At 46.6% G+C, this 115,343-nt stretch carries 97 protein-coding genes and 1 other RNA gene (1 of these 98 running past the window's edge); 45 read left to right on the top strand and 53 right to left on the bottom strand.

Annotated elements, in window-relative coordinates; translation table 11 throughout:
- The 5 genes from gldA to dnaN all read left to right on the top strand — a co-directional run.
- Window positions 1–828, top strand: partial view of a gliding motility-associated ABC transporter ATP-binding subunit GldA gene (gldA, locus tag I5M27_RS12485; RefSeq protein ID WP_200506559.1) — the 3' portion only. 90 nt of this gene lie to the left of the window's left edge; only the last 828 of its 918 coding nucleotides appear in the window; the start codon falls outside the window, past its left edge; it ends in the stop codon at window positions 826–828.
- A 97-nt stretch (window positions 829–925) separates the two neighbouring features.
- Complete coding sequence (gldF, locus tag I5M27_RS12480; protein ID WP_200506558.1) at window positions 926–1,654, top strand: gliding motility-associated ABC transporter permease subunit GldF; 729 nt, start codon at window positions 926–928, stop codon at window positions 1,652–1,654.
- Window positions 1,648–3,345, top strand: a complete 1,698-nt coding sequence (gldG, locus tag I5M27_RS12475) for a gliding motility-associated ABC transporter substrate-binding protein GldG (RefSeq protein WP_200506557.1) — start codon at window positions 1,648–1,650, stop codon at window positions 3,343–3,345. Before gldF ends, gldG begins: the two co-directional genes overlap by 7 nt.
- Window positions 3,346–3,462: 117 nt before the next feature.
- Complete coding sequence (locus tag I5M27_RS12470; RefSeq protein WP_200506556.1) at window positions 3,463–4,413, top strand: DUF4340 domain-containing protein; 951 nt, start codon at window positions 3,463–3,465, stop codon at window positions 4,411–4,413.
- Window positions 4,414–4,487: 74 nt separating this feature from the next.
- Window positions 4,488–5,612: a DNA polymerase III subunit beta gene (dnaN, locus tag I5M27_RS12465; RefSeq protein WP_200506555.1), complete on the top strand. Its 1,125-nt coding sequence runs from the start codon at window positions 4,488–4,490 to the stop codon at window positions 5,610–5,612.
- 97 nt (window positions 5,613–5,709) lie between these two features.
- Here the strand turns inward: dnaN and I5M27_RS12460 are convergent, their stop codons facing one another.
- The 3 genes from I5M27_RS12460 to I5M27_RS12450 all read right to left on the bottom strand — a co-directional run bounded on the left by I5M27_RS12460 (window position 5,710) and on the right by I5M27_RS12450 (window position 7,429).
- Window positions 5,710–6,354: a DNA alkylation repair protein gene (locus tag I5M27_RS12460; protein WP_200506554.1), complete on the bottom strand. Its 645-nt coding sequence runs from the start codon at window positions 6,352–6,354 to the stop codon at window positions 5,710–5,712.
- A 109-nt stretch (window positions 6,355–6,463) separates the two neighbouring features.
- On the bottom strand, window positions 6,464–6,886 hold the full coding sequence (locus I5M27_RS12455; RefSeq protein ID WP_200506553.1) for a hypothetical protein: 423 nt from the start codon (window positions 6,884–6,886) through the stop codon (window positions 6,464–6,466).
- Between the two features lie 78 nt (window positions 6,887–6,964).
- Window positions 6,965–7,429 (bottom strand): DUF1801 domain-containing protein, encoded by a 465-nt coding sequence (locus I5M27_RS12450; RefSeq protein ID WP_200506552.1) that lies wholly within the window; start codon window positions 7,427–7,429, stop codon window positions 6,965–6,967.
- Between the two features lie 471 nt (window positions 7,430–7,900).
- On the opposite strand from I5M27_RS12450, the gene I5M27_RS12445 reads away from it, so the two are divergent.
- Window positions 7,901–8,296: a hypothetical protein gene (locus I5M27_RS12445; RefSeq protein ID WP_200506551.1), complete on the top strand. Its 396-nt coding sequence runs from the start codon at window positions 7,901–7,903 to the stop codon at window positions 8,294–8,296.
- Between the two features lie 113 nt (window positions 8,297–8,409).
- On the opposite strand, the gene I5M27_RS12440 is transcribed toward I5M27_RS12445, so the two are convergent.
- A complete protein-coding gene (locus I5M27_RS12440) occupies window positions 8,410–9,450 on the bottom strand; it encodes an endonuclease/exonuclease/phosphatase family protein (RefSeq protein WP_200506550.1) in 1,041 nt (346 codons plus the stop codon).
- Window positions 9,451–9,515: 65 nt separating this feature from the next.
- Between I5M27_RS12440 and gldC the strand changes: the two genes are divergently transcribed.
- Complete coding sequence (gldC, locus tag I5M27_RS12435; RefSeq protein WP_200506549.1) at window positions 9,516–9,845, top strand: gliding motility protein GldC; 330 nt, start codon at window positions 9,516–9,518, stop codon at window positions 9,843–9,845.
- Between the two features lie 73 nt (window positions 9,846–9,918).
- Here the strand turns inward: gldC and I5M27_RS12430 are convergent, their stop codons facing one another.
- From I5M27_RS12430 to I5M27_RS12395, 8 genes are all read right to left on the bottom strand, one after another.
- Window positions 9,919–10,479: a hypothetical protein gene (locus I5M27_RS12430; protein ID WP_200506548.1), complete on the bottom strand. Its 561-nt coding sequence runs from the start codon at window positions 10,477–10,479 to the stop codon at window positions 9,919–9,921.
- A 279-nt stretch (window positions 10,480–10,758) separates the two neighbouring features.
- Complete coding sequence (gene hutI, locus I5M27_RS12425; RefSeq protein WP_317193593.1) at window positions 10,759–12,036, bottom strand: imidazolonepropionase; 1,278 nt, start codon at window positions 12,034–12,036, stop codon at window positions 10,759–10,761.
- Between the two features lie 192 nt (window positions 12,037–12,228).
- Entirely contained in the window at window positions 12,229–12,765 is a 537-nt protein-coding gene (gene dcd, locus I5M27_RS12420; RefSeq protein ID WP_200506547.1) for a dCTP deaminase, read from the bottom strand.
- A gap of 93 nt (window positions 12,766–12,858) precedes the next feature.
- Window positions 12,859–14,349, bottom strand: coding sequence for a hypothetical protein (locus I5M27_RS12415; RefSeq protein ID WP_200506546.1), 1,491 nt, complete (start codon window positions 14,347–14,349; stop codon window positions 12,859–12,861).
- A gap of 266 nt (window positions 14,350–14,615) precedes the next feature.
- On the bottom strand, window positions 14,616–15,926 hold the full coding sequence (gene hemL / locus I5M27_RS12410) for a glutamate-1-semialdehyde 2,1-aminomutase (RefSeq protein ID WP_200506545.1): 1,311 nt from the start codon (window positions 15,924–15,926) through the stop codon (window positions 14,616–14,618).
- A 24-nt stretch (window positions 15,927–15,950) separates the two neighbouring features.
- Complete coding sequence (locus I5M27_RS12405; RefSeq protein ID WP_200506544.1) at window positions 15,951–17,639, bottom strand: ABC transporter substrate-binding protein; 1,689 nt, start codon at window positions 17,637–17,639, stop codon at window positions 15,951–15,953.
- Between the two features lie 175 nt (window positions 17,640–17,814).
- A complete protein-coding gene (guaA, locus tag I5M27_RS12400) occupies window positions 17,815–19,344 on the bottom strand; it encodes a glutamine-hydrolyzing GMP synthase (RefSeq protein WP_200506543.1) in 1,530 nt (509 codons plus the stop codon).
- Window positions 19,345–19,468: 124 nt separating this feature from the next.
- Window positions 19,469–19,633, bottom strand: a complete 165-nt coding sequence (locus tag I5M27_RS12395; RefSeq protein ID WP_200506542.1) for a hypothetical protein — start codon at window positions 19,631–19,633, stop codon at window positions 19,469–19,471.
- Between the two features lie 146 nt (window positions 19,634–19,779).
- Between I5M27_RS12395 and ffs the strand changes: the two genes are divergently transcribed.
- From ffs to I5M27_RS12380, 3 genes are all read left to right on the top strand, one after another.
- Window positions 19,780–19,874, top strand: an RNA gene (gene ffs / locus I5M27_RS12390) — signal recognition particle sRNA small type.
- 113 nt (window positions 19,875–19,987) lie between these two features.
- Window positions 19,988–20,644, top strand: coding sequence for a fructose-6-phosphate aldolase (gene fsa / locus I5M27_RS12385; protein WP_200506541.1), 657 nt, complete (start codon window positions 19,988–19,990; stop codon window positions 20,642–20,644).
- An 82-nt stretch (window positions 20,645–20,726) separates the two neighbouring features.
- The gene (locus I5M27_RS12380; protein ID WP_200506540.1) at window positions 20,727–20,930 is read left to right on the top strand and encodes a fructose-6-phosphate aldolase; all 204 of its coding nucleotides are present in this window, start codon (window positions 20,727–20,729) and stop codon (window positions 20,928–20,930) included.
- A 12-nt stretch (window positions 20,931–20,942) separates the two neighbouring features.
- Here I5M27_RS12380 and I5M27_RS12375 read toward each other — a convergent pair whose 3' ends face one another.
- On the bottom strand, window positions 20,943–21,203 hold the full coding sequence (locus I5M27_RS12375) for a hypothetical protein (protein WP_200506539.1): 261 nt from the start codon (window positions 21,201–21,203) through the stop codon (window positions 20,943–20,945).
- Between the two features lie 40 nt (window positions 21,204–21,243).
- On the opposite strand from I5M27_RS12375, the gene I5M27_RS12370 reads away from it, so the two are divergent.
- Window positions 21,244–21,960, top strand: coding sequence for a cell division ATP-binding protein FtsE (locus I5M27_RS12370; RefSeq protein WP_200506538.1), 717 nt, complete (start codon window positions 21,244–21,246; stop codon window positions 21,958–21,960).
- Window positions 21,950–22,846 carry a glycosyltransferase family 2 protein gene (locus I5M27_RS12365; RefSeq protein WP_200506537.1) on the top strand — a complete coding sequence of 299 codons (897 nt, stop codon included), beginning with the start codon at window positions 21,950–21,952 and terminating at the stop codon, window positions 22,844–22,846. The genes I5M27_RS12370 and I5M27_RS12365 overlap by 11 nt, the downstream gene beginning before the upstream one ends.
- Before the next feature lie 76 nt (window positions 22,847–22,922).
- Here the strand turns inward: I5M27_RS12365 and I5M27_RS12360 are convergent, their stop codons facing one another.
- From I5M27_RS12360 to pseB, 12 genes are all read right to left on the bottom strand, one after another.
- A complete protein-coding gene (locus I5M27_RS12360) occupies window positions 22,923–23,789 on the bottom strand; it encodes a DUF6565 domain-containing protein (RefSeq protein WP_200506536.1) in 867 nt (288 codons plus the stop codon).
- A 193-nt stretch (window positions 23,790–23,982) separates the two neighbouring features.
- Window positions 23,983–25,461 (bottom strand): lipopolysaccharide biosynthesis protein, encoded by a 1,479-nt coding sequence (locus I5M27_RS18820; RefSeq protein WP_200506535.1) that lies wholly within the window; start codon window positions 25,459–25,461, stop codon window positions 23,983–23,985.
- 118 nt (window positions 25,462–25,579) lie between these two features.
- Window positions 25,580–26,902 (bottom strand): polysaccharide deacetylase family protein, encoded by a 1,323-nt coding sequence (locus I5M27_RS12350; RefSeq protein WP_200506534.1) that lies wholly within the window; start codon window positions 26,900–26,902, stop codon window positions 25,580–25,582.
- Between the two features lie 10 nt (window positions 26,903–26,912).
- The gene (locus tag I5M27_RS12345; protein WP_234462518.1) at window positions 26,913–28,205 is read right to left on the bottom strand and encodes a hypothetical protein; all 1,293 of its coding nucleotides are present in this window, start codon (window positions 28,203–28,205) and stop codon (window positions 26,913–26,915) included.
- A gap of 4 nt (window positions 28,206–28,209) precedes the next feature.
- On the bottom strand, window positions 28,210–29,250 hold the full coding sequence (gene pseI, locus I5M27_RS12340; protein ID WP_200506779.1) for a pseudaminic acid synthase: 1,041 nt from the start codon (window positions 29,248–29,250) through the stop codon (window positions 28,210–28,212).
- A gap of 93 nt (window positions 29,251–29,343) precedes the next feature.
- Entirely contained in the window at window positions 29,344–31,428 is a 2,085-nt protein-coding gene (locus tag I5M27_RS12335; protein ID WP_200506533.1) for a prolyl oligopeptidase family serine peptidase, read from the bottom strand.
- A 98-nt stretch (window positions 31,429–31,526) separates the two neighbouring features.
- Complete coding sequence (pseG, locus tag I5M27_RS12330; protein WP_200506532.1) at window positions 31,527–32,996, bottom strand: UDP-2,4-diacetamido-2,4,6-trideoxy-beta-L-altropyranose hydrolase; 1,470 nt, start codon at window positions 32,994–32,996, stop codon at window positions 31,527–31,529.
- Window positions 32,983–34,770 carry a cytidylyltransferase domain-containing protein gene (locus I5M27_RS12325; RefSeq protein ID WP_200506531.1) on the bottom strand — a complete coding sequence of 596 codons (1,788 nt, stop codon included), beginning with the start codon at window positions 34,768–34,770 and terminating at the stop codon, window positions 32,983–32,985. The genes pseG and I5M27_RS12325 overlap by 14 nt, the downstream gene beginning before the upstream one ends.
- Before the next feature lie 47 nt (window positions 34,771–34,817).
- Complete coding sequence (locus tag I5M27_RS12320) at window positions 34,818–35,594, bottom strand: SDR family NAD(P)-dependent oxidoreductase (protein WP_234462517.1); 777 nt, start codon at window positions 35,592–35,594, stop codon at window positions 34,818–34,820.
- A 117-nt stretch (window positions 35,595–35,711) separates the two neighbouring features.
- Window positions 35,712–36,590, bottom strand: a complete 879-nt coding sequence (locus I5M27_RS12315; RefSeq protein WP_200506530.1) for an aldo/keto reductase — start codon at window positions 36,588–36,590, stop codon at window positions 35,712–35,714.
- Window positions 36,583–37,764: a UDP-4-amino-4,6-dideoxy-N-acetyl-beta-L-altrosamine transaminase gene (gene pseC / locus I5M27_RS12310; RefSeq protein ID WP_200506529.1), complete on the bottom strand. Its 1,182-nt coding sequence runs from the start codon at window positions 37,762–37,764 to the stop codon at window positions 36,583–36,585. The genes I5M27_RS12315 and pseC overlap by 8 nt, the downstream gene beginning before the upstream one ends.
- 100 nt (window positions 37,765–37,864) lie before the next feature.
- Window positions 37,865–38,884 (bottom strand): UDP-N-acetylglucosamine 4,6-dehydratase (inverting), encoded by a 1,020-nt coding sequence (gene pseB, locus I5M27_RS12305; protein ID WP_200506528.1) that lies wholly within the window; start codon window positions 38,882–38,884, stop codon window positions 37,865–37,867.
- A 180-nt stretch (window positions 38,885–39,064) separates the two neighbouring features.
- Here pseB and I5M27_RS12300 point away from each other — a divergent pair, with 180 nt between their 5' ends.
- The gene (locus I5M27_RS12300; RefSeq protein WP_200506527.1) at window positions 39,065–40,165 is read left to right on the top strand and encodes a glycosyltransferase family 61 protein; all 1,101 of its coding nucleotides are present in this window, start codon (window positions 39,065–39,067) and stop codon (window positions 40,163–40,165) included.
- Between the two features lie 71 nt (window positions 40,166–40,236).
- Here I5M27_RS12300 and I5M27_RS12295 read toward each other — a convergent pair whose 3' ends face one another.
- The gene (locus I5M27_RS12295; protein WP_200506526.1) at window positions 40,237–41,610 is read right to left on the bottom strand and encodes a glycosyltransferase family 4 protein; all 1,374 of its coding nucleotides are present in this window, start codon (window positions 41,608–41,610) and stop codon (window positions 40,237–40,239) included.
- A 93-nt stretch (window positions 41,611–41,703) separates the two neighbouring features.
- On the opposite strand from I5M27_RS12295, the gene ffh reads away from it, so the two are divergent.
- Window positions 41,704–43,041: a signal recognition particle protein gene (gene ffh, locus I5M27_RS12290; RefSeq protein ID WP_200506525.1), complete on the top strand. Its 1,338-nt coding sequence runs from the start codon at window positions 41,704–41,706 to the stop codon at window positions 43,039–43,041.
- 196 nt (window positions 43,042–43,237) lie between these two features.
- Here the strand turns inward: ffh and I5M27_RS12285 are convergent, their stop codons facing one another.
- Both I5M27_RS12285 and I5M27_RS12280 read right to left on the bottom strand, forming a co-directional pair.
- Window positions 43,238–43,678, bottom strand: coding sequence for a hypothetical protein (locus I5M27_RS12285; RefSeq protein WP_200506524.1), 441 nt, complete (start codon window positions 43,676–43,678; stop codon window positions 43,238–43,240).
- A gap of 1 nt (window position 43,679) precedes the next feature.
- Window positions 43,680–44,153 (bottom strand): nucleoside deaminase, encoded by a 474-nt coding sequence (locus tag I5M27_RS12280; protein ID WP_200506523.1) that lies wholly within the window; start codon window positions 44,151–44,153, stop codon window positions 43,680–43,682.
- 350 nt (window positions 44,154–44,503) lie between these two features.
- Here I5M27_RS12280 and I5M27_RS12275 point away from each other — a divergent pair, with 350 nt between their 5' ends.
- Both I5M27_RS12275 and I5M27_RS12270 read left to right on the top strand, forming a co-directional pair.
- The gene (locus I5M27_RS12275; protein WP_200506522.1) at window positions 44,504–46,354 is read left to right on the top strand and encodes a CHRD domain-containing protein; all 1,851 of its coding nucleotides are present in this window, start codon (window positions 44,504–44,506) and stop codon (window positions 46,352–46,354) included.
- A 119-nt stretch (window positions 46,355–46,473) separates the two neighbouring features.
- Window positions 46,474–47,190 carry a class I SAM-dependent methyltransferase gene (locus I5M27_RS12270; protein WP_200506521.1) on the top strand — a complete coding sequence of 239 codons (717 nt, stop codon included), beginning with the start codon at window positions 46,474–46,476 and terminating at the stop codon, window positions 47,188–47,190.
- Between the two features lie 80 nt (window positions 47,191–47,270).
- Here I5M27_RS12270 and I5M27_RS12265 read toward each other — a convergent pair whose 3' ends face one another.
- From I5M27_RS12265 to I5M27_RS12255, 3 genes are all read right to left on the bottom strand, one after another.
- The gene (locus I5M27_RS12265; RefSeq protein ID WP_200506520.1) at window positions 47,271–47,630 is read right to left on the bottom strand and encodes an STAS domain-containing protein; all 360 of its coding nucleotides are present in this window, start codon (window positions 47,628–47,630) and stop codon (window positions 47,271–47,273) included.
- A gap of 334 nt (window positions 47,631–47,964) precedes the next feature.
- Window positions 47,965–48,981 (bottom strand): pyruvate dehydrogenase complex E1 component subunit beta, encoded by a 1,017-nt coding sequence (locus tag I5M27_RS12260; RefSeq protein WP_317193597.1) that lies wholly within the window; start codon window positions 48,979–48,981, stop codon window positions 47,965–47,967.
- Window positions 48,982–49,084: 103 nt separating this feature from the next.
- Window positions 49,085–50,884: a tetratricopeptide repeat protein gene (locus I5M27_RS12255; protein WP_200506518.1), complete on the bottom strand. Its 1,800-nt coding sequence runs from the start codon at window positions 50,882–50,884 to the stop codon at window positions 49,085–49,087.
- Window positions 50,885–51,013: 129 nt separating this feature from the next.
- Here I5M27_RS12255 and I5M27_RS12250 point away from each other — a divergent pair, with 129 nt between their 5' ends.
- Window positions 51,014–51,232, top strand: a complete 219-nt coding sequence (locus I5M27_RS12250) for a PspC domain-containing protein (RefSeq protein WP_200506517.1) — start codon at window positions 51,014–51,016, stop codon at window positions 51,230–51,232.
- 219 nt (window positions 51,233–51,451) lie between these two features.
- On the opposite strand, the gene I5M27_RS12245 is transcribed toward I5M27_RS12250, so the two are convergent.
- The 5 genes from I5M27_RS12245 to hisS form a co-directional block, all read right to left on the bottom strand.
- Window positions 51,452–52,486, bottom strand: a complete 1,035-nt coding sequence (locus I5M27_RS12245; RefSeq protein ID WP_234462516.1) for a glycosyltransferase family 2 protein — start codon at window positions 52,484–52,486, stop codon at window positions 51,452–51,454.
- Complete coding sequence (locus tag I5M27_RS12240) at window positions 52,476–52,811, bottom strand: YbaB/EbfC family nucleoid-associated protein (protein WP_200506516.1); 336 nt, start codon at window positions 52,809–52,811, stop codon at window positions 52,476–52,478. The genes I5M27_RS12245 and I5M27_RS12240 overlap by 11 nt, the downstream gene beginning before the upstream one ends.
- Window positions 52,812–52,935: 124 nt before the next feature.
- Complete coding sequence (locus tag I5M27_RS12235) at window positions 52,936–54,888, bottom strand: T9SS type B sorting domain-containing protein (protein WP_200506515.1); 1,953 nt, start codon at window positions 54,886–54,888, stop codon at window positions 52,936–52,938.
- A 6-nt stretch (window positions 54,889–54,894) separates the two neighbouring features.
- Window positions 54,895–56,385 (bottom strand): histidine ammonia-lyase, encoded by a 1,491-nt coding sequence (gene hutH, locus I5M27_RS12230; protein ID WP_200506514.1) that lies wholly within the window; start codon window positions 56,383–56,385, stop codon window positions 54,895–54,897.
- A 224-nt stretch (window positions 56,386–56,609) separates the two neighbouring features.
- Window positions 56,610–57,977: a histidine--tRNA ligase gene (gene hisS, locus I5M27_RS12225; protein ID WP_200506513.1), complete on the bottom strand. Its 1,368-nt coding sequence runs from the start codon at window positions 57,975–57,977 to the stop codon at window positions 56,610–56,612.
- 286 nt (window positions 57,978–58,263) lie between these two features.
- On the opposite strand from hisS, the gene I5M27_RS12220 reads away from it, so the two are divergent.
- The 18 genes from I5M27_RS12220 (at window position 58,264) to I5M27_RS12135 (ending at window position 77,012) form a co-directional block, all read left to right on the top strand.
- Window positions 58,264–58,710 carry a nucleoside deaminase gene (locus I5M27_RS12220; protein WP_200506512.1) on the top strand — a complete coding sequence of 149 codons (447 nt, stop codon included), beginning with the start codon at window positions 58,264–58,266 and terminating at the stop codon, window positions 58,708–58,710.
- A gap of 126 nt (window positions 58,711–58,836) precedes the next feature.
- A complete protein-coding gene (locus I5M27_RS12215; protein ID WP_234462515.1) occupies window positions 58,837–60,306 on the top strand; it encodes a CoA-acylating methylmalonate-semialdehyde dehydrogenase in 1,470 nt (489 codons plus the stop codon).
- A gap of 36 nt (window positions 60,307–60,342) precedes the next feature.
- Window positions 60,343–60,702, top strand: coding sequence for a hypothetical protein (locus tag I5M27_RS12210; protein ID WP_200506511.1), 360 nt, complete (start codon window positions 60,343–60,345; stop codon window positions 60,700–60,702).
- Window positions 60,703–60,769: 67 nt separating this feature from the next.
- Entirely contained in the window at window positions 60,770–61,114 is a 345-nt protein-coding gene (locus tag I5M27_RS12205; protein WP_200506510.1) for a hypothetical protein, read from the top strand.
- A gap of 140 nt (window positions 61,115–61,254) precedes the next feature.
- Window positions 61,255–62,607 (top strand): aminotransferase class III-fold pyridoxal phosphate-dependent enzyme, encoded by a 1,353-nt coding sequence (locus I5M27_RS12200; protein WP_200506509.1) that lies wholly within the window; start codon window positions 61,255–61,257, stop codon window positions 62,605–62,607.
- Window positions 62,608–62,921: 314 nt separating this feature from the next.
- On the top strand, window positions 62,922–63,275 hold the full coding sequence (locus I5M27_RS12195; protein WP_200506508.1) for a hypothetical protein: 354 nt from the start codon (window positions 62,922–62,924) through the stop codon (window positions 63,273–63,275).
- 138 nt (window positions 63,276–63,413) lie between these two features.
- Complete coding sequence (locus tag I5M27_RS12190) at window positions 63,414–63,839, top strand: hypothetical protein (RefSeq protein ID WP_200506507.1); 426 nt, start codon at window positions 63,414–63,416, stop codon at window positions 63,837–63,839.
- A 92-nt stretch (window positions 63,840–63,931) separates the two neighbouring features.
- Window positions 63,932–64,834 (top strand): hypothetical protein, encoded by a 903-nt coding sequence (locus I5M27_RS12185; protein WP_200506506.1) that lies wholly within the window; start codon window positions 63,932–63,934, stop codon window positions 64,832–64,834.
- Between the two features lie 205 nt (window positions 64,835–65,039).
- Window positions 65,040–65,552 carry a collagen-like protein gene (locus tag I5M27_RS12180; protein WP_200506505.1) on the top strand — a complete coding sequence of 171 codons (513 nt, stop codon included), beginning with the start codon at window positions 65,040–65,042 and terminating at the stop codon, window positions 65,550–65,552.
- 189 nt (window positions 65,553–65,741) lie between these two features.
- On the top strand, window positions 65,742–67,121 hold the full coding sequence (hydA, locus tag I5M27_RS12175; RefSeq protein ID WP_200506504.1) for a dihydropyrimidinase: 1,380 nt from the start codon (window positions 65,742–65,744) through the stop codon (window positions 67,119–67,121).
- 113 nt (window positions 67,122–67,234) lie between these two features.
- Window positions 67,235–67,966: a hypothetical protein gene (locus I5M27_RS12170; protein ID WP_200506503.1), complete on the top strand. Its 732-nt coding sequence runs from the start codon at window positions 67,235–67,237 to the stop codon at window positions 67,964–67,966.
- A gap of 247 nt (window positions 67,967–68,213) precedes the next feature.
- On the top strand, window positions 68,214–69,083 hold the full coding sequence (locus I5M27_RS12165) for a nitrilase-related carbon-nitrogen hydrolase (protein WP_200506502.1): 870 nt from the start codon (window positions 68,214–68,216) through the stop codon (window positions 69,081–69,083).
- A gap of 429 nt (window positions 69,084–69,512) precedes the next feature.
- Window positions 69,513–70,844 carry an NAD(P)-dependent oxidoreductase gene (locus I5M27_RS12160; RefSeq protein WP_200506501.1) on the top strand — a complete coding sequence of 444 codons (1,332 nt, stop codon included), beginning with the start codon at window positions 69,513–69,515 and terminating at the stop codon, window positions 70,842–70,844.
- Window positions 70,845–70,951: 107 nt separating this feature from the next.
- Complete coding sequence (preA, locus tag I5M27_RS12155; protein WP_200506500.1) at window positions 70,952–72,301, top strand: NAD-dependent dihydropyrimidine dehydrogenase subunit PreA; 1,350 nt, start codon at window positions 70,952–70,954, stop codon at window positions 72,299–72,301.
- Window positions 72,302–72,530: 229 nt separating this feature from the next.
- Window positions 72,531–73,751: an OmpA family protein gene (locus tag I5M27_RS12150; protein WP_200506499.1), complete on the top strand. Its 1,221-nt coding sequence runs from the start codon at window positions 72,531–72,533 to the stop codon at window positions 73,749–73,751.
- A 113-nt stretch (window positions 73,752–73,864) separates the two neighbouring features.
- On the top strand, window positions 73,865–74,986 hold the full coding sequence (locus tag I5M27_RS12145; protein ID WP_200506498.1) for an AI-2E family transporter: 1,122 nt from the start codon (window positions 73,865–73,867) through the stop codon (window positions 74,984–74,986).
- Between the two features lie 90 nt (window positions 74,987–75,076).
- Window positions 75,077–76,171, top strand: coding sequence for an endonuclease/exonuclease/phosphatase family protein (locus I5M27_RS12140; RefSeq protein ID WP_200506497.1), 1,095 nt, complete (start codon window positions 75,077–75,079; stop codon window positions 76,169–76,171).
- Window positions 76,172–76,232: 61 nt separating this feature from the next.
- A complete protein-coding gene (locus I5M27_RS12135) occupies window positions 76,233–77,012 on the top strand; it encodes a hypothetical protein (RefSeq protein WP_200506496.1) in 780 nt (259 codons plus the stop codon).
- 111 nt (window positions 77,013–77,123) lie between these two features.
- Here I5M27_RS12135 and I5M27_RS12130 read toward each other — a convergent pair whose 3' ends face one another.
- The gene (locus tag I5M27_RS12130; protein ID WP_200506495.1) at window positions 77,124–78,686 is read right to left on the bottom strand and encodes a bifunctional GNAT family N-acetyltransferase/carbon-nitrogen hydrolase family protein; all 1,563 of its coding nucleotides are present in this window, start codon (window positions 78,684–78,686) and stop codon (window positions 77,124–77,126) included.
- 306 nt (window positions 78,687–78,992) lie between these two features.
- On the opposite strand from I5M27_RS12130, the gene I5M27_RS12125 reads away from it, so the two are divergent.
- A complete protein-coding gene (locus I5M27_RS12125) occupies window positions 78,993–80,882 on the top strand; it encodes a pyruvate kinase (RefSeq protein ID WP_200506494.1) in 1,890 nt (629 codons plus the stop codon).
- Between the two features lie 118 nt (window positions 80,883–81,000).
- Window positions 81,001–81,429, top strand: a complete 429-nt coding sequence (locus I5M27_RS12120; protein WP_234462514.1) for a DUF983 domain-containing protein — start codon at window positions 81,001–81,003, stop codon at window positions 81,427–81,429.
- Between the two features lie 85 nt (window positions 81,430–81,514).
- On the opposite strand, the gene I5M27_RS12115 is transcribed toward I5M27_RS12120, so the two are convergent.
- The 3 genes from I5M27_RS12115 to I5M27_RS12105 all read right to left on the bottom strand — a co-directional run bounded on the left by I5M27_RS12115 (window position 81,515) and on the right by I5M27_RS12105 (window position 83,349).
- Window positions 81,515–82,168: a CoA transferase subunit B gene (locus tag I5M27_RS12115; RefSeq protein WP_200506493.1), complete on the bottom strand. Its 654-nt coding sequence runs from the start codon at window positions 82,166–82,168 to the stop codon at window positions 81,515–81,517.
- A gap of 73 nt (window positions 82,169–82,241) precedes the next feature.
- Entirely contained in the window at window positions 82,242–82,607 is a 366-nt protein-coding gene (locus I5M27_RS12110) for a four helix bundle protein (RefSeq protein ID WP_200506492.1), read from the bottom strand.
- A gap of 43 nt (window positions 82,608–82,650) precedes the next feature.
- Window positions 82,651–83,349, bottom strand: coding sequence for a CoA transferase subunit A (locus I5M27_RS12105; RefSeq protein WP_200506491.1), 699 nt, complete (start codon window positions 83,347–83,349; stop codon window positions 82,651–82,653).
- Between the two features lie 387 nt (window positions 83,350–83,736).
- Here I5M27_RS12105 and I5M27_RS12100 point away from each other — a divergent pair, with 387 nt between their 5' ends.
- The 3 genes from I5M27_RS12100 (at window position 83,737) to tamL (ending at window position 94,050) form a co-directional block, all read left to right on the top strand.
- On the top strand, window positions 83,737–86,100 hold the full coding sequence (locus I5M27_RS12100; protein WP_200506490.1) for a hypothetical protein: 2,364 nt from the start codon (window positions 83,737–83,739) through the stop codon (window positions 86,098–86,100).
- A 247-nt stretch (window positions 86,101–86,347) separates the two neighbouring features.
- Complete coding sequence (locus I5M27_RS12095; RefSeq protein ID WP_200506489.1) at window positions 86,348–91,624, top strand: translocation/assembly module TamB domain-containing protein; 5,277 nt, start codon at window positions 86,348–86,350, stop codon at window positions 91,622–91,624.
- 65 nt (window positions 91,625–91,689) lie between these two features.
- Window positions 91,690–94,050: a translocation and assembly module lipoprotein TamL gene (gene tamL, locus I5M27_RS12090; RefSeq protein WP_200506488.1), complete on the top strand. Its 2,361-nt coding sequence runs from the start codon at window positions 91,690–91,692 to the stop codon at window positions 94,048–94,050.
- A gap of 186 nt (window positions 94,051–94,236) precedes the next feature.
- Here the strand turns inward: tamL and I5M27_RS12085 are convergent, their stop codons facing one another.
- Window positions 94,237–94,902, bottom strand: coding sequence for a hypothetical protein (locus tag I5M27_RS12085; protein WP_200506487.1), 666 nt, complete (start codon window positions 94,900–94,902; stop codon window positions 94,237–94,239).
- Window positions 94,903–95,212: 310 nt separating this feature from the next.
- On the opposite strand from I5M27_RS12085, the gene I5M27_RS12080 reads away from it, so the two are divergent.
- Entirely contained in the window at window positions 95,213–95,719 is a 507-nt protein-coding gene (locus I5M27_RS12080) for an Mpo1 family 2-hydroxy fatty acid dioxygenase (RefSeq protein WP_200506486.1), read from the top strand.
- A gap of 293 nt (window positions 95,720–96,012) precedes the next feature.
- On the opposite strand, the gene I5M27_RS12075 is transcribed toward I5M27_RS12080, so the two are convergent.
- The 11 genes from I5M27_RS12075 to I5M27_RS18815 all read right to left on the bottom strand — a co-directional run bounded on the left by I5M27_RS12075 (window position 96,013) and on the right by I5M27_RS18815 (window position 111,007).
- Window positions 96,013–96,990: a M90 family metallopeptidase gene (locus tag I5M27_RS12075; protein ID WP_200506485.1), complete on the bottom strand. Its 978-nt coding sequence runs from the start codon at window positions 96,988–96,990 to the stop codon at window positions 96,013–96,015.
- A 34-nt stretch (window positions 96,991–97,024) separates the two neighbouring features.
- Window positions 97,025–98,584 carry a protein adenylyltransferase SelO gene (locus tag I5M27_RS12070; protein ID WP_200506484.1) on the bottom strand — a complete coding sequence of 520 codons (1,560 nt, stop codon included), beginning with the start codon at window positions 98,582–98,584 and terminating at the stop codon, window positions 97,025–97,027.
- A gap of 171 nt (window positions 98,585–98,755) precedes the next feature.
- Window positions 98,756–99,433, bottom strand: coding sequence for a hypothetical protein (locus I5M27_RS12065; protein WP_200506483.1), 678 nt, complete (start codon window positions 99,431–99,433; stop codon window positions 98,756–98,758).
- A gap of 52 nt (window positions 99,434–99,485) precedes the next feature.
- Window positions 99,486–99,968 (bottom strand): hypothetical protein, encoded by a 483-nt coding sequence (locus I5M27_RS12060; RefSeq protein ID WP_200506482.1) that lies wholly within the window; start codon window positions 99,966–99,968, stop codon window positions 99,486–99,488.
- A gap of 265 nt (window positions 99,969–100,233) precedes the next feature.
- Window positions 100,234–102,165 carry a M13 family metallopeptidase gene (locus tag I5M27_RS12055; protein ID WP_200506770.1) on the bottom strand — a complete coding sequence of 644 codons (1,932 nt, stop codon included), beginning with the start codon at window positions 102,163–102,165 and terminating at the stop codon, window positions 100,234–100,236.
- 366 nt (window positions 102,166–102,531) lie between these two features.
- On the bottom strand, window positions 102,532–103,458 hold the full coding sequence (locus I5M27_RS12050) for a bifunctional riboflavin kinase/FAD synthetase (RefSeq protein ID WP_200506481.1): 927 nt from the start codon (window positions 103,456–103,458) through the stop codon (window positions 102,532–102,534).
- Between the two features lie 6 nt (window positions 103,459–103,464).
- Window positions 103,465–104,193, bottom strand: a complete 729-nt coding sequence (gene truB / locus I5M27_RS12045; protein ID WP_200506480.1) for a tRNA pseudouridine(55) synthase TruB — start codon at window positions 104,191–104,193, stop codon at window positions 103,465–103,467.
- Between the two features lies 1 nt (window position 104,194).
- Window positions 104,195–104,977: an undecaprenyl-diphosphate phosphatase gene (locus I5M27_RS12040; RefSeq protein ID WP_200506479.1), complete on the bottom strand. Its 783-nt coding sequence runs from the start codon at window positions 104,975–104,977 to the stop codon at window positions 104,195–104,197.
- Window positions 104,978–105,193 carry a DUF3098 domain-containing protein gene (locus I5M27_RS12035; RefSeq protein WP_200506478.1) on the bottom strand — a complete coding sequence of 72 codons (216 nt, stop codon included), beginning with the start codon at window positions 105,191–105,193 and terminating at the stop codon, window positions 104,978–104,980. It abuts the gene before it with no gap.
- A 196-nt stretch (window positions 105,194–105,389) separates the two neighbouring features.
- Window positions 105,390–106,277: a cell division protein FtsX gene (locus I5M27_RS12030; RefSeq protein ID WP_234462512.1), complete on the bottom strand. Its 888-nt coding sequence runs from the start codon at window positions 106,275–106,277 to the stop codon at window positions 105,390–105,392.
- A gap of 290 nt (window positions 106,278–106,567) precedes the next feature.
- Window positions 106,568–111,007 carry a translocation/assembly module TamB domain-containing protein gene (locus I5M27_RS18815; RefSeq protein WP_200506477.1) on the bottom strand — a complete coding sequence of 1,480 codons (4,440 nt, stop codon included), beginning with the start codon at window positions 111,005–111,007 and terminating at the stop codon, window positions 106,568–106,570.
- A 143-nt stretch (window positions 111,008–111,150) separates the two neighbouring features.
- Between I5M27_RS18815 and tsaD the strand changes: the two genes are divergently transcribed.
- Complete coding sequence (gene tsaD / locus I5M27_RS12020) at window positions 111,151–112,158, top strand: tRNA (adenosine(37)-N6)-threonylcarbamoyltransferase complex transferase subunit TsaD (protein ID WP_200506476.1); 1,008 nt, start codon at window positions 111,151–111,153, stop codon at window positions 112,156–112,158.
- Between the two features lie 75 nt (window positions 112,159–112,233).
- Here tsaD and I5M27_RS12015 read toward each other — a convergent pair whose 3' ends face one another.
- Window positions 112,234–112,611: a hypothetical protein gene (locus I5M27_RS12015; RefSeq protein ID WP_200506475.1), complete on the bottom strand. Its 378-nt coding sequence runs from the start codon at window positions 112,609–112,611 to the stop codon at window positions 112,234–112,236.
- 108 nt (window positions 112,612–112,719) lie between these two features.
- On the opposite strand from I5M27_RS12015, the gene I5M27_RS12010 reads away from it, so the two are divergent.
- The 3 genes from I5M27_RS12010 (at window position 112,720) to I5M27_RS12000 (ending at window position 115,197) form a co-directional block, all read left to right on the top strand.
- Window positions 112,720–114,171 carry a tyrosine-type recombinase/integrase gene (locus tag I5M27_RS12010; protein ID WP_200506474.1) on the top strand — a complete coding sequence of 484 codons (1,452 nt, stop codon included), beginning with the start codon at window positions 112,720–112,722 and terminating at the stop codon, window positions 114,169–114,171.
- A 141-nt stretch (window positions 114,172–114,312) separates the two neighbouring features.
- Complete coding sequence (locus tag I5M27_RS12005; RefSeq protein ID WP_200506473.1) at window positions 114,313–114,624, top strand: hypothetical protein; 312 nt, start codon at window positions 114,313–114,315, stop codon at window positions 114,622–114,624.
- A 72-nt stretch (window positions 114,625–114,696) separates the two neighbouring features.
- Window positions 114,697–115,197 (top strand): contact-dependent growth inhibition system immunity protein, encoded by a 501-nt coding sequence (locus I5M27_RS12000; RefSeq protein WP_200506472.1) that lies wholly within the window; start codon window positions 114,697–114,699, stop codon window positions 115,195–115,197.
- The last annotated feature ends 146 nt before the right edge of the window (window positions 115,198–115,343 follow it).

Genomic DNA, 115,343 nt, shown 5'->3' with positions numbered 1-115,343 from the left:
GTGGGTTTCCTGGGGCCGAACGGCGCGGGCAAATCTACCACCATGAAAATTGCGACCTGTTACGTGCCGCCCACTTCGGGTTTGGTAAAAGTAAGCGGCTTCGATGTGGAAGAAAACCCGGTGGAAGTACGCCGGCACGTGGGCTACCTGCCCGAGCACAACCCGCTTTACCTGGATATGTACGTGAAGGAATACCTCGAATTTATCGGTTCGCTGCATAATCTGTCGGGTTCGGCGCTGCAGAAACGGGTAAAAGAAATGGTTGACCTGGTTGGTTTGCAGCGTGAACAAGGCAAAAAGATCGGCGCTTTAAGTAAAGGGTATCGCCAGCGCGTTGGTCTGGCGCAGGCTTTGGTGCATAATCCCGATGTTTTAATTCTCGATGAACCAACCACCGGTCTCGATCCGAACCAGATCCAGGAGATCCGCAACGTGATCAAAAATATCGGCCGCGAAAAAACGGTGATCTTTTCCACCCACATCATGCAGGAAGTGGCCGCCATCTGCGACCGCGTAGTGATCATTAACCGCGGAAAACTGGTGGCCGACAGCAGCGTTGCCGACCTGGAAAGCAATACCAAAGGCCAGCGCGTAACCATTGCCGAATTCGAAAATCCAGCCGACGAACGCCTGCTGCAAGCGCTTCCGCAGGTAAAAGAAGTGAAAAGACTGGAAGGCAACAGCTACCGCATCGTTTCCGCCAAAACCGACGACCCGCGTTCTGCCGTTTCCAAACTGGCCGCCGAACAGAACTGGATCTTATTAGGCCTGCGCCAGGAAGAAAATTCCCTGGAAAAAGTATTCCAGCAGTTAACGCAGCAAAAATAAATTAGAGAAAGAGTGAATTATTGAATGAGAAAATAACGGAAATCCTGAAAAATCAATCAATAATTCACTTATTCACTCATTCAATAATTAAAAAAGAATGTTTGCAATTCTTCGCAAAGAAATAAACAGCTTCCTTAATTCCCTTGTCGCGTATATCGTGATCGGGGTTTTTCTGGTGGTAACCGGGCTGTACATGTGGTTTTTTCCGCAAAGCAACGTACTCGATTTTGGCTACGCCGATCTGCAGCCCCTTTTTGCCATCGCGCCCTGGGTTTTCCTTTTCCTCATTCCGGCCATTACCATGCGCTCGTTTGCCGAAGAAAAGAAAGCCGGCACCATCGAGTTGCTTTTAACCCGCCCCGTAACCGACCTGCAGATCATTCTGGGTAAGTATTTTGCCTGTTTGCTGCTCGTACTTTTCGCCTTGCTTCCTACGCTTATTTATTACGTTTCGGTTTATTATCTGGGAGACCCTAAAGGCAACATCGATTCGGCTGGCGTATTCGGTTCCTACATTGGGCTGGTGTTTTTAGCGGCGGTTTTTACGGCCATCGGCATTTTTGCTTCCAGCATCAGCAAAGACCAGATCATTTCCTTTATCGTGGCGGTGCTGCTTTGCTTCATTGTTTACACCGGCTTCGATATGCTGGCTTCTATTGATGTGTGGGGCCCGCTTTCTTATTTTATTTCTTACCTGGGCATTCAGTACCACTACGAAACCATCAGCAAAGGCCTGATAGATTCCCGCGACGTGCTGTATTTTGTAAGCGTGAGCGCCCTGATGATTGTAGCCACTAAACTGGTTTTGGAGAGCAGAAAATGGTAGCAGAAAACACCAAAAAAGTCCGTAACCGGAAAACCCACGAAATTATCCGGTTCTTTATTCTGGCCGGCATCATTATTTTACTCAACGTACTGGCCACCCAGGTTTTTTTCCGCTGGGACCTTACCGAAGATAAGCGTTACAGCATTTCGCCGGCCACTAAAAAACTGCTCGAAAACCTGGACGATGTGGTTTATGTGGAAGTGTACCTGGAGGGCGAATTCCCGGCCGGTTTCAAACGCTTGCAGAGCTCTATTAAAGAAAAGCTCGACGAGTTCCGCATTTATTCCGGCCAGAATATCCAATACAAATTCGTAGACCCAAGCGCCAGCCCGGATCAGAAAGCCCGCAACGAATTTTATTTGCAGCTCGCTAAAAAAGGCCTGCAGCCCACCAACCTCAACGCCATGGAAGGCGATAAACGCGTAGAGAAGATCATTTTTCCGGGCGCGGTTATTTCGTACCGGGGCAAAGAGATTCCGGTATTGTTGTTGAAAGGCAACCAGGCCGCTTCGCCGGAGCAACGCTTGAACCAATCGGTGGAAGGTGTGGAATATGAACTGGCTTCGGCTATCCGGAAACTGACCATTAAGAAACGGAAGAAAATTGGTTTCCTGGAAGGCCACGGCGAACTGAACGTACTTGAAACTTCCAGCCTGATGAATGCGCTGAGCGAATATTACGACGTAGACCGGGTGGACATTACGCAACGAAATACGCTGGAAGGCTTCGATGCCATTGTACTGGCCCGGCCAACCGAACGTTTCGGCGAACCCGATAAATTCAAGATCGACCAGTATCTGGTAAAAGGCGGCAACGTGTTTTTATTATACGATCCGATGAATATCAGCCTCGACAGCATTGGAGAGAAAGGCACTTTTTCATTCCCACACAATACCAATCTGGATGACCTTTTCTTCCGTTTTGGTTTCCGGATGAACAACGACATGATCCAGGATCTGAGCTCCGGCTTTATTCCGATGGTGGTTGGTTTTGTAGGTAATCAGCCGCAAACCGAAATGACCCCGTGGCGCTATTTTCCGCTGGTAAATAATTTCAGCAAACACCCGATCACCAAAAATCTCGATGCGGTTTACACCAAGTTCGTAAGCACCATCGATACGGTAAAAGCGCCGGGAATCCGGAAAACGCCGCTCATGTTCACTTCGCGTTATGCCCGCATTTTACCGGCTCCGGTACGCGTGAATTTCAACGAGGCCCGTTTAGACGTTAATCCGAGGGTTTTCACTAAAGGTCCGTTGCCGGTTGCCTACATGCTCGAAGGCTCGTTCCGCTCGCTATATAAAAACCGCCTGGCCCCGGAAAAACAGCAGCAGGTTGGTTTCGTGGAATTCGGCAAACCGGGTAAACTGGTGATCGTTTCCGATGGCGACCTTATCCGTAACGATGTAAACAAAAAGACCAATACGCCTTTAGAATTGGGTTACGACCGTTTTGCCGGCGTAAAATTCGGAAACAAGGAGTTTGCTATGAACGCGCTCGATTACATGCTCGACGAAAGCGGCCTGATCGCGGTGCGTACCAAAGAAATCGTATTGCGCCCGCTCGATAAAGTAAAGCTGAAAGAAGAACGCACTCGTTGGCAAATGATCAATATTGTGCTTCCATTGGTATTGTTAGCGCTTTATGGAATTGTTCGTTTTTACCTGCGCAAACGCAAATACGCCAGATAGCATACCGGTTAAAACCTCCCAGAACTAAGAGATCTGGGAGGTTTTTAATTGCAAAACGCTATGCTTTTCAGGTTAAAAACTGTGAAGTTGAATTGAATTTTAATAAATATTGACAATATGAGATCCCGGAATACTTTGCTTTTAGTACTGCTTTTGGTTTTAGTAGGCGCCGCCGCTTACTTTTTTACCAACAAGGGCAGCGAAAAATCTACCCTTAATACCAGCGAAACGGCCTTTACCGTAACCGATACCGCCGCTGTAACCAAAATATTCATTTCGGCCAAAAGCGGCGCCAGCAATACCCTGACCCGGCAGGAAAATGGCCGTTGGCTGTTAAACGATAAGTACGAAGCCCGTCAGGATAAAATCAATAACCTGCTCGAAACCATGCACCGCATGGAAGTAAAACGTCCGGCCGATAAAGCTTCCCGCAACCTGGCCATCCGCGATTTTGCTACCATGGGAAAGAAAGTAGAAGTGTTTCAGCACGGAAAATTAAGCAAGGTTTTTTACGTAGGCCAAAGCACCGATAATGACCTGGGCACTTATTTTATTATGGAAGGCTCGGAAAATCCGTATGTGTTGCATATTCCTGGTTTCAACGGTTTTATCAATACCCGTTTCGATATTGTAGAAGACAACTGGCGCAGTGTACCGGTTTTCCGCAGCAACGCGCAGAGCATTCAGGAGTTGAAAGTGGAATACACCGGAGACCCGCAGGGCAGCTTCACGGTTACCCAATCCAACGGAAAATACACTGTTTCTGGCCTGAAAGAAACCGACCAGGAGAATGTGAAAGCCTACCTGGATAATTACAACTTCATAAACGGGGTGTTTTTTGTGCCCAACCCGCAAAACCGCATCTCCGATTCTTTGGCTTTGCGTAAGCCGGTGGCTATTATAACGGTAAAAGATACTAACCCGGAAAAATCAAGAGAGATCAAGTTATTCCCGAAGGACATCGATAATTTCCTGGCGCTGAACGAGAAAAAGAAGGAAATTATGCAGGTGCAGACCTTTGTTTTTAACCGCCTGCTGATCCGTAAAGACGGCCTCGGAAAAAAATAGGCTTATAATAGAAAATTCGTAGGAAAAAAAGCATTTCTTTATAACTTTGCTTCCGTTAAGTTAAGACCCTGGGCATGAAATTTATTGTATCTTCTTCTGCTTTACTAAAGCAACTGCAAAGCATAAACGGCGTTGTAGCCAACAATCCGGTCGTTCCGATCCTGGAAAACTTCCTCTTCGATGTAACCGATGGTTTACTCACCATTACGGCTTCCGATCTTGAAACTTCCATGATCACCGAAATTCCGGTGGAAGCCAAAGAGAATGGTCGCATTGCTGCGCCGGCCCGTATTCTGCTCGATACGCTTAAAAACCTGCCTGACCAGCCGGTAACCTTCACCATCGACGAAGAAACCTACACGATCGAGATCAGTTCTTCGAATGGCCGTTACAAACTTTCCGGCGAGAACGCGACCGATTTCCCGAAAGTACCGCAGGTGCGCGGCGGCAATGCCATCGAAATTCCTTCCAATGCGTTGGCCCGTGCCATCAATAAAACCATTTTTGCCGTTTCTACCGACGAACTTCGTCCGGCCATGACCGGTATTTTTGTGCAGCTGAACGAAGGCAATATTACGTTTGTAGCTACTGACGGTCACCGCTTGCTGCGCTACCGCCGCAACGATGTTTCTACCGGCGAAAGCACTTCGATCATTGTGCCGCGCAAAGCCTTTAACTTACTGAAAGCTACTTTGCCAGCTGAGCCAACTTCGGTAAAAGTGGAATTCAACAATGCCAACGCGTTCTTCAGCTTCGATAATATCCGGATGATCTGCCGCCTGATCGATGAGCGTTTCCCGGACTATGAGAACGTAATTCCAAAACTAAACCCTAATAAATTACTCATCGACCGTTACGATCTGCTGAGCTCGGTAAAACGTATCTCGATTTACTCGAATAAAACCACGCACCAGGTACGCCTGAAAATTACGGGTTCTGAGCTGGTTATTTCGGCCGAAGATCTTGATTTCAGCAACGAAGCCAGCGAGCGTTTGAGCTGCCAGTACGAAGGCGAAGATATGGAGATCGGTTTCAACGCCAAGTTCCTGATCGAGATGCTGAACAACATCGATGCCGATGAAGTAAATTTAGAGCTTTCTACGCCAAACCGCGCCGGTTTATTAATGCCAGCCGGCACCGACGAGAACGAAGATATCCTGATGCTGGTTATGCCGGTTATGCTGAACAACTACGTATAAAAACGCTAGGGTTTCAGCCTCAAAAAGTAAAGGCCTCCGATGAAAATCGGAGGCCTTTACTTTTTATTTGTGGTTTTAGGGTTCTTATTCTTAAATCCTATAGTTTCCTTTTGCCGGCTTCAATCTCGATGAATTTTGGTAAATAGTTTGGCGTACAGCCTTTATGCACAAATTCATCTTTATAAAGACCCGTTTCTTCCCCGATCCTGATGCATTGGTGCCGGTAAGCCTGATCAAAAACCCCGATCCAGCCTGCAGTGAAATTCATAGCCCATTGCACTTCCGGTTCTTCTTTTAAAATTTTCTCTTCAATGGCAGGGAGCAGCGTTTGGGTATTAGCCGGCGGCGTTTGCCCAACCCAACGCAATCGTCCCTGGTAATACCAGAAAATGCGTCTTTTAATGGCGGAAGGATTATTCTCCCAGGATTCTATCAGGGCAACGGTTTTTTTATCTTTGGTAAGTTGATTAGCCATTAACCAGTCGGCCAGTTGCGTCCGTTCATCGTATTCGTGACCCTGTATATCGTTAAACAGTTGGTCAATATAATCCGGATGCAGTTTTTTTTTATCCATGATCAGAATGGCCAATAGTCTGGGCAGGAACTTACCCGTGCTCCAAAGTTCTTTGGCTAATGCGTGATCTTTTTTTATTTCTTTGGCAATTACCCGCAGATCCCCAAGCTTCGTTCCTTCCTGGCTAATTTGCGAATAAATGTCTTGCGCTTTTGTTGAAAGGGTCATTGCTATTTTATGAGATTTCCTAAAAGTTTATTAATCATTTAATCTAACGTACTTGGCTAAACGGTGGCGAAGCTGACGTTTAGGTGTGGTTGTGCGGAGTAATTTTTTATTATTTGTACCTGATACCCATTGAACTTCCGCCACTCTTAGGGTCGTAAGTTGCCCAAGCGTCGCCCCAAGAAAAGCTTCTGCCAGTTCCTATTTCCTTATTTAACCAATTATTATACGTTACAGCCTTCTCTCTTTCTGTTTTTTCGCTCCAAGAATCCCAGCCGCTATTTAAATTGAATGGAGAGTCCTTAACTACAAATGAGACAGATTCTAAGTTTTCTTTATAAAAGAAGAAAATCAAATTGAAGAATTTGCCAGATTCCTCTACGTTTCTGAGAGTGTAATGAATCCACCCGTTGCCCAAATCACTTTCTTCTTCTACTTCACTTAGTTTGAAAGCTTTTATTTCACTTAGTGTCGTAGTGGGAGAAATAGTATTGATGTTGCCTAATGTAAGGTTACCTGATTTTTTATCTATCATATTTATTTGGCACAACTACTGTATATACCGAATATTCGGCTTATCCCCACTATGTACGGAGCTTTTTACTGGTATTTTTTACTTCTTACTCTTTTGCAGTTCACTTTCATAAACCTCGATCCAATCCTGCGGCGTCATTTTCCGGAAAAGCTCGGCTAACAGGTCAAAAGGAATATTTTCAGGTTTTTTAAACCGGATGCAGCTTTTGCCCATATCGAGTTTCGTTTTCACGTGTTTCGGGTATTCGCTTGTAAACCATTCCAGCAGTTCCGGTTTGGCGTAAAGGCCCATGTGGTACACCGAAATGAAATTCTTCTGCGACGCTATGCTTACGAAGGGCAGCGGCTGTTTCGGGTCGCAGTGGTAACCAGCGGGGTAAATAGAATGCGGCACTACAAAACCCATCATGCCATAACCCATGGTCTCTTCAAAGCCATCGGGAAGGTTCTCGATCATGAGGTTCCGGAGTTTGCCAAGGGCTTCTTTTCTTTCGGCCGGAAGCGTTTCCAGGTATTCTAAAGGATTTGGGGCGGTAGACTGCATAATATAAAACAGGTTTTTTTAGAAAGTTGAAGTTACAAAATGAACCCTGATTTCGTTTAGTTAAGGCTGCAAATTTATTTCCTGTGGCGTTTCCTTTCGTTTTATTTCCCACCCAGATTCAGCTTTGGGAAACGATTCGGGGTTTTAATTTGTCTTTTATATAGAAGTAAGCTTAAAAAGTTGTAAATTGCTTAATGAGGTTAAAATCAGGTTTTTATCTGATTTTATTTCTTTTCCGTAAACTACATTTTCCCTTTTTCAGAAACTGGCGTTTTATTACGCTGCAGCATTCTGAAATTTCTACTTGCAAACTGCAGTATTTACCGCAGTCGTCATTTTTTGCAGTTTATTACGCAGTTATTCATTAAGCTTTTATAAGGTTTATTAAACATTTATTTCTTCCCGGGTCATAAGGGCGCCTGAACTGCACCTTTATGACCCGGGAATATTATTTCACTAAAAATCAAAATCATGCTCAAAACGCAAAAACAACATCAGGAATTCAATGCCTTGGCCGAACAGGTAATTCAATATGCTGAAAAATCTGGTTACCAGGAAATTAAAGCCGATTTTGTTGGCTATGAAAGCCCGGCTTCGCTTACGTCGGTAAACAAAGAAGTTGCGTTCACGCCCGATTTTACCGCACAACGGGATGGAAAGAAGTTCTATTTTGAGTTGGTGGTAAAAAATACCAATGAAGACGATAACCGTAAACTGATCACGAAATGGAAGGCCCTCGAAGCAATTGCTAAGATCAAAGGCGGCTTCCTGCAATTATTCGTGCCCAGCGGCTGCTTTAAATTCGCTACTTCTTTACTGAAAGATAACGGCATTGAAGCCAGACTGGTAAAATTACAGGCAAAGTAAACCTGGCGGCTTAAAAAACGCTATGGTTTAAGACCTAAAAACCTGATATATAAAAAAGCCTCCGGCAGATCTGCCGGAGACTTTACTTTTTTAGCTTAAAAGCATACCGTTTTTTAGCGGGCCTGCAGTTTTATATAAACCGGGAAATGGTCGGAGTAGCCGCCTAAATACTTTTTACCGGCATAGGTCCGTAACGGCGCGCCGGCGAACTTACCTTCTTTCTCCGTGATCCGCTCATCGTTAAAAATAGTGGCTGAATTTGGTAAATAATGCAGTTTCTTCCCGGTCAGCAGGCTTTTGCTCAGCATCATCTGGTCGATCATATCCCATTCACCTTTGTAATAGTAACTGCCTTTTTTATCTTCGGCCATTTGCGCAAATGCGTTGAATAATTGCCGGTATGGTTCCGCTTCCGCGTTTTTATTGGCATTCAGCGTTTCGGTAATAGCTTTGCTGTCGGGCGTGTCATTGAAATCGCCCATGAGCAGAATTTTGGCTTTCTGGTTTTTAATTTGCTCCTGATCCACAATTTCCCGGGCCGTTTTGGCGGCTGCGGCACGTTTCGGATCACTTTCTTCGGCACCGCCACGTTTGCTTGGCCAGTGGTTTACCAGGATAAGAATGGTGTCACCGTTCAGAATACCTTTTACTTTCAGAATGTCGCGGGTTTTCTCAGTGGCATTAGGTAAAATAACCGGTATTGGCGTTTGTTCTATGGGCTGAAAAACACCTTCCTTGTAGAATAAGGCAACGTCTATGCTGCGTACATCGGGTCCTTCAAAATGAATAACGCGGTAATTTCTGGGTAATAAAGCCGGTTGGGCCGCCAGGTCTTCCAGCACTTTCCGGTTTTCAATTTCACATACGCCTAAAATTTCCGGCCCGTCGGCATCGCCCAGTTTTTCTATTACCGAGGCCAAACTGGTTAATTTTTGCTGGTAGCGCTCCGGTGTCCATTGACTTTCGCTGGTGGGCAGAAATTCCTGGTCATCTTTATTCGGATCGTCTTCGGTATCGAACAGGTTCTCGAGGTTATAAAAGGCTACAGATATTTCTTTCGGCGCCGCGGCAGGAGTAGTGCTTGGCGTTTTCTGGCAGCTGAATAAAGCAGAAGCCAGCAGGCAGCCGGCCGCAAATTTTACAGGGTATTTCATGGGTTATTTGTTTTCGGGATGCGAATATGCGAAATTTACGGCGCAATTAAACAAACGATTCGATTATGAAAAAATCCGAAATATATTTTAGCATTGCTTTAGACGAAAACAACGTTCCTGAAGCCATTAGCTGGCGCGCAACCGATGCCGGCGAGAAAATTCACTTCGCCAAAGCCATCAACATCGCCCTTTGGGACCGCGAACAGGCCGGAACCATGAAAATTGATCTCTGGACGAAAGATATGCCGGTAAACGAAATGAAATATTTCTGCATCGATACCATTGGCTCCATGGCAGAAAGCCTGAAAACCGCCACCAACGACGACGTAATGGTAAATAAAATGCGGGCGCTTTGCGAAGAGCTTTCGAAGCACGTACAGGAAAATGCGGAATAAAACGCTATCGTTTTAACGCAAAAAAGTCCTTCCGCTTTTGCAGAAGGACTTTTTTTATGGTATTTAGTCTGAATTAACGGCTTGCAACCGTATTGTCACGGCCTGTTGATTCGTCGTCGTCGTTATCGGCTAAATTATCTTTTTCAACTTTGGAAGTCGCGTTTTCCAGGAACCCGCCATTGGCATAGTCCTTATCGAACTTGTAATAAGTAGGGCGGTTGCTGAAATAGATCGAATACTGTTCGGTGCTCAGCACGTTCTCCAGCTCTTTATCGCGGTCTTTACAAACGCCTTTACAATCGTTATCGATCTGGGTGGCATCGCCACCGGCCGCTTCAATGGCCATCATCTGGTTCACTTTATCCAGATTGATCTGGCGCAGCGTACGGGCCTGATAGTTATTTAATTTAAGGTCCCTGATCATTCTATCGGTCAGGTGGCCGGCACGTTGAACCGCAGAAAGGGATTTACGGGAAGCATTGACAGTAGCTCCGGATTTCTCCGCTGTTTTGGATTCACCAGACACTTTTTCGCCCGTGTTACGCTTCTTGGTTTCCCCGATACCGGCTTCAACTGCAATAGACTGTAATACAGTAGCAAAAACCAGGCTTGACATTACCAGCATCTTTTTCATAAGTTTTCCCTTTCGTTTCGGTGATAATTAGATTCTCAAATTGGTAAACAGCGCTTTTTTAAAAAAAGTTGACTTCCTCTCTCTTTAACGAAAATAATGCCAATTTGGTAATGGTACTAAACTTATAAAACAGGGGTAATTTTCGGTTATATATTAGATTATTTCACGAAAAATAATTTTTTAAAAAATTAATCCCTGAATTGAAGTGTTTTCAAAGCCGGGATTAATTTCTAATGGAGCAGTTTTCGGGCGTAAAACCCTACCGTTTTGCAGACAATTTTAGAAGCAATCGTTCGATAGCGGCCGGGCTTCCCGGAATACTTTTCCTTTCAGGATCACTTTATCTATGGTATCGGAACCAAAGGCGTAGGGAATAAAACCGTAGCCCGGAATTTCCTGCGTAATGAACACGTTGGCCATTTTGCCTTTTGCGATGCTGCCATGCGTTTTTTCCAGCCCAATGGCATACGCCGAGTTAATGGTGCAGGCATTAATGGCTTCTTCCGGCAGCATTTTTAGCTTAATACAAGCCAGCGACATGGTAAACGGCATGCTGCCCGAAGGCGAACTTCCGGGATTATAATCGGAAGCCAGCGCGATTGGTAAACCGGCTTCTATCATTTTGCGGGCCGGCTGGTAATGTAAACCCAGAAAGAAGGCTGCGCCTGGCAATAGGGTAGGCATGGTTTCGGAGTTGAGCAAAGCTTCAATTTCCGCTTCCCCCACGTGTTCCAGGTGATCTACGCTTATGGCATTATTGGCCACCCCAACCTGCACCCCGCCCGAAGGCGCTAACTGGTTGGCATGGATTTTTGGCCGCAGCCCGTATTTGATGCCTTGTTTTAAGATTCTGTCGGTTTCTTCCGGGGTAAAAAAGCCTTTGTCGCAGAAAGCATCTACGTAATCGGCCAGCCCTTCGGCAGCTACCGCCGGTATCATTTCATTTATAATAAGATCCAGGTATTCTTCCCGGGTTTTATCTTTCGGAATGGCGTGGGCTCCCAGGAAATTAGCTTTGATCTCGATCAGGTTCAGGTTTTTCAACCGCCGGATCACGCGCAGCATTTTAAGTTCATCGTGCAGGGTAAGGCCATAACCGCTTTTTATTTCCATCGCGCCGGTACCCATATTAATTACTTCGTGCAGGCGTTTCCGGGCGCTTTCAAAAAGTTCTTCTTCCGAAGTATCCTGCAGGCGCTTGGCCGAATTCAGGATCCCGCCGCCCGCGGCCGCAATTTCTTCGTAAGTTTTACCTTTAATCCGGTCCACAAACTCTTGTTCGCGGCTGCCGGCATACACAATGTGCGTGTGCGAATCTACAAAACACGGAAAAACCAACCGGCCGGTAGCATCAATTTCGCTGTAGCCGTTATAAAAACGATCGTCCAGCGCCTCGAATTCCTCCATCGTACCAAAGTCCTGGATCAGGCCGTTCTTTATGATCAGAAAAGCATTTTTAATACAAGGCAGCTTCGCCATTTCAGCCCCGGCCACCCAGCGGCGCGGCTCCGTTTCGGTTTGCACCAGCTCTTTAATGTTCTTAATGATCAGATTCACAGTTTGGTTGTTGGTTGCTAGTTGTTGGTTATTCGTGTTCGGAGAAAAACTAAAAGACCGGTTATGATTACGGAAGCTAAATTTTCCGTTTTGGATCTAAAAACGCTATGCTTTTGAACTGGAAAACTCAAAGCCAAAAAACGGTAGAGTTTTCAGTTGAAAAAGTCCTGATACTGGCTACCAGGTACTAGTTTAAAACGCATTCTTCCACATCATACTTTCTACCGGCACTTCGGTGCGTTCGTTGTATTTGGCATTGCCTTTTTTATTATACATATTCTCGATATCGCCTTTTACCTGAAAATAGATCAGCTGCCCGATCGGCATGCCAAAATAAATGCGTACCGGCATGGTAACCGAAATCTCCAGCGTCCAGGTATTGCAGAAGCCTACATCGCCTTTACCGGCTGTAGCATGTATATCGATACCCAAACGGCCTACGCTCGATTTTCCTTCCAGGAACGGCACGTGCGCGTGGCTTTCGGTGTATTCGTGGGTTACACCTAAATATAGGGTGTTCGGCTGCAATACAAAACCTTCTTCCGGAATCTCAAAAACCTCGATCTGGTTGTGTTTGCGGGCATCCAGGACGCCGTCTTTATAGGTGGCCAGGTATCTTCCCAGGTGCACATCGTAAGAGTTGGTACCCAGGCAATTGCGGTTAAAAGGCTCCACCACAATGGTGCCTTTTTCCATTTCTTCCAGAATTTGTTTATCAGTCAGGATCATATTTCGGTAATAAAAAGGCTATGCTTTTAAAGCAAAAAACTATTGATACAGATGCAAAAGCCAGCTAAAGGTTAGCTGGCTCTTAAAATATTATTAAACTACTTTTATCTGGGCTTTTCTTACCAGCACCCATTGGTCGCCGTTCAGCACAATGTTGCCGGGGGTTTCTGTTACCAACCGCTGGCCGGTAGCCGGATCGCCGGCAATATCACAAACCGGTTTCAGATACAGATCCGGGTTTTCGAGGGCCAGTTTCTGTTGGGCTTTATCCAGCACCAGTTCAAAACGGCCTTTCTTTACGTCGTTGTCGGCAAGCTTAAGGGTAAAGAGGGAGCGGTTCGGGGTAAACATACGGGTTACTTCATCGTTCCAGAAAAAGCCGTTCCGGTCTGGTTTCGAAAGAAAAAGCGTTACTTCCGGCTGCACTTCAGTTGCGTTGGAATTTTGATTTGCGGCATAAGTGGGTGCAGGTTTGGTGAAAATATGGGATGCGATTTCTTCGTCTTCTTCCATTTCTTCCTCATCTGCCACCAGAATTTTAACCGTTTCAGGTTTTACTGCCGCCACCGGGGTTGCTTTGGCTACAACGGGCTCGGTTTCGGGTTCAAAATAAGCGGTTTTAGGAACTTCGAAGGGTTTTGGGTGCGTGCCGGCCAGTTTTTGCTCCAGCACCGAATTTTTGTGCAGCAGCTCGTCCATTTGCGCATATAAGCCTTCCACTTCACGCGTCAGATTTTCCAGTTGCTTCTTCAATGCCGGGTCCTGGGTTGTTTCAGCAGAAGTGGCCACCGCAACTTTCGAGATCAGCGGGCCATCGGTCTTTTTCTGGAAATTGTTGTTTACGTAGTTCCGTAAGGCGGGCACCTCTTTCAGTTTAGCCGAAATAGCAAATGCCAGGGCGGTTCCGCTCAATACCAGAGCCAGCCAGGTTAACCAGTCGCGGCGCGGGGCTTTTTCCTGGAAAACTTCTTCCGGCGTAGCAGCCGTGTTGATCACCGGCTGGGCAGAATCCGAGGCCGTTTCAACCTGTTCGGCGGCTACCGTATTTTCTTTATTCTGAACGATCGGCTCCGATTTTTCTTCGATCACGGAATCGGTAGAGAAAATGCCGCGCGGTTTACCCGAAGCGTCCACAAACTGTACCACACCTTTTTTATTGATCTGCTGCAGCGATTTTATCAGCTGAATTTTATCGTCTTTGGTCAGGCTGCTGATAAAGAATTCAAAATCTTTGTTGATCAGAATATCGCCCAGTCCTTTTTCGAAAGAAGCGAGATCATAACGGCCGTTGCCGAATTTTTTCTTGAATTTTTCCGAAACGTCGTTATAATTCAGGAACAGTTTTTTAAAAGCGGCATTGCCTTCAAAATCGTCGAACGTTTTCCGGGTTTTAAAATCGGCCTGCGTATTCGGGAATTTCTTCCGCGGATATTTCCGGTCGTACACGTATTCGATGGTCCGGAAATTGAGTTTATCAACGGTCTGGTCGAAAAGGGCTTTGTTTTTCTGGTCAATATCCTGGGCGGAAACCAAGCCGGCGGCCAGCGATAAAACAAAAGTAAAGAGAACGTAAAGCTTATTCATAAAGAAAATGCGGCAAAAAAAATTACGGGCATACGCACCCGGTTTTGAATGAACTTCAAAATTACAGTTTTCTTAAAAAACGGTAGCTTTTTTAATGAAAAAACTTAGTGAAATTAATTTTCCCCGCACAAGTTTTTTTTGTCCCCCTTTGGAGGGGGTAGGGGGAGGACTAAGTATTGCTGATCATTTCTTAGTAATCAGATAAAGTATAAATCTTCCCCAACCTCCTCCAAAGAAGGCATTTAATTTCAATTGCGTAACGGAAATTAATTTTTACCGCAAACTTCAGCCAATGCCGCTTTGTTAGCCGCCAGGTATTTATCTGCTACTTCGTCGGTAATGGCCGTAGAAACAAACAAGGTTTCGTATTGCGACGGCGCCAGGTAAACCCCGCGGTTCAGCATGCTGTTAAAATATTTGCCGAAAAGCGGCAGATCAGACGTTTTAGCCGAAGTAAAATCGGTAACCGGTTGCTCGGTAAAGAAAATGCTGAACATGGAGCCAACCTGGTTCATGGTGTAGTTTAAGCCCAATTCCTGCATATTCGCTTTCATGCCATTCACCAGTTTATCGGAAATGCGGTTCAGTTCCGGGTAAAGCGTGGCCGCGTTGTCGTTCAGATGGTGCAGCATGGCCAGACCAGCCGCCATGGCCAATGGGTTACCGCTTAGCGTACCTGCCTGGTAAACCGGACCGGCCGGCGCCACGAAATCCATGATCTCTTTGCGGCCGCCATACGCGCCCACCGGCATGCCGCCACCAATAATTTTACCCATGGTGGTCATGTCGGGCATTACGTTGAATAATTGCTGCGCGCCGCCTTTGCTTAACCGGAAACCGGTCATCACTTCGTCGAAGATCAGCACAATGCCTTCTTTGGTACACAAATCGCGCAAACCCTGCAGGAAACCTTCGGCCGGTGGCACCAGGCCCATGTTCCCCACCACAGGCTCAATAATAATAGCTGCCACCTGGTTTTTTGCAATATCTACCGCCGTTTTTACTGCTTCCAGATCGTTGAAAGCCACCGTAATGGTATCCTGGGCTACGCCTTTGGTTACGCCCGGGCTGTCCGGAACGCCCAAGGTAATGGCCCCGCTGCCGGCAGAAATTAAAAAGGAATCACCGTGACCGTGGTAGCAGCCTTCAAACTTGATGATCTTGTCCCGGCCGGTAAAACCACGCGCCACCCGAATTGCCGACATGGTGGCTTCGGTGCCGGAGTTTACCATGCGCACTTTTTCTACCGCGGGCATCATTTCAATGATCAGCTCGGCCATTTCCACTTCGCGGCGGGTAGGGGCGCCAAACGAGAATGAATGCTGTAAGGCATCGGCAATGGCTTTCTGAATAAATTCCGGCGCATGACCCAGGATCATCGGGCCCCAGGAATTGATCATGTCGATGTACTGATTATTGTCTTCGTCGGTGAGGTAAGCGCCTTTGGCCGATTTCATGAAAATAGGGTGGCCGCCAACCGCTTTAAAAGCCCGAACCGGGGAATTTACGCCGCCCGGGATCAGGTTTTGCGCCCGCTTAAACAAAGAATCAGAAGTAGAAATGGTATGGTTTTGCATGGAAAAAGTCTGTTTTTACAAATATTATTTATTTACCGGATTCATCAGCACAAGCTGCTTGTTTTCCAGTTTTAAGATCGGAACGAACTGGTTGTCGCGGCCGGTAACGTAATTATAAGCCGGGTATAGCGTGCCGGAAACGGTATTGGTTTGCGGCAGAAAAGTCTCGAAATCTGGGCCGTAAGCGTTTAGTAGGGATCCAAAACGGAACAGCATCTCAAAGCCGGCAAACGCATACGGCGAAGGCGGAATGTTGTAGGCCGACGTAAATTTCCGGCGGAACTGACGCACCGAGGCATTTTTCAGATCAGCGTATTTCGGATAAATGAAGTACAGTTCGGTTTCGTCAAGTTGCTGGAGCGAAAGTTGCGGCATTTCCAGCCAGGTTTCTTTGGTAATTACCGGCAGTTTCGGGTTCTGGCTTTGCACCTGGCTTACGGTGGCCACCGCTGCCGGCAGATTATCAGAAACCACCACCAAATGCCCGAAGGTTTTCAGATCTACGTTCTTATAGATCGCCATCACGTTCGGGTTTTTCTTCGTGTTGATCTTTTTGTAAAGTTTCACTTTGCCGCCCCGCAGTTCAAATTGTTTACGGTATGCATTGGCAAAAATGGTGTCGTCTTTAATGTTCTCGAAAATAATGGCGGCAGGTTTCTGTTCAAAGTTCTCATAAGCAAAATCCGCAGCGCGTTGCGCCCGGGTTACCACCGAAGATTCGAACATGAACAGATTCGGGTTGCCATTGATCACTTCCAGGTCTTCTGAAAGCGGATTTACCACATTTACACGGTTGTTTCTGGCAAAACCCGACGTTTGTCTGGCTGTAGCTTTATAAACCGGGCCAATCACCAGATCCATGGTTTTTAATTCCGGCAAACGGAAAACCTTACCGGCGGAAGCTGTATCTGTACCCACTTCGTAAGAAAACAGGTTGAGCAACAAGTTATTTTTAGAAAGCGAATCCTGGGCTAGTTTCATGCCGGCAAAAAGATCGGCGGCAAACTGGTTTTTGCGCCTGGTAGCTGCATCGGCGTTCACCGAAAAGGGCAGGAGCACGGCTACATTATATTCCGTTTTTTTGCCGCCGGCCTTCATTTTATCCGGGTTATAAGCCGAGGCCTCCAGGTTGAATTTCCGGATAATATTTTCCAGCGTACCGCGGTCTTCCGGCGCATACCAGCCGGCGGCTAATTTGTCGGCATAGGTTTTGGCCAGCACTTTATCGTCGGGGAATTGCTGCAACAGGGATTTAAAGCGGTTTTTATCGCCCAGGGAAAGCAGATAGGAGCGTTCCAGGTTTTGCGCATCGGCTTTAATAAAATCCGATTCCACCACCTGTAGATTCCGGATGCCGGTTTCATAATCCTGCTGGTCGAAGGCCAGTTTGGCCTGCAGGTAATACGCTTCTTCAATGTTGCCCCAATCCGGCGCGTTGCGGGTGAGTTGCTGCAGCATGTTGTAGGCTTCCAGCATTTTGTTAGCATTAACGGCCGCAACTGCATACAAATAACTGGCTTCGGCCGCCCGCGGATTACCCGATGCCACGTTGGTAAGCGGCAGCAATTCGGCCATGGCCAGCGAGTATTTTTTCTGGTCCAGCAAAGCGCGGCCGTTCTGGTAGCGGGTTTCCTGCTCCGGCGTTTGCGCCAGGGCCTGGAAACTACCGGCCAACAGCCCTAAAACAACTATCGAAAACCGTATCTTTTTCATGTTTTAAAGATTTGGAGATTTGGAAATTTGAAGATTTGAAAATGTAAGAAAATGGCAGGCTAATTTTATCGAAAATCAGTTAATTGTTCGCGGTAAACCGAAACGCTATCATTTTAGGACTAAAAACTACTGTATTTTCAAATTTTCAAATTTCCAAATCTTCAAATTTAAGGAATTATTCCCACTCAATGGTAGCCGGTGGTTTGGAGCTGATGTCGTACACCACGCGGTTCACCCCTTTTACTTTGTTAATGATCTCGTTCGAAACATCGGCCAGGAATTCATAAGGCAAATGTGCCCAGTCGGCGGTCATGCCGTCCACGCTGGTTACGGCACGCAAGGCTACTACGCGCTCGTAGGTGCGTTCGTCGCCCATTACGCCAACCGATTGTACCGGCAGGAGCATCGCGCCGGCCTGCCAGACTTCGTTATACAAGCCCGATTTTTTCAGGTTCGAAATAAAGATATGGTCCACTTCCTGTAAGATAGCCACTTTTTCCGGGGTAATGTCGCCCAGAATACGAATAGCCAGACCCGGACCCGGGAAAGGATGGCGGTTCAGGATGTTTTCGTCTAGATGCAGGGTTTTACCAACCAGGCGAACTTCGTCTTTAAATAAAGTCTTCAGCGGCTCTACTACTTTCAGCTTCATGAAATCGGGCAGGCCACCTACGTTGTGGTGCGATTTAATGGTAGCCGAAGGCCCTTTTACCGAAACCGATTCAATTACGTCCGGGTAAATAGTGCCCTGTGCAAGCCATTTGGCATTTTCTACCAGGTGCGATTCGGTATCGAACACATCTACGAACACTTTACCGATGGCTTTGCGTTTGGCTTCCGGATCAGTGAGACCTTCCAAAGCATCGTAGAAACGCTGTTTGGCATCTACGCCTTTCACGTTCAGGCCCATGTGTTTGTAACTTTCCAGCACGCCTTCAAATTCATCTTTCCGCAGCAACCCGTTGTCTACAAAAATGCAGTACAGGTTCTGGCCAATAGCCTGGTGAATGAGCATGGCCGCTACGCTGGAATCTACGCCGCCGCTTAAACCTAAAATTACTTTATCGTCGCCGATCTGCTTTTTCAGGTCATCTATGGTTGTTTGTACGAACTGGTCAGGAGTCCAGTCCTGCGAGCAGCCGCAAATATGCACCACGAAGTTTCTAAGCAGGGTTTTGCCTTCGGTAGAGTGGGTTACTTCCGGGTGGAACTGAATGCCGTAGGTATCTTCGCCCTGGATTTTATAAGCTGCAACGCGTACGTTTTCAGTAGAGGCCAGTACTTCGAAATTAGCCGGGATCTCTTTAATAGTATCGCCATGACTCATCCACACGGTAGAATCGATGGTGATTTCTTTCATCAGTTTATCGGAGCCATGCACTTCGGAAAGTTTGGCCCGGCCATATTCACGGATGGTAGAAGGCAACACTTCGCCGCCGTTTTCGTGGGCCAGCAATTGTGCGCCGTAGCAAACGCCTAAAACCGGCATTTTACCTAACACATTGCCTAAATACGGGTTCGGATGATCGGCATCGCGCACCGAGCAGGGGCTGCCGGAAAGAATAACGCCCTTTACCTTAGCGTCTATAGGTGGGATCTTATTATAGGGATGGATTTCGCAGTAAACGTTGAGTTCGCGAACGCGGCGGGCAATAAGCTGGGTGTATTGCGACCCGAAATCGAGGATTAGAATTTTTTCTGGCATGCGCAAAGGTAACAGATGCAAGCGGTTTTTGCCAAAAGTAGTTTGATGTTTTATTGTTTTATAGAAACTAGGGCCGGAGTATGAGTTTTTGGGGTGAAAAGGGTAGCGTTTTCATGCGTTTATGTTAAACCTGATCTTTCGGAATTACTGCCTGAAGGTAATAAAGTATTTTGCGGTAAACGTCGGGTTTGTTATTACGTATTGTTATGGTTTGCCCGTGGGTCTGGATGGATTCCTGCAATACCGTGGATCCCGTAGAGACGTTGCATTGCAACCTTTCTACACGCATTCCAATATAGATTGCAAGCCGCATTCCAAAAATAAAATAAAATGAATCTGCTCATTCTTAATGCCTTGCAGTAAACATGACTTTTTTCATAGAAAAACCTACCGTTGCGCTTGCATTTCAGCTAAAAGTTAACGTATCTTTGCAACGGCAAATCGGAACGACCAGCTCCTGCTGAACTCCCCCAGGACCGGAAGGTAGCAAGGGTAGGCGGTTGTAGCGGTGCGATTCTCGGTTTGCCACTTTTTTTTGCCCTTTCCATAGCGTTTTCTGTACGCAAATTCTTTCCTTTTTCTGCCGTTTTCCTGAAATTAAACCGTAGCTTTGCGGCCGGAAAACAATACTCTTTAAATACTTATGAAATTTTTTGTTGATACCGCAAACCTGAACGAGATCCGCGAAGCGCATGATCTGGGTGTACTCGATGGCGTAACTACCAACCCAAGCCTGATGGCTAAAGAAGGCATTAAAGGTTACGATGCCGTGATGGCACACTACAAAGCGATCTGCGAAATTGTAGACGGCGACATCAGTGCGGAAGTAATTGCTACGGATTACGAAGGCATGATCAATGAAGGCGAAAACCTGGCGCAACTGCACCCGAACATCGTGGTAAAAGTGCCGATGACAAAAGAAGGCGTAAAAGCCATCCGTTATTTCAGCCAGAAAGGTATCAAAACCAACTGTACATTAGTTTTCTCGGCTGGTCAGGCGTTATTGGCCGCCAAGGCCGGCGCCACGTATGTTTCTCCTTTCGTAGGCCGTTTAGATGATATCGCGACCGATGGTTTGCAGCTGATCGAACAGATCGTGAGCATTTATGCCAACTACGGTTACCAGACCCAGGTGCTGGCAGCTTCGGTTCGCCACGTAATGCACCTGGTGCAGTGCGCCGAAATTGGTGCCGATGTGGTAACCTGCCCGCTGAACGTAATTACGGCTTTATTGAATCACCCGCTTACCGACAGTGGTTTAGCCAAGTTCCTGGCCGACCACCAGAAAGTAAACGCTTAATTAAGTTGTTGGTTATTGGTTGTTAGCAATTCAGCTTTAAATTGCTATACTAACAATCAATAACCAACAACCAACAACTATCATGTATATCATCAAAGTAAAAGGCAAGGCCAAAATTCCGGATTATATTCAGTTGCGCGATGAAAATTTTGTGCTGATCGCGTATTTCCGGGCCGACCGGCCGCTTAAAAATCTGGACCGTTATGGACTGGATGGCAAAGAAGATGCCCTGGCTGCTTTGATCGAAAGCCTGAGTTTTGGAAAATTACAGAAACTGGAATTGTAAAAATTCTATAGCTTACTCCTCAAGAATGCGAAGGCCGATTTCTGGTTTTCGCTTTTTTTTTGTGCATGGATCAGGTATGAAAATGCTGGGTATGCATGAAAAATTTACAGCACTTTTTCGTCCGGAAAGCCTAGCGTTTTCGGGATTTGGTTTGCCGTTTTTTGAGGTAGTTTGAAGTTGTATTTTGTTGCTCGCATCGCGCAGGTGCACTTTTACTTCCTGTTTTTGTATTTTTGCAATAAAGTTAGCCGGAAGCCCTTTCCGGAATTTCAAATTTTATATCTTCACATTTCCAACGTTTCTAATCTTTTCAATGAGCAACGAATTTTCAGCAAGCCCGGTAGTAAGTCTGCGCGATGTAATGGTGATGCAGGATGTACAGACAGTGCTGGAAAAAGTATCGTTTGAGATTGAAAAAGGCGAGTTTGTGTACCTGGTAGGCCGCACCGGCAGCGGTAAGAGCTCGCTTCTGAAAACCTTATATGCTGATCTACCGCTGGCCAGCGGACAAATGAGCGTAGCCGGTTACAACCTGCAGAAACTGGCCCGCAATAAAGTGCCTTATTTAAGAAGAAAAGTAGGCATCGTATTCCAGGATTTCCAGTTACTTTTTGACCGGAGTGTTTCGGAGAACCTGAGTTTTGTTTTAAAAGCCACCGGCTGGAACGATAAAAAAAAGATCAAGCAGCGCATTTCCGAAGTATTGATGCGCGTTGGTTTAGATTCTGCCGCCAGTAAAATGCCACACCAGCTTTCGGGCGGGGAGCAGCAACGCATTGTAATCGCCCGCGCACTGCTGAACGAACCCGTAATTCTTTTCGCCGATGAACCAACCGGAAACCTGGACCCGGAAGTTACCCGCGGCATTCTGAAATTATTCCAGGAAATTAACAGTTCGGGCACAGCCGTTTTAATGGCTACCCATAATTACGAACTCATAAACGAGAATCCGCAACGCATTCTGAAATGCGAACATAACCGGATCTTCGATTCGGCTAAGGAAAATTTCACGTTGCGGAATGGTTTCTGAGTTATCCGTTCTCATACCGATCTATAACCAGGATGTAACCAAACTGGTGGAAAGCCTGTTGGCACAATGCCGGAGCCTGACCAGCCGTTTTGAAATACTACTTTACGACGATGCTTCGGAAGAAAAATTCCGGAATAAACACCGTTACCTGAACGAAGAACCCGAGATCCGATACGTGGAAATGCGCCAGAACGTAGGGCGGGCTGCCATCCGGAATTGCCTGGCTCAGGATGCAAATTTCCGTTACCTGCTTTTCCTGGATAACGATAGCGCCCTGCCTGATGAGGAATTTGTAAAGCGCTATTGGGAATGCCCTGAGGAAGCCGATGTATTAATTGGCGGAACGGTTTATGAACCCGAAGCCCCTTCGGATATGTATATGCTGCGCTGGCACTATGGCAAAATGCGGGAAGAAAAGCTGGCCGCTATTCGCAATAAAAATCCGTATACCAGCCTCACGCTCAATAATATCCTGATCCGGAAAGAAGTTTACCTGAAACACCAGCTTAATACCGAATTGCAGGGCTACGGCCACGAAGATACCAAATTTGGCTGGGAGCTGGAAAAAGCCGGCGTTTCGGTGAAACATATAAACAACCCGGTGATTCACCTGGGGCTGGAGCCAGCCGTAGATTTTCTTAAAAAAACCCGGCAGGCCATAAAAAATCTATACCAGCTTTACCAGATCCAGCCCAGTATTTCGGATAGCAAGCTGATAAAAAGCTACGAACTGCTGCGGAAAACGGGTATGGCCCGGATCTTTTTACTCGCTTTCCGGCCGATGCGGGGCATGATGCTGCAAAACCTGCGTTCCGCTAATCCGAATTTGAAGTATTTCGATCTTTATAAACTGTATTTATTTACGAGCCAGGCGCTGGGGAAATGAAATAAATCAATCTGAAATAAAAAAAACTCCGGCTCAAACCTGAACCGGAATTTTTTGCTTTAAAAAGATAGCGTTTTTATTTACGGTCTTTGGTACCGTCTACTTTGTCTTCGGCTTTTTTGTAGAGGTCTTTGGTTTCGGAGCCTACTTTTTTAGCCGCGTTACCTACTTTTGAACCACCTTCTTTGGCAGCATCGGAGGTTTTTTCTGCACCGGTTTGGGCACCATCTTTAATATTGGAACCTACCCGCTCGGCAGTATTACCGGTTTTGCTGGCCGCTTTCATCGCCTGATACTTGGTTTTAGCTTTGCCAATTTCCAATTTGTCTTTGGCCGAAAGCTGTTCCTGAATGGCGTTTTTACGGGCGTCCAGATCGGTCCACATAGCATCTACAACCTGCCAGTCGGCGTTGGTGTAAGATTCTTTGTTTTCCTGCACTTTGGCTACAAAATTTTCGTAAGCTGCCCGGATATTGGCCGGCGTTAAAGCATTCAGGTCGGAGGCGTTATCCGGAACGGTTAAATATACCGGACGGAGGGAATCGGATTTTCCGTAAGAAGCGTATGCGGCCCGGCGGGTTTGCCAGTTGGTACTGTACCGGGTTTTCATTTCCTCAATTTCCGCACGGCGGGCATCGTCGTAATATTTGGCATTTTTATCAACCGCGGCTACGCGTTCGTTGTATGCATCTTCGCGGTTAGCAATTACTTCGTTCCAGTCGCGTTCGCTGTCGTACACGTAAGCCGTGTCGCGTTCTTTTTCATCGATCCAGTTCTTGAAATTGGTATAAGCTTCTTCGCTTTCATTTTTCACCGCAGTACCGGTATTTTCTACCGTAGTTTCGGTTTCAACACGCTCCGATTTTGTGCAGGCAGTATTTCCGAAGATCAGACCGGCGGTTACGAGCAATGCAAAAGCCTGGCCCTGAAAATTACGTTTCATAGTTCTTTCGTTTAGTTTAATTGTAAAATTCTGATATTTCAGAATTGGGGTTTGTAACGAAAGTGCAGCGGCTTTGTTTCAGAATGCTACAATAAACAATACAATTTTACCTGGCATTCGGGCAGCAACGGATTGGCAACTAAGAGTTTTGGAGGGCCAAAGGATAGCGTTTTGAGCAGAAAAAGTGCATTTTCTAACGAATGCGTTTAAGCAGGTTCTTCCAGAAATTAGTAGCATCCGGCGAAGCTTTCAGTGCCAGGATCAGCAGGCCGTAAAGCAAAGCAATAAACGCCGAACGCACGATAATGTCGAGGAAGGCATTCGGTAGCACCGGTATCAGTTCGGAAAGTAAATAAACCACGATGGCAATGCCAACAATCAGCAGCGAGCGCCAAACGAAAGGCTGCATGTTGAACTGGGCCCACACGAAGAAAAGCCGCGCCAGGTTAATGGAAACAATGGCCAGCATGGAGGCAAAGGCTGCGCCGTTTATGCCGTAGGTTGGAATGAAAATATAATTGGTGCCGATGGTAATTGCCGCCAGTAATGCGTTGAACAAAAGGTCGTAGCGGAATTTATGGGAAGTGAGCAGAATTACCCCGTTCAGACCGGTTGCAATATCGAATAGACGCGCCAGGCCCAGGAAGAAAAACACGTACTTGCCTTCGTTATAAACCTTGGGCATGATGGCGTAGATATTGTCGATGTTGGCCCAGATACCGATGAAAAGTAAACAACCCAGCACCAGGTTTATGGAAGTAACCCGCCGGTAAAGAGTCTGGAGGGCCGGTAAATTGTTTTCGCGCCAGTAATCTCCTACTTGCGGCACTACAATTTTAAGGATGGATTGCGACGGGATACGGATAGTGCTGGTAACGAAATTGGCGGTCATGAAAATACCCACTGCATCTAGGCTCAGGTAATTCAGGATCATGAGCGAATCGATGTTGTTGATGATCACCGACGAAATATTGCCGACAAACGAGAACATGCCGTAGCCCAGCACTTCTTTGAATGGCCGCACCTTAAAAGCCTGGAGATTAGGGCGGATAAAAAGTTGTTTCAGGAAAACAATGTAGACCGTGAGTACCAGCGCAATGCTGCAGTTAATGCCAATATAGAGATAAACAAAAGTTTCGAAATTTACCCAGTCAAAAGCGTAAAGCGCAATGAGCAGTGAAGTTAAAACCCGCAGGAAAAGATCCTGTACAAAGGAAGAAACCACCGTTTTGTACAGCGATTTCAGGTAAGCATCCTGCAGAATATAGAGCAAGGTGAAAAAAGCCAGCAGCAGGATGTGGTTGTAGTATTTAAGCAGTAAAGCCGCATCTTCCGCCTTATAATACTGCAGCACCCAGGGCTTGAAAATCAGCGCCAGCACCATGAGAATCAGAAAACTGATGAATGGAATTAGCAGCAGCATGAAGAAAAAACCCTGATGTCCTTTTTCTTTATCGCGGTAATAGGGGAAGAATTTAAAGGTCATGTTGGCAAAACCCAGCGCGGAAAACTGGGCAAACATGGCCGAAACGGAGATCAGCAATTTGGTAAGACCAACCTGCTCGGGAGCCAGAAAGTTGGGCATTAAATAAATGACATTCACAAAACCAAGCACCATGCCTAAATAAGAAATGATGGTATTCTGAATGCCTTGTTTTTTAATTACGCCCACGTTTATTCTTTATTGTAAGGCACAAAAGTACACGAAATTTCCGGATCGGTTTTGTATAATGCGCTGTTAGGAAATTTGCGTTCCGCATGAATTGCCGCAGCCTGCCTGAAATTCTTTACTATAGTTTTTTGGAAAAATCGTGGTAAAGTTGGGCGCCGGTTTTGAATTGTGTTTCCAGTTGCAGCAGCTCGTGCATGATATTTTCAAACGCCCTTAAACCATTTTTCGTGTTGAGTTCTGAAAAATTTTCGTTGTGCCAGAGCAAACCCAATACGCCGCCGAATTTTTTTATTTCCAGCAGCATCGGTTTTATAGTTTCGGCCACTTTTTCAGGCGGAATTTGCAGATAATTTGGGTGCCACAACGTAGCGTCCATGAGGTTAAGCGGAACTTCCAGAAAAGGGTAGGGTTTCAGGCTCGAAAAGTCGAATGGCCGGAATGGGAAACAATACGCGTTACGGAAACCGAAATGTTCGGCAAAGCCCAGCGTGCTGTCGTAATTAATACCAGCCTGAGCTAAATTTTGCGGCGTTTTTTCCGGATCGAAGCACAAATAATGAAAACGGTTGCCGGAGACTTTAGCATTTATTTTCGCAGCTTCATTTTTTAACTGTGCTGCATTTTCTGAACTTCCGAAACTTCCGTGCACCGCATTTTCAAAACCTTCGTCTTCCAGGAATTTTATGAGTTGCTGATATTTTGATTCCGAAATATTGTAATCAGCATTCGGATGGTTTTGGTATTTTCCTTTTTGCGCCAGCCAGAAAAACGTAGAAATGCCGCCGAGTTTTTTCACCGTTTTCGCTACCGTTTTCAGGTTGTGCCAATGGTCGGCACCGCGTAATTTTTGCCAGCCAAGTTTGGGAATTTGCAGCAGGTTGCCTTTTTTTAGTTGGCGCAGACCTTCCACTTTCCAGGCACTTTCGAGCCGGTCTACATCGTGCGAAAGAAAAGTGGCAAACTGGTTTTGTGAGTTTCGGAGGGAAATATCATACCCTTTTTCCAGCGCCGTTCTCAGAATATCGAAGTAATAATTCACGATCGGAACTGCAACAAAGTTGTGCTGAAATTGCAGGCTTGCTTTATAAGGAAAACGTCCAAAACGGTCGCGTTCTTTAGCATGAATTTCCTGCCAGCCACTCAGAAAATAAAATGCCCCGGCAATGATATCGGCGTTGATCGTTACAATTTGCCCCGCTTCGGAAATGGCTTCGGTAAGTTCAGTTTGAAACAGGATAGGCACGTTTTGATCGTCCCATTTTTGCCAGCAAATTGCTTCCGGAAACGGCAGGTTTTTTTCGAAAAAAGTCAGGCCCTTGGCGGGAATAATTACGTTACCATTTTGCGCCGAACCATAATCTACCCTTAGCTTTTTTGCTTCCGGATAAAGGGAGCAGAAATGCAGCCAGACGTAGTTGAATATGATTTCGGCGGTAAGCATGCGGCAGTTTTTAAGCCTGAAATGGTAGCGTTTTTTGCAGGAATTCCTGTAAATATTGTACAGCCAATGCATCGCTTTTGCCTTCGTTTTCGGTGCCGATGGTGGCGTTGTAATAAGCTGCTTTCTGGTAAACTTCCGGCCGGTCTTGCTGGTATTGCTGCACCAGGGAAAAGAGTTCTTTTTCAGTGGCAGCTTCCGCAATTAAACCGGTTTTTACAAACCCATAATAATCGTAGAAATTGTTGGCACCTAAACGGAAATAAATGCCCGGAATGTTGAGCAAAGCGGCTTCCAGGTGAATGGAAGATTCGGCGGCAACAAGGAGGTCCTGGTTTTTCAGGAATTCGAACGCACCCTCACTTTTAGGGCTCGAAAACATAGCGTTTTTTCCGGTTACAAAACTGAAATCGCGCGCGTCTCCGGGGTGGGGGCGAAATGTAAATTCCAGATCCGGGAAACGCAGTACCAGTTGCAAAATGGTAGCTTTTAAGGCATCGTATTCATCCATTAAATTGCCGGCAATGCCAACGTTTTTCAAGGTTGTCTTAAAATTCCGGAACTGCATGAACTTGTCGGCTTTCGGCATACCGATCAGTTTTACTTCGCCCTGCACCGGGCCGCATTGCCGGTATTTATCCAGTGCATCCTGCCCCTCGAGCAAACTTAAAGTGAATTCCAGCGGCGGAAAAGCTGTGCTTACCGTCGCGTGCTGGATATAAACGGTTGGAATATTTAATTTATTAGCGGCCAACAGCATGGCCCGCGAATCGTCGTTGTGATCGTTGGCGAAAACGATGGCGCGCGGCCGGTGCTTTTGCAGGTGTTTCAGGTAGGCTTCGTAGTAGCCGATGGAAACAAAAATGAGGTCGAAAAACCGAATGGCTTTGCTGCCATGCATTTTAAAAAGCCCCAGGAAAACGGGCAGAAAAAACCGTGCGGTATAAAAGAATTTCCAACGCAGCGAAAGCCGGTTTACTTGTTGGTTGTAGCGCCCGATCTGCTTGTTCTGCCCGGCTACAAAAACGGTTTCAGGTAGCTGCTCTTTTAAAAAATGCAGCGCATCGTAATTGTTCTGGCTTACCACGTACAACCAGATCTTTCCGGAGAGGTCTTCGTTTCTAGGAGCCGGTTTAACTAAATTCGGAAGCAGCCGGCCGAGCGTGTACAGGTTTATTTTCAGGAAACGCTTCAGGAAACTACCGGGCGAAATTTTGTTCAGTGTGGCCGCCGGCATGGCTCCAAAAGTAGGCTGGAACCGCAAATGCAGGATATTGGCGTAGCGCTGAACCGTTTTTTCGAACATCAGTTTACAGGTTTTCCCAGGTAAGCGGCGTGCCGGCTTTCAGGTTTTGCTTAGCCATTTTGCCCAGCACATGTTCCCAGAATTTCGGTGCCAGGCCATCACCTGGACGGATCACTTTTAAATTTTCCTTGCTGAAGGCTTCGCCGGGGGCAATGTCTTTAGCCACATAAATAGAACGTTTGAATAAACGGCTTTTGGTTTCAGCCTGCTGGATGCCGTATTGAATATGGCCCAACGCTAAATATGCCCGTTCCGATTCCGTTACCAAAGCTGCCATTTCCTGTGGTTCCATAGAAAAAGCGGAATCCACACCACCATCGGCGCGGCGCAGAGTAAAATGTTTCTCGATCACGCAGGCACCTAAAGCTACTGCCGCCACCGCTGCGCCAATGCCCATGGTATGGTCGGAAAGGCCCACGGCGCAATTGAACATTTGCTGCAAATGCGGAATGGTGAGCAGGTTGGTGTTTTCGGGCGTGGAAGGGTAGGTGCTGGTGCATTTTAAAAGTACCAGATTTTGGCAACTGTTTTCGCGCAAGATTCTTACCGCTTCATCAATCTCCGAAAGGTTTGCTACGCCGGTACTCATGATCACGGGTTTGCCGGTTTGGGCTACTTTTTTTAGCAAAGGCCAGTCGGTATTTTCGAAGGAAGCAATTTTATAAAGCGGTACGTTCAGGGTTTCCAGGAAATCTACGGCCGTTTCATCGAATGGCGAACTGAAAGCGATCAGACCCAATTCTTCGGCGCGCTTGAAGATAGGTTCGTGCCAGTCCCAGGGCGTATAGGCTTCCTGGTAAAGATCATAAAGCTCACGGCCTTTCCAGAGTGAATTTTCATCCGTAATGGTATAGGCACCTTTCAGCGTCATGGTATCGGCGGTGTAGGTTTGCAGCTTGATGGCATGCGCGCCGGCCTGGGCGGCCGCTTCTACAATTTCCAAAGCCCGGTCCAGGCTCTGGTTGTGGTTGCCCGACATTTCGGCGATGATGAATGGTTTCTGGCCGTGGCCAATGATATGGTTTCCGATCTGGAAGGTATGCATAAGTAAATGAAGCAAATTTCAGTTTCGCGTACTCAAAGATAACGAAGAATTAACGAATTCAGGTTTATCGGGCTTTTTAGCAAAATGTCCGAATCAATTCTGGTGCAGCATTTCCCAGATAAAAGCGTACATGTTGGCTTTTTCGTGAACTTCGGAGGTTATTGTGCTTGCGCCGTAGTGACCAGCTTTTTTCTCGACTCTTAGCAGGATCAGGTTTTTCTGGGCAGGTCGGTTCTGCATTTTTGCAGCAAATTTGTACGAATGCGAAGGAACTACCCGGTCGTCATTATCAGAGGTCATGATGAGCATTGCCGGATAGTTTACGTCTTCCTTAATATTGTGAAATGGAGAGTAGCTGTATAATCTTTTAAATGAACTGCTATCGCTGGCGGTGCCGTATTCATCTGACCAAAAATGGCCGGCCGTAAATTTCTCGAACCGGATCATGTCTAGCGGAGCAACAATTGGCACAACGGCTTTAAATAAATCCGGGCGTTGAATGGCCGAGGCCGCAACTACTAATCCGCCATTGGAAGCACCTGTGCTGGCCAGTTTGGCCGGACTGGTATAACCTTCTTTAATCAAAAATTCGGCAGCAGAAACAAAATCGTTGAAAGAAGTTTGTTTTCTTGGTCCTTGTCCTTGACTAGCCCACGTAGCCCCCAGGTCGCCGCCGCCCCGGATATTAGCGAATGCATAAATACCACCCTGTTTTATAAAATAGATTATCCCGGGATCGAAAGATGGGGTTACAACCGTGCCAAAGCCGCCATAAGCCGAAAGAATGGTAGGATTTGAGCCATTTAAATTCAGGCCTTTTTTATAAGCCAATAGCAAAGGGATTTTTGTGCCATCTTTAGCGATCGCTTCCGTTTCTTTTATTTCAAGATCATCTGTAGTATAATTTATTCGGGTCTGGTCGGTGACTTTCTTCTGATAAGTGTTAACGTTAAAGCTGTAAACTATGGGCGGATATAAATAGGAAGAAAGATTAAAAAGGAATTCCTCATCTTCCGGATTACCGTTAAAACCATTTACCGATGTTCCAACCGGTAATTCCAGGTTGTATAAAATTTCGCCGGAATAATAGAAAACGGTAACCAATGGCCGCTGATTGGTTTGATACGTGGCAATTATTTTGTCCTTAAGCGGCACAACATCCAATAATACAGCTTTGGTAAAATTCGATGCAATGCTTCTCCATTTAAGCGGATTAACCGGGTCGATTTCTAAAATACTGCCGTTATTATCCTGATGCGTGGTAGTAGCGATGAACTTTCCATTATGGCTATCGAGGAATTCGATGTCGTATTTTAAATTCAGCAGGAGCGGTTTTAAAGCAGGCTTTGGTTCCTGATAATCGATATAAAAAACGTTAAGCTTTCCGGCTTTATCGTTGTATTCTTTTAATACAAAATAACGCTCGTCGGAAGTTGTCTGAAACCGGAAGTTTAATAATGGATTGATACGCTCAAAGATCAGTTGATCGTCTTTTTGGTCGGTTCCGATTTTATGATAGTAAACTTTCTGGCCAATTGTCTGGCCGGTTTTGTCGCTAGCCGGGTAAGTTGTATAAAAGAAACCATCGTCTTTCCAGGCAATGTTAGAGAACTTTATATTGGTGAGATGATCTTTTCGGAATGCGCCGTTTCTTAAGGCTACAACTTTAATTTCAGTCCAGTCAGAGCCATTTCTATTAAACTGGAAAGCCAGTAATTCTGAATTCTTTGAAACGGCGTAATTCTTTATATTGATTTTCTCCCGGGTATTAATCATATTCGGGTCCACGAGAATGCGCGATCTCACATTTAAAGATTCCTTATAGAACAAACCCGGGGTTTCGTGGGCATCAAAATGACCAAGCGAAAAATAGTATTTACCCATTTTCCGGGGATGACTGAACCGGGTATAGGCGTATTTATCGATCAGTAGAAAAGTGTTGTTTTTATTCTGGGCTTTCTTCAAAAAAGGTAAGGAAACCTCATTTTGTGCCTCTACCCAATTTTTTACTTTCTGACTATTGAAGTTTTCCAGCCATTGATAATCATCAGAAATGGTGTACCGGTTAAAATAAGTTTCCTGGGTGTTTTCTTTCGGGGTGGTGGGATAATTGAAACCTTGGCCTTGGGCAGCAGAAGTGATAAAAGAAATCAGGCAAAGGAAGTAAAGTTTTTTCATGCGGAATATAATCGGCTCGGTACTTTGTGGGAAGAAAATACAAAATTGGTCGAGCAAAGGTAAAACTTTAAATACAATTAATGTTTTACCTTTTGTGCTTATATTTCAATTAAAAATTTATAAGCCAGGTTTTTCTCTTCCATCCCCAGATTCTTATACTCCGCTTTTTCAAAAGCCCGCACCGATGGCACGTTAACCGGTTGCACATAACCAATGGCCTGCGATACATGCGCGAAATGCTTTTTAAGTACCGGTAAACCAAGCTGAAGTACGCGGTGGCCCAAGCCTTTTCCCCGATAAGCAGCACCGATCTGATAGCTGATAAGGGCAGAATTTCCCTCCACATCGAAACGGAGCAAAGCGGCGGGCTGGGTATTGATTTCTGCAATTAAAAGTAGAGCGTCCGGGTTTTTTAGTTTTCCGTTCAGCCAGTTTAGGTGGGTTTCGAATGGAATGGGTTCACTGTTAAAAGAAAACCTACGAACTTCCGGATCATTCGCCCAATCGAAAAGCAGCGTGGCATCTTCTAGGGTAGCTTGCCGGAAAAAAAGCCGGGCCTGTAAAGCAAGTTGCCGGAATAAACGGCGCAGGTTTTCTTCCGCTTGTCCGTTAAAAATTTTGCGCTGTTTTTCAATGAGTTTTTGGTCCTGAAAGGCTACCGTTTTTTCGCTTAAAAGTGCAGGTAATTTTTCAGCCGGCAATGCCAGGTTTTCGGCAATTAAAAAGTTATAAAGGTCGGTTTGATTCCCGGCAGTTTTTTCGATGAAAAGCATACCGTTTACTGCGCAATATTCATAGGCTACCGAACTGGCTGAGCAAAGGGCGGCTTCGCAATTTTTCATTAAGGCACACATTTCTTCGGCGTTCAGGTTCTGGTGCCAGTTTGCCCCGCGTTTTTCCGCCAGAAAATCTTTTAGCAATTCGGTATGCTGATACGCGCTACCAGTTACAATTTCCAAGTGCAGATGCGGGTTTAACTGATGCAGTTTTCGGGCGAAGTTCAGCGTGTAATTTTCCGGATCGGCGCCGCCAAAACAGATCAGAATTTTAGCCACTTTTGCCGGGGTTTTCCCTACCGTTTTTTGTGCATCCCGGAATGGTTTTCGCAGCAAGGCATATTCCGGACCAATGCAAAATCTGGTGTAAGCCGTGGCCTGATACATTTCCGGTTTCACGCCGCCGGCAATGTTGATGATGGCGTCGGCCATGAATTTGCGGTCGTGCAGATCGTCGAGGCAAACCAGTACGTTGCCTTTTCGCTTTAATATCTGCTGGTATTCAGTAGTGAAATGGTAGCCGTCTAAAACAATTATTTCCTGGCCGGTTAAAGCTTCGGCAATGTTTTGTGCTTCGGCAAAAAGGGCTTCGCTCTGGTTTGAAGGTAAACAGATCACTTCTTCGCAAACAGAATTCAGTTGCGTAAGCAACGTTTGCGAAGGCTCCTGAATGGCAAACGTGCAGTCAAAATCATCGTGCAGCAATTCTGCCAAAGCCAGCGAACGCACCACGTGGCCTAACCCGATCCGGCTGTTGCCGTCGGCGCGGAAGATGATCTTAGTTCGTTGCAAATTCAGGGATCTTGGTTACTTTGTTCAGGGTTGCGATCAGTTCCGGGTCGGATTTGTATTTTTGCTGAATGTCCTGGTTTAGTTTGGCAATTTCGGGATGTTGATCCAGGAAATGAAACAGTTCATTTAAAGAGAAAGGCTGCTTGGTTTCCTGAAAATATCTTTCTAACTGATTGAACATTTCAAGGTCTTCCTGAAAGTCTAAGGTAAGGCGGTAACCGCGCACAAGTTCAGCAGGTAATTCCACGAAATTCAGTTTGAAATGCTCCGCGTTATTCTGGAAGTACCAGGTCATGTATTCGGAATAATCGGCGTTCGGGAAGAATTGTTTTACATATTTGAGGGCAGAAACATTAATAATTTCGAGGTTCGTGCCTACCGCCGCATCTTTTGCCACCGTATAATCGGCTCCGGTTTCGAAATGCGATTTCAGCAGGATCTCCAAAATTTCATTTGAAACGAAAGGCATATCGGCTGTAACCCGGATGATCACGTCAAGGTTATATTTTTCGGCCACGCCTAAATAGCGCTGGATCACATCGTCGGGGTGGCCCCGGAAGAATTTTACGTCGGGGCGATAGGTGTAATTTTCCAGCGGCGCATCCTGCTCTACGGTCGAGGTAGCCAGAATGGTGTGGTTTACCTGTTCCAGTTTTAAGCAGTTTTTAATGCAGTATTCCACCGAAGTCAGGTCGCCGATTTTCAGCAAAGCCTTGGAAGTTAATCGTGTGGATTTCAGGCGGCAGGCAATAACAGTTCCGATGCTGGCTTTCTTAAAATCTTCGGCCTGGAAAGTAGTTTCCGGGGCTTTTTCTACGGCTAAAATATGGTGGTTTTGCTGCAGCTTTTTGATCTGGCTGGCGTTAATTCCAGTTTCGCCGCTGCGCTTAAAAACCAGATCCTGGGTTTCGTTTACCAAGGTGCCGGCCGCTAATTTTTTGCCGGAAAGCGGGATCTGGATCGTTTTTTCCAGGTATTCGATTTCACGTTGATTGATAAATGACTTTTTCGTGAGTCCGGCATAGCGTTTTTGCGCTGCCAGATAAAGCCGGTAGTTCTCGAGGGTTACACTTGAAAAATGATCATATTCAGTCGGCAGGCTATCGTGCATGATGTGCTTTTCGATGAGATCAGCGCCCAGCAGGGTGGCCATTACCGGCAGCCAGCGGGCATCTTCGTGCGTGCCTGCAATGTGGTCGGCAAAAACGATGCGGTTGCGGAAATGTTCTTTTAGCGTTTTGATCTTGCTGATGCCGGAATCCTGCAGCTCCGTAGGGTAAGCCTGAAAACCAACTTCAAGCAGCAATTCTTTTGGGTTTAAGCGCGAAGTAAATGTTTGAATAAACGCTTCGATTTCAGCTAAAGCATAAGCCGAAATATTGATGATCAGGAGCTTATTCGTTAGGTTCAGTTTGGCCAGGGCATCCAGCACAACCTGGTTTTGCAGCACGGAAGCCTGGAGTTTTATGCCGGTAATTAAATCTGAATTCTGCTCAATGATCCGGATGCCGTAAAGGTCAAAGACATCGATCCAGATCTCTTTGGTTTCGGCAGCTTTCAGTAAAATTTCCCGCCACTCGGTTTCGGTAAAATGCAGCTTTTCGTAGATTGGGTAAGCGGAAAAACTTTTGGTAGCAATTTCATCGGCTTTCAGGGGCTGGAATTTCATGCCGTGCCCGGTATTAAATTCCTGAAACTGTTCGATCAATGCTAACAAATATTCCTTGCTGCCGCCGTGGGTATTGGCTACTTCTAAAATATTATATACACTCATGTTATTCTTTTCTTTTTCTATAAAACGGAAGCGCGTTGGCCTGAATTTTACCAGGCTGTCCAGCCGCCGTCTACTACTAAATTATGGCCGGTAATAAAATCGGAAGCGCCCGAACTTAATAATACAAAAGCGCCTTTCAAATCTGCGGGTTTGCCAATTCTGCCCAGCGGATTTTTGGCTTTTAACTGGTTTACAAATGCCTCGTTCTGCTGCACATTTTTGCTCGGAAACGGCCCCGGCGTAACGGCATTTACCTGGATGTTGTACGGCCCTAAATAGCAGGCGTAATATTTGGTAAGCTGAATAACGGCTGCTTTGGAAGCTCCGTAATGGGGCGGATTCAAAAATTGCGGCGACTCGTCGTAAACCTTGAAGTCAGGTGAAACCAGGCCGTACATGGAAGAAACGTTGATGATCTTGCCGTGATTCCGGGCTTTAAAATGCGGAATGATTTCGCGGATGCAACGGTAAACCGAATTCAAACTGCCATCGATTCCGAACGCCCATTCTTCGTCGGTGATTTTTTCGGGATGCTGACCTTTGCTGTAAAAAGCGTTGTTGATGAGCACATCGAGCTGGCCTTCCAGGTTAATAATTTCACCGAATGCTTCGCGGATGCTTTCGGAAACGGCTACATCACAAGGCTGGAATCTTATATTTCCGGGTTTATCGAAAGCGGCTTCAAATTTTTCCTGTGAACGGCCGAGCACGTAAACTTTTGCGCCAAATTCAACCAGCCCTTCACAAATTGCTTTGCCCAGGTATCCATAACCACCGGTAATAGCAACCACTTTGTCGGTTAAGTTAAAAATTGATTCGGCCATTTTATAAAAAGGAAAGATGAATGCTAAAAGTAGAAAGATTTTCGCTGGGGTAAAAACCAGATTTAATTTCCCGTAGCGTGTGGATTAAATTCTACGCTACGGGAAATTAATTATGGGCTACAGTTTCCAGTTAAAAGGCAGCAGGAATTCTTCTTTCTGCAGCGCAAATTTCTGCATTTCCGGATAGAGTTTTTCGATTTGCGGCAGGTATTTTACAAAGGCAGCATTTTGCTTTAATTGTGAGGTGTTTTCTACTCCGATCACAACTTTATCGATGTTCAGATTTAAAGCAGCGAAACCAAGCAAAAGCAGGTTCAACGGAATATTTTGCTGCGCAGCAAAAGCTTTTACAGCGGCAATCTGCGGTAAAATTTCCTGAAAATAGGGATTGGTTTTTCCGGGTCCGAGGAAGAAAAGACCCTGCAGAAAAACGGAGCGGGTATGAATTTCAACCCCGACTTTCTTGAGCTTTTTGAATACCGTTTCGAAACGCTGGTCAAACAAGCTGTAAGGTACCTGAACCAGATCGAAAGGCACATTTTTCTCCAGTAATTCTTCGGCCTGCTGCGGATAATAAAGCGAAAAACCGAGCTTGTGGATCTTGCCTTCCGCTTTCAGGTTTTGCAGTTCGTCTAAAAGCTGCGGTTGCTGCTTCCAGGAATTATAATCGTGAAATAGGCAGCCGTAAACGGTGGTGGTTTTGAGTTTTTCGAGCGAATTCCCTACCGTTTTTTGTAACGATTCTTCCTGGCCGGAAACTTTGGTGACGATGGTAAATTGCGTGCCGGTTCGGGTTAATGCTTCACCTAAAATGGTTTCGGAATTCCCATAAGCCGCAGCTGTATCGAGCGTGTCAATTCCAAGGTTTTGGGCTTCTTTCAGGATTTCGCAAACGGCTTCAAAACTGCTTTGTCCGCTTTGGTTGCTGATGCCATAATTAAGCCCGAACTGCACCGTGCCGATGGCTAATTTTTTCAGGTAGCGGGTTTCAGGCATGCTGCAAAAATTCTTTTACGCTGGCTATCACAAAATCCTGTTCTTCATCCGTTAAACTCGGGAACATGGGCAGGCTTAAACACATATCGTAATAGGCTTCGGCCAGCGGGAAATCGTCTTTTTTGAAACCTTGTTCGCGGTAATAGGGCATTAAATGCACCGGTATATAATGCACCTGGGCAAAGATGTTTTTAGCCCGCAGGAAGTCGTAAAGTTCTTTGCGTTTCTCTACCTGGATAACGTATAAATGATACGCATGCAAGGTTTCTGATGAAGTTTTTTCTACGTAAGCTGCCGGGTTCAGGATCTTTATATCCGGAGAGTTTTGGAAGGCCAGATCATAGCGTTTGGCAATTTCCTGGCGGCGCAATAAACCTGCCTCGGCGCGTTTTAATTGCGAAATTCCGAGCGCGGTGAGCATATCGGGCATGCGGTAGTTATAGCCGAGTTCCTGCATTTCCATGTACCAGCCGCCGTGGTTTTCGTGCATTTTAGCCGGGTCGCGGGTAATGCCGTGCGTGCGCAAAGTCAGTAATTTTTCGTAAAGCTCCGGGTTGTTGGTCGTGATCATGCCGCCTTCGCCGGTGGCAATGTGTTTAACCGGGTGAAAGGAAAAGATAGCCAGATCGGCGTAATTCCCGTTGCCGCACATTTGTTTTTCGCCGTTGGAATCGAAGAAATAACCGCCCGGTGCGTGGCAGGCGTCTTCGATGATCCACAAACCATATTCGTCGGCCAGTTTACGGAATGCTTCTAAATTCACGGGCATGCCGGCAAAATCAACTGGAATCATGCCGCAGTAATAACCTTTGGGTTGGCTTTCCAGTTTTTGGCGCACTTTTTCCAGATCGAGCAGGCCGGTTTCCGGATCGATGTCCGCAAATTCTACTGAGCCGCCGCAGTAACGCACGCAATTAGCCGAAGCCGCAAACGTGATTGGTGTGGTAATGACCCGGGAACTTTCATTTACGCCCAAAGCCAGCGCACACAAATGCAAAGCGGCCGTGCCGTTGGCCACCGCCACTGCAAATTGCGCCCCGATATATTCCGCAAATTTCTGCTCAAATTCCAGCACCTTCGGGCCTTGCGTCAGAAAATCAGATTGCAGGGTTTCCACTACTGCATCGATGTCATCCTGAGTAATGTGCTGCCGGCCGTAGGGAATGGGTTTCATTGTTGAAATTGTTTAATTGTTGTATTGTTAAATTACTGATAGTTCTTAAATAAAACTGATTTTAACCAATTAGCAATTTAACAATTAAGCCATTCAATCATTAAACTGTAAAATTAGGATCTACGTGCAGGCGGATCTCTTCGCGGATCTGTTCGGGCGAGAGCCAGTCGTCGTTGGTGCCGGAATTGTATTTGAAGCCGGGTTCTACCATTCTGCCTTTAAAGTCTTCCATGTATTCTTTTGGCGACCAGCGCGGCGTGGTAGGTACGATCACGTAGTATTTATCGAGCTCAATGGTACTCAAAGAATCGGTTTCGGTGATCATTTCTTCGTGGAGTTTTTCACCTGGACGAATTCCTACAATTTCCTGATCACAGTTCGGACCAATCGCAGTGGCTACGTCGGTTATTTTATAGGAAGGAATTTTAGGCACGAAGATCTCACCGCCCCAGGCGTATTCCAAAGCATGTAAAACCAGATCCACGCCTTCTTCCAGCGAAATATTAAAGCGGGTCATTTCCGGATGCGTGATCGGTAAAACGCCGTCTTTTCGTTTATCTATAAAAAATGGAACCACCGAGCCGCGCGAACCAATAACGTTGCCGTAACGCACCACCGAAAACTTAAGATTGCGGAAACCGATCATGTTATTGGCCGCCACAAACAATTTATCGGAGCATAATTTAGTAGCGCCATATAAGTTGATCGGTGCCGCCGCTTTGTCGGTAGAAAGGGCTACTACATCCGTAACCCCGTTATCCATAGCCGCGTTAATTACGTTTTCAGCCCCGAAAATATTGGTTTTGATGCATTCCATCGGGTTGTATTCCGCCGCCGGAACCTGTTTCATAGCGGCAGCGTGCACAATAATATCGATTCCTTCGCAGGCACGTTTCAGGCGTTCAGCATCGCGCACATCGCCAATAAAATAACGGATGGCCTTGTATTTACTGTGCGGGAATTGCTGCGCCATTTCGTACTGTTTCAGTTCGTCGCGCGAGTAAACTACCAGGCGTTTTACTTCCGGGAATTTGGTAAGAATGGTTTCGACGAATTTCTTGCCGAACGAGCCGGTGCCGCCCGTTACTAATATAGATTTCTGATTAAGATCTAAGCTCATTTTTGTTTGTTGATGACCGGAACAGGAGATGCTGGCGTTTAAAACGCTATGGTTTGGGCCTTAAAAACTGCCCCTGCCGGAATAAGAGAGCAAGTTACTCAAAAACCTGAAAACTGAATAACAGGCCCGCATAAATTCCCTAATTTTGCATTTCTATTTTATTTAACGGAACAAACTGCTATGGCTTTGCTGCGGAAAACGGTATTAAAAATTCTATCGGCTGTAAATTATTATTACCGGGCAGTTTCAGTCTTTCATCATGCAGGCAAAACGGTTTTGCGTCCGGCAGCATTGGTTAATTTTAAAGAGAACGAACAGGCTTTTTTAACCATTTGTGCAGCCTCTTTTAACTTAGAACCCGATTATTCGAGAGGCATGTGGCAGAAAGAAATTTCGGTTACCAAACTGCCATACGCTATGCTTTTAGGTAATTCCGGAGCGGTGGTGCTGCACGATAAAGTGGTGGTGGAATCGGTGCTCGACCAGCGACGTTTATCCTTATCACCCGCCTGGCGCATGCCGGCATTTATGCTGAAAAAACGTAAAGCCGGATTGTACTCATCCGTTTTTCACTTTCCCTGGGCCGAAACCAGTAACTATCATTGGTTCCTGGATTGTTTGCCGCGCTTAGTTGTGCTGGCGCAAACTGTGCAGGAGCCGCTCACGCTGATAGTTAATGCTAACATGCCCCAATTTCAGTTCGATACGTTGAATTATGTGCTGAAAGAATTTCCTCATATTGATGTGGCCTACATCCGGAAAAATGAAAAGTGGGAATGTGAACATTTCCTGATGCCTTCGTTTGTGGCCAATAATGTAAGCGGTTACTTGCCAAAAGAGATCAGTAGTTTTTTGCGCAATAAGATTTTAACAGGCTACCGGATCGATCCGAAACCCCCGACCCGTAAAATTTTCATCAGCCGGAGCCGGGCTTCCAAGCGGCGCATTAAAAATGAAGTTGAGTTGCTGCCGGTTTTAGAAAGATTCGGTTTTGAAGTGGTATTTCCCGAAACACTGAGTTACCGCGAACAAGTTGCTTTGTTTCATGAAAGCCGCATTATTGCCGGGCCGCACGGCGCTGGGTTTACCAATACTTTTTTTGCTCAGAACGCTACCGTTTTAGAATTACACCCTGCCACCGCCGTAAAACCGCATTATTTTCTGTTAAGCAAAGGTCTGGATTTAGATTACCACTATTTAATTGGCAGCGAAGCCGATGAAAAACTGGATTTTGAGGTTTCAGTGGAAGCTTTTGAAAGGAAACTGCAGGAGATTGTATAAATAAAAAAACCTCACAAGTTTTAGGAAACAAGTGAGGTTTAAATAATGCTGACTTTTTACTGCTCAAAACCCTACCGTTTTTCTTCCTTTTTCCGGATCAGTTCGGCCAGTTTACCGGTTAATGCCCGGCGCGAATAACGGCTGTAATTAATGTAAGGCAAGTCTAAATTCGGGTTTACTTTCCAGTTACGGCTCATGGTGTCCAGGTGATCGAGCATCAGATCGTAGCCGTCGTAGGTAAAGGTGCGGCCGGCACCGCATTCATCAATAATAGTATCGGCATCGGAAGAAACCGGGCCGATGCAAATGATCTGTTTGTTCGAAGCCAGGTACTCGAATAATTTGCCGGGCAGAATGCAAAAGTTATTTTCTACGTCCGGCACGGCCATTAATAAAGCCGTGGACCGCATTAAATATTGGATCGATTCGCGGTGCGGCACAAACGCTATGAATTCGGTGCAATAAAGTAAGTTGGCTTCTTTAATTTGCTTGTGCACTTCGGCCGAAACTTTGCCCACGAACCGCAACAGGAATTTGATATCGGAATGGCGCCGCGCATTTTCGGCGAAGGCCTGCAGGAACGTTTCAATGTTGTAGGTGTCGGTAATGGTGCCGGTGTAGGTCAGGCAAAACATATCCTGCGGTGGCTCGGAATCGAAATGGAAATCGGCTTCATCGTAGCCGTTCGGCAAAACGTGAACTTTATGCGGATCAACCTTCGGGCTTTTATTTAAAAACAGCCGTTTGGTATCCGCACTGGTTACCAGCAGTGCATCCGATTTTTCGATTACGTTGCGCTCGTATTTTTCGTCGAGTTTTTTAGCCAGAAGCGTGTGCGCCAGGTCTTTGTAATAGTAAATATCCGTCCAGGGGTCGCGCAGATCGGCGATCCAGCGCAGGCCGTATTTTTTCTGCAGTTCCAGGCCAATAAGCTGCGAGGAATGGGGCGGGGAAGTGGTAATAACGGCATCGAATTTTTCGGTTTTCAGCAGTTCGGCGCATTTTCTCAGCGCATGTTTATTCCACCCTACGCGCGCATCCGGAATAAACAGATTGCCCCGCAAAAACTTGAACAATTTTTGCACAAAACCCGTTTTCTTTTCATTGGCAAAGCCGCCGTAAGGAATTTCTTTTTTGCCGGTAAGCTTTTTATAATACTCAAAAGGCTCGGACGTGGACGTGCGAAAAACGCGTACGCCGGCCGGAATTTCTGAAAGCAAACTCTGGTCGAAAAGCGGGTAAGAACCTTCGTTCTCGTCTACAGTAATTACCGTAGGCTCAATGCCGAACTCGGGAAGATGCTTGACAAATTTCAGACAACGCTGCACCCCGGCGCCGCCGGAAGGGGGCCAGTAATAGGTGATGAACAGCACTTTGAGTAAAGGCTGGGCGGACTTTTGAGGTTCCGGCGGATTGTCTTCTTTTTGTGGAAATTTCTGTAGCATATATTCAGGAACGAATATACGGAGCTTAATTAAAAATTGCAGGAAATTTCCGGTTTTATACGTATTTTTGTTCTTTAAACTGATTTATATACGATGTTCGATAATTTAAGTACCAAGTTAGACCGCGCCTTTAAAACCCTGAAAGGGCAGGGCAGCATTACGGAAATTAACGTTGCACAAACCATTAAAGAAGTGCGCCGCGCGCTCGTAGATGCCGACGTTAACTACAAAGTGGCCAAAACCGTTACCGATAAGATCAAAGACGAGGCCATGGGGCGCGACGTTTTAATTGCGGTTAGCCCTGGACAGCTGATGGTGAAGATCGTGCACGAAGAGCTTACCGAACTGATGGGCGGCGAAAAGCAGGACATCAACATTAAAGGCGATCCGGCTATTATTCTGATTGCAGGTCTGCAGGGTTCTGGTAAAACCACCTTTACCGGCAAACTGGCCAATTACCTGAAGAAGCAAAACCGTCAGGTTCTGGTGGCTGCCTGCGACGTGTATCGTCCGGCGGCGATTGAGCAGCTGAAAGTATTGGCCGGCCAGGTTGGAGTAGATGTTTACACCAACATGGAGGAAAAAAATCCGGTTAAAATTGCCCAGGAAGCCATTGCTTTTGCCAAGCAGAATCATAAAAAAGTAGTGATCATCGATACCGCCGGCCGTCTGGCTGTGGACGAAGCGATGATGAACGAAATTGCCGAAATAAAACGCGCCATCAACCCAACCGAAACTTTGTTTGTGGTAGATTCCATGACGGGTCAGGATGCGGTGAATACAGCTAAAACCTTCAACGAACGCATCAATTTCGACGGCGTGGTGCTTACCAAATTAGACGGTGACTCCCGCGGTGGTGCAGCACTTTCTATCCGAGCGGTAGTGGAAAAACCGATCAAATTCATTTCGACTGGTGAGAAAATGGAAGCCCTGGACCTGTTCTATCCTGACCGGATGGCGCAGCGTATTCTGGGTATGGGTGACGTGATCTCGTTAGTAGAGCGTGCGCAGCAAACTTTCGACGAAGATGAAGCCCGCCGCATTAACCAGAAGATCCGCAAAAACCAGTTCAACTTCGACGACTTTTTGTCGCAGCTGGAGCAGATCAAGAAAATGGGTGACATTAAAGACCTGGTAAGCATGATTCCGGGGGTGGGTAAAGCGATGAAAGACGTGGAGATCGATGAAAACGCTTTCAAACCGATCGAAGCGATCATTAAATCTATGACCAAAGAAGAACGTGCCAACCCGGATATGATCAGCGGTAGCCGCCGTAACCGGATCGCTAAAGGTTCCGGAACTACCATTCAGCAGGTAAACAACCTGATGAAGCAGTTCAATGATATGCGTAAAATGATGCGCAGCATGAATAAAATGAGCGGCAAACCTGGCATGATGAGCAAACTGAAAGCCATGACTGGCGGACGCTAATTCCTGAATTTGAAGATTTTGGGAATCTGATAATTTGAAAATGATCCGGGTTTCCTGCGAAAATAAAAAAGCTGCAGTTCGATAAGAGCTGCAGCTTTTTTTATGTCTGAATTGCGGATTTTATGGATTTTTAGATTGCGCGGATCTCTGACTTTTTCTGTTCAAAACGCTACTGTTTTTCCCCTGAAAACTGCTTTTACCTATCCGGCAGGCGTCTTCTTTCTTCGCCGTAAATGGTGCGGCCCGAAGAACCATCGGGATTGTTGTGCGATTTATAGAACCGCAGGATCTGGCCCTGGCTGCCTCTGAGCGTGGAAAGCTGGTATTCCCATTCGTTATCGCGGGTTTCCCGGTTCAGGATCTCTACCACATCCTGAAGCGAATCTACGTTCAGGTTTAAAGGGGCCAGTTCTTTCTTTAAATAAGTCCGGTTGTGGATCTGCCCGCGGCGCTGTTTAAAATCGGCATCCGGGTCGTGGTAAATGCGGGTGTTGGCTGGTGGTTTTATTCCTTGGGCCGTAACGTTTTGAACCGGTGCCGGTTTGTGATACTGGTAAGAAGTGGAGCCTCCGGTTGTAGTTTTATGACAACCCGGGCAAATAAAACTCAGCAAAATTACCAGGCTCCGGTTTTTCATTTCAGTATTCGGTTTTGTTTTCCTTTTCTTCCCATTTCTGAAATCCTTTTAACGCTTCTTCCCGCAAAAAAGGTATCATGGGAATGCTGCGCGCGCTTAAAGGCTTTTCAATTTCGTCGTAAATAAACTGGTCGTCGAAACCAATTTTAGCCGCATCGGCTTTGGTGTTTCCATAATAGACAACTTTAGGGCGCGCCCAGTAAATGGCTCCCAAACACATCGGGCAAGGTTCGCAGCTGGTGTAAATTTCGCAATCGTCGAGCTGAAACGTGCCCAGTTCTTTGCAAGCTTTCCGGATGGCGTCTACTTCGGCGTGCGCCGTTGGGTCGTTGGAAGCCGTAACATTGTTAAAGCCGCGGGCAATTATTTTTCCGTCTTTCACAATTACACAGCCGAACGGACCGCCAAAACCGGCTTCCATTTTTTCCACCGACAGCCGGATGGCTTCGCGCATGTGTTCTTCGTTTGGTTTCATAAGCAATTATAAAATTAAATAGCCGGCAAAAATACAAAACCGGCACGCTACTTTTCAATTAATTGTATAAAAACCTTCCAAACGATTAAGTTGCAGCAACAAATTGCCTCCAAAGCGGTTTTACTTTGGAATTGAGGCAACACTAAAAAAATATGGCCTCAGAATTTGAGCTTAAGTACAACTGCTTTTGAAATATGTGAAGATTCATTTAAGATTTCCACCTGTTAAACCGGCAGGGTTTTAAGCCTGAAAACTGCTCATACTGCTTCCGATCTGGTTTTTGGACTGTTCTCTGTTCCTTCAAGGTATTTTACTAAATCGTTTTATATCCATTTCTAATTGATTAGACTATGAAAAGAATTTACGCAGGAATATTAATACTGATCTGCTGCTTTTTACCGGTAGCGGGTTTTGCAGCCCATCTTAGCCCCAATCTTTTATTCTCTGCTAAACTAGATGGTGCACAGGAGGTTCCGGCCGTTACAACCACTGCCACCGGGGTGGGAAGTTTTATGCTGAACGGAACCCGCGATACGCTTTATGTGAATGTATCGGTTGCAGGTTTAAGCGGGCCTATTACCGCGGCACATATTCATGAAGGCTTGCCTGGCGTAGCCGGCCCGGTAGTAATAGACCTTGTTCCATTTATTAAAGGTAACCTGATAAGCGGCTATATTACCGGCGCGGCCTTAACGCCGGCGGTTATTACCAAACATTTGCAGGGCGTTTATTATGTAAACGTGCATACTGCCGCTAACCCTTCCGGCGAAATACGCGGGCAGATCATGCTTGAAACCGATCACGGTTTTATAGCGCTTTTAAATGGTTTACAGGAAGTGCCGCCGGTAGCTACCACAGCAACCGGGATCGGAACTTTCCTGCTTTCTCAGGACCGGAGTAAAATTAAAGTGCACGTAATTTTCGAAGGGTTGAGCGGAGCCGTTACCGGTGCACATTTGCATACGGGCGCTATTGGAGTATCCGGACCGGTTGTGCTCAATCTTACCACCATGGTTTCCGGCAACGAAATAGTAGGCGAAGGCGATCCGACACCATTTTTAGCAGCTTTATTAGCCGGAACCGTTTACATCAATATTCATACCGCGGCAAATCCGAATGGGGAGATCAGGGGGCAGCTTTTTATGCCGAAAGGAATTTTAATGGATGCCCATCTGGACGGTGCGCAGGAAGTGCCGCCCGTTGCCACCAATGCCAAAGGCGTTGCCGGGGTTAGAATAAATGCTACCCTCGATAGTCTGGAAGTAGCTGCGATGATGACGGGGTTAAGCGGACCAATGTCGGCTGCGCATTTTCATACCGGAGCCGTAGGCGTAGCCGGGCCAATTGCCATCAATTTAACCCCTTTTATTTCCGGAAACCGCATTTTGGGCAAATTACCGCTGGCAGGTTTGCCGGCCAATACCGTAAATATGTTCCTGACCGGAGATATGTACCTGAACGTGCACACTGCTGCCAATCCTTCCGGGGAAATTAGGGGGCAGGTTTACCGGCTTTCACGCGAAGGCTATACTTTGGTAATGAACGGAAAACAGGAAGTTCCTCCGGTTAATACTCCTGCCAGCGGTAGCGGCCTGGTTTCTATAGACCGCGATCAGACCAATGCCCATTACATGATGGTCTGGAGCGGTTTAAGTGGGCCGGCAACGGCAGCGCATTTTCATTTGGGTAAATTTGGGGTTGCCGGGCCGGTAATATTTAATCTGACGCCGTCTTTCAATAATACTACGAACCCAACAGCCGCAGCCGGTTACTGGCACGCCGGAAGCACGCCGCCTTTTACAACCCGCAATTCCGTACAGTTCCGCAGCGATAGTATGTATGTAAATGTGCACACGGCGGCTAACCCGTCTGGCGAAATCAGAGGTCAGGTTTTACGGGGAGCCAGGAATTTATCAAAAATATTAGGCGTACGCTCCGATCTGCTGGCTTTAACGGCGGCCACTGTTTATCCCAACCCTTCTTCCCAAATTTTTAAGCTGAAACTTGAAGTAGATAAAACCCAGGAAGGCGTGATCCGAATCACCGATGTTTTGGGCAAAACGGTATATGAAAATGCCTTAAAAGTGCCGGCCGGTAAAAATGTAATTGCTTTAGAACTTGGTTTTTTAACGAAAGGAATTTATCAGCTGGAATTTACTTCCGGTGAAATCAGAACCATAAACCGGCTGGTGAAAGAATAAGGGTTAAGCAGCAGATTTTAGGAAAGGCTTCGCAAAATTGTGAGGCCTTTTTTATGGCCTGAAAGGCAATTTCCGGTTTTAAGGAATAATAGTTGTAATTTTGACTTTTAGCCCGCCAAATGATACCATTTTCTGACCCGATGGGCGAAGCCCTCGAAGCCTTCCAGAACGGAAAAACCGATGCTGCCATTACCGTAATTTCCAATATTGCCGAAGACGACATAATTCCGGTGACTTACCTTTTCCGGGGTTTTGAGCAAATGCCGGAGCTGGAGCAACTGGCTTTGCAGGAATGCACCGGCCACGTTTTAGACCTGGGAGCCGGAGCCGGAAGCCACGCGCTTTGGTTACAGCAAAATGGTTTTAACGTTACCGCCCTCGATATTTCGCCAAAGGCAGTTGCAGTAATGCAAAAGCGCGGCATTAAAAACGTGGTGCAGGCCGATTTCTGGAATTTCAGACCAACGGAACAGTTCGATACGATCTTATTATTGATGAACGGGATTGGCCTGGCCGGAAAAATTTTAAAATTGCCGGTATTTTTTGCGCACTTAAAAACCATGCTGAAGCCGGGCGGACAAATTTTGCTCGAATCGTCGGATATTCTGTATATGTTCGAGGAGGAAGATGGCTCGGTAGTGCTGGATCTGAACAGCGGTTACTACGGCGAAGTGGAATACCAGATGGCTTTTCAGAATTCCAGGGGCAATGCTTTTCCCTGGCTGTTTGTAGATTTTGCCCTGCTTAGCGATTCTGCTGCCGAAGCCGGTTTTAAAACTGAAGGTTTATTTGAAGGCGAAAACGGCGAATACCTGGCAAAACTGACGCTTGCGTAATAAAAAGAGCGGCTTCTTTTGTAAAAAACGGTAGGGTTTTAAGCCCGAAAAGTGCTTTCCAGCAGGAAGTAGGTTATAATTTAAAGCTTCCGGAAATAAATATCGCACTGGCCATTATCGGCGATCAGGCTGGTAGATGAAATGCTGTTGGTAAAAGTATTCACGCCGGCACAAGCAAAAAGATGGTGCAACTGCTCATTGACACTGATGAGCACAAAATCTATCTTATTCCGCTGCAGACTCCGCACCGTAGAAATAAAAGATTTCAGGCTTTTCGGCGATACCTCCTGAAGGGCTTCACAATCTACCATTACTTCTTTTGGCTTATATTGCAGCGCTTCTAGCAAAACTTCCTGCACAGTGATAGTTGTTTCTGCATTTATGCTGCCATTTAAAGCAACAATGTAGCTGTTTTGCTGAATTTGGGTGTGGATTTGCATATTTAAAGAGCGAAACTGAAAGCATTTTTGTTTAATAACTCGCCAGAAATAAATTTTATTGTATTAAACCTGATTATAAATTTTTCAAGTTTGCCGGGTGTTGGGTGTTTATACGTATTCCCTGAAAAAAGTCTAAGGGAATGCCAAATTTTAAAAAATATTTTGAATAACCAACTGTAAAAGTGGTGAATAGCTGGAAAAGCATGGTAGGTTGTAATGTTTATAAAGTGGTAAGGATTAACCTTTTGTCTAAAAGTGTGCGATAAAATATAGAACAAAAAAAACGACAACCCATTTTAAAGTTGTCGTTTTCTAAATATTGTAAATTACCTATTTATGCTTTCTGATACATTACCTCTTTTATAGCTTTTACCGTGCGTGCTACATTTGGTAAAGAAGCTTCAATCAGGGTAGGGGCGTAAGGTAACGGCACATCCATACAGGTTACGCGTACTACAGGAGCATCTAAATAATCGAAGGCATTGCGTTGCACGTTGTAGGCAATTTCAGAAGAAATAGAGGCCAACGGCCAGGCTTCTTCCACTACTACCACGCGGTTGGTTTTCTTAACCGATTTTAGTACCGTTTCAAAATCGATCGGGCGAACGGTACGCAGGTCTACAACTTCTACCGAAATATTTTCTTTTGCCAGTTCTTCGGCCGCTGCCAAAGCCACTTTCATCATTTTACCGAACGAAACAATGGTAACGTCTTCGCCTTCACGTTTCACGTCAGCCACGCCGATCGGGATCAGGTATTCTTCTTCCGGCACTTCGCCTTTATCGCCGTACATCAGCTCCGATTCCATAAAAATAACCGGATCTTCGTCGCGGATTGAGGCTTTAAGCAAACCTTTGGCATCGTAAGGGTTAGAAGGAACCACTACTTTCAGGCCGGGGCAGTTGGCGTACCAGTTCTCGAAATTCTGGGAGTGCTGCGAAGATAACATACCGGCGTTACCGGTCGGGCCGCGGAAAACGATCGGGCAGGAATACTGACCGCCTGACATCGACATCATTTTGGCCGCCGAGTTGATCACCTGGTCAATTGCTACCAGCGAGAAGTTAAAGGTCATGAATTCGATGATCGGTTTCAGGCCATTTGCTGCAGCACCCACTCCAATACCGGCAAAACCAAGTTCGGCAATAGGAGTATCGATCACGCGTTTGGCGCCGAATTCATCGAGCATGCCCTGGCTAACTTTGTAAGCGCCATTATATTCTGCCACTTCTTCGCCCATTAAAAATACCCGCTCATCGCGGCGCATTTCTTCACTCATGGCTTCCCGAAGGGCTTCACGGAATTGTATCGTACGCATTTCTAAATCTTGTTTTCTATCGAAAGGTAAAATTACGATAACTCTCGCAAAAACCAATTTTAGAAACGAATTATCCGCAGGTTTCGGGCAGCAACTGTGAAAACGGTAGGGAAAAAGCTTTAAAAAGTCTGAAACCTTATTTTACAGCTTCCCGGAAAACCGGCGTTTTCACGTAAGCCCGGAATTCAGGATCGTCTATGGCTTTGGCGGTCAGGTTTTTTTCGAGCTGGGTGGCTTTGCGCAAATGCAGGGCCAGGTCGTTTTCCTGGTTGGTGCGGGCTGCGATCACGGCCAGGCAGTAATGCGCCAGGGCATCGTTCGGTTTCAGGGCCAGCGCTTCTTCGTAAAAAGTTTTAGAATCCTGGTAATTTCCTTTCAGCGTATACAGCAGCGCCTTGTTCATGAGCGTTTGGTAACCCGGAGCCGCATAGGCCAGGCTGGTAACGGCATCGTCTAACTGCCCGATCTCAATTTCCAGGGCCGCTTTATCGGCAAAAACCTGTTGCAGCATTTCTACCCGGCCGCCCAGTTTTATGGCATAATCGTAGCTCCGCAAAGCTTCTAAATAATTTCCCTGGATATGGTGCGCCGAACCGAGGTTGTAAAAAAGCTGTGCGGTTGGGTTGCGGTGGCTGGCATAGGTTAAATTTATTATGGCTTCTTTTAGTAATTTCTCGCGGATCTCCGGTTTTAAAGCCTGCTGCGCCAATTGAATATAAGTAACCCCTAAGTTATTGAAAGCCTGCCATTTCATGGTGTTTTCAGCGGCGGCCTGGTAAATTTTAAGTTTTTCGGAAAGCAGCGGGGTTAAAGTAGCAGAATAACGCAGTTCTTCCTCGGTCAGTTTATCCGAATCGATGCGGTTTTCCACGATCTTTTTAGAAAGCAGGTAAATTTCCGAATCTTTTTTTTGCGGAATTTCATACGTGATCCTTACGTCGGCGTAGCGCAAAGTGGGGTACACGTAAAGCTGCAGGTATTCGTAAGAATCGAGTTTGGCCAGTTGGCGCTCTTTTTCTTTAAAGGAAACATTGCTGTTCACAATCGTCAGGATCTCGTTGATCTGATCGGGGGAAAGGGCGGAAAGCTGTACCTGTTTTAGAAAACGGTCCCAGTTTCTTACCACCGGCATAACCCGGAATTTCACCGATTTGCTGGAATTAGTATACGATTTTACATCTAGCTCGTGCTTGTAGTATTTTTCGAGCGCCTGCGCGCGCCTGAGCGGCAACCGGAATTCTTTGCTGTCGGCATCTTCCGGCGAATGACCGGCCGTAATTTCAACCAGCGTGGTTTTATAATTGCTTTCAATCAGTTCTTTCAGCACACCCATGTTTGTGCCCAGGTAGTCGCGCAGTTTGGCCTGGCCTTCGTCGAAAAAAAACGTTAGGGTTTGGGGCTCCGAAACTCCTTTGCGGTAATCGTCGGGCGCCAGCGAAACGGTATTGCTTTTAACCACCAGTTTAGATGTGGTGATTACGCCGCTGGCAATTTCAGTTGTTTTACCGCGTTTGCCGGCTTTGTTTACTTTGGCTACGTGGGGCGTTGCCAGCAATTTTCCGCGCGATTTTTCGGGCGTATATTTAAAGGAATACTGGCGGGTTATGGTTGGCTTATCGTTCTCATAAATAAATTCGCCGGTAGAAAAACGCATTTTTCCGATCGGTTCCACCATTTTCGGCCCGTAATTATAAACCAGATCGATGCTGTAAACCGGTTTTTTCTGGATGAGTTCTTTGGGAATCTGGGCTTTTACTTCGAAGAGCACATTTTCACCGTTCACTTCGAGCACCTGGGGTACTACCGAAATTTTTTGTTCAGCCTGCCCTTTTTTTAAAATGCTCGAAACGCTGCAACCGCCAAGGCCGGTTGTAAGTATAACAGAAGAAAATGCGAGTAATAAATAGCGCGCCTTGCGCATTGTGGAGGTTTGCATAATTCGGAAAAAGCAAATATCGTACTAAGACGAACAAATTTCTTTCCGCATACATACCTTTTTTTTTATATTTAGTTGGTTGACAAACGTATTTTTTTTCGTTAACTTGGTTTTTATTTTAGTTAAAGCATGAAAAGGCTACAGTTTTTTATTGAATCTCAGGCTTTTGGCGTCTGCACGGCCCTGGGAGAAAAATTAGGTTTTGCTACCGGTAGCGTGCGCCTGTCTTTTATTTATTTGTCTTTCCTGACTTTCGGTTCGCCGGTAATTGTATATTTAATTCTGGCATTCTGGCTGAACCTGCGCAAAAGCATGCGCCGCGAACGCAGTACCGTCTGGGATTTTTAAATTGTTTAATAGTTAAATTGCTAAGAAGCTGAATGTTTTTTTGAATGCAGCTTAACGATAAAAAAAGCGCTGCAACTAAGGTATAAACCTTAGTTGCAGCGCTTTTTTTATTTGAATTAATTTTAAAGTGCTACAGATTCTTTACGACTTTTTCAGCCCCAAACCCTACCATTTTCTGGAGAAAAAATTAACAATTCAGCCATTCAACCATTCAACCATTTAGCCTTTAAACAAAGCAGTGAACGTTTTACGGCCGCGCACGAAATATTCCCACACAATACTGCCGTTATAAACGCCTTGTAATTGGTTCAGATCTTTTTTAAGTGGCTGCATTTTTCTTTGTTGTTTCCAGTAATTCAGGTTTTTGTAAACCTCCATTTGCGCTTTCATAATGGCTTTCGCATCGCCGGTTTGCCCCGAAAGCAGAAATTTAAAAGCCGAAACCCAATCCAGCAACACCCGGATAAATAACGTGGAAAAGAAAACGCCGGCCGGCAGGTTTTTGTAAAGCAAAGCCAGACCGTTTCGGAAATTCAGGAACGTTTTGCGCGGATTCGATTTGTGCAGGGTGCCGCCGCCCACGTGATAGACTTCACTCTGCCCGCAGTACATAATTTTATAACCCGCATTCTGCAAACGCCAGCACAGGTCAATTTCTTCCATGTGCGCAAAGAATTTGGGTTCCAGCCCGCCCAGTTTGTGAAACAATTCTGCCCGCACGAACATACACGCGCCCGTAGCCCAGAAAATTTCGGTTGTATCGTTATATTGGCCTTTGTCGGTTTCTAAAGTATCGAACAAACGACCGCGGCAAAAAGGGTAACCAAAATGATCGATAAACCCGCCACCGGCGCCGGCATATTCCAGCGAATAAGGCTCGTGAAAAGCTTTTATTTTAGGCTGGACAGCGGCAATTTTCGGGTTACTTTCCAGCAGATTTAAAATAGGAGTAACCCAGCCCGGCGTAACCTGTACATCCGAATTCAGCAACACATAATACTTCGCCTCGATCTGTTTCAGGGCCTGGTTGTACCCTTCGCAGAAACCCAGGTTGCCGGAATTCTGAATAATTTTTACCGCCGGAAAATTGCTGCGCACAAAAGCCACTGAATCGTCGGTAGAAGCATTATCGGCTACAAGCACATCGCAATCGGGGCTGTTTTGCAGCACCGACGGTAAAAATTGTTCCAGGTATTTCCGGCCGTTCCAGTTCAGAATTACAATGGCAACGGGATGTTCGGCTTTATAAACCAAAGTTGCTCAAGTCTAAACCCGGAATGTTGGGCATCAGGCCGCTGGTTTGTTTTTTGAGCTCTTCCTGGCCTTTTTCCCCGGCTTCATCCAAAGCCTTGTTTACCGCAGCTACTACCAGGTCCGAGATCATTTCCGCATTTTCAGCTTTTAGCAAAGTCGGATCAATTTCGATGCTCAGGAGTTTGCGCTGCCCGTTGGCTTTGGCTTTTACCATGCCTGCGCCCGATTCGGCTTCTACGGTAATGTTTTTGAGGTTATCCTGCGCTTCCTTCATTTTGGCCTGGAGTTCTTTCATTTTCCCCATCATGCCCATCATATCAAACATAGTTTTGTATTTAGATTTTTCGAATATTCGAAGTTCGAATTTTCGATTTTATAAACAGATAATATTAAGTCGTTTTCTTTTATACGATCTTTGAAAATTCGAACTTGCGAGAATCCGAACATTCTTATTTCACCAAGGTCAGGGTGCCGGCTTTTTCGTATTTCCTGCCGGTTTCATCGATGGCTGTCAGGCGGTATGCGTAAACACCGATCGGGGCTTCTTTGCCGTTCATTTTACCGTCCCAGCCTTTTTTCGGGTCCTTGCTTTCGAAAACGATCTGGCCCCAGCGGTTCAAAATTACCAAACTAAAATTATTCTGAAAACGGCCTTTTACTTCAAATACATCGTTCAAACCGTCGTTGTTGGGAGAAAAAGCCGTGGGAACAAAGATCTTCACTTCCTGCACGATGGTTTCGGTATTCGAATAACTTATTTCGCCGAGGTTGCTTTGCGCTTTGATGCGGTAACGCAGCACCTGCTCCGTTTCGGAAAGTTTTGGTATGGAAAGGGAAAACGTCCCGGTTACCGGCTGGCTGCTGTTCACGTTAAAATTGGCGTCGAGCGTTTCTAAAGTATATTCAGTGGAGGTTCCTTCAAAGCCTTCGTAAGTGCTCCAGGCCAGGTCTAAGCTACGCGTTAGTAAATGCTGCAGGCTGGTTAAAATTACCGGACAACTTACATTGCTTTCCGGCGAAGCATTGCCGCAATTATCGGTGTAGGTGATCTTATAGCAGGGCTCCTGTTCCCGGAAATTCTTGCTGGCATCCTGAAATTCCGGCGAAACGCTATTCAAAACCGCTGCAAAACTACTGCCATTGCTGCTCCGGAAAACCTGCTGATTTTTTAGATTTGTACCGGCCGGTAAGGCAATTGTTCCGGTTAAAATATTTTCCGGGGTGAAGCTGGTTAAAAGTCGGGCCGCGGGCGGAATATCCGTGGAAATTGCCGTGGTGCAAACTTCGTTCGAGCTGGAAAACGCAGTGCCATTTTCAGAGATCTCCAGTTCGTAGCAATACGTTAAACCGCAGGTAATATCAGTATCTTCGAAAGTAGTTTGCTGCGTGCCGGCAGGCGTTATGCTGGTGCGCGGACTGTTTCCTTCGCGGCGGAAAAGATTGTAAATAAAGCTGCCGCCATTAGGCGTGCTTCCGCTGTAAGCCGGCCAGGAAATTACGTTCTTTTTATTCTGGGCCGATGCCTGTAAAACTTCCGTGCAAATAACCGGCGAAACTACATTCCGGCTGTTGCCGCAATTATCGAAAACACTCACCCGGAAACAATTCGAAACCGCATTGTTGATGCCATTTAAAGTAAAAGTTTGCGCTGTGCCGTTAGCCGGGTCGAGCAGACTTTTTTGCGTGAAAACGCTACCGTTTTGCTGCTCCAAACTGTAGGAATATCCGCTCTGCAGACCGCTTACGGTAAACGAAATTTCGCCGGAAGCTCCGGTATTCAGCACATCTGCTTTTGAAATTACGGGAATGCTTGGCGCAGCCACCGGCGCTAAGGTTTGCGTTGAAGCATTTCCGCAAAAACCAGCAGTATGAGTGCCGTTCAATACAACAGAATAAGAGCCCGACGGACTCGGTACGCTGAGGGTTTGTCCGGAAGTAACTGCAACTGGAGCATTGCTGCCGACTTTTAACGTATAGGTATCGTAGGTCGCATCGGTAATGGTGATCTTTACCTGGTCGTTACCGCATTGGGTAGCCGTGAATGTTGGCGGCGGAGTGGCTTTGACTATATATGTATTGGTATTGGTTGTGCTACCTCCTGGAGTATTCGGGTCATTTATTAGTTGGGTAACAATGTAAGTTCCAGGGTTATTAAAAAAATAACGTTTAGTCGGGCTGTTAGCATCTGCAGGTTGGAATGAAACTCCGTTGCTTGCATCCAAGTCATAATACTCGGCAGCACCATTTGGCCCTAACGATCCACAATTGATAAACTGAATTGGTTCACCCACGCAGATAACGGTTACTTCCTGGCCTTTATAATACGCTTTAAAACATTGCTGCGCGTAGGCAGAAATTACGGAAAACGGTATCAGAAACAGCAGAAAAAGTAACCGGCGCATCAGTTTCTAGAAAGTCAGGTTAAAGTTATGGATGAAGTTCACCGAGTTTTTAATGTCGTAATGCAGCACCCGGTCTTTGGTAACGAAGGAAACTTTCTGGCGGTATGCTTCCAGCACAGAATTTAATTTCTCCGATGTTTTCAGCGGTTTCCGGAACTCGATGGCCTGCGCCGCATTGAACAATTCAATAGCCAGAATGCTTTCCAGGTTTTTCACCACGCGATACGCTTTGGTTGCGCCGTTAGAACCCATGCTTACGTGGTCTTCCTGGCCATTCGAAGAAACAATGGAATCTACCGAAGCCGGCGTACAAAGCTGTTTGTTCTGGCTCACAATGCTGGCGGCGGTATATTGCGGGATCATAAATCCGGAATTCAAACCCGTTTCCGAAACCAGAAACTCCGGCAGGTCGCGCAAACCAGAAATTAATTGGTAGGTTCTTCTTTCAGAAATATTTCCCAGTTCAGCCAAGGCAATGCAAAGAAGGTCCAAAGCAATTGCCAGGGGTTGTCCGTGGAAATTACCGCCGGAAATGATGATGTCTTCTTCCGGAAAAACGTTCGGGTTATCGGTTACAGAATTGATCTCGGTGGTAATAACGTCGTTAGTATACCGGATCGCATCTTTGCTGGCGCCATGTACCTGCGGAATGCAACGGAACGAATACGGATCCTGCACGTGCTTTTTCGGGCTGGCGATCAGTTCGCTGCCTTCCAGCAATTCCCGGAAACGTTCTGCGGTTTGCAACTGTCCGGCATGCGGACGTACTTTGTGAATGAGGTGGTTGAACGGATCTAATCTACCCGCAAAAGCTTCCAGGGAAATGGCGCCAATCACATCGGCCATGTTCGATAAATGGTTGGCCTGCAGGCAGCACCAAACCCCGTAGGCGCTCATAAATTGCGTGCCGTTCAAAAGTGCCAGCCCTTCTTTCGCTTTCAAAGCAATCGGTTGCCAGCTGAACATATCCAGAATGTCCTCGCCTTTCAACCGGTAACCTTCGTAATTCACTTCACCTAAACCTAAAAGCGGCAAGCACAAATGCGCCAGCGGAGCCAGGTCGCCGGAAGCGCCAAGGGAACCTTGCTGGTAAACTACCGGATAAATGCCGCGGTTATAAAATTGCACCAGGCGTTCCACCGTTTCCAGTTGCACCGCACTGTGACCATACGCCAGACTTTGAATTTTCAGCAACAGCATGATCTTCACAACTTCCTGCGGCACTTCCTCACCGGCCCCGCAGGCGTGGCTCATTACCAGGTTTACCTGCAACTGCCCCAGGTTTTCCGGTGAAATGCTCACTTTGTAAAGTGATCCGAAGCCGGTGTTGATGCCATAGATCGGCGCATCCGAATTTTCGATCTTCTTGTAAAGGTATTCATGGCAGGAAACGATCTTTTCCTTCGCTTCGTCAGAAAGCGCCAGGGTTTTTCGGTCCGAAAGGATAGCGTTTATATCGGCTAAAGTAAGTTCGGCAGTAGATATATGATGAACCATTGGTTAATGTGTTAATTTTTTATGTGCTTATGATCGCAGAGAGTGGTCTACCACCCCCAACCCCTCCTTATCAAGGAGGGGAGCATTTATCGCAAGTGTATTATTGTTTTTAATTAATTTTTTACTTTTCCCGATAATTCCCCGCCTTAGCAAGGAGGGGTTGGGGGTGGTTGGTTTTCAAGGCAGCGATATTAAATTCCAGACAGAGAACTAAATCTGAAAACCTACTTCAACTTCTCTAAAATCTCTTCCAACTTTAAACTTTCCTGTTCCCCGGTCTGCATGTTTTTCAGATTCAGGTTCCCGCTTTCCATTTCCTGCGAACCGATCAGGAGCACGAAAGGAATAGCTTTATTATCCGCATAGGTCATCTGCTTTTTCAGCTTAGCCGCTTCCGGGTAAAGTTCGGCCGCAATGCCGGCTTCGCGGAACCTCTGTAAGATCGGTAGCGAATAAATTTCGGATTCTTTATCGAAGTTGGAAATCAGCACTTTGGTACCGGAAACAACATTTTTATCGAACAGGTCAAGTTCTTCCATCACGTCGTAAATGCGGTCTACCCCGAAGGAAAATCCTACGCCGGAAACGTTCGGTAAGCCAAACATGCCGGTCAGGTTATCGTAGCGGCCGCCGCCGGAAATGCTGCCCATCTGCACATTATTCACCTTCACCTCGAAAATGCAGCCGGTGTAGTAGGAGAGGCCACGGGCCAGCGTAGTATCCAGTTCTACTTTCGCGGTTTGAATGTTGAAATGTTGCAGGTAGCTGAAAACTTCCCGCAGTTCGGTCAGGCCACGCAAACCTTCTTCGCTATCCACCAATACCGGGTCGAGCTGCTCTAAAACGCTATCGTTTCCGCCCGAAAAACTCATCAGTGGCCGTAATCTTTCTATTGATTTCGCCGCAATGCCGCGCTCGATCAGTTCTTTTTCCACGCCTTCCTGCCCGATTTTATCGAGCTTATCTATGGCCACGCAAATTTCGCCTTCGCGGCCTTTTTCGCCAATGGCTTCGGCAATACCGGCCAATATGCCGCGGTGGTTTATTTTAATGGTGAAGTCGGTTAAGCCCAAGGTCGTTAAAACCTCGTCGATCATCAGTACAATTTCGGCTTCGCAAAGCAAAGAATCGGTTCCTACTACGTCGGCATCGCACTGGTAAAATTCGCGATAACGGCCTTTCTGCGGACGATCGGCGCGCCAAACCGGCTGGATCTGGTAACGCTTGAACGGAAAGGTGATTTCATTGCGGTTCATCACCACGTAGCGGGCAAACGGTACGGTTAAATCATAACGCAACGCTTTTTCCGACACTTTGCGGGTAACTTTTTTATAGCCGTCTTCCAGGTCGTTGAGGGTAACTTTATTCAGGAAATCGCCGGAATTCAGTACTTTAAAGATCAGCTGGTCGCCTTCGTCGCCGTATTTTCCGGTCAGCACGCTCAGGTTTTCCATGGTTGGCGTTTCCAGGGGCTGAAAGCCGAAACGCTCGAATGTATTTTTAATTACCGCGAAAATATAATTGCGTTTCTGCAGCACTTTCGGCCCGAAATCGCGCATTCCCTTCGGTAACGACGGTTTTTCTTTGCTCATTTTAAAAACAATTTGCCGGCGAAGGTACGAAATCTGCGCTTAAATTCTGTCATCTCAAATTGTTAGCAAAAACGGTATACTTTTTCTGTTAAAAAGTCGTAGCTTATGGTCTGAACACGATTTTCTGGGATTATAAAGATTGACTTGATTTTTTTGATCTTGATTGCGCAATCTAAAATGTGTGCGGACCAGTCAGGCCCCAGTCTCTACGGGAATCCTGTCCATCTTAAAACTCCTTAAAATCGTGTTCAGACTAAATAGCATTTAAAAACCATAGCATTAAACGATGAACAACACTCAACCTGATGAATTTATGCAGGCCGCCATTGCGGAAGCCAAGCAAGGACTAAACGAAGGCGGCATTCCGATCGGCTCCGTAATTGTGCGCGATGGCAAAATTGTAGGCCGTGGCCACAACCGCCGTGTGCAGCACAACGACCCCATGGCCCATGCCGAAATAGATTGTCTGCAAAACGCCGGAAGAATCGGCAATTATAAAGATACCACGCTGTATTCTACTTTAATGCCCTGCTACTTATGCGCCGGCGCAGTGGTGCAGTTCGGCATCAAAAAAGTGATTGTAGGCGAAAATAAAACTTTCCCTGGGGCCGAAGAATTTATGAAACAGCACGGCGTTGAAATTGTTAATCTGCAAAACGAAGAATGCATCAACCTGATGGAAAACTTCATTGAAGCCAAACCGGAACTCTGGAATGAGGATATTGGGGAGTAGGGTTGAAGGCTTATGTTAAATGAAATTTTAAATTAAGTGTAAATTTTAAAGCAGCGCAAGGTTCAAGCCTTGCGGTGCTTTAAAATTCGAAAAAACGCTATCTTCCATACCCAAAAAACTACCCAAATGGAAACCGCTCAAATGCTCTACCCGGAAGTCCGCAATTACGTGGCCGGAAATTTTATAAATTCTTCTGCGGAAACGCTGGAAATTATTAGTCCTTTAGACGGTAGTTTGCTTTCTACAGTGCCGCTTTCCGGCGAAACGGAATTAAATGAAGCCGTAAAAGCCGCGCAGCAAGCGTTTCCAAAATGGTCAGCCATGCCCATAAAAGAGCGGGTGCAGATCTTTTTTCGGTACAAAACCCTGCTGGAGCAAAACCTGGAAGAACTAACCGAACTGGTACACCGCGAAAACGGCAAAACTCTGGGCGAAGCGCGGGCGGAAGTTGAAAAGGCGATCGAATTAACCGAATTTGCCTGTTCATTACCCCAACTCGTAGCTGGAGAAATTCTGGAAGTAAGTGCGGGCGTGGAATGCCGGTTAGAAAAAAAACCGATCGGCGTAGTGGCCAGCATCACGCCTTTTAATTTTCCGAACATGGTGCCACACTGGACCATCCCGAACGCCCTTGCGTTAGGAAATTGCATGATCCTGAAGCCTTCCGAAAAAGTGCCCATTTCTGCGAACCGCATTGCTGAATTACTGACCGAAGCCGGTTTACCGGCCGGGGTTTTCAACGTGGTAAACGGCGCACAGGAACTCGTGGAAGCCATCTGCGACCATCCGGATATTGCGGCGGTTTCGTTTGTAGGTTCTACCAACGTTGCGAAAATCGTGTACCGAAGAGCTACCAGTAACCTGAAACGTTGCGTGGCTTTGGGCGGAGCGAAGAATCACATCATTGTGCTGCCGGATGCGAATATTGGCTTAACCGCGGCCGGCGTGGCGGCGAGTATGTCGGGTTGTGCGGGGCAGCGGTGTATGGCTGGTTCTGCTATGCTGGGCGTGGGCCCAATTGACAACATCATCGAAAAAATTGTAGAAGAAGCGAAGAAAATTATTCCCGGCGAGAACTTAGGTTCGGTAATTTCCAAAGAAGCCAAAGAGCGGATCGAAAAGTATATTTCCGAAGCAGAAAAAGCTGGGGCCAAAGTTCTGGTTGACGGCCGAAACGCTATGGTTTCCGGCAAAGAAAACGGCTATTACGTTGGCCCGACCATCATCGATTTTGTAACGCCGGATATGGCCATCGCCAAAGAAGAAGTTTTCGGTCCGGTACTCGCCATTATCCGCGCGAAAACCTTAGACGAAGCCCTTCAAATTGAAAATAAATCGGAATACGGCAACGCGGCTTCGGTCTTTACCCAAAGCGGCGGTTTGGCGCGTTACGTGATGGAAAATGCCAGCGCCGGCATGATCGGCGTAAACGTGGGCGTACCGGTTCCGCGCGAACCATTTTCTTTCGGCGGCTGGAACGAATCCAAATTCGGCACCTGCGACATTACCGGCAAAAGCTCCATCGAATTCTGGACGCAAATGAAGAAAACGACTACCAAATGGAATCCGGAAGCGGGCATTAACTGGATGAGTTAATTCGATTTGGAGATTTGGAAATTTGAAGATTTGAAAATGAAAAAGGGATTATTTCAGAATTTAATTTCTGGCTTAATTGCGTTATTTATTCTTCTGGAATACTTTTCAGATGCATTAAATATCTTCTCAGGAAATTATTTTGGAAAAATTGTTGATGGATGGGGTGATTCAATGATAATGATCATTTTCGCGTTAATACTTGGTATTAATTTATTTTCCTATCGAAAACAGAAAGATAAATCTTTATTTAAGGGGATGTTAATGTTTAGCATATTGCTTTTGTTAAGCATTCCTTTGGGAAACAAAATAAAATTACCAGTGATATTTTTTTCAAGCCTTTTTTATCTAATTTTTCTTTTAGGAATATTTTGGAAAAATAGGTTTTCTCAAAGTTGATAAAATAATTTTTCTAAAAAACGCTATCCTTTTCGCCTCAAAAAGTAAAACCTTTAAACCTAAAACTATGAAAGTCCAATTAGCAATTATTCTGTCAGTATTTTTATTCTCGTCCTTCGGTTTTAAAGATGAGCCAAAACCAGATTTCATCGGCACATACGGCATTTCTAAAAACCATCCTGTAAAATTTGAATTGAAAATAAACGCCGATAAAACGTTTTCCTACCAGGATTATTCTGATCCGAATAAAAAGATCGATGCCCGCGGAACCTGGGAATTAAAAGACAACAAGATCATGCTTCAGGATCAGACCGCAACCTTTCCTTACCGGAACAAATGGAAAATCGAAAAAGAGGGAAAGGCAGTGAGGACCAGAAAAGGGATGGAGTTTATCCGGTTGGCGAAACTTTAAAAATTTATTTCTGAATTCAGATTCCTTTTCAGGCAAAATTCAGGCTTTTCTCAATTACAAAACGGTAGGCTTTTCCGCCCAAAAAGTCGAAATCCGTTTATTTAAAAATTGAATCATTCCATCATTCAAGCATCAAAACAATGGAGCAAGTTCTCACTTCCGAACGCGAAGAAATTGTAGAAAATAACCTGCAGCACACGCTTTTTTCCTGGCAAAAGCAGGCCGGTTTAAAACCGCTCGTGATCAACAAGGCCGAAGGCGTGTACATCTGGGATATGAACGGCAAACGCTACCTCGATTTTTCTTCGCAACTGGTAAACATGAATATCGGTCACGGCCACCCGGCCATTGCCGAAGCGGTTTACAAGCAGATGCAGGAAGTAAGTTACGTCTATCCGGGAATGGTTACCAAAGCACGCGGCGAGCTGGCGAAAAAACTAGCCGAAGTAGCTCCTGGCAACCTGACCAAAACCTTATTTACTTTAGGCGGCGCTGATGCAATTGAGAATGCCATAAAGCTGGCACGTTTGCACACCGGCCGCCATAAAATTGTGGCGCTTTACCAAAGCTACCACGGCGCTACCCACGGCGCTATGGCTGCCGGCGGCGACCCCCGCAAATTGCAGGTAGATGCGCACCTGATGCCGAACGTAGTGCACGTAGAAAATCCTCATTTCTACCGCTGTCCGTGGCATTCCGAAACGCCGGAACAATGCCGCGACCGGGCAATTGAGCATCTGGAAAGGGTAGTGGGCTACGAAGGTCCGGACAATATTGCCGCTATGATCATGGAAGGTGAATCTGGTACTTCGGGTTGCATAAAATACCCGCCGGGTTACCTGAAAAAAGTAAAACAAATCTGCGAAAAACACGGCATCTTATTTATTGCCGACGAAGTTATGAGTGGCTTTGGCAGGACAGGTAAATGGTTCGGCGTACAAAACCACGACGTAGAACCCGATTTGCTTTGTTTTGCCAAAGGGGCTACCGCCGGCTACCTGCCGCTGGGCGGCATGATGGTTTCTGAAGAAATTGCCAGAACCTTCGACGAAAAACCGCTGCCGCTGGGCTTAACGTATTCGGCACATCCGGTTTCCTGCGCGGCCGGCGTGGCCGTGATGGAAGTTTACGAAAAGGAAAACCTGGTAGAAAGAGCTGCGGAGCTGGGTAAATACATGGAAGAAAGGGTAGCCGCACTCATGCAGAAACACCCGAGCATAGGCGATTTCCGGAATACCGGTTTACTGGGCTGCCTGGAACTGGTAAAAAACCGGCAGACCAAAGTACCCATGGCGCCCTGGAATGCGAACGCTACCGAAATGAAGATCATGAGTCAGCTGCATGCCCGGCTTTTCGAACTGGGAATGTATACCATGGTCCGTTGGAATTATGTGTTCATTTGCCCGCCGCTTACCATTACCGAAGCGCAAATTGATGAAGGGCTGGAGATTATTTCCGAAGCTCTGAAAATTGCCGACGCGGCTTGTAATTAACTTCCGTACTTCTGATTTCTTTCGGGTACTGTTGGGTTTTCCAGATCGGTAACGAATGTCTTTGTTTATTTGCGGTTGTAACTTTTCTATAAAGTATAAACCAATTTTACCTTTTCAAATTCAGGTAGCGAAGGTTTAAACCCTACGCTACCTGAATTTTCTACAAGCAACATCCACAAAAACTGACCGACTGCATTCTCTTATCTGATTGATATCAACTTCCTGATAATAAAGACCAGCAGGCCTTTTTTTTCTTGTTTCCGTAATTACCTTTGTATATAAAATAATGCGAAGTGAAAGCTTTACCCGTAATATTGTTAAGTCTTGTTATTCTGCTGCAGCCGCTGAGCAAACTCATGCTGGTGGCCGAATATCAGGTGAACAAGAATTACATTGCGGAGTTTCTTTGCGTAAACAAAAGCAAGCCTAGGCTGAAATGCGAGGGCAAATGCCAGCTCAGCAAAGAACTGAAAGCCGCCGATGCCCATGAAAAAAATCACCCTACGCCGGTAGAAAAAATGGTGGAAGTGGTGCAGTTTTTTCAGCCGGCCTTTACTTTTTCACCACAATTCCCTACCGTTATCAAACCGGCTTTTCGTTATTTCTCCAATCCGAAAGTAACAGCACCGGCTTTCGGGATTTTTCATCCGCCCTGTTTTTTGGTTTAGTTTAATCGTTTTTCAGGCCTTCTTTCCGCAATTTTTTTGCGGAAAGAAGGCCCTGCAAGCAGAGATTTTTCGCTTTGAAGAAAAGCGACTTCTGCTACATTTATGCCTTATTTTAAACCAAAACTAACCTTAATCGAGATGAAAAATTTTCAACTGAAATCCGCTTTTTCTGCTTTTTTATTATTGTTCGCTTTTACATTTACCGCCTGCGACAACGACGACGACGATACAACTGTAGAGCCCCAGCCCGTTGTTGCCGCCGTAACCATCACTTCGCCAGCTGCCGGCCAGGAAGTGAAAGCCAACCAGACCGTAAATATTACGGGCACCATTGTGGCGCCTAACACGCTGCACGGTTATACCATTATCGTCCGGAAAAAAGCCGATAATGCCGAAGTGTTCAAAAAAGAAATTCATGAGCATAAAACCGAAATTGCCGTTAACCAGCCCTGGACGGTCGATAATTACACCACGCACGTAGACCTGGAACTGGAAATTATTGGCGTACTGGATCACGATGGCAATACCATTTCCAAAAAAGTAAGCTTCCACGCCATGCCTTAATGCTCTGGCATCTTCGGAGAAAATGCATTCTACTTTTTAGCCTGAAAGCGCTACCGTTTTTTCGGGCACAGAACATTTAAATTTCAAGGCTCATGTTGAAGAAAATAATTATGGCGGGCTTTTGCGGTCTGCTGTTTACCAGTGCGCAAAATGCGCAGGGCTGCGACGCCTGCGGTTGCGGCGTGGGAAGTTACCAGTTCGGGATTTTGCCGCAACAGAATAAAAACTTTGTCGGCCTCCGCTACCAGCAGAAATCCGACGAAACTGCCCCAAAGCACGGTTCGCAATCGAAGGAAAGCTTCCAAAGCACCGAAATCTGGGGCCGGTTTTACCCACTAAAGAAAGTGCAGGTTTTAGCTTTGCTGCCGTACAATTTCAACCAGCAGAAAACCGAAAGCGGCACCACCCAGGTGCAGGGTTTAGGCGATGCGCTGGTACTGGTAAATTACAATTTGCTGAACAACACCGACAGTTTATACCAGAAAGTAAAACATAATTTATTTGTAGGCGGCGGCGTAAAACTGCCCACCGGCGAATTCGACAGCAAAATTGAAGGTTCGGAAATGAACCCGAACATGCAGCTGGGTTCCGGCAGCTTCGATCTGGTAGCCAACGCCATGTATACCGTCCGCTACGATAAAATTGGGTTGAACACGAACGTAACCTATAAATACAATACGGTTAACAAAAACGAATTCATGTTCGGAAATAAATTCGGCGCCGGAACGGTATTGTTTTCGGTGCTGAAAGTAAAGGAAATGGCCATTATGCCCAACGCCGGCTTCAGCACGGAAATTACCGCCAAAGATCAGCATTTCGGCAGTGAATTACTGGAAAGCGGCGGCCACGCAAACTTTGTAAGTGCCGGCTCGGAGTTTTACTTTAAGAATTTATCGGCGGGTGCAACATTACAGAAACCGGTTTCACAAAACGTTTCCGAAGGCTACGTAAAAACCGGTAACCGCTTGTTAACGCACCTTACTTTTATGTTTTGATCCATTCTAAACTTTCCCTGAAATAAAGGAAAAAATAGACAGAATAAGGAAAGCAGCCCTGGAAATTCCGGGGCTGCTTTTTTATTGGTATGTAAATTGTATTACCGGAATTATCGGATTAAATGCGAATTACTAACTTGCGGCGAAATACCAGAACGCTATTCTTATTAACCCGAAAACTGCAATTAACTTTACCTCAATTGTTATGAAAAAGCTCTTCTATTTATTCTTTTTGCTGGCCTTTACCAGCTGCACCATTCACGATAGCGATACACCCGGGCCGATGGGTCCTCCGGGGGCTACAGGCCCACAGGGCCCTGCCGGTAATGCTAACGTAATCAGCACCGAACACATCACCCTGAATACCTGGGTTTACAACAGCCAGTACCGGTGGTATTACGCTACTGTAAATATGCCGGAAATAACGCCTGACGTAACTGATTATGGCCTGGTAATGGTTTATCAGCGTATTTCCGGGCCAAATAATCCGATCTGGATTCCCCTGCCAGATACTTATGGCAACGTAACCACCAACTACGAATTTTATGACGGCGGCATTACCATTTACCGTTTCAATGTAGACAATTCCACCCCTAGTGCGCCAGCCAGCATGGTTGTACGCGTGGTTATCATTCCGGATTCATTCCGAAAAGCAAACCCCGGTGCCAACTGGAAAAATTACGAGGTTACGAAAGAAATTCTGAAGCTACAGGATTAAGATGTTTGTGAAGATAAGTCCCCCTTTGGATAGCTTGTCTTAAAGAAGGAATATTTTTTCTTACCCAAAACGCTATCCTTTTTACCTGAAAAACTCAAAAAGCAACTCTTTAACCGGGTTGCTTTTTTTATTTGTCCGTTCCTGAAAATTTCAGCACCTTTAAACCGCACATTTAACCGCTGAAAAACCATGAGCATCCTGATCAAGAACGGCCGCATTGTAACCGCAGACGCAGATTTTACCGCCGATATTTTCATTGAAGGCGAAACGATATCTCAAATTGGCAAAAACCTGAACGTAACCGCCGGCGAAGAAATTGACGCATCGGGTTTAATGGTTTTCCCCGGCGGCATCGATCCGCACGTGCATTTGAGCATGCCGTTCATGGGTACTTTTTCTTCCGACGATTATACCACCGGCACCCGCGGAGCTTTGTTTGGCGGCACCACCACGGTTATCGATTTCATCCTGCAAACCCAGGGCAAATCGCTTCGCCACGCGTTTGACGAATGGAGCGGCCGCGCCAATGGCAACGCGGTGGGTGATTATTCCTTCCACATGGCCGTTACCGATTTCAACGAAAACACGAAGCCCGAAATAAAGGAAATGGTGGAAGAAGGCATCACGAGTTTCAAAACGTTTATGGCCTACAAAGGCGCTTTAATGGTGGACGACCGCATGATGGTGGCCCTGATGGAAGAAGTGAAAAAACAAGGCGGCATGGTTACCACCCACGCCACCAACGGCGACATGATCGATTACCTGGTTGCCAAAAACCTGAAAGCCGGCAATACCACGCCGCTGTACCATTATTTATCGCAGCCCGAAGTTACCGAAGCCGAAGCCAGCAACCGTTTCGCGGATATGGCCAATTACACCGGCGTGCCCGCTTACATTGTGCATTTAACCTGCGAAGGCGCCCTGAACCACGTACGCGATGCCGGCAAACGCAACCAGAAAGTAATGGCCGAAACCTGCATCCAATACCTGACTTTAGACGCAAGTTTGTACGAAAAGAATTTTGAAGGCGCCAAGTGGGTGATGAGTCCGCCGTTGCGCGAGAAAAAAGACCAGGCTGCCCTTTGGGCGGGCATTAACGCCGGTTTGCTGCAGGTGGTGGCTACCGATCATTGTCCGTTTTTCTGGGAGCAAAAGAAAATGGGCGAACACGATTTCTCGAAGATTCCGAACGGTGCGCCGGGCATTGAGCACCGCGTAGAATTGCTGTTCTCGGAAGGTGTAACCAAAGGTAAAATTTCCCTGAACAAATTCGTGGAAGTGATGAGTACAAACGCCGCCAAGATCTTCGGCATGTTCCCACAAAAAGGCTGCCTCGCCATCGGTTCCGACGCCGACATCCTGCTCTTCGACCCGAACGAAAAACACATCATCTCCGCCCAAACCCACCACATGAACTGCGACTACTCCGCCTACGAAGGTTGGGAAGTTACCGGCAAAACCAAAACGGTATTCTTAAGAGGTAAAAAAGTGATTGCGGAGAATGAAGTGCTGGTGGAGAAAGGGTATGGCAAATTCCTGAAGCGGAAACAGGTAAGTGGTGTGATTTAATTAGCCAACGCTTTTTTTTATTTTGAATTAATTGCTTTATTGATTTTTAGATAAGGATGAAATCTTTTTTAAAATTCACCGCTTTTAGTTCTATATAAAATTAAGTATGCGCTATGATTAAATATAGCTTTTGGGTGCTGCTCATCGGACTAACTTCTTGTGGCATATATCGTCAGAATGTGGTGAATTCCCCTTTGTTACAGCAAAAAGGTCAGGTTCAAATTGGGGGGCATAAAAGCTTCAATGGCCTGGAAGGACAGGCAGCCGTTGCGGTTACAAAGAATATTGGACTTTTGGCGAGTTACAACAACATGGGGGAAGATAGGGACGTATATTCTGCCATTAATTACGAAATTAAAAAACACCACTTTAAAGAAGTAGGAGCCGGTATATTTAATAGAACAGAATCTGACTGGATTTGGGAGTTATATGCGCTGGCCGGAAAAGGCATGTATTCTCGTTTCTGGAAAGGTGCAAATACCGCTGGATCGACCTATGAAACAAACCAAAAAGTGGAATACAGCCGCTTTGGAATCCAGGCAGATTTTGGAAGAAAAGAAAATAAACTCGAATTCGCCTTAACCCCAAGGTTGCTTTGGGTCAATTATTATAAGATCGACGATGACTCCAGAACTGATTACAAAGACATTGCGAATTCCTACGTTTATGCTGAAGGTGCTTTTACCCTTCGATACCACATTTTAAAGTTCCTGATGATCTCAAGTCAGGTTGGTGTTACGTTTCCATTAAAGAATTACGGGTATAATCATTATTTCGAGTTTTCTCCCTTTAATGCCAGTGCAGGTTTAATTTTTAATTTAAACCTTCTGAAATCTAAAGAATAGCGAAGGTTTTATACATTTCTATTTAAGAACTTTATTAACAAATTTAGCACCTTAAAAATGGCAGGAAGGATAAAGTTGAACTTAATGCAATTTGCTGATTTATTAAAATTCCGTTCTGAATTTTAGTTCTTCGAATTTTAGGTTTTGTGTTAGGAAGCAATTATCTTACAAATGCTTTGGAATGGTAGTTTTTATAAACCTTTCCGCTAATTTTAAGCCTGAAATCAGTATTTAAAACCGCACCAATATGTCCCGTAAAATAAAATCCGGCCTGATCCAGATGAGCATGCCGGAAGTGGCCGAAAATGCCAGTGTAGAAGAGATCAAGGAAGCAATGCTGCAAAAGCATTTGCCCTACATCGACGAAGCCGGCCAAAAAGGCGTACAGATCCTGTGTCTTCAGGAAATTTTCAACGGCCCGTATTTCTGTGCCGGTCAGGATATTAAATGGTACGAAGCCGCCGAATCTATTCCCGGCCCAACTACCGACCTGATGGCCGAATACGCCAAAAAATACCAGATGGTAATGGTGGTGCCGATCTACGAAAAAGAGCAGGCCGGCGTACTTTACAACACCACAGTGGTAATAGACGCCGACGGCACTTTGCTGGGGAAATACCGCAAAAACCACATTCCGCACCTGCACCCGGGTTTCTGGGAGAAATTTTATTTCAAGCCGGGCAATTTAGGCTACCCGGTTTTCCAGACGCGCTATGCCAAAGTGGGCGTTTATACTTGCTACGACCGTCACTTCCCGGAAGGCGCCCGCGCGCTGGGGTTGAACGGCGCAGAAATTGTGTATAATCCTTCGGCTACGGTAGCAGGTTTGTCGCAGTATTTATGGAAGCTGGAGCAGCCGGCCCACGCCGCGGCCAACGGATATTTCATGGGCTGCATCAACCGCGTAGGCACCGAAAAACCCTGGAACATCGGTAAATTCTACGGTAACTCGTATTTCGTAGATCCCCGCGGCAAAATCTTCGCCGAAGCTTCTGAAGATAACGACGAACTGCTGATCTCCGAATTCGACCTGAGCCTGATCGATGAAGTGCGTTCCGTATGGCAATTCTACCGCGACCGACGCCCGGAAACTTACCAGGAATTAACGGCGCTTTAATCTAAATTCAGAAAATGAAACAGAAGCAAACGGATGATGGAATTTTGTTCATTCGTTTGCTTCTGCGTTTTATCGGAACCCGATTTTCAGGATTAAAAAGATAGCCAGGATTTTTTGTCGGAACGTGATTCTTTTGATTTTTTAATAGCTGTGAAATGTAAGGCCAGGTCGCGACCTGGCTGCGGGCATATTGCGACAAATCAATTCCACTGATTATTACGATTAAAGAATTGCGATTAAATTTTTGCATCATCCATTTATCCGGTCATCCCGACGTAAGGAGGGAACTAACGCATACCGAACCTGTAAGCAATTTTTCGCTACGCTGAAATTCCATAATAGTACCAGTTAGTTTCTTCTACAGGCTCAGAATGACTTTGTTTAAGAATCCAGAAAACAACCAACTATCAGCAATTAACCATTCAAAAAATGGCTGAATATAAAACCCCGGCAACGGAAGCAGATTTTGAGGCGAATTTTGCGCAGATTAAACCGCTCATGAATGCCAACGAAGCGTATTACGAAAGCGGCCGCTGCCTTTTCTGCTACGATGCGCCCTGCGTAAATGCCTGTCCCACAAGTATCGATATTCCGTTGTTTATCAGGCAGATAAATTCCGGTAATGCAAGCGGTGCGGCCAAAACCATTTACGATTCCAATTATTTCGGTAATGCCTGCGGCAAAGTCTGCCCTACGGAAGTTTTGTGCGAAGGCGCCTGCGTGTATACCAACCAGGGCGTAAAAGCCATCGAGATCGGCAGGTTGCAGAATTTCGCTACGGATAAAGTCCTTAAAACCGGAAAACCGCTTTACAAAACGCTACCGAAAAACGGCAAAAAAGTGGCGATTATTGGAGCCGGGCCGGCGGGAATAAGCTGCGCCTGCGAGCTGAGTTTTTCGGGCTATAACGCTACCGTTTTCGAGGCTAAAAGTCTGCCTTCGGGCTTAACCGTGCACGGCGTGGCGCCATATAAAATCACCAACGAAGAAGTGCTGGCCGAAATGGATTTTCTGCAAAAGCAATTCGGTTTTGAAATAAAATACAACTCTAAAATTGAAACCGCCGAAGACCTGCAAAAACTGGAAACCGAATTTGATGCCGTCTTTATTGGCGTGGGTTTAGGAAAAACGGCAAGCTTGCAAATGCCCGGCGAAAATCTGGAAAACTGTTTAGGCGCGGTAGAATTTATCGAACAATTGCGGCTTAATCATGCAGAAATAAAAGTCGGCGAAAAAGTAATTGTGCTCGGCGGCGGTAATACGGCCATGGATGCCGCTTCGGAAAGTGCCCGGATGGGAGCCGAAGAAGTAGTTTTAGCATACCGTCGTGACCAAACCGAAATGGGTGCTTACGCCTTTGAATATGAATTAGCCAAACATGCCGGCGTCAAAGGAATATTCAACGTGCAGCCCCTGGAAATCCTAGGAACCGATAAAGTAGCCGGCGTAAAATTCATCCGCACCGAAACGTTGAACGGCAAAATTTCAACCATTCCCGGCAGCGAATTTATTTTGCCCTGCGACATGGTTATTAAAGCGACTGGCCAGGAAAAACAACGCAATCTGTTGCACCAAATTTCCGGATTAGAACTCGCTTCCAACGGCACCATTAAAATAAACGAAGCTACTTTCCAGACCACTAAACCGAAATATTTCGCCGGCGGCGATGCCGCTAACGGCGGAATGGAAGTAGTAAATGCGGCCAACGAAGGCAAGCGTGCCGCAAAAGGCATTCACCAGTTTTTAACCGAAAAACGATAGCGTTTTAAACTGAAAAAGTATAAAGAAAATTAAATATAAATTGACCAGGTTAAGCATGCTTTTTAAAAGTCTTGCTACTCGTGTCTAACTACTAATATATAAAAACCATGGCCGATCTTTCCATTAATTTCGCCGGTATAAAATCTCCGAACCCGTTTTGGCTGGCTTCCGCGCCGCCTACCAATACCGGTTACCAGGTCATGAAAGCGTTTGATGCCGGTTGGGGCGGGGCGGTCTGGAAAACGCTGGCGGTACCGGTAATCAATACGTCGAGCCGCTACGGTAGCGTGAATTATAAGGATAAACGCATGGTCGGTTTCAACAACATCGAGCTGATTTCTGACCGGCCGGTAGCGGATAACCTGCGCGAAATTGAAGAAGTGAAAAAGCGCTTTACCGACAGTGCTGTAATTGCTTCGCTCATGTTTCAGACGCGGGAAGAATGGCATAGAATTGTGCGCGACGTAGAAAATGCGGGGGCTGACGGGATTGAGCTGAACTTTGGGTGCCCGCATGGCATGTGCGAGCGGGGCATGGGTTCGGCGGTAGGGCAGGAGCCGAAGGTATTGCAGACCATTGTGGAATGGGTGATGGAAGTGGCTAAAATACCAGTCATCGTAAAACTTACCCCGAACATTACGGATATAACGCAGCCGGCCATTGCGGCCAAAGCGGGCGGCGCCAACGCGATTTCGCTTATCAATACCATTCAGAGTTTAGTGGGCGTAGATATTGATAATTTTGTGCCTTATCCCATTGTAGATGGTAAAAGTACGAACGGCGGTTACTGCGGTCCGGCGGTAAAACCGGTCGCCTTGAATATGGTGAAGAACTGCGCGCAGATTCCCGGATTTAACTTACCCATTTCCGGCATTGGCGGCATAGAAACCTGGCGCGATGCGGTGGAATTTATGCTGCTGGGTTCGGGGTCGGTGCAGATCGCCACGGCGGTAATGCATTACGGTTTTGGCATTATCCGGGAGCTGACTTCGGGCCTGAATAATTACCTCGATGAGAAAGGTTTTGCGAGCGTAAACGAGATCGTGGGCAAAGCCGTGCCAAACGTAACTTCCTGGGAAAATCTGAACCTGAAATACGAAGTAAAAGCTGAAATTCACGAAGAAAAATGCATTGAGTGCCAGCTTTGCTATACTGCCTGCGAGGACGGCGCGCATCAGGCAATCGGTTTGCGCGAAGGTTCCCGGATTCCGTACATCATTAAGGAAAACTGCGTGGGCTGTAATTTATGCTCGCTGGTTTGTCCTTCGGAAGGCTGCATTACCATGGAGCGCGTAGATGATGGCAGTCAGCACCTTACCTGGAAGCAAATGACCGCAGCCGGCGATATTCCCACTGATTTCAATGACCCTAGAGCCGGCGGTTTGCTGCACCACGCCAACCCAACCGAGCAGGCTTTCGTAACCAAACGGCCGCTGCATTACGAGGCGAAAGTTTGATTTTTGAATGAGAGAATGATTGAATGATAGAGTTAGTGAATCGTAAATTACTGAATTAGAGAATTATTTCTGGTGCTTCACACTTGCGCCAGGTAGCGCCAGTCCTAATATTCCATCATTCACTCAATCAAGAATCCTAACATGCTCTGATTCACGAAGTGCATTATTCAATCATTCTCTCATTCAATAAAACCGGCTTTGGCACGTTTCATGTGCAATAGAAATTAATATGAAGAAGTTTTTACTGGCCGGATTAGCCCTTTTTAGCTTTCAAACCATAGCGTTTTCACAGGAAAATCTGATCCCGAATGGTAGTTTTGAAGATGTTGCTGCTCTTCCGCTGGAAAGAGGCCATTTTTACTTAGCCCAACCTTGGTCTTCAACCGCTGCCGGCAGGGGCGTGCCGGCAGATCTTTTTCATAAAAAGTCACGCTCTTACGAACTGAAACCTTCTATAAATTATACTGGTCACCAGGAACCCCGTACCGGCGAAGCCTATGGCGGAATTTCTATTTTGCGGGCCGGTTCAGAAGATTACCGCGAATTTATTATGGTTCGCCTGGCTGAGCCGCTTGAAAAAGATGCATTGTATGAAGCGGAATTTTACGTGAGTCTGGCAGAATATAGCGAACTGGCAACCAGCGGAATTGGTTTTTTTGTAAGCCAGCGTGCACCTTTGCTGCTACAGAACGGTTTTTTAATGGCTAAGCCTCAGGTAGAACTTGCCCCGGAGAATATCATTACCGACCGGGATAACTGGACTAAAATCTCCGGACAATTTAAGGCTGCCGGTGGTGAAACCACGCTTACCATCGGCAATTTTCAGGCTTACGATAAAGTGCCCCGGTTAAAAGTAGTGCCAGCTGCCGGTTTTACACCCCGGAAAAAGACTGCGAAAGAGAAAATCCTTTCCTTCGGGAAAGAATCGGATGAAGGGTTTGCTTATTACTACATCGACGATATCAGCCTTGTTAAAGTAGGTGACCGGAAACCGGAAATTATTGCCCAACAGCCCGAACCGGCAGAAGTAAAAAATCCGGAACCGGTAGCCCCCAAAAATCCGGAAGTAATTGCCAAAAGATCGGAATACTTCGGGGAGGTAACGGCTAAGAAAACCATCCGGCTGAACAAGATCTTCTTCCAGCCCGACAAGTCTGTTTTGCTGCCCGCTTCTTTCCCCGAGCTGGATAAATTGTATGGTTTTTTAACTGAAAACCCTACCGTTTCTATCCAGATTAACGGCCACACCGACATTACCAACCTGCCCGATTACAACCAGACGCTTTCTGAAAACCGGGCCAAGGCTGTTAAATTTTACCTGATCCGGAAAGGAATAGCCGAAAAACGGATCAAAACCAAAGGCTTTGGCGAAACGCAGCCTGTGGCTACAAACGAAACCGAGGAAGGAAAACAACAAAACCGGCGTGTGGAATTCGAGATCCTGCCCTGAGTTTTTTTGTTTAAAAGCCTAGCGTTTTATATCTAAATTTTGCTATATCCGTAAGGGAAATAATTGCTGAATTCAACGATCCATTACCGGATCAAGCTTTTTTTCCGAACGATATGCCCGAGCGCGTTATTCCTTTTTACGCAAAATCTACTGTTATTTTATTGGGGTTAACCCTGCTTACGCTGGCGTTATTCATGGGCCGCGATATTCTGGTGCCCCTGGCTTTTGCAGTGTTGCTGGCCGTGCTGCTCAACCCTGTGCTCCGGTTCCTGGAAAGCCTCCGGATTCCGAAGTTGCTGGCCATTACCTTAACCGTGCTGCTGGCAATTGCCATTGTGGTGGGCCTGGCTTTTTTCATCACCTTCCAGATGGGGCAATTTACCGAAGCACTGCCGCAACTCAAGGTGAAATTAATGGAGCATTTGCACAGCATTCAGGTATGGCTTACCAAAGCATTTAACCTGAGCGAAACCAAGCAAAAAGAATATTTTAACCGCTTCAGCAGCAATATGCTGAGTGGCGGGGGCGGGCTGGTAAGCGGAACTTTTTCCTACCTAACCGATCTGCTGGTAATTATTACGCTGGTACCCATTTATGTTTTCCTGCTGCTGCTATACCGGAACCTGCTGGTTTATTTTGTGATCGAGGTCTTTTCGGCAGCTAATAGTATAAAAGTAAGCGATATTCTGCACGAAATAAAAACTGTTATTCAGAATTACATTGTGGGGCTACTTTTCGAAACCGTGATCGTGGCTTTTTTGAACACCATGGCCTTGCTCATGCTGGGCATTGAATATGCAGTTTTGCTGGGTGTTTTAGGCGCAATTTTAAACCTGGTACCTTACCTGGGCGGCATTGTTGCCATTGCCTTGCCGGTGCTCATTGCGCTGGTTACCAAAGATGGTTTGTTTTATCCTTTGGCCATTATCGGGGCGTATTCCGTGATCCAGTTCCTGGATAATAATGTGATCGTGCCGAAAGTGGTAGCCGGAAAAGTGCGGATCAATGCCTTGGTTTCTATTCTGGCGGTATTGGCAGGCGGGGCTTTATGGGGCGTGTCCGGCATGTTCCTTTCCATTCCGGCGGTAGCTATTTTAAAGATCATTTTCGATCGGGTAGCGCCGCTTAAACCCTGGGGAATGCTCCTGGGCGATACTATTCCCCAGGAAGCAATGGTGAAAGCCACGGCCCTGAAAAGCGACGGCATCATTCTGATAAATTCTCCGGACAATTAAGCCAGCCAAACTTCAATAAAAACTCAGATCTGCCTTGTAAGCCAACCATATTTTGGGTAACAAGTTAACACTAAAGTTTTCGCGAAAGCAATGACTGAATTTGCCTCCTATATTTTCCTGTTTTTTGCGGTGGTTACCATTTTAGCCACCCTGATTCCTCTTTCGCCAAAAGAATACTGGTGGATCAGGATGTTTGATTTTCCGCGTTTGCAGATCATTGCAGCCGGAATAATCGCCCTGTTAGGCTTTTATTTGTTTAACCATGGTAAAGGCACGCTGGCGCTATTACTGGAAATTTCGCTGCTGATCTGCATTGTTTACCAGTCGTGGCGCATTTTTCCCTACACGCCTTTTTACAAAAAAACGGTGCTCGATACCCGGCTGCCGGAAAGCGAGCAAGACCGGATCCGTATTGTGGTAACCAATGTGCTGGAAACCAACCGCAACTACCAGGCCTGCCTGGATATGCTGCGCAAAGCTGATCCGGACGTGATTCTGGCCGTGGAAACCGATCAGCTATGGAAAGATCATCTGGAAGAGCTGGAGAAGGATTACACATACACCCTTTTTATGCCGCTTTCCAATACCTACGGCATGCTGTTCTATTCGCGGCTGAAACTTATTAACCCGGAGATCAGGTTTTTGCTAGAGCCTGATGTTCCTTCAGTGCATACCATTATTGAAATGCCTTCCGGTGCGCCGGTTACCTTTCATGGCTTGCATCCGCGCCCGCCTGCCCCGCAGGAAGCCGAAACGTCTGTGCCCCGCGATGCGGAGCTGATCGTGGTTGGTTTAAATGTGAAAGACCACCCGGGCCCCACCATTGTAGCCGGCGATATGAACGATGTGGCCTGGTCGCATACTTCCAAATTATTCCGGAAAAACAGCGGGCTTTTAGATCCGCGCATCGGCCGGGGCTTGTATGCTACCTTCAATGCATTTTACCTGTTGCTTCGCTGGCCCTTAGACCACGTTTTTCATACCCGCGATTTCAAGATTGTGTCGCTCAGAAGGATGGAGAAAATCGGGTCCGATCATTTTCCGATCTGCATTACGCTTAGCTATGAACCCGAAACTCAAAACGAACAGGAAAAACCGGTAGCTGATGCCCAGGATAAAAAAGAAGCCGCTGAAAAAGTAGAGAAAGCCGAGACCATGAAAGCGGAAAAAGGCAGCCTTTCCTGATAAAAAAGGAAGCGTAATTTTTCATTATTTTCTGCTACTTTTGAAAAAAACGCTATTCTAAATGCTTCAAAAAGTAAAGGTTTTCGGGCTGTTTTTGCTGCTTGCCACTACCGGTTGCCGTTCTGTTGAAAAACCCGTTGAACAAGCTGCATTGCCGGCCGAAGTACAGGTTCTGGCCACGGTTCACAAATTCCATTTAAGCAACCCCAATTACCCCTACGCGAAAGTCACGCAGCAAATTCAAAAGTTCGGTCCGGATATTATTGCTATCGAAATCCGGCCGGAAGATCTGCAGGAAGATACTACCTATTTAAAGCAGTTTTATCCGCTGGAAATGCGGCAGGTTTTAAAAGATTTTCCGCGGGAGAAAGTGCGGGGCCTGGATTGGTATGGTGAAGAAATGCGCGGCAAAAAAATGCCTGCGGATGTTTTTAAAAATGAGCAAACGGAGCTGGGAAAAATAAAAAAACTGGAACGCGAAATGAACCGCGATTCCCTGCTTCAGCCCAGACTTATACCCCTTGCCGAACTTTCAAAACAACAAGTTGAACTGGCAAAAACCGCTTCGCCCGCCATTCTGAATAACGGGCAATACGATGACATTACCCGCACATTTTACGAGGTTTTAGATGAAGCCGTAAAAGGTACGCGCTACGAAACGTATACTCAATTTAACCGCCGTCGCGACGAGATCATTACTGAAAATATTGTAAAGCTTGTGCAGAACAATCCGGGGAAACGCATCCTGGTTTTACTGGGTGCCAACCACCGGAACCGTGCTATCCATACCTTAGAAAAACTGCCGGCAGAAAAGGTAAGACTTGTAGAGGTAGAAGACTAACACCCTGGTGTCAATGCCTGTAAAAACGCTATGGTTTTGCAGTAAAAAAGTAAAGCCTTCTGCTATAAAACAGAAGGCTTTTTTATTTGGTTTGAATTTTATTCCCAAGTATTAAAGCGGCGGCTCGCGCAGGATCCAGTTCACGTTGTAAAGGTCTTTACGGCGCTGGAATAAATTACGCACGCTGCCTGTAGTGTTCAGGTCTTTCAGCAAGTCCAGGTCCAGGTCCGCGATCAGCGTCATTTCGGTATTCGGCGTGGCTTCGGCAATGGTAGCATCGTGCGGGAAAGCAAAATCCGAAGGCGAAAAAACGGCTGACTGCGAATACTGAATATCCATGTTTTCGATGCGTGGAATATTGCCTACGCTGCCGGTAATGGCCACGTAACATTCGTTTTCAATGGCCCGCGCCTGGGCACACCTTCTAACCCGCAGATACGCATTTTTGGTATCGGTCCAGTACGGTACAAACAGGATCTTCATATCCATATCCGAAAGCAAACGCGACAGTTCCGGGAACTCCACATCGTAGCAGATCAGGATGCCGATCTTGCCGATATCCGTATCGAAAACCTTTAGTTTCTGGCCGCCGCGCATGCCCCAGTGCGCTTGTTCGTCGGGGGTTACGTGCAGTTTGTATTGTTTGTCGTAAGTACCGTCGCGACGACATAAGTAACTTACGTTAAAGAGTTTATTGTCGTAATATTCCGGCATGCTGCCCGCAATAATATTGATGTTGTAGCTCAGCGCCAGGTGGATCATTTGCTCCCGCACTTCCTGCGTGTAATCGGCTAAAGCGCGGATGGCCGCCGATGACGTTTTCTCGTCGGAAAGCGCCATGAGCGGGGCGTTGAAAAATTCCGGGAACATCACAATATCGGCTTTATAAGAACTTACCGTGTCCACGAAAAATTCGATCTGCTGCATCATGTCTTCCAGAGAAGTTACGCTGCGCATCTGCCACTGCACAATGCCGATGCGCACCACGCGTTTGTTGCCGCCAACAATTACTTCTTTTTCTTCATAATACACGTTAATCCATTCCAGCAAGGTAGCATAGGCTTTCGACTCTTTATCCTGCGGCAAATAGCCTTTCAGAATTTTACGCACGTGAAAGTCGTTGCTGAGCTGGAAGCTGAGGATCGGATCGAATATTTCTTTGTTGCGGACCTGCTCGATGTACTGGCGCGGGGTAAGTCTGTCGGCGTGTTCGAGGTAACCGGGAATGCGGCCGCCAGCTATAATGCCGCGCAGGTTCAGGTTTTCGCAGATCTCTTTCCGGGCATCGTACAAGCGGCGGCCCAGGCGCAAATTGCGGTACTCGGGATGCACAAAAATATCTACGCCGTAAAGCGTGTCGCCGTCAGGATTGTGGGTATCGAATTTGCCTTTCCCGATGATTTGTTCGTAGGTATGTTTGTCGCCGTAATCGGAATATTTAACGATCACCGATAAAGCGCCGGCAATTACTTTTCCTTTGTCTTCAATACAGATCTGGCCTTCGGGGAAATGCTTGAGCAGCGCCGAAAATTCCTTCTGGGTCCAGGAGCCGCCCAGGTTGGAATAAACCATATCCATTATTTCTTTAATTGCTTTATAATCGGAAAGGCGCAGAGTTCTTAAGATAAGTTTGTGCTCCGAGATATTTGGCTCACTTTTCTTGTTCGTAGGCATAGCGTTTTAATAAAAAAAGGGTTAGCTTAGCAATAAGCTGGTTTTAGGGAAACCCGTAATAGGCGTTAAAAATAATATGAACGTAAATTAGGGTAAAACCGCCGGAAAACAGCGCTGATTTTTGGGTGAATTTACAATAAAAAAAGGTTAGAAAAGATTGTTTCCTTCCGCTTAGGTAAACAAAAGCCCCATCTGAATCTTATACAAGATAAACAGCCGCCTGCCCCGCGCTTTCCACCCACCGCCTTCAGCCCGGCCCCCGAATACCGGCTTGTTCTACCACCTAATAACCTTAAAGGAATCCGTATGCAAAGTAATAAAGCTTCGAATGCCAGTAATAAAAAAGTATTGATAACCCAGGTAGCCGAACTGGAGGTTTTGATCCAGGCGGCTCTGACCATGGAAGAAAGATTTACGCCGGCTATAAAAGAAGTAAATAAAGATTTCCGGCTAAGCGCGCGCAACCTGTTGCACTACCTGGCACTGCGGCAGCACGATATCAGAACGCTGCAGGCCGCTTTGGCTGAGAAAGGGCTTTCCTCCCTCGGCCGCACCGAAGGCCACGTTTTAGCCAGTTTATTTGCCGTGCAGAAGCAACTCGGAATTTCCCTGGATTCCCAACCTGCCAGCAAGGAGCCCGCTATTACTTTTTCTGAAAGCAACGAACTGCTTCAAGCCAACACCCATGCCTTGCTCGGCACCGCGCCCGCTAACCGGAATGCCCGTATCATGGTTACCATTCCCACCGAACTGGCTTCTGATTATGACCTTTTATGCCGCATGATGCTGGCAGGCATGAATTGCGCCCGCATTAACTGCGCGCACGACGATGAAAAGGTGTGGCTGGAAATGATCAAAAATATAAAACGCGCCGAAAAAGAACTGAACCTGCCCTGTAAGGTCCTCATGGATCTGATGGGACCCAAGCTGCGCACCGGCCCCTTAAAACCCGGCCCGAAATTAATTTCCATCCACCCGATCCGCGACGAACAGGGGCAGGTCGTTTCGCCGGCCAATGTCTGGTTATCGGCGGCCGGCAAGGAACCGAACTTCCGGGTAGATTCCCGTTTGCCGTTTAGCAGCGCCTGGGTAAAGCAATTGCAGATCGGCGACGTGTTGGATTTCCGCGATACGCGGGGGCGCAAACGCCGGCTTTCGGTGGTCAAGAAAACAGCGGCCGGCGTGGTGGCTCATTTGTTCAAGACATCTTACATTGGCACCGGCACTACCATGCGGGTAAACAATAAAAATATGCCGCAACGTGAAGCGGAGGTAGGCGAGTTGCCAGCCATGGAAATACCTATCACGCTCAAAAAAGATAATTTCCTGATCCTGCATAAGGAGCCGTTGCCCGGCGAACCCGCTATCTTCGATGCCGGCGGGCACATTATAAAACCGGCGCATATTTCCTGCACCTTGCCGGAAGTATTTACGCGGGTAAAAGCGGGGCAGCCCATCTTGTTCGATGACGGGAAAATAACCGGCGAAATAAAAACGGTAAGCGCCGGGCAGTTGCTCATCAGAATTACCGCTGCCAGCGAAAAAGGCAGTAAACTGCGCGCTAACAAAGGCATTAACCTGCCCGACAGCAAGCTCAACCTCACCGACCTTACCGAGAAAGACAAACAGGATCTGCCGTTTGTAATGAAGCATGCCGATATTGTAAACCTTTCTTTTGTGAACCATCCGGATACGGTCTTGGAATTGCAAAACCTCATGGAAAAAAATGGCGCCGTTAAAACGGGCATCATGCTCAAGATCGAAACCAAGGAAGCGTTCCGCAATCTGCCGCATTTGCTGCTTGCCGTAATGCGCCGCTACCCGGCCGGTATTATGATTGCGCGCGGAGACCTGGCGGTGGAATGCGGCTGGGAAAGGCTGGCCGAAGTGCAGGAAGAAATTCTGTGGCTTTGTGAAGCGGCGCACATGCCGGTAGTCTGGGCCACGCAGGTGCTCGAAACGCTGGCGAAAAAAGGGCGGCCTTCCCGGGCCGAAATTACCGATGCTGCCATGAGCCAGCGGGCTGATTGCGTGATGCTGAATAAAGGCCCGCACGTGGTGCAGGCCATTCAGATGCTCGATGAGATCCTGGCGCTGATGCAGCTGCATCAGCACAAAAAAACGTCGATGCTGCGCAATTTGCAGATTTCGGAATTAGAACCAATTGCCGAAGAAAATGCCCGTGGAAAACGCTAGGAAATAGGGCCTGAAAACTATTGCCATTCCTTAAAGGCGGGTTTATTTTATTTATTTGCGTGCATTTGGCGTATAGGAATCGTACTTTTGCGGCATCATTCAGGTTAACAAAATTGCTATGGCCAATTGGAAAGCATCTAAATTTTACAGCGTTTTAAATTCAAAATGCCCGCGTTGCCACGACGGCGATTTGTTTCCGCCCAACACGCTTTACAGCCCCAAACACTTTGCCGACATGTATGAGAGCTGCCCGTGCTGTGGCCTGGCCTACGAAAAAGAGCCCGGTTTTTATTACGGCGCCATGTACGTGAGTTTCGGTATTAGTACGGCTATTTTCCTGATGGTTTTTTTTGTACTCAACCTTTTTGTAGAGGAAATAACCCTGACTATGATCATGACCATGATCGTGCTTATTGTGGTAGGGCTGCTGCCGATCACTTTCCGGCTTTCCCGTGCCATCTGGATCAATATTTTCGAGAATTACGAAGGGCCTTGCAACCAGATCAAAAAACGCGAATTCAAACCAAACAAACCGCCACAATATTAAAAGCATAAGCCCCAAAAAGTAAAGCTCCGAAGCAATTCGGGGCTTTACTTTTTGGGGCTAAAACCATAGCGTTTTTCAGCGAGTTTTATAACTGGATTTCCGGAATTTCGCCTTCAATAATTAACGTGCCTTCGGTTGCTTTTTGTATGTCTTCCACGCTTACGCCCGGCGCGCGTTCAAGCAGTTTAAAACCTTTATCGGTAACTTCTAAAACGGCCAGATCCGTTACAATTTTCTTCACGCATTTCAGGCCGGTTAAAGGCAAGGTACAAGACTTTAACAGCTTCGACTGCCCATCTTTAGAAGTATGTTGCATGGCTACGATGATGTTCTTTGCCGAAGCCACCAGGTCCATGGCGCCGCCCATGCCTTTTACCATTTTGCCCGGGATTTTCCAGTTGGCAATGTCTCCGTTCTCCGAAACTTCCATGGCGCCCAGAATGGTCAGATCCACGTGCTCGCCGCGGATCATGCCAAAGCTATCGGCGGAAGAGAAAATGGAAGAACCTGGCAGCGTGGTAATGGTTTGTTTACCGGCATTGATCATATCGGCGTCCACTTCGGCTTCGGTCGGGAAGGGCCCCATGCCCAGCAAACCGTTTTCGCTTTGCAGCACCACTTCAATGCCTTCGGGAATATAATTGGCTACCAGCGTCGGAATACCGATCCCCAGGTTAACGTACATCCCGTTCTTTACTTCTTTTGCAATGCGCTTGGCAATGCCGTGTTTATCTAACATACCTAATGTGCTAATTTGCTAATGTGTTAATGCATTCTATACTTTTGAATGTGTTAATTTTTTAATGTGTCTGTCAGCTTTTCTTACTGCTATGAATGATGCGCGAAAGTAACTTTTGAATTTCAAGTAATTTATCCAGTTTATCAGAAATTTCCGGATAGCCGGAGCTGCTCTTACAAAGCAGGAGCCAATATTCCGTTTCTTTCGCTTCCTTCGACGCAATTTTTAGTTTATGAATGAAATCAGCTTTGCTTTCTGCATGCTGGGCTTCCCAGATATTTGCTCCAACGGATGTACCACTTTTAAGCAATTGATTAGCGATTATATATTTCCGTTCGCTTTCCAGCGAATCTGCAAATTGAATAATCGTTAATGCAAATTGAAAGGATTTATTTACAATCGCATTTTCAGAACTTCCGGGAGGCTTTATTTCTTCCATAAAGTCAAAAAATAGCACATTACCACATTAAAAAATCAGCACATTAAACCGTGCGTACCGTCCGTTGCTCAATGCGTTTCTCGTAGGCTTTGCCCTGGAAAATGCGCTGCACGAAAATGCCTGGCGTATGGATCATATTCGGGTCGAGTTCGCCGGCAGGTACGAGTTCTTCTACTTCGGCAATGGTGATTTTTCCGGCCGTGGCCATCATCGGGTTGAAATTGCGGGCCGTTCCTTTGTAGATCAGGTTACCGGCCGTGTCGCCTTTCCAGGCTTTTACGATCGCGAAATCCGCTTTCAGCCACTCTTCCAGCAAATACATTTTGCCGTTGAATTCCTTGGCTTCCTTGCCTTCGCCCACTTCGGTGCCGTAACCGGCCGGGGTGTAAAATGCCGGAATACCAGCCCCGCCCGCGCGGATTCTTTCCGCCAGTGTACCCTGCGGGATCAGGTCCACTTCCAGCTCGCCGGTAAGCAGCTGCCGTTCGAATTCGGCGTTTTCGCCTACGTAGCTGGAGATCATTTTCTTTACCTGTTTTTGCTGCAGCAGCAGGCCGATGCCAAAATCGTCTACGCCGGCATTGTTCGAAATGCAGGTCAGGTTTTTAACGCCCAATCGCAGCAGTTCCTGGATCGAATTTTCGGGGATGCCGCATAAGCCGAAGCCGCCCAGCATCAGCGTCATGCCATCTTCGATGCCTTTACAGGCTTCCGCCGCGTCTTTTACAACTTTATTGATCATAGTTCAAAGGAAATCAGTTTCAGCAGCGAAGTTAAAGGAATTTGGTAAATTCTAAAGGAATTGCAGTTTTAATTGGAAGCCGGACTTTTCAAAAAACGGTATGGTTCTGGCCCTGAAAAGTCTGAACGCTTTAAAAGTAATGCGCTTTTTATTGCTTAGAATATTCCCGCAGGTTCTATGGCCAGGGCAACTTAAATGTTCTTTCGGTCTATTGCCGGATAACCAGATCGTAAAACATGCTTAAAGAGAAACGTTTAGGACGTCTGCCATAAATGCCTTTTAAGCTGATTTAACCGGCGGTAAAGAACATTTCGGAAGATAATTGTTTTTAGAGCGGGACTTTAATCTTCAGAAACAATTAAAAACATCGGGAAAAAATCGTTGCTGTTGCTGGAAATACTGCTTTGGCTGAACGGGCTGATCCTGCTGTTGGTCCTGCTGATCGGTATTGGTTTTCAGATTCCGGCCGTACAAACCTTTACGGCGCAAAAAGCTACGGCATTCCTGTCGGCCAAACTAAAAACCCGGGTTACGATCGGGCGATTTACCACCGACTGGCGCAACAGTGTTGTGTTGAAGGAAATTTACATAGAAGACCAACAAAATGACACCCTGCTATATGCCGGCCGCCTGGGGCTGGATTTCAATATTCTGGGCACTACTTCAAACCGGCTGAAGATCCGGTCGGTTAAAATAGACGACGGAAGCCTGCGCATTTATTCGAACCTGGCCGACAGCAGTTATAATTTCAGTTTTATCGGTGAAGCGTTTTCGGGTTCGGGCAAAACCGATTCATCTTCTTCCTTTAGTTTGAATATAGTGAGTTTGCAGCTGCAAAATCTGCGTTTGCAATTAACCGATCCGGTTCGCGGAAATTTCGGCACGGCCCGGATCGGAAAATTTACGATGCACGCCGATGCCTTCGAAACGCAAACCAAAACTTACGAATTAGGCAACATGCAGCTGCAGAACAGCAATTTAAGCTGGCGCAAAACCAAAAGGCCCGGAAAAATTGAACAGGACGCCGGACATGATTTTACTTTCAGAAAAATTAACCTGGGAAACCTTAAAATTGACTTGCGGGATGAAACAATAGCCCGTCGCCTGACTATGAAAGTTGGTAAGGCAGCATTGAAAGCCGATAAAATTGCGCTGGAAAATGCCCGGGCCGACCTGAGTAAATTTACTTTCGAAAATGCCGACATTCAATATTATAAACTAAAGCCCGCTGAGCCTTTGCTCAAAACCGATACTATTCAACAGGAATCTCTCGTAAAACCTGTTCCGAAGAAAAAGCAGGATTGGGCCATCTGGTTGCATGATGCAAATTTTCAAAATTTAAACTTTCAATACCACGACCTGAATGCGCCAGCTTTAAAAAGAGGAATTGATTTCAACCATTTGTTTTTAAAAAATACAGATCTCAAACTTTCCAATCTGTATTACAGCCAGAGCCGGGTTTCCGGCATTGTAGATGCGCTGCAGCTGCTCGAGAAAAGCGGTTTCCGGGTAAAAAATCTGCAGGGAAATGTAAAAGCTGGAACCGACTTTCTGGAACTGAAAGAAGTAATTCTCAAGACCAATAACTCGCAGATCAGGGCGGTCATTGACGTGAAATTTGCGCCTTTAAGAAAGATAACCGGGATCAAAACCACGTTCACAGCCCAGCTGCACAATGCCCGTTTTTCCCCACGGGATCTGTTGTTTCTAGCCCCAGACCTGGCCGGAAAACCTTTTTACCGGAAACTCGGAAACAATTTGCTTTTGCTTAACGGCCGCGTTTCCGGGCACGTCCGCGATCTGCAGTTTCAGCATTTCACCTTAAAAGGCTGGACCGGCACTCACATGCTTTTCAGCGGACAAGTGAAAGATATACAACTGGAAAACAGCCGTTCCCTCCGGTTACAGATCCGCAAACTCAACACCAACCGAAAGGATTTGAACGTGATCATGGCCAATGGTAAATCGGCTCCAAAATTCAGATTTCCGGATCAGCTTTCTTTAACCGGTAACTTACAAAACCAGGTCAATAAACTCAGTTTCCAAAACCTATACATAACCGGCTCCAACGGGCTGGTTTTACAAACCAATGGCAACGTAACCGGACCAGTGGGGAAAAAGCATGTTGATCTGCAGGTAAAAAAACTGGTGGTTAGCCGGCAGGGATTGTTGAATATGCTACCCCCCGGAGCCATTACGCCGGAAGTGCAGCTGCCGGAAAATGTACAGTTTGCGGGCACCTACCAGGGGAGTTCGCTGCAGCATTTTGCTGTAAACGGCCATTTTAGAACCACTTTCGGAAACGTATTTGCCAACGTAAAGATAGAACCGGTGCAGCGTTTTGCCGGCCATATCAGCCTCGATAATTTTGATCTGGGCAAGTTGCTGAAGCTGGAAAACATGTTGGGCCCTGCCACCGGTAGTGCCGATTTTAAAGGCAAAGGTTTTAAAGTGCAAACCATGGTTTTGCACTATGATGCCAACGTGAAAAAGTTTGTGTACCGGAAAGATACTTACCGCAACATTCGGCTGGAAGGAAACCTGAACGAGAAAATTTATAAACTGAATGGTAACCTGGCCAATGCGGCGTTGCAGGGGCTGGGCCACAAACTGAAGAAAATTAAGCCCGGGAATATCAATCTGAAAAAAGCCGACCCAACCCGTTTTATCCCCAAAAAGATAGAACCGAAAAAGATCATTCCGAAATTCTTAAGGAAAAAGAAAAAGCGGGAAGAAGCGCAAAAACAGTAAATTTTGCCGGCCGGCAGGTTTATTATAGGATTAAGGAATTGCAGTATTATAAAAGTAAATGAAGCGCAGAAATGATCCAAAAAAACTTAAGTTTTTGGTGCAAAAACGGTAGCGTTTTCTGCCTGAAAAGTAAGAGCACAAAGATTTTTGAAAGCAGCAGCATTTTGTTTCAGAAAAAACGGTAGGAAAAATAGCTAAAAAACTATCTTCTGTCCGGTTTTTCCGTAGAAAGCATGATTTAATTCTGTTGAACAAAAAAACTGGCATTATTACTACTCCTCATAAAACTTCCCGGCGCATTTTACTGGTCCTGCTCTGGATCCTGGCAATTCCCGTTGCTTTGATCCTGGTGATTGTTATTGCCCTGCAAATTCCGGCGGTGCAGCAATTTACCGCCCAAAAAGCAACCAATTACCTGGCCGAAACCCTCAAAACGAAAGTCTCGATCGGCGGCTTTACCACCGACTGGCGCAACAGCATTGTGCTGAAAGAGATCTACCTCGAAGATCAGAAAAAAGACACCTTGGTTTATGCCGAACGGCTGGGCCTGGACCTCAATATTTTCGGGTTGCTTAACGGAAAAATTGACCTGGGTTCCGCGCGCCTCGACAATGCCGTGCTGAACATCAGTTCCACTATGCCGGACAGTGTTTATAACTTCGATTTCATTCTGGAGGCTTTTGCCACCGATACCGCGATGGCCCAACCCGCCGATACCGCTGCCGGTTTTACCTACAACATTGGCGTGGTGGAACTCAACAATGTGCGTTTCACCATGAACGATGCCGTGGGCGGTAATAATATTAAAGCCAAAGTCGGGTTGCTGCAGGTTTCCATGGAAGAATTTGACCCGGAAAATGCGGTTTACCGCCTCGGAAAAGGCCGGATTGAAAACAGCGCTGCCAATTATATTCAAACCAAAATCCCTGAAACTTCTTCCGATTCCATTGCCCTTGATATTGGTTTTCAGAACCTGGCTTTGAAACAGGTGAAATTCAATTACGAAAACAAACCGGCGGCCCAGCGTATTATGCTGGATGTAGGAACTGCCGAGCTTGCCGCTAAAAATATCGACCTGAAAAATGCCCGCATCGATCTTTCTAAATTCGATCTGCAAAATTCGGCCGTAGCATATTTTCAGGATAAAGCCACACCTGTAGATTCCCTGGCGGTAAACCCCGTCGTAACGGCTGCTAAACTCGACAGTGCCGCCGAAAAGCACCAGGGAAAACCGGTGAACTGGGTCGTTACGCTCGGCGATATGAAGGTGCAGAACGTGAACTTCGATTTCGGGAATTTCAACACCCCGGAAACGAGCAAAGGCATGGATTTTAACCACCTGAAATTTACCGGCATAAACGTAGACCTCAAAAACCTGTACTACAGCCAGAACAAAATTTCGGCCGATCTTCAGCAGTTGCAATTGCAGGAAAAAAGCGGCTTTAAGATCACCAATTTCCAGGCCGATGTGAACGTGGAATCGAAGCAGGCCTCACTCCGGAATTTCGATCTGAAAACCGGTCACAGCCATTTGAAGCCCGAATTTTCCCTGGCATATCCGTCGCTTTCAACCATTGCCGATAACGTCGATCAACTTACCATCAATGCCGACCTGGAAAACTCGACCATTGGCGCGCAGGATATTCTGTATTTTGCCCCGTACCTGGCTGATAATCCTTCGTTCCGAAAAATTGCAGGCCGCAGCCTGACCATCGATGGACGTTTGTACGGCAAGGTAAACGACCTGAATGCTGAAAACCTTCGGGTGAAAGGCCTGGCCGGTACCAGCATAAACGTGAGCGGCAACATCAAGGAAATGACCAATATTGAAAAAGGCACACTGAACCTGCAGGTAAACGAATTTACCACTACGCGCACCGATCTTTTAGCTTTGTTGCCGCCCAATACCATTCCCAAAGACATTACGCTGCCGCAGCGCATGACCATTTCCGGCCACATCCGCGGGAACATGGATAACCTGAATTTGCAGAATTTTAAAGCAGCCGCTTCCGGAGGTACTTTTTTAGCGGTTTCCGGTACCGTTCAGAATGCCTCCGATCCGAATAGAATGCGCCTGAACCTGGACGTGAATAACTTTACTTCCACCCGAACAGCTTTGCAGGAAATTTTGCCGAAAGGTACCATTCCACCCGATATTCAGTTGCCGGAAAAAATGCAGCTGAGCGGGAAGTTTAACGGTACGCTGCAAAATTTTACATCTAACGCCAACATTAAAACTTCCTTTGGAAATGCCGTTGCCAACATTTCCATGAAGCCCGGTGAGCAATTTTCCGGTACGGCCAACCTTGCGGAATTGGACCTGGGCAAGTTGCTGAAACAGGAACAAACGCTAGGGAAAACGACCGGGAAAGTCACTTTCTCCGGAACCGGTTTAATGCCGGAAACCATGCGCGCTACGTTCGATGCCGATATTCAGAAGTTTGAGTATAACCAATACGCCTACAACAACATCAGCCTGAAAGGAAATATTGACCGGCAGAATTATACCGTGAGCGGCAACATGAAAGACGGCAACCTGGCCTTCAACCTCGATGGCAATTTCAATCTCGCCGGCACGCCGCCTACTTATAAAGCTACTTTGAATTTAGATGGCGCCAATCTCAAAGCCCTCAATCTGTATTCCGAAGACATTAAAGTTTCCGGATTGGTTGTGGCCGATCTGCAAGGCGCTTCGCCCGATGAAATGAAGGGCACCGTGAACATCAGCAATTTACACTTGCAGAAAGCCCGCCGGAATTACCGCGCCGATACCGTGGCCATCCAACTCAATAACAGTTTGGGCAAAACCGATATTGCTATTCAGTCGGATATTGTAACGGGTTTTTTCCGCGGAAACAATAGCGTTTCAGACCTGGCCGTTGCCTTACCCAAACACATTGATGCGTATTTTAACATTCAGGATGCGCCGTATCCGGCCAACGTTACGCTGCAGAATTTTGACTTCAATTTCGATCTGAAACGGCCGCGAATTTTTACCGCTTTCGTTCCGGGTTTAAAACGCGTGCGTCCGGGCAAGATCAGCGGTTCTTATAATACCACCGGCATGGAGCTGAAAATGGATGCGAATCTGCCACGGATCGTTTACATGGATTACACCATCGATAGCACCAAACTACAGGTGCGCGGCGATGCGGAAAAGATCGGTTATAACGTGGCTTTCGAAGAACTGATAGATTCTACCTTGCAGATAAAGAACGTTTCGCTGGCGGGAGATATTAAAAATAATACGCTGGGTACCAACCTGAGAATTGCCGAAGATAACGGTGCCACCCGCTTTGGTTTAGGCGGCGTAATGAGCGTAATTCCTAACGGCTATCGTTTTAGTTTTACCCCCGGCGAAGTGGTGCTGAACAAAGAACAATGGAATGTTTCCGGCGACAATTATATTCAGTATCAGAACGGAAATATTTATGCCAGCAACGTGCGCCTTGATAAAAATGGCAGCGCTTTAACGCTCAACAGCCTCGGCACCAATACCTCCAATGCGCCGCTGGAAGTCCGGTTCACCGATTTCGATCTGGCCAACGTTTCGCGGGTTGTTGAGCGCAACGACAGCTTAATTGCCGGAAACGTGAACGGTACTTTGGTTATCCGCGATATCATGAACACTATGGGCATCAGCGCCAATGCTACTATTACGAACCTGGCATATACCGGCGTTCCGATTGGCGATCTTGCTCTGCAGGCCGAGAATACTTCGGGTAACCGTTACAACCTGCAGGCAACGCTTACCGGCAACGGCAACAATGCAAGTTTAAGCGGTTCTTACGTAGCACAGGGCACTTCCAATGCTTTGAATTTAACGGCCAATATTCAATCCCTGAACCTTGCCATTGCGCAAGGGCTATCGCAGGGGCAGCTTAAAAATACGGGCGGCAACCTTTCCGGAAATTTCAATATTACGGGCACCGTGCAGCAACCCAATATTCGCGGCACGGCTAATTTCGATAACGCTACCTTTGCCATTGCCATGTACGATGCTACGTACCGCTTGCAGAACCAGCAGATCGTGTTCGATGAGCGCGGCCTGAATTTCAGCAACTTTACCCTGCTCGATTCCATGAACAACAAAGCGGTAGTGAACGGCACCATTTTCACCCAGAACTATACCGATTTCCGCTTTAGCCTCGATGCCGTAACCGAAGACTTTCTGCTTCTGAATTCTACCGCCGCCGATTATAAACTGTACTACGGCCGCATGGTGGTGGACAGCAACATAAAAGTGCGCGGCAATTTGAATTTACCGGTCGTAACCGCCGATGTAACCGTGGTAGATGGTTCGGCTTTAACCATTGTGGTGCCGGCTGAAGCCGTTTCGAAGCAGGAGCAGGAGGGCATAGTTCAGTTCGTGAACATGCACCGCCGGCGCCGGCCAAACTCCACTCTGAGCGAAGAACGTCAGGATTCAACCCAGGAAATGGCCCTGACCGGGATAGATGCCCATGCCAACGTGGCGATAACCGATAAAAGCAAATTCACGGTAATTATTGATGAAACCACCGGCGACCGACTGGAAGTTACCGGCAACGGAACGCTCAACGCCGGTATGGACCCTGCCGGCAACATTACGCTAACCGGCCGTTACGACGTAAAAGAGGGCTTGTATAAACTTTATTTCTACGACATTGCCAGCCGCGAATTGCGCATCGATCCGGGCAGTAGCATCATCTGGTACGGCGATCCGCTGGATGCCAACCTCGATATCCGGGCTATTTACGATGTGAAGGCGCCGGTGCGGGAGCTCGTGGCCGAACAGATTGCCGGCGAAACGGGCTCCGAACAAAACAAATACCGCCAGCAATTGCCTTTCCTGGTTTATGTAAATCTGAACGGCAACATGCTCAAACCCGATATTACGTTCGATATAAGATTACCGGAAGAGGAGCGGGGCGCCTTTTCGGGGCAGATAGACCAGCGCTTGCAAATGCTGCGATCCGAACCTTCGGAAATGAACAAGCAGGTTTTCTCCCTCATCGTGCTGGGCCGCTTCATGGCGCCCGATCCGTTGCAATCTTCCGGCGGCGGCTTGCAGGAAACAGCCCGCGCCAGTTTAAGCGCGGCTTTGGGAGAACAACTAAACCAGCTCACCAACAAATATGCGGGCGGTTTAGGGCTGGAGCTGGGTTTAAATGCCTACCAGGATTATTCTACCGGCGATGCCCGCAACCGCACCGATCTGAACGTAGCCGTACGGCAGCAATTACTTAACGACCGCCTCATTTTCCGGGTGGGTACTGATATTGGCCTGGAAGGCGAAAGTCCGGCGAACCGGCCGGCGAACAACAGTGGTTTTGCCGGAGATTTTTCAGTAGAATACCTGATCCTTCCGGATGGCCGTTTGCGCGTAAGGGGCTTCCAGCATCCGGCATACGAAATGCTGACTGAAACGCAATTGCAGGAAACAGGCGTAGCGCTGGTTTATCAGCGCGATTTCAACGATTTTGTTGATCTGTTCCGCAAAATTTCCAAAGCCCAGGAAAAAGCCCGGCAACAAAAGAATTAAAAACGCTATGCTTTCAGGCCCGAAAAGTCTGGAATGAAAAATAATATTAGCCGCATAAACTACTTATGGATTTTAAATATCCTGCATACTTTTTCACCCGAAAACCCTACCGTTTGCCTGCCCGTTTGCTGCAAATTATAGCCGTTTGCGGGTGCGTTTTCTTCCTGAACAGTTGCACCGGTACCAGCAAATTACCAGCCGGTAAACAATTGTATACCGGAGCCACCGTAAAGCTAAAATCGGACGAACGCATTCCCCGGCGGGCTGAAAAAAGGTTGCTGCCGCAGCTCGAAGCCGTGATCACGCCCAAGCCCAATCTGTCGTTTTTAGGCGTGAGGCCCAAGCTGGCTTTTCATAACCTGGTAGGCGAACCGAAGCGCGAAAAAGGGTTTAAGAATTTCCTGGCCCACAGCATCGGCGAACACCCGATCTATTACGATTCGGTGAATAACCGCAAAGTGACCGACCTGATGGTGAACCGGCTGAACAACAACGGCTTTTTCAATTCGCGGATTGAAGTAAAGGAAACCAAACGGAAAAAGTCGGTGAGCGTGGTTTACACGGCCGTACTAGCTAAACCGTACCGCATTTCCGAAGTTATTTTCCCGACCGGGGATTCGTCGCAAACCCAGATCCACAAAGATATTGCCGCTACGGCCCCCGGCACGCGCTTAAAACCCGGCCAGATCTACAATTTAAACAGACTGATAGAAGAACGGCAGCGGATTGATTCCATTCTGAAAAATAACGGTTATTACTATTTCGGACCTGATTTTTTGCTTTTTAAAGCCGATAGTTCTTATAAAGATCACACCATAAAACTGTACGTGCAGCTAAAACCCGGCACGCCCGAAAAAGCCCGCCGCCCCTATACCGTTAAAAGCGTAATTATTTACAGCGATTATACCATCGGTTACGATACCATTCCCATGAAACCGCCGGTAGTTATTCGCGGCTACCGGTATTACCCGGACGAAAATTCCCTGCGGGCGCGCCATTTACTTTCTTCCGTTTTCCTGGAACCCGGCAAATTATACGCCCGCCAGGACCATGCTTTAACCCTGAGCCGCATTATGGGCTTAGGTCTTTTCAAGTTCGTAGACGTGAATTTTACCGAAGGTGATTCTACAAAAGGAGAATTGAATGCAGCTTTGCGGTTAGTACCCATGATGAATCAATCGTTTCGGGTGGAATTGGAAACAACGGCCAAAACCAATGGCTTTGCCGGGCCCGGCATTAATTTCAGTTACCGGCACCGTAATTTTATGAGAGGTGCCGAATCTTTTGTGCTCACCTTGCGTGCCGGACAGGAAAGCCAGGTGTCGAAACGCAACTCTTCCGATTCAGGCCTCAACCAGGCACTTAATTCCGTAGAGCTTGGCCTTACCGCTGATCTTTATGTGCCCCGATTCATAACGCCTTTCAAGATCCGGAATTTACGCTCTGAATTTGTTCCGAAAACCCGTTTCCGGTTGGGTTATGATTATCAGAACCGCACCAATTATTACATGCTCAACGGGTACCTGGCCAGCTACAGCTATATCTGGAAGCCGCGCAAAACCGTAACCCACGAAGTAACTCCGATTAACGTGCAACTTACCAAGTTAATGAACCAGACGCCGGCGTTTGAGGAATTGCTCGCTCAAAACCGCTACCTGGCCCAGAGTTTTCAGGAACAGTTTATTATCGGCTCGCTTTATTCTTATACTTACAACACGCAGTTAATTCCCGGCCGCAACGATAATTATTATTTCAACGGTATTATTGAAGGTTCTGGGAACCTGGTAGGTTTGCTTACGGGTGGTTTCGGAAAATCTACCGGCGAACCGATCGAGATCATGGGACAGCCGTATTCCCAATACACCAAACTTGATCTTGATTTCCGGTATTACCACACGTTTGCTTCCAAATCTACGCTGGCTACGCGCATCATTACCGGGCTTGGTTTGCCATACGGAAACTCCAGTACGCTGCCTTACATCAAGCAATATTTTATTGGGGGCAGCAACAGCATCCGGGCGTTCCGGGCGCGTTCGGTAGGGCCGGGCGTTTTCCGCGATACCACCAATTCCGGCTTTTTCGACCAAAGCGGCGACATCAAGTTTGAAGCCAATATTGAGTACCGTTTTAAGTTAATTGCGCCATACCTGGAAGGGGCCTTGTTTGTGGATGCGGGTAATATATGGCTTTCTTCGCCAACGCCCGATAAACCAGGCGCCGAATTCCACCTCAATAAATTTTTTAACCAGCTGGCAATTGGTACCGGTTTTGGTTTCCGCATCAACGCGCAGGTAGTGGTGTTCCGCTTCGATTTTGGCATCCCGGTGCGCGCACCTTACGAAGCTTTGGGCGAACAGACCGTACTCAAAATTCCGCCGCCAACCAAAGATATGGTAATCAACATCGCCATCGGGTATCCGTTTTAGATTGTAGATTGTTGATTGGTAATTGCTATTTACTAATGATTAATCACTAATCAATAAAAAAACGCTAGGGTTTTAAAGCAAAAAAGTGCCGGGCTTCCGCAGGGCACTTTTTTGCTTAAATATCAAATTGAATTTACCTGAAAGCTCTCCGAAAAAATTATCGTTGCTTTTTGGAGAGCAGCTTTTTTATTTCTGCAGTAAAGCCAGTTTCTGGCGCATTTCTTCTTTGCTGTTCATTTCGGTTTGCAGCTCGCGTTTAATTTTAAGTTCGCGTTCGCGGGCCGCTTTTTTATAATCGTTGAATTCCTGGTCTATTTCCCGGAATGCCTGGATCTTTTCGTCGGTAACTTTTTTGCTTTTCTTGTAAAGCGACATAATCACGATTGCCAGGATCACCAACCCCGTAATAAGCGCCAAAGATAAGATTAAGAAGAATTGCTTGTTAATGCCCACGCCCAGCACAAAAATATTATCTACTTCGTATGCATTCTGCTGCACGGCTTTATCTTTCAGAGCATTGTCTTTTTTCAGGGCTGCTATCTGCTGGGTTTGCGCGGCAATGGTGGCATTAGCCTGCTCCAGGGCGGCATGCGTATTTTTTCCGCCTTTCAGCAGTTCCGCTTCGTGGTTTTTAACCGTTCCCAGTACCCCGTTCCAGAAAGCATTCAGCTGGCTGACCTCTATAACTTTAAAAGCCCGGTTCCCTTCGCGGTAATTATTAGATTTACTGTTCAGTTTGGAGAACTGGTCTTGTAACGAATTGGTAACCGGCCCGGCAGAAGGGGGATTTTGCGCCTGTGTTACACTCATGAGCGATAAAATTAAGCCCAGCGATAATAAGGTTTTCTTCATGGGGAGAATGAATTAAAATGTTGCGCCTGTGGCTCCCGCAGGTTATGCGATACTCTAAAGATAAAATATTCTTTCTGAACATCAAACCGTATGGATGCGCATCGGCTACGCAGGTAAAACTTCCCGGGGCTGCAATTATTATTCCAATCTTCGGAAAAGGCTAAAAGCTGTTTAAAACGTACAAGTATTCATGCAAAAAGTGCCGTAGCAGTTGCTGTTTCGTTAACTATCAGACTGGCCGGAAGGTTTTTTCAGGCCTGATACTTTTTGCGGAATTTTTACCGGAACCTGAAAAACTGTACCTTTAAGCATGCCGCAGGAAAAATCACACCATCCCTTCCGGATTTATTTAGAACGCTATGCTGAAAGCCACCAAAACCCGATGAACGTTTTGGTACACTGGATTTGCGTGCCTTTAATTGCCTTCAGTTTACTGGGTTTGGTCTGGGCCATTCCTGTGCCGCATTTCAATTTTCTGGGTAAAATGAACGGTTACATCAACCTGGCCACTTTCCTCATTCTTTTTGCTACCGTTTATTACCTGCGCTTATCGTTTCGTATCGGCCTGGCCATGATCCTTACCATCTGGGTGTTTTCAGCGGGCATTATTTCTCTGGAACGCATGGCGCGGCTGCACAGCTGGCACGAAATGTGGCAGGTATGCCTCGTGATTTTTGCGCTGGCCTGGGTTGGGCAGTTCATCGGGCATAAAATAGAAGGCAAAAAACCATCATTCCTGGAAGACCTGCGGTTTTTACTCATCGGTCCGGCCTGGTTATGGGCCAAAGTTTTTAACAAGCTTGGCTGGCGCTATTGATTTTCCAGCACTTGAAATTAGTATATGATTGACTGAGAGAATGGGGATGAGGAAATGAAGGAGATTAATTGAATTATATAAAAATATTGAAATCTGAAAGTGGGTTAGAAACAAGGCAATGCCTTTTCTCTACGTTATCATAAACGTTCATTAACCATAAATGTACGGTCAATAAAAACTTTCCCATGCTTAATTTTCAAATTCAATAATACACTCATTTAAACATTCTCGCTTTAAAAAACGCTAGGGTTTTCACCGGAAAAAGTCTGGTCTGGCTTTGTAGGAACCGGCAGTTATTCCTTAGGCAGCGGCTTCAGTTTTCCTACCCAGCGCAAGGAAGGTTTATCGGGCCGCTGTTGAAAAATAACACATAAATACTCGTATAATTCCGGGTGTTTGTCCTGGAATTTTTCCGGATTATCGAAAAAATATTCACTCACAACCGCCAGAAATTCGGCATTATTCGTCAGACCATACGGGTTGATATCGGATTTGCGGGTTTTTATTTTCCGCACTTCTTCCTGAATTACTTTGAGCCAGGGCAGCGTGTAGGCATTATTCAGAAATATTTCGGGTAAACCGTCAATTGCGCCATCGGCCATATCCAGCAAATGCACAAACTCATGGATGCCAACGTTGTGCGGATTTTTGCCCTGAAACCCGTTTACCAGATCCGTTTTGGAGAGTAAAAGGGTACCGTTCATAAAACCGTTTCCTACCATGCCGCCAATGACCTGGTTTTCCCGGTCGGCAGCTTCGTCGGTCTGAAAATTATGATCGAATGAATTGGGGTAGATGAGCACTTGTTTCAGATTGGGGTATTCAAAAAGCGGGAAGGCAAACGTGGGAATAATAGCGCTGGCAGCAACCAGTAATTTCAGGTTGTCGTCAATCTCGGTGCTAACGCCTTCTATCTTTTTTTCGGCCAGGAAAAATTGCACCCGCTTATTAAAAACTATTTTGTCGGCTACCGAAAGGTTATTATAGAAAAGCGAATTCTCTTCCAGAAACGATTGCCAGGCAGGCGGGAAAGGAGTTTTTAAAGCCGCCAGCCGTTTATAATAATTGCGGGTATAATGCCGGTGAAAAATAAAAATGAGCAAAAAACAAATGCTCCCCAGCAATACCGCTGCCACTGATTTTCCATAAAATACCAGCATGCCAGCCAGCCCCAGCGCGCCGAACGCCAGGATGCCGGCCGTTTTTAAGCTGCTGTTAATTTCGTTTTGGTAATGCGTTTTAAAGTCAGTTGACTGCGCTTTTCCTCCCATGCAAATCTAATCAGAACAAGGTGATTGCGTTATTTTACGAACTACAGGAAAGCATGGAACAACCGGCTTTCCGGCTCGCCCAATCCGGACGTTTTGCGAAGAATTCGTCGTGTTTAAGGGAATAAGGTTCTTTGATGGCTGCTTGCAGTTTTACGAATAAAGCATTGTCGCCGCTTTCCAGGGCTTCTATGGCCTGGTGCAGCAGATAATTGCGCAGAATAAACCGCGGATTCGCCTGGCGCATCTTCTGAGTTTTTTCTTCTTGGGAGATAGCGTTTTGTTTTATTCGTTCGGAATAAGCTTTTACCAGCGTGAATAATTTTTCGCTTTCTGTCGAGTTGAGTTCATTATAAAAACTTTCCTGGAAATGAGCGGCGGCGGTCTTTTCATCTGCAAGATCCAGCGGAAGGTCGATGAGCAATTGGTAGAAGATCGTCATGTCGGGTTTAATTTCCGAAAGCGTTTCTTCGAATTGCGCGATCAGGTTGCTGTCTTCCGGTTTCACTTCATCGAGGCCCAGTTTGTTGCCCATCATGGCGTAATATTTTTCCAGGAAAATATCGCCATACTTTTCAAGTGATGCTACCAGTTCTTCGGTGCCCGTAAAAAGCGGCGCAAGGGCGCTGGCCAGGCAACCCAGGTTCCAGTAAGCTATGGCTGCCTGCTGCCCGAATGCGTAACGCCGGCCGGGAAGATCGGTCGTATTGGGCGTAAAATGCGGGTCGTAATCGTCGAGAAAGGAAAACGGACCGTAATCGATGGTTAAACCCAGCACCGACATGTTGTCGGTATTCATTACGCCGTGCACAAAACCTACCCGCAGCCATTCTGCCATTAAAGTTGCCGTGCGTTCCACCACTTCCTTGAACCAGGCCAGAACTTTATCTTCGCCCGTCAGGTGCTGAAAATACCGGGAAATGGTCCAGTCGGCGAGGTTACGCAGGTTTTCTTGTTCTTTGCGGGCAGCCAGCATTTCAAAATTCCCGAACCGCAGAAAGCTTTCCGATACCCGCATGACAACGGCACCTGGTTCCTGCTGCGGGTTTCCGTTATAGAACATGTCGCGCCAAATGCCTTCGCCGGTAGAAACCAGGCTGAGCGCCCGCGTGGTAGGCACGCCCAGGTAATGCATGGCTTCACTCATCAGGTATTCCCGGACAGAAGACCGCAAAACCGCTCTTCCATCCGCCCGACGCGAATAAGGAGTTGGGCCGGCACCTTTTAACTGCAGTTCGAAGGTTTTCTGGTTTAGAGCCACCCATTCCCCCAACGTAATCGCCCGACCATCGCCCAGCTGACCTGCCCAGTTACCAAACTGATGGCCCGCGTAGCAGGCCGCATACGGCTGCATGGTTTCCGCTACGAAATTGCCGCCCAGCAAGTCAATTTCCTGCTGCGTTTCAGGTTTCTTTATGCCTAATTCCGAAGCAAGTTCTTCAGACCAGGCCAGTAACGAAACCTGTTTTACCGGGGTAGGTATTGCCTTGCTGTAAAGAACGCCCGGTGTTTGACGGGGCCTCAGATCGCCGCTTGCATCGCCTGGGAAACGGGTAACGAATTCAGATTTATAATTAGGAGCAGAGATCGGTTTCATAGCAGGTAAAGATAAAGGTTTTCAAATTTATAAAACCGTTAACTTCAGTTAACGGCAGATAGGGGAGTTTGAAGATATTGGCTTTATAACTGTTTAGCGTTTGGTAATTATTAAAAAGTAGCAATTCGTTACCTTACTTTTTCATCAAAAGCTTATCCATTGCCCCTGATTTCAGTTTACGGAATTCCGAAACAGCGTATCTACCAATTCCTGTTCCTTTTCTTCCCAGATCAGTTCCCCTTTTTGCAGGAATTTATTCGTATCCAGCAGTATTTCATAAATAGGGGTGTGAATGTGTTTGGGGATCTTGAAAATGCGCGGATCTTGTTTTTCAAATGGGGTTTTGATGGTGGCTTTGTAAAAATACGGCATCAGGATCTTGGGCAGGCTAAGGGCTACGCGGTCTATTTCATGCGCCGCAAAATAGGTCTGCAAGCGTTCATTGATGTTGTCGAAAAATTCTTCGGTTTCGGCCAGGCGTACGCGGGAGCCGGCCCTGGATTTGCCTTTGGTCTTCAGGTGTTTAATCTGGCTCACGCCCCGCTTCTTGCGCACCATATACGCCCGGATTACTTTATGATCCAGGTTCAGGCCGTTCTCGAAATACCCGATCGCACAGCTTCCGGATTGTACCAGCAGGATTACGTAATGCACCGGTTTTCCCGGCAACGTAAGGTCTTTTTCGGGGGGCGGAATGGTAATGGGTAACCGGAAAACCAATCTTTCAATTCCCGCTTCATTTAGCAGGAGCAGGCGGTGCTTTTCAGGGTCGTATGTAGCAGGAATTTTTGCCTGGCGGATGCGGTCAAGAATTTGCAGGGAGGCGTCTTGGGAAAGGAAGCGGTTCATGGATTGTAAAAGGGAGAGCACAAACTAATCAAAAACCCGGAGAATGTAAAGGTTACTGCCAGCTCCCGATCATGCGCTGCATTTTTACGGTATATTCCGGGGTTTTGGCGACCGGGTATTGCAGTTCAATATTCTTCCACAGGTTATTTTTCAGCTTCCGGTAAATGCTGGTAGTAACGCCGTTGGTCTGGTAAATAATGGTAAAGCTGTTTTCATGCAATTCAGCTTTTTCAATTACGGGCAGTTGGGTAGAGTTTGCTACGGAAGTATCGGTGGTTAAAGCGGCCTTTTCGCGGTCGAAACGTTGTTTCAGGTTTTCGTTATCCGAATTGTAGCTTCCGTAAATAGTCAGCAGGCTGCCATCCTTACTGTTAAAATACTGACCGGAACCGGTTTTGCTTTCGCCCTTCCGAATAAAGTTTCCGGGCACATCCACGCAGAAAGGAATAACCGAATTGCAGTATTTGTTGTAATGCTGCGCTTTCGTTTGGAAACAAAAGCTTAAAAAGGAAGCAAGAAGCAGCAATTTTTTCATAGCATTTCGGATGTTTCGGTCAGGATTCAGAGAGCATTAATACCTGTTTTCTTAACGTAGGAACAGGGCCACGGTTTTACCACCAGCATACCAGAGACAGGCTTTTGCCGGTATTCAATGCTGAGGAGCAAGGCTGCGTTTTTCGGAGCCATTGAGAGTTCTTACTTTTTAAGCCCGAAACCATAGCGTTTTCTGAGGAGTTTGTAATTAAAAAAAGCCGCCCCGAATTTAGCGGAGCGGCTTTAAAATTATCAGCAGGCAGGAATTACCAGATCCGGATCCGTTCTTCCGGTTTTTTGTAAAGTTTGTCACCCGGCTTCACGTTGAACGCTTCGTACCAGGCATCCATGTTTACCGGTGCGCCAATAGTACGGTATTCGCCCGGCGAGTGGTTGTCGGTAATGATCAGCTGCGCGGCAGTTTCCGGCAGAATGGTGGTGCGCCATACCTGGGCCCACGACAGGAAGAAGCGCTGATCCGGGGTAAAGCCATCGATCATATCTTTGCTCTGGCCTTGTTTGGTCATTTTAAAGGCTTCGTAAGCTGCGTTCAAACCACCCAGGTCACCAATATTTTCACCCAAAGTAAGCTTGCCGTTCACGCTGATGGTATCGAGCACTTTGTAATCGTTGAACTGTTTTACCAGGGCTTCCGATTTTTGTTTGAAACGGGTCAGGTCTTCCGGTGTCCACCAGTTGCGCAGGGTACCGTCTTTGTCGTACTGGCTGCCGCTGTCGTCGAAACCGTGGGAAATTTCATGGCCGATCACCGCACCAATGCCGCCGTAGTTTACCGCATCATCGGCATTCGGATCGAAGAAAGGGAACTGCAGAATACCGGCCGGGAAAACGATCTCGTTCATTACCGGGCTGTAATAAGCGTTTACGGTAGCCGGGGTCATACCCCAACGGGTGCGGTCTACAGGTTTGCCCAGCTGGCTTACCATGTCGTTATAGCTCCAGACGCTGGCGTTGCGCAGGTTTTCGAAGAAGGTTTCGCGTTTAATTTCCAGGCCGTCGTAGCTTTTCCATTTGCTTGGGTAAGCCACTTTCGGCGTGAAGGCGTGTAATTTAGCCAGCGCTTTTTGTTTGGTTTCCGGGCTCATCCAATCCAGGTTCTTGATCCGGATCTCGTAGGCTTTAATCAGGTTGGCAATCATCTCATCCATGCGGGCTTTGGCGGCCGGCTGGAAATGTTTTTTCACGTAAAGCTGCCCCAGAAGATCGCCAATGGTGCCATCGGTAAGCTGCGACATGCGCTGCCAGCGCGGCGTCTGCACTTTCTGCCCGCTCAATACCTGCGAGAAAGCAAATTGCGCATCCGTAAACGGTTTGCTCAGGTCAGAAGCCGAAGATTTCAGAATATTCCACTGCAAATAGGTTTGCCAGGTAGCAACCGGCGTGCTGGTAAGCAGGTTATTAACTTCAACAAAGAACTTCGGGTTGTTAACCAGAATGGTATCCTGGCCGGTAACTTTCATTTTAGCCATCAGCGCTTTCCAGTCCATGTTCGGCGTGGTTTTGCTCAGGTCTGAAACGGCAAATTTGTTATAGGTTTTGTGCGGATCGCGCATTTCTACCCTGCTCATTTGCGCGGCGGCCAGTTTCTTCTCGAGGTTGAAAATGGTTTCGGCATTTTTCTTCGCCTGGGCTTCTTTTTCGCCTACCAGCGTAAAGAGCTTGGCCACGTAGGTTTTATAAGCTTCCTGAATTCGCAGGCTGCGGGCATCGTCTTTGAGGTAAAAATCGCGGTCGGGCAGGGAAGTACCGGCCTGGCTCAGCTGCGGGATCATCACGTTTGGATTTTTGCGATCCTGACCCACGTAGAAAGCGAATAAAGGCGAAGCGATACCGCTGGTGCGCAATTGAGCAACCTGATCTAAAACCTGCTGGTGCGTTTTAACTTTTTTCGCTTTTTTCAGATCGGCTTTAATCGGCTTGTAACCCAGTTTATCGATGCGGGCGCTGTCCATAGCGGCAGCGTAAAAATCGCCGACGCGTTTTTCCAATGAACCCGGGGCGGCATTGGTGTTGTTCGCACTTTCGTTCAGGATATTTTTAACCGCCTGAATGTTGAACTCGCGGAGCACATTAAAACTTCCCCAGCGCGTTTCTTTGGCCGGTACCGGGTTGTTTTTGATCCAGGTGCCGCTCGCATACGTGTAAAAATCATCGCCGGGCTTTACCGAAAGGTCCATGTTGGAACGGTCGATAAAAGCTTTTTTGGAGGCAGGTGCTTCGGTGGCCATCGAAGCCGTATTCTGCTGCGCATAAGCAGCCGGGCCGGAGATGGAAACCAGCCCTAACAGCATCAAAGCAAACGGTTTAGCAGCAAAACCGCCTTTAGAAGGTCTATTTGACATAAATGTAATTTGTGTTTACAAAGTTGGTCTGAATCGTGGATACAACGGAATTTAAGATTTCGCGGATCCTGCTATCTATTGCCCGAATTTAAGGATTTTACCGGGCAAAATAAAATTTTCAGGATCGAGGTGCATACTTTTTAGGCTCAAAAGCATACCGTTTTGAAGAAATCCCATAATCTGCAAAATCCGCGATTCCGACTATAAAACTGCTAACGCAGCTTCCTGATCTTTAACCAGCTGGGCTTTTAAAGCCTCGAGGCCGGGGAATTTCTGTTCGTCGCGCAGGCGGGCTACCAATTCCAGTTGCAATTCCTGGTGATAAATATCCTGGTCGAAATGGAAGAAGTGGGTTTCGATGGTTTGTTTTAAGCCGCCAACAGTAGGGCGCATGCCAATGTTGAGCATGCCTTTCAGCTTTTGGCCGTTCACGTTGCCATAAACTGCGTACACGCCGCGCGCCGGGATTAATTTCTGCGTTTCAGAAATTTCTAAATTAGCAGTCGGGAAACCGATGGTGCGGCCCAGTCTATCGCCTTCGGCAACCGTACCGGTTAGCAGGTATGGGTAGCCCAGGTATTTGTTCGCCGTTTCGATGTCGCCGGCTTCCAGCGCTTTTCTGATTTTAGTAGAGCTTACGCCCACATGGTCCACGTCTTCGCGAGGAATCTCTTCCACTTCAAAGCCTAAGGTAGCCGCGTTTTCTTTTAAATATTCAAAGCCGCCTTCCCGATTCCTACCGAAACGGTGGTCGTACCCGATCACCAGTTTTTTGGTACCGATTGCCTCGATGAGGATCTTCTGAATGAATTCGCTGGAACTGAGGTTGGCAAATTCCGGGGTAAAGGGAATAATGAGCAGGTAATCTACTTTAAATTTTCGGAGCAGGGCAATGCGTTCTTCGATGCTGGTAAGCAGGTAAACCGGTTTTTCCTGGCTTTGGGAAAGCACGTGGCGCGGGTGCGGCCAGAACGTGATCACCACACTTTTTCCGCCTAAAAGCATAGCGTTTTCATGCAGCCTTTTCAGGATCTGCTGGTGGCCTACGTGCACGCCATCGAAGGTGCCGCTGGTTACTACCGCGTTCGCAATTTTTGGAAAATTATGAAGCTCCCGGATTACTTCCATGTTGTTTTAAGCCTGATCCGGAGTTTCCTGGTCTTTCGTTTCCTGGTCTTTCTGGAAACTGGCAATGCGTTCGTCGCGGATGAGCATAATATCTTCCACCGAAAGCGCGTCTTCGAGTTTATATTCACCGATGCGTGTGCGCACCAGTTTAGTAAGGTGCGCGCCGCAACCCAGTTCCTTGCCAAAATCGCGGGCCAGGCTTCTGATGTAGGTGCCTTTGGTGCAAACCACTTTAAAATCAATCTCCGGCAAGGCCACGCGGGTTATTTCGAAGCTTTTGATTTCGATATTCTTGCTTTTGATCTCTGCTTCTTCGCCGCGGCGCGCCAGGTTATAAGCGCGTTCACCGTTCACTTTTACCGCCGAATAAATAGGAGGAGTCTGGGCAATTACCCCTACAAATTTCTGTCGGGCAGCTTCCAGGTCGGCATCGGTAATGTGGGCAATGTCGCAGGTCGTATCCACTTCCGTTTCCAGGTCGAAAGAAGGGGTGGTGGCGCCGATGGTAATGGTGCCGGTATATTCTTTTTCCTGCGCCTGAATTTCTTCGATCTTCTTGGTGAATTTACCGGTGCACATGATCAGCAAACCGGAAGCCAGGGGATCTAAGGTTCCGGCGTGGCCGATCTTTTTAATGCGCAGGCTGTTGCGTACTTTTTTTACCAGGTCGAAGGAAGTCCAGGTAAGGGGTTTGTCTAAGAGGAGAATTTCCCCGGTCTCAAAATCGAATTGCATGTTAAACCAGGTTTATTTCAAAGCCCATGGCTATTAAAGCCAGAATAATTACGCCCACAATAATGCGGTAAATGCCAAATACCCGGAAACCGTATTTGGTTAGAAAGCCTACGAAGAATTTAATGGCTGCAATGGCAACTATAAACGAAACCGCATTCCCGATTAAAAGCATATCCACGTCTTCGGAACGGATGGTTTTGTAACTTTTGAGCATCTGGTAAGCCGTGATCACGAACATAGTGGGTACTGCTAACAGGAACGAAAATTCCGCTGCCGATTTGCGGTTAAAGCCCTGCGTTAAGGCACCAACCATGGTAGCCGCCGACCGGGAAATGCCCGGCAACAACGCAAAGCACTGGAACATGCCAATGTAAAAAGCTTGTTTAAACGTAGGCGTGGAATCGGAGTCTGGCTTGTCGTTGAAAAACTTATCGATGAAAAGCAACACAATTCCCCCCAATATCAGCATGACCGCCACTACCGTTACACTTTTAAGCAATTCTTCCACAATGTCTTTCAGCAGGAAACCGGCAATACCAAAGGGCAGGAAACCAACAAAAAGCTTCAGGTAAAAATCGAAACTCTGAATAAAGCGGCGCCAGTACAGGAACACCACCGAAAGAATGGCGCCGAACTGAATGCTGGTTATAAACGTGCCGGTAAATTCGAACTGGCTGATGCCCATTAAACTGGACACAATGATCATGTGGCCGGTAGAAGAGATGGGTAAGAATTCGGTAAGCCCTTCTACAATAGCCAGAATAATGGTTTGCCACAGCGTCATTTATGCGTTGGTTTTGTCTTTGTAGAAAATAGCCATAAACTCAATGGCAAAACCAATCAGCACCACGATCGGGCCCAGCGTAATGCCCATAAAACCAAGGCCGTACTGCTCCTTATCCAGGCTCATGATAATAAAACCCAGGGCCAGCACAATAATACCAGCAAACATGATCAGGTAATTTTTTTTACCGAATGCGAAACGATTTCTGTTTTCCATTTTTTTATTTCGATTGTTCGAATTTTCGAAGTTCGTATGTTCGGAAATTCGATTTTATGTTTTAATTTTTTTAAGAACCCGATACCGTTTTTAGCGAATTTCCGGATTTTATATTTTTAGTTTTTTAGCTAAAAACCATAGCGTTTTTTAAGCCCAAAACACGAATTTCGAACCTCGAACATTCGAACCTACGAACTTAATAAAGTTCATCGAGCGAAGCGCGCATGTATTTTTTTACGGCCCGGTATGAACTTAAAAACCCGATGATGGTACCCAGCACCATTAAAAAGCCCATCAAAAGCGCCAGTTGTTTTTCATCGCGCAGCAATAGCAAATCCGGGAATTCGTAATAAGCGTATTGCAGCAGCATGTATAGCAGGATAGAGGCCAGCAAACCGCTGATCACGCCCTGCATGGTGGCCCGGTTTAAAAAGGGCCGCTGAATGAAATACGCCGTAGCGCCAACCAATTGCATGCTCCGGATCAGGAAGCGCTGCGAATACAACGCCAGTTTAATGGTATTATTGATCAGCACCACCACTACTAAGGTTAAAATAGCGGCAAACGAAAGCAAAATCAGGCTGATCTTGCGCAGGTTCTGGTTAATGGAATTGAACAGGTTTTCGACGTACTGCACTTCAAAAACCCCGTCAATGCTTTCCAGATCGGTTTTTATTTTTTTCAGGTTGGCTGCCTCGGCGTATTCCGGGTTGATGCGCAAAATGTAAGCGTCGCGCAAGGGGTTTTCGCCCAGAAACTGCAGGAAATCTTCGCCGGTGCCTTTTATGAATTCTTTGGCGCCTTCGTCTTTGGAATAGAAACGGACCTGGGGTTCAGAGCCTTTGTAGGCAATGTATTCCTTTAAGGCAAAGGTTTTTTGCAGGCGCACAAGCTGCATTTCGGTCAGGTCGCGGTTCAGGTACACCTGCATTTCCAGGTTCTCTTTCACTTTATCCGAAAGTTTGGCCGCGTGCAAAAGGAGCATTCCGAAAAGACCGATCACAAACAAGGCCAGCGTAGTACTGAAAATGACCATCAGCTGCGGGTAGCGGCCCAGTTTTTTCTTGCGGGTATGTTTCTTCAAAGGCTTTGTATTAGGTATGCGAACCGCAAATTTAAGAATTATTTTAAAAGTAGCGCGTTGCCTGCCATATTAAGCGGCATCATCTTGGGGCCGATGGATCAGGTTTGTAAACCTGAACCGGCGGTTTGGGAGATTTCAGCCTGAAAACGGTATGGTTTGGAAGGTAAAAACTCAAGATCGGGAAAGTTCAACAGGGCCATAAAACCAAAAAGCACCCCGGGAATTCCGGAGTGCTTTTAAATTATTTCATTAGGAAAACGCTATGCTTTCCCGCGATAAAACTCAATATTTTAAATCGGTGGAGGTTTGATATCGTCGGATTCAATTCTTTCGAGCTGTTTGCTACGTTCCTGCTGGGCCCGTTGTAAGCGCTTCGAAGGTTTTTTACGGCCGAATAATTCCCGGAACGAATCGAATTGCTGGGTGTGCACAAAACCAACCGAAGAGGTAGTGAAAGTATTGTTTTCGAACGTATTTACTGCCGAGGTTACGTATTGCAGTTTCAGCCGGAGCTTGCCATCGGGCCTGAGGTAATATTCGGCCCGCCAGTCGCCAATGGCGGTGGCATTCGTAGTGCGGGTGGCCTGGTTGTTGCTGCCCAGGCTGCTTTCGCGGCTCACGCGCAAACGGCCTTCCAGAAACGAATACCCGATGCGGGTCATGATCTCCGGGTTGCCGGCAGCATCGGCGCCGCTGATGCCAATATCCACCTCCAGGTTGCTGTCTACCTGCGAGATCCAGTAACTGAACTGGTTCGAAACAAATTCGCTGATACTGGTAAGGGCATCGGTTCCGGCATTGTTCAGGGCAAATTCCCCGATCGGCGATAAGCGTTTGAAAACCAGCAAGCTGAATACCTGCCGGTTAAGTTCCTGTTCATCGGTCCGGATGTTGGAAATAAAAGGCTGCAACAGCGTTTCTACCTGCGAAGGAACATCGTTGAATTCCATATCCAGTTTTATTTCCGGGGTAAGCAGGTTGCCGCTCAAACCCATTACTACCGTTACCGGGTAGCGGCGGCTGTCCGCTCCGTTATCGGTTCCCAGCGTATCGGTCATGCCGCCCTGCAGTACTTCGCGCAACGAAACCCGCTGGGTATTGGTAGCCTGAATGTTCAGGTTTCCGCCGTAAGGGTCGCCGTTCCAGTTTATGGTACCGCCCGGCCGCACCTGAAATTCCTTGTTTACCAGGTTATACAGCGTGAAATTGTAAGCGCCCTGCACCACCTCGTAATTGCCGTACATGTTAAATTCGCCGCGGGTATCAATGTTCATCCGGATCCGCCCGTTGCCCGTTCCCCGGATAATATCGCCGGTGCGTTCGTCAAAAATAATCTCTACGTACGCATCTTCGGTTACATCCAGGTTAAAGTTCATATTAATGCCCGAAAGATCAACTTTCTGTTCTTCCACCGCCACTTTTACCCTGGTAGTATCTTTGGAATTGGCATTCACAAACCGGATAAAACCCTGCCGCGATGCCTTGGCCTGGGTGTTGAGCGGAATGGAGATCCGGGTTCCTTTTTCGCTGCGGGCATCCACGTTCAGTTTCAGGTTAGAAGGCGGCCCGAAGATCGAAGCGTCGCCGGTGGCAATGGCCGAACCGTAGTAAAGGTCGTTTTGCTCGCGCGTGGTGTTCAGTACCATAAACCTCCGGAAATCGGTTTTCAGGTCCAGTACCATATTATTGAACCCATCGTGGTACACGCCGCCGTTCAGCGTAGCCGTATTGCCAAAAATGTCGCGCAGTTTTATGCCCCGGAACATGATGCCGTTCTCCGCAAAATAAACCCGGTCGGAGAACGTGTAAACCGTATTCAGGTATCCGAATTTGAAACGCCCGTTGCTTACGTTAGCTACGCCTTTCAGGATCGGTCCGCTTAATTTCCCCAAAATCCGGATGCGCCCTTCCATGGTTCCGTCCATATCGCTGAGGATATCTTTCAGGAAGGGTTCCACAATTTTTACCGGCGCATCTTCCATGGCTGCCAGTAAATTCAGTTGCTGGTTTCCGCCATAGGGGTTATACGTGCCGGTTACGTTCAGCACTTTGCGCGCATCACGGCTTACGCCCAGGTTTACCTGTAACCGACTCTGCCGGCGGTCCCAATCCGATTCTCCGGCTACGTTCCCGATCAGGATCTCGTCGAAGTATAGCGAATCTACCCGGAGCTGGCTCGTTAAAATGATCTGGTCGTAAATGTCGCGGGCGGTGAGGTCGGCATTCAAAACGCCGCTCATTTTCTGCGCCATTAAAGGGTTCAGGTTCTGCAGTTCAAAATTGCTGACCTTTACCTGCATAAGCTGTGAAGGATCCCGAGAGAGCATACCCGAAGCACTGATGCTCTGATTCTGGTAGGAAAGCACCAGGTTACGGAAATCGATCTCCTGGCCCCGGATCTCTACGGTATTGTTCGGCGAGATCGACCAGGTTTTGCCCAACAGGTTCACGTTCGATTTATTAAATACGATCTGCAGCCGGTTCGGTAGAAAGTTCAGGTCACCGCTGAAAGCAGCTTTGTTGGTAGTTCCGGTCTGGGCAATATTGGTAGCGAACTGGATTTTCTGCCCCGTCCAGACGCCTTCCGCAAAGAAATTTTCGGTTGCGCCCGCCGAAGGTATTTGTTGTTTCTGAGAAGTTAGAAAAGCCTGTGCCAGCACTTCCGGACTGAAAGGCAGCTTGGAAGTAGTAAGTTCTAGGGTGTTGGTAAACAGTTTATAATCGCCGTATAAAAGGGTATCGATCTGGCCGCTGAAACCAAAGATCGCCGTTTGCCCGTTCCGGAAGTTACCCGTAATTTTTGCGTTGTCGGAAACGGAAAAATCCGGTACAAAAATGTGCAGCAGCGGGTTGGCTTTTTTCAGGTGCAGGTTAAAATCTAGCGCGTAATCTGCCGGAACGCTGCGGCTGTCCTTTTTGCGGTAGTAATTCGCGGTGGCGGTAGGGTTGTTTTCAAAATTCAGTTTATATTCCTGCACCAGCACGGCAATATCGCGGATCAGGGTGGTATAATTGAAGTCGCCTTTCGCATCGAAATTAAGCAGTTCCGATCTTACATCCAGCGTGCGGATGCCGCCGGTTTTGGCCGATACCACGTCCAGCGAATCGATCTGCACGGGTTTGGTTTCGAAGGTTAGCGTGGTATTGCGTAAACTGGCCGTACCCAAAAGATCGTCGGGCCGGTAGCCGGAAAAATGGAGCGTGGCCTGGGTTTTTACCCGGAAATCCTGCGGCGTAAAATTCAGTTGTTTCAGGTTGGCGTTTTCAATATTGGTGGTCAAGTCGAAACGCTGGTTACCTTGTTCCAGGTTAATGGTGCCGTTGCCTTTCATTACCAGGTTCGGGTCGTTCACGCTGAAAGCGCCCGAAAATTTCTGCTGCCCGAGTTTCCCGTTGGTAGTAATGTTGCGGTAGGTATAGTTGTTGAAATTCAGCGATTTGATGGTAGCATCCAGTTCCAGGTTGGCAGTTTTGGTATCGAAACCGGTACCGGCAATGCGCCCGTCGATCGAAATGTTTTTCAGCACGCTTTCGTCGCCGATCAGTTTGCCCACCTGGAAATTATCGGTTTTCAGATAGCCCCGGTAAGAGCTCTGCGTTTTGTTCTTGTTCAGCTTCAGGTTTATATCCGAAACAAAACTGCCCAGGTCGGTCTGGAAACTGCCATTGGCTACAAAGTCGTTGTAAAAACCTACAAACTGGCCCTGCAGTTTTACCGTTCCCAGCCGGTCGGCGTAAGCAAAGGCATCTTCGGGAATGTAGCGTTTCAGGTCGTCAGCGTCGATGCGGGAAGGTTTCAGTTTCAGTTCCGCAAAAGTTTCCTTCATATTCGGCAGACCGGTAGCACTGATATTGCCAACTACGTGCGTGTTTTTGCCATAATAAATATCCACGTTTTTGGCATCGAAACGGCTGGTTTTTCCTTTAATATTGGCCGTGATCAGTACTTTTTCTTTCCAGTCTTTCAGCTGCGGGGCAAACTGGGCAATATCATCCGAATAAACGGCCGAACTATCGAGGCGGGCGGTTACAAAAACGCTATCGTTAAAATCAGTAAAATTGAAGAAGTGGTGATAATCGAAACGCACATAGTGGCGCAGATTGCTTCGGCCTACTTTCAGATCCATTTCATCCCATTCCCAGAACGTAGGGGCGTAGGTCATTTTCACGTCCAGGTTTTTGAGGTGCGTTTTGGAAGGCAGATCGAAAGCCGTTAACCCTTTGATCCGCGCTTTAATGGTATCGCCCAGCAGTTCAATTTCCGAAAGATCGGCGTTGATGCTGGCCAGTTTCATGTGCTGGTAATCGAGCCCGAAATCGGTATGCGGATCGTTCTGATTGTCGTAAGTAAAATAGCCGTTCTGCAGCACCAGCCGGCCGATGTGAAAATCGAAAGGTTTGGAGGTAGTGGTGGTATCGGGTGTAATTAATTGTTTAATGGAATGAATGAACGTGCTGAGGTTCAGCGAGTCGGTGCCGCGGTATTGAATTAAATGCGTACGTGGTTCGGTTAAGGTAAGCGTGGAAATGCTGAGTTTATTCGGTTCAAAAATTGAAAAAACGCTGATGTCGGCATCGAGCTGGCCGATATAAAATAATTCATTCCCGCGCACATCCAGCACGCGCACTTTATCGAGCAGCACATTTTTAAAGAATTTGATATCCACCTTTTCGATGGTAACTTTATGCCCGATAGTTTCGGAAATAAAGGAGGCTGCTTTCTGCGCCACTTTTGTTTGAAAAGCAGGTATCTTCAGGGCAAAATACAGCCCGTTGAGCAGTATAAAAATAAGCACAAGAAGGCCAAAAACTATTTTTAGTATAGCTTTTCCTATAACTTGCAGCTTATTTGATTTTTGGTTTTCCAAAGGAAATGTTACAACCTACAATTTTAGCAATAGAATCTTCCTGCGACGATACGTCGGCAGCCATAATCCGTGGGGGCAAAATACTTGCCAATGTGGTGGCTTCGCAGGCCGTACACGAACAATACGGCGGTGTGGTCCCGGAACTGGCTTCGCGGGCGCACCAGCAAAACATCATTCCGGTAGTGGCGCAGGCTTTCCATACGGCAAATATAGCAAAAAGTGAACTTAACGCCGTGGCTTTTACCCGCGGCCCCGGTTTGCTTGGTGCTTTGCTCGTGGGCACATCTTTCGCCAAGGCTTTTGCCATGGGGCTGAACGTGCCGCTCATCGAGGTAAATCACATGCAGGCGCACATTCTGGCCCATTTTATAGATGAACCAAAGCCTGCTTTTCCATTCCTGTGCCTGACCGTGAGCGGCGGCCATACCCAGCTCGTAGTGGTGCGCGATCACCTCGATATGGAGATAATCGGGCAGACCACCGACGATGCCGTGGGCGAAGCCTTCGATAAATCGGCCAAGCTGCTAGGTTTGCCTTACCCCGGCGGACCGGCTTTAGACAAACTGGCTGCCACCGGCGATCCCAATAAATTCCCTTTCCCGATCGTGAATCTGCCGGGCAATGACTTTTCTTTCAGCGGCATCAAAACGGCCATTCTTTATTTCCTTAAAGACCAGACGAAGCAAAATCCCGACTTTATAACGCAGAACCTGGCCGATTTATGCGCCAGCATTCAAAACGCGCTGATAAAAACCTTATTTAAAAAACTGATTCCGGCCGCTGAAGCGCTTCATATAAAAGATATTGCCATTGCCGGCGGCGTTTCGGCCAATTCCGGGTTGCGGAAAGCTTTGCAGGAAGAAGGGGAGAAGCGCGGCTGGAACGTGTTTATTCCCGCTTTCCAGTATTGTACCGATAATGCCGGTATGATTGCGATGGCTGCGCATTTCAAATACCTGAAAGGCGAATTTTCTGATCAGTATGCCAGCCCGGAACCGCGTTTGAAGTTTTAGGGGGGAGGGGCGTTTCAGTTTTTTAGTTCTTTCCCTTGATTAACAGTAACAGATATTAACAGACTTAACGGGATTTCAGGTTGCCATATAGGCCTGCTGGTTCACGATCAGTATTTTATCTTCAGGTAGCAGTAAATATCCGTAATCGTAGCAAAAATAATACGTATTGCCCCTGTTCGTGCGGTATAGGTTGGTGAAATACGTGAAATTAAAACCGGCCAGTTCCAGAATCTGGCGGGGCACGGTGGTTTTTCCCTGGGGGCTGGCCATTTTTAATATGCTTCGGTTTTTCCGCAGGATGGCATTTACCTGCAGGATCTTTTTTTCCGAAGTATTCTGTAATTTTTTGTGGTTGTGGCATTCTGAGCGGCACTGCTCCGAACAAAAACGTTTATCGGAGCGGCCGATCAGTATATTGCTACATTGTGCACATTTCCGATGCTCTTTTTCCATTGCCGTTTTTAAAAGCGTTTATATCCGTTTATAAACGTTAATATACGGGTATAAACACGCTTTGGCTATCGTTGTTATGTAACTTGCCGCTCTTAATTGGCTGTAAGTATGTATTTTAAACAAACTGGCGCGGTGGTTTACCTGAATACCCTGGAACACCAGGGTAAGTTTTATATTAAACTCTGGCACAAACCCGATCAGAAAATTACCCAAAAACTAAAGCAGGCAGATGGGGTAAAGTTCAGCAAAACGTATAAATGCTTTGTAATGTCCCGCAACGAGCAGCAAATTGCCCTGCTTCAACAGCATCTGGAAGGCGTGGCGGTCGTAAATATGCTTTACCTGAACCGGCCCAAACGCCTGCGACCTTCCAAACCGGTTAACCTGAGCGCCCCAAAGTCTGAGTATGCCGTACTTCCTAAATTGCCGGAGCTTCCGGTAGTGCGGCTGATACCCCTGCTTTACCAGAATCGTATGGTATTACAGCTTAGTTTTCAGTATGACGAGCGCATTTACCAGGTTTTATGTTCGGCTGACCGGGTGAAATGGCTGCAAGAAACCAGGTGTTTTGTAACCGGGGCAGATAGTATTAGTTTGCATCAGCTCCTGGATCGTTTGCAGGGCATGGCTCAGATCTGGCTGGCGCAGGATCTTAAAATAAAGGATCTGAGCGTGCAGAACCGGCTTTGGGAGCAAACTTATGTAAAAGAGAGCCATTTTATAAGTTGCCCGCTGCCTTACCTGGAAAAATTGCTACTCCTTAACTACAGCCCCAATACCCTGCGTACCTACCATGGTTTGCTGCTACGCTTTCTGAATACGTTTTGCCAGGAAGGTTTAACCCGGATAAACGATTTTACTGCCGAAGCCGTGAACCACTACCACCGAAACCTTATGCAAAGCGGCCAGTATTCTTATTCGTTTATAAACCAGAGCATAAATGCCATTAAATTTTATTATCAGCGCATGCTACAACGGCCTTTAATGGACCTGAACCAGGTAGAACGCCCGGAAAAAGAGCGAAAGCTTCCCAAGGTAATGAGCAAGGAAGAAGTTGCCCGGATATTAAAGGCAACTGATAATCTGAAACACCGCTGCCTGCTGCAATTGCTTTATGCCGGTGGGCTGCGCATAAGCGAAGTAATAAATTTAAAGATAACGGATGTACAAAGCGGTCGAAATATATTGTTAATACGGGGTGGCAAAGGGAAGAAAGACCGGACCACGCTGCTTTCACAAAGATTGTTGCAAAGCTTGCGGAGCTATTACAAGGCTTATAAACCCAAAGATTGGCTTTTTGAAGGTCAATTTGGCGGGCAATATACCGTAGAAAGTATCAGGAACGTATTCAGGGATTGTAAAGCCAAAGCGGGCATTCATGGTCCGTATACCCCTCACTCACTACGGCACAGCTTTGCCACGCATTTGCTGGAGCAAGGTACCGATTTGCGCTATATACAAACGCTTTTAGGCCATGGCTCCAGCAAAACCACTGAGATTTACACGCACGTAACTCCGCATGCCATCGAAAAAATAATGAGCCCACTTGATACATTGTAAAACTTTGTTACATTTGAATATGAAACGTCGCTATTATAGAGTAGGATTTTTAAAAATGGTAGCAAAACCGGCTGAAAAACCTACAGATATAGCGGGGATAACCGTAGTTCCTACGGATATACAGTAGTTAGCCATAATAGAATGGAAATTAAAAATTCTCATTGGGACAATTCAAAAACTACAAAAGTTATTTCATTGATAATTTATTGTAGCTGGTGGGTTTACGCGTTTGATTTCCTGTATAATAAGGATTATGATAATAATTATGCAGGTGCAACTGCTTCAATGGGAATTGGTTTAATGTCACTTATAATAATAGTAGTTTATACTATAGGATTTATAATTGCAGCAATAAAGGAAAGAAAAAGCAAAAGGTTGAATTGGAACATAATTTCCTTACTTATTATACTTCTTGTTCCTTTAGGAGGTATATTCTTATTTGAGAACTTATAAAAGAAAAATTACTTTAGGCTAACCAAAGCTAAACGTCAGCTGCGCCGTCGTCTAGCCCAGCCGTTATGCCAAATGGAAATGAATATTCTAAAAGAAATTTTTAAGGCAAAAGATAAAGCAAAAGCGATTGGGGCCACTCTCTATCCTGATAAGATAATCCTTGCGACAGAAAATAAAGTAAAAGACGGATTCTGGATTGTGACAGATCAAGTTTCAATCTTGCCAACCGATATTGACGATTCAGATTTGGGAGAAGCGGTAAGAAAACATTTGACTCTTTCGAAAACAGATGTGCCAAATCCAAAGGGTCAAGTAGAATTCAAACAAAATAGGGATAGATATAAGAAAGCAATCGGATTTAGGTCAGAAAAGCAAATAATGGAAGGTGCTCGATATATCTCAATAATAGAAGAGAATTCAACTTTAGTAATCTCCTCTACAAAAAATGGAGGTACATCTGGAGATCAAAAAGGACATCATTATTTACCAGAAAGTATAGTAAAATTCCCTAAAGAAATTTCTAACCAGGGCCTTGCCCAAAATATAAAATTGGCGTGGTCAAAATGCGTATAAAAAACCACAGGGCATAACCACACCTAAAAGTCAACCTTCGGCCGACGGCCTCGCTCGTCGTTTAGCCACGTACGTTATAGGGAATTTAAATGAACAAGAATTGATGAATTTATTTAAAAACGACACAATTGAAGATCCGTTCTTTG

Origin of the sequence: Adhaeribacter terrigena, from assembly GCF_016623615.1 — a bacterium.
GTDB classification, from domain to species: Bacteria; Bacteroidota; Bacteroidia; order Cytophagales; family Hymenobacteraceae; genus Adhaeribacter_A; species Adhaeribacter_A terrigena.
The sequence above is the reverse complement of the archived record's forward strand: the minus strand, read 5'-3'. Positions and strand labels throughout refer to the sequence as shown.

Excerpts from the sequence above, each read along its gene's own strand:
- gldF (WP_200506558.1), top strand. The coding sequence starts at position 926 with ATGTTTGCAATTCTTCGCAAAGAAATAAACAGCTTCCTTAATTCCCTT.
- gldG (WP_200506557.1), top strand. The coding sequence starts at position 1,648 with ATGGTAGCAGAAAACACCAAAAAAGTCCGTAACCGGAAAACCCACGAA.
- I5M27_RS12470 (WP_200506556.1), top strand. The coding sequence starts at position 3,463 with ATGAGATCCCGGAATACTTTGCTTTTAGTACTGCTTTTGGTTTTAGTA.
- dnaN (WP_200506555.1), top strand. The coding sequence starts at position 4,488 with ATGAAATTTATTGTATCTTCTTCTGCTTTACTAAAGCAACTGCAAAGC.
- I5M27_RS12460 (WP_200506554.1), bottom strand. The coding sequence starts at position 6,354 with ATGACCCTTTCAACAAAAGCGCAAGACATTTATTCGCAAATTAGCCAG.
- I5M27_RS12455 (WP_200506553.1), bottom strand. The coding sequence starts at position 6,886 with ATGATAGATAAAAAATCAGGTAACCTTACATTAGGCAACATCAATACT.
- I5M27_RS12450 (WP_200506552.1), bottom strand. The coding sequence starts at position 7,429 with ATGCAGTCTACCGCCCCAAATCCTTTAGAATACCTGGAAACGCTTCCG.
- I5M27_RS12445 (WP_200506551.1), top strand. The coding sequence starts at position 7,901 with ATGCTCAAAACGCAAAAACAACATCAGGAATTCAATGCCTTGGCCGAA.
- I5M27_RS12440 (WP_200506550.1), bottom strand. The coding sequence starts at position 9,450 with ATGAAATACCCTGTAAAATTTGCGGCCGGCTGCCTGCTGGCTTCTGCT.
- gldC (WP_200506549.1), top strand. The coding sequence starts at position 9,516 with ATGAAAAAATCCGAAATATATTTTAGCATTGCTTTAGACGAAAACAAC.
- I5M27_RS12430 (WP_200506548.1), bottom strand. The coding sequence starts at position 10,479 with ATGAAAAAGATGCTGGTAATGTCAAGCCTGGTTTTTGCTACTGTATTA.
- dcd (WP_200506547.1), bottom strand. The coding sequence starts at position 12,765 with ATGATCCTGACTGATAAACAAATTCTGGAAGAAATGGAAAAAGGCACC.
- I5M27_RS12415 (WP_200506546.1), bottom strand. The coding sequence starts at position 14,349 with ATGAATAAGCTTTACGTTCTCTTTACTTTTGTTTTATCGCTGGCCGCC.
- hemL (WP_200506545.1), bottom strand. The coding sequence starts at position 15,926 with ATGCAAAACCATACCATTTCTACTTCTGATTCTTTGTTTAAGCGGGCG.
- I5M27_RS12405 (WP_200506544.1), bottom strand. The coding sequence starts at position 17,639 with ATGAAAAAGATACGGTTTTCGATAGTTGTTTTAGGGCTGTTGGCCGGT.
- guaA (WP_200506543.1), bottom strand. The coding sequence starts at position 19,344 with ATGCCAGAAAAAATTCTAATCCTCGATTTCGGGTCGCAATACACCCAG.
- I5M27_RS12395 (WP_200506542.1), bottom strand. The coding sequence starts at position 19,633 with ATGCGTGTAGAAAGGTTGCAATGCAACGTCTCTACGGGATCCACGGTA.
- fsa (WP_200506541.1), top strand. The coding sequence starts at position 19,988 with ATGAAATTTTTTGTTGATACCGCAAACCTGAACGAGATCCGCGAAGCG.
- I5M27_RS12380 (WP_200506540.1), top strand. The coding sequence starts at position 20,727 with ATGTATATCATCAAAGTAAAAGGCAAGGCCAAAATTCCGGATTATATT.
- I5M27_RS12370 (WP_200506538.1), top strand. The coding sequence starts at position 21,244 with ATGAGCAACGAATTTTCAGCAAGCCCGGTAGTAAGTCTGCGCGATGTA.
- I5M27_RS12365 (WP_200506537.1), top strand. The coding sequence starts at position 21,950 with ATGGTTTCTGAGTTATCCGTTCTCATACCGATCTATAACCAGGATGTA.
- I5M27_RS12360 (WP_200506536.1), bottom strand. The coding sequence starts at position 23,789 with ATGAAACGTAATTTTCAGGGCCAGGCTTTTGCATTGCTCGTAACCGCC.
- I5M27_RS12350 (WP_200506534.1), bottom strand. The coding sequence starts at position 26,902 with ATGCTTACCGCCGAAATCATATTCAACTACGTCTGGCTGCATTTCTGC.
- I5M27_RS12345 (WP_234462518.1), bottom strand. The coding sequence starts at position 28,205 with ATGTTCGAAAAAACGGTTCAGCGCTACGCCAATATCCTGCATTTGCGG.
- pseI (WP_200506779.1), bottom strand. The coding sequence starts at position 29,250 with ATGCATACCTTCCAGATCGGAAACCATATCATTGGCCACGGCCAGAAA.
- I5M27_RS12335 (WP_200506533.1), bottom strand. The coding sequence starts at position 31,428 with ATGAAAAAACTTTACTTCCTTTGCCTGATTTCTTTTATCACTTCTGCT.
- I5M27_RS12325 (WP_200506531.1), bottom strand. The coding sequence starts at position 34,770 with ATGAGTGTATATAATATTTTAGAAGTAGCCAATACCCACGGCGGCAGC.
- I5M27_RS12320 (WP_234462517.1), bottom strand. The coding sequence starts at position 35,594 with ATGGCCGAATCAATTTTTAACTTAACCGACAAAGTGGTTGCTATTACC.
- I5M27_RS12315 (WP_200506530.1), bottom strand. The coding sequence starts at position 36,590 with ATGCCTGAAACCCGCTACCTGAAAAAATTAGCCATCGGCACGGTGCAG.
- pseC (WP_200506529.1), bottom strand. The coding sequence starts at position 37,764 with ATGAAACCCATTCCCTACGGCCGGCAGCACATTACTCAGGATGACATC.
- pseB (WP_200506528.1), bottom strand. The coding sequence starts at position 38,884 with ATGAGCTTAGATCTTAATCAGAAATCTATATTAGTAACGGGCGGCACC.
- I5M27_RS12300 (WP_200506527.1), top strand. The coding sequence starts at position 39,065 with ATGGCTTTGCTGCGGAAAACGGTATTAAAAATTCTATCGGCTGTAAAT.
- I5M27_RS12295 (WP_200506526.1), bottom strand. The coding sequence starts at position 41,610 with ATGCTACAGAAATTTCCACAAAAAGAAGACAATCCGCCGGAACCTCAA.
- ffh (WP_200506525.1), top strand. The coding sequence starts at position 41,704 with ATGTTCGATAATTTAAGTACCAAGTTAGACCGCGCCTTTAAAACCCTG.
- I5M27_RS12285 (WP_200506524.1), bottom strand. The coding sequence starts at position 43,678 with ATGAAAAACCGGAGCCTGGTAATTTTGCTGAGTTTTATTTGCCCGGGT.
- I5M27_RS12280 (WP_200506523.1), bottom strand. The coding sequence starts at position 44,153 with ATGAAACCAAACGAAGAACACATGCGCGAAGCCATCCGGCTGTCGGTG.
- I5M27_RS12275 (WP_200506522.1), top strand. The coding sequence starts at position 44,504 with ATGAAAAGAATTTACGCAGGAATATTAATACTGATCTGCTGCTTTTTA.
- I5M27_RS12270 (WP_200506521.1), top strand. The coding sequence starts at position 46,474 with ATGATACCATTTTCTGACCCGATGGGCGAAGCCCTCGAAGCCTTCCAG.
- I5M27_RS12265 (WP_200506520.1), bottom strand. The coding sequence starts at position 47,630 with ATGCAAATCCACACCCAAATTCAGCAAAACAGCTACATTGTTGCTTTA.
- I5M27_RS12255 (WP_200506518.1), bottom strand. The coding sequence starts at position 50,884 with ATGCAAACCTCCACAATGCGCAAGGCGCGCTATTTATTACTCGCATTT.
- I5M27_RS12250 (WP_200506517.1), top strand. The coding sequence starts at position 51,014 with ATGAAAAGGCTACAGTTTTTTATTGAATCTCAGGCTTTTGGCGTCTGC.
- I5M27_RS12240 (WP_200506516.1), bottom strand. The coding sequence starts at position 52,811 with ATGTTTGATATGATGGGCATGATGGGGAAAATGAAAGAACTCCAGGCC.
- I5M27_RS12235 (WP_200506515.1), bottom strand. The coding sequence starts at position 54,888 with ATGCGCCGGTTACTTTTTCTGCTGTTTCTGATACCGTTTTCCGTAATT.
- hutH (WP_200506514.1), bottom strand. The coding sequence starts at position 56,385 with ATGGTTCATCATATATCTACTGCCGAACTTACTTTAGCCGATATAAAC.
- hisS (WP_200506513.1), bottom strand. The coding sequence starts at position 57,977 with ATGAGCAAAGAAAAACCGTCGTTACCGAAGGGAATGCGCGATTTCGGG.
- I5M27_RS12220 (WP_200506512.1), top strand. The coding sequence starts at position 58,264 with ATGAACAACACTCAACCTGATGAATTTATGCAGGCCGCCATTGCGGAA.
- I5M27_RS12215 (WP_234462515.1), top strand. The coding sequence starts at position 58,837 with ATGGAAACCGCTCAAATGCTCTACCCGGAAGTCCGCAATTACGTGGCC.
- I5M27_RS12210 (WP_200506511.1), top strand. The coding sequence starts at position 60,343 with ATGAAAAAGGGATTATTTCAGAATTTAATTTCTGGCTTAATTGCGTTA.
- I5M27_RS12205 (WP_200506510.1), top strand. The coding sequence starts at position 60,770 with ATGAAAGTCCAATTAGCAATTATTCTGTCAGTATTTTTATTCTCGTCC.
- I5M27_RS12200 (WP_200506509.1), top strand. The coding sequence starts at position 61,255 with ATGGAGCAAGTTCTCACTTCCGAACGCGAAGAAATTGTAGAAAATAAC.
- I5M27_RS12190 (WP_200506507.1), top strand. The coding sequence starts at position 63,414 with ATGAAAAATTTTCAACTGAAATCCGCTTTTTCTGCTTTTTTATTATTG.
- I5M27_RS12185 (WP_200506506.1), top strand. The coding sequence starts at position 63,932 with ATGTTGAAGAAAATAATTATGGCGGGCTTTTGCGGTCTGCTGTTTACC.
- I5M27_RS12180 (WP_200506505.1), top strand. The coding sequence starts at position 65,040 with ATGAAAAAGCTCTTCTATTTATTCTTTTTGCTGGCCTTTACCAGCTGC.
- hydA (WP_200506504.1), top strand. The coding sequence starts at position 65,742 with ATGAGCATCCTGATCAAGAACGGCCGCATTGTAACCGCAGACGCAGAT.
- I5M27_RS12170 (WP_200506503.1), top strand. The coding sequence starts at position 67,235 with ATGATTAAATATAGCTTTTGGGTGCTGCTCATCGGACTAACTTCTTGT.
- I5M27_RS12165 (WP_200506502.1), top strand. The coding sequence starts at position 68,214 with ATGTCCCGTAAAATAAAATCCGGCCTGATCCAGATGAGCATGCCGGAA.
- I5M27_RS12160 (WP_200506501.1), top strand. The coding sequence starts at position 69,513 with ATGGCTGAATATAAAACCCCGGCAACGGAAGCAGATTTTGAGGCGAAT.
- preA (WP_200506500.1), top strand. The coding sequence starts at position 70,952 with ATGGCCGATCTTTCCATTAATTTCGCCGGTATAAAATCTCCGAACCCG.
- I5M27_RS12150 (WP_200506499.1), top strand. The coding sequence starts at position 72,531 with ATGAAGAAGTTTTTACTGGCCGGATTAGCCCTTTTTAGCTTTCAAACC.
- I5M27_RS12145 (WP_200506498.1), top strand. The coding sequence starts at position 73,865 with ATGCCCGAGCGCGTTATTCCTTTTTACGCAAAATCTACTGTTATTTTA.
- I5M27_RS12140 (WP_200506497.1), top strand. The coding sequence starts at position 75,077 with ATGACTGAATTTGCCTCCTATATTTTCCTGTTTTTTGCGGTGGTTACC.
- I5M27_RS12135 (WP_200506496.1), top strand. The coding sequence starts at position 76,233 with ATGCTTCAAAAAGTAAAGGTTTTCGGGCTGTTTTTGCTGCTTGCCACT.
- I5M27_RS12130 (WP_200506495.1), bottom strand. The coding sequence starts at position 78,686 with ATGCCTACGAACAAGAAAAGTGAGCCAAATATCTCGGAGCACAAACTT.
- I5M27_RS12125 (WP_200506494.1), top strand. The coding sequence starts at position 78,993 with ATGCAAAGTAATAAAGCTTCGAATGCCAGTAATAAAAAAGTATTGATA.
- I5M27_RS12120 (WP_234462514.1), top strand. The coding sequence starts at position 81,001 with ATGGCCAATTGGAAAGCATCTAAATTTTACAGCGTTTTAAATTCAAAA.
- I5M27_RS12115 (WP_200506493.1), bottom strand. The coding sequence starts at position 82,168 with ATGTTAGATAAACACGGCATTGCCAAGCGCATTGCAAAAGAAGTAAAG.
- I5M27_RS12110 (WP_200506492.1), bottom strand. The coding sequence starts at position 82,607 with ATGGAAGAAATAAAGCCTCCCGGAAGTTCTGAAAATGCGATTGTAAAT.
- I5M27_RS12105 (WP_200506491.1), bottom strand. The coding sequence starts at position 83,349 with ATGATCAATAAAGTTGTAAAAGACGCGGCGGAAGCCTGTAAAGGCATC.
- tamL (WP_200506488.1), top strand. The coding sequence starts at position 91,690 with ATGGATTTTAAATATCCTGCATACTTTTTCACCCGAAAACCCTACCGT.
- I5M27_RS12085 (WP_200506487.1), bottom strand. The coding sequence starts at position 94,902 with ATGAAGAAAACCTTATTATCGCTGGGCTTAATTTTATCGCTCATGAGT.
- I5M27_RS12080 (WP_200506486.1), top strand. The coding sequence starts at position 95,213 with ATGCCGCAGGAAAAATCACACCATCCCTTCCGGATTTATTTAGAACGC.
- I5M27_RS12075 (WP_200506485.1), bottom strand. The coding sequence starts at position 96,990 with ATGGGAGGAAAAGCGCAGTCAACTGACTTTAAAACGCATTACCAAAAC.
- I5M27_RS12070 (WP_200506484.1), bottom strand. The coding sequence starts at position 98,584 with ATGAAACCGATCTCTGCTCCTAATTATAAATCTGAATTCGTTACCCGT.
- I5M27_RS12065 (WP_200506483.1), bottom strand. The coding sequence starts at position 99,433 with ATGAACCGCTTCCTTTCCCAAGACGCCTCCCTGCAAATTCTTGACCGC.
- I5M27_RS12060 (WP_200506482.1), bottom strand. The coding sequence starts at position 99,968 with ATGAAAAAATTGCTGCTTCTTGCTTCCTTTTTAAGCTTTTGTTTCCAA.
- I5M27_RS12055 (WP_200506770.1), bottom strand. The coding sequence starts at position 102,165 with ATGGACCTTTCGGTAAAGCCCGGCGATGATTTTTACACGTATGCGAGC.
- I5M27_RS12050 (WP_200506481.1), bottom strand. The coding sequence starts at position 103,458 with ATGGAAGTAATCCGGGAGCTTCATAATTTTCCAAAAATTGCGAACGCG.
- truB (WP_200506480.1), bottom strand. The coding sequence starts at position 104,193 with ATGCAATTCGATTTTGAGACCGGGGAAATTCTCCTCTTAGACAAACCC.
- I5M27_RS12040 (WP_200506479.1), bottom strand. The coding sequence starts at position 104,977 with ATGACGCTGTGGCAAACCATTATTCTGGCTATTGTAGAAGGGCTTACC.
- I5M27_RS12035 (WP_200506478.1), bottom strand. The coding sequence starts at position 105,193 with ATGGAAAACAGAAATCGTTTCGCATTCGGTAAAAAAAATTACCTGATC.
- tsaD (WP_200506476.1), top strand. The coding sequence starts at position 111,151 with ATGTTACAACCTACAATTTTAGCAATAGAATCTTCCTGCGACGATACG.
- I5M27_RS12015 (WP_200506475.1), bottom strand. The coding sequence starts at position 112,611 with ATGGAAAAAGAGCATCGGAAATGTGCACAATGTAGCAATATACTGATC.
- I5M27_RS12010 (WP_200506474.1), top strand. The coding sequence starts at position 112,720 with ATGTATTTTAAACAAACTGGCGCGGTGGTTTACCTGAATACCCTGGAA.
- I5M27_RS12005 (WP_200506473.1), top strand. The coding sequence starts at position 114,313 with ATGGAAATTAAAAATTCTCATTGGGACAATTCAAAAACTACAAAAGTT.
- I5M27_RS12000 (WP_200506472.1), top strand. The coding sequence starts at position 114,697 with ATGGAAATGAATATTCTAAAAGAAATTTTTAAGGCAAAAGATAAAGCA.